Origin of the sequence: Streptomyces sp. NPDC127068 (assembly GCF_042724695.1) — a bacterium.
Lineage (GTDB): Bacteria > Actinomycetota > Actinomycetes > Streptomycetales > Streptomycetaceae > Streptomyces.
The window spans coordinates 57,672-157,035 of record NZ_JBHXEN010000013.1; the positions used below are offsets into that span (position 1 = coordinate 57,672).

Consider the following 99,364-nt stretch of genomic DNA (forward strand, 5'->3'; position numbering starts at 1 on the left):
GATCTCGACCGACCAGGAGCACGGGATCGTGTGCCGGGTCGGAAGTCCGGCGACGCTGTTCCCCGGTGCGATGGCTGTCGGGGCGGGCGGATCTGTGGCCGACGCCCGCGAGCTGGGCCGCATCGCGGGGGTCGAACTGGCCGCGTTGGGCATCCGACAGAACTACTCCCCCGTGGCCGACGTCAACGTCGACCCGGCGAACCCGGTGATCGGCGTACGGTCCTTCGGCAGTGATCCCGAGGCGGTGGCCGAACTGGTGGCAGCCGAGGTGCGCGGGTACCAGCGCGCGGGGGTCGCCGCCACCGTCAAGCACTTCCCGGGGCACGGGGACACCCGGGTGGACAGCCACACCGGCCTGCCGGTGATCGGGCACTCGCGGGCGGAGTGGGAACGGCTCGACGCGCCACCGTTCCGAGCCGCGGTGCGCGCGGGCGTCGACGCGGTGATGACGGCGCACCTCCAGTTCCCGGCGCTGGACCCGTCCGGTGACCCGGCGACCCTGTCGCACCCCATCATGACGGGCATCCTCCGTGACGAACTGGGCTATGACGGGGTGGTCGTCACGGACTCGCTGGCGATGGAGGGCGTGCGGCAGAAGTACGGGGACGACCGGGTTCCGGTACTGGCGCTGCGGGCCGGAGTGGACCAGTTGCTGAACCCGCCGGACCTCAAGGCCGCATTCGACGGCGTCCTCGCGGCGGTGCGCGACGGCGAGATCACCGAGGAACGGTTGGACCGGTCGGTCCTGCGGGTGCTGCGGCTCAAGGAGCGGCGCGGGCTGTTCCGCTCCCCGTACGTGCCGGAAGGCGCGGTGGGCGCCGTGGTGGGGCACCGGGCGCACCGGGCCGCCGCCGACCGGATCGCCGTTCGCGGTACGACTCTGCTGACCGACGCGGAACGCCTGCTTCCGTTGTCCCGGCGGACCCACCGTGACCTGTTGGTGGTCGGCGCCGACCCGGTGTCGCCCTCCGGTACGACGGGCCCGCCCACTGCGGTGCTGGCGGCGGCGCTCACGGAGTCGGGGTTCGCGGTGACGGCCCTGTCGACGGGTACGGCGCCCTCGCGGGAGCGGATCGACGCCGCGGTGGTGGCGGCCCGCGGCAAGGACGCGGTCGTGGTCACCACGTACAACGCGGCGGCCCACAGCGGTCAGCGGACGTTGGTCGCGGAGTTGGCGGCGGCGGGCGTCCCGGTGGTGGCGGTGGCGTTGCGCGACCCGTACGACGTGGCGTGGCTGCCCGGCGCGGACGCGGTGCTGGCGGTCTATTCGTGGGGCGACACCGAACTGCGGGCCGTCGCGAAGGTTTTGGCGGGTCGGGCGCGACCCGGGGGGCGGCTGCCGGTGCCGGTCCCGTACCCGGGTGACCCGGGTCGGGTGTGGTTCCCGCTGGGTCACGGGCTTTCGTACCGTTGAGGCAGGACGTTCCGCCCGTGGGTGCGCGAACCCACGGGCGGGACGGACGCCTACCCGCAACCGCTACGGCGGTGGTGCTACGGCCGGAGCGTGGGCTGCTGGAGCGTGGTGCCCTCGCGGTCGAGCCGGCGGTCGTACGGGGCGAGCGGGGCGACCTCGCGGTCCGGGGCGTTCGCCGCGGCGGCGGCCTCCGGGGCGAGTCCGGCCCAACTCAGGATGCGCTCGGTCGCCTTGGCCCGCTCGTCTTCGACGAGTCCGGCGACATTGGCCCCGTGGTTGGCGCCGGGGGCGGTGAAGACGTACGAGTCCCGGGAGTCCTTGCCGAGGCGGAAGGGTTCGGCGCCCCAGGGGTCGTTCTCACCGTAGACGTAGAGCATGCGGGTGGCGTTGTCGCGCACCCAGCGGTCGACGTCCCGCATCGCGTGCTTCTCGAAGGACATCGGGATCGATCGGGGCACCAGGGCCCGGGGCGGCTGGTAGCCGTACCGGGACAGGTCGCCGAGCCACGGCTGACGGACGTCGGGGCTGCCGAGTTGGGTGCCCGCCTGGTAGTAGTACGGCGTGTACGGCTCCAGGCCCTGGTCGGTGTAGGAGTACCAGCCGATGATCCTGTCGACGAAGGCGAAGAGTTCCTCGTCGGTGGCCCGGTCGGCGTCCGGGAGGGTCAGGCAGTCCGCCTCGTCCTGGTACTGCCAGAAGCCCCACACCAGGTCGAGGACGACGCCCTCGAACGCCTTGTCGAGGCTGCCGATGGTGGCGAACGTGTTGCCGCCGCCCTCGGCGAGTTCGGCGTACATCTTCGAGAGGGGGGCGCGGCGGACCAGCGCCTTGCGTTGGAGGGCGGCGAGCGCGTCGCGGCACTCCTCGGTGCCGACGTTCGCGAGGAACCGGTCGTACCGTGCGTCCTCGCGGTTGTCGACGTCGTTGGGTGCGACGTAGGCGACGATGCCGTCCATGTCCCGCGGGTAGAACCGCTCGTAGTACGTGGCGGTCATGCCGCCCTTGGAGCCGCCGGTGGCGATCCACTTCTTCGAGTAGATGCCCTTGAGGGCCTTGAAGATGCGGTGTTGGTCGCTGGCGGCCTGCCAGATGGTCAGCTTGGACCAGTCGGCGGGTGCGGGGCGGGACGGCGAGAAGTAGCGGTACTCCATGGAGACCTGGTTGCCGTCGACGATCCGGGTCGGTTCGCTGCGTCCCGGGTTGGTGGACACGTGGTAGCCGCTGGTCGAGAAGACCGTGGGGCGGTCCGTGTCCTTGTGCAACACGGTCACGCGCTGCTGGAACGTGCCCCGCGCGGGGCGCCGGTGGTCGACCGGCTGGGTGTACGCGAGGACGAAGTACCGGTAGCCGACCAGTTGTCGTTCCTCGACGATCTTCAAGCCTGCAATGGCGAGCAGCCGGTCCTTGATGTCGGCCGGCTCGGTCCTGGTCGCGGCGGTGGCCGCGCCTGCCGTGCTCACGGTGCCTATGAGCACCACGAGCGACAGCAGCCATCTGAGCGCTTTGGTCATGCGTTCTCCCCTGGGTCTGCTGATGCCTGCGCGAACCTAGCGGAGCGACACCGGCTGCACTAGTACCCCTTGGTGACGGGTGACCACTTCCGTTGCGTGGGGGGAGGGGCAGCGACGGGCGTTGCGGGGCGAATCGGGCGGCGGGTCGCCCTTCGAGCGTCCGTACGGATCACCCGGTCGGCGGGCCCGTTCCGGGCGTGGCGCGCGGCGGGTCAGCAGAGCATCCATCCGCTGCGGCGGTGCTGCCCGCTGATGGAACCGGCCACCCGGACGCAGCGTTGACCCGCGTAGACGGTCACGGGGATGCTGCGTTTGCGGAACCAGCCCCGTTTGACGACCTCTCGGCTGCCGCGGGCCTGGACGCCGACGGTCATGTGGCGCAGGTCGCCTCTGCGGTGGGCGGTGGTGACGGCGCACACCCAGCGGGAGTTCTTGTAGACGACGACCTCGCCGGGGCCCAGTTGCAGGGTGCGCACGACGCGGCCGGCGCAGGACGGGGCGGCCTCGGCTGAGGTGACGGCCGGTCCGGCGAGGACGAGCAGGGAGGCGAGGGTGAGCGCCGTGGTGAACAGCGCTCCCGTCCGGGCAAGTCGCGCGCGAAGGTCGCCGTTCTCCACGTCACCTCTCCAAACGCACCGGCATCAGGGGTCAACGTCCTGACGTAGGGACGCTGGTGACGTCCGTGCGGTTGCAGGTGGCCGGAAGTGGTCGGAGCGGTCCCGGTCGGAGGTCGCCGGGGCTACCGGGGGGGGTGCCGCCCGGTACGGCGGCCCCCCGTTGCGTTGGCGCGTTCAGTCGGCGCCGATGCCGATGGTCGTGCCGGTGGGTCCGCTCCCGTCCCCGCGGTCGGGTCGGTCCTCGTCGGCGCCCACGAAGGTGCGCCACAGTCGGGCGTACCGGCCGTCGAGGGCGAGGAGTTCGGCGTGGGTGCCGTCTTCGGCGACGCGTCCGCGGTCCATGACGACGACCCGGTCGGCGCGGGCGGCGGTGGTGAGCCGGTGGGCCACGACCAGGGTGGTGCGGCGTCCGGCGAGCCGGTCGGTGGCCTGGTTGACCTGGGCCTCGGTGGCGAGGTCGAGGGCGGCGGTGGCCTCGTCGAGCAACAGGATGTCGGGGTCGACGAGTTCGGCGCGGGCGAGGGCGATCAGCTGCCGTTGCCCGGCGGAGAGGTTGCGTCCGCGTTCGGCGACCTCGTGGAGGTAGCCGCCGTCCAGGGTGGCGATCATGTCGTGTGCGCCGACCGCCCGGGCGGCGGCCTCCACCTCCGCGTCCGCGGCGTCGGGCCGTCCGTAGGCGATGGCGTCGCGCACGGTCCCGGGGAAGAGGTACGCCTCCTGCGGGACGACGCCGAGGCGGTGGCGGTACGAGGTGAGGTCGAGGGAGCGCAGGTCGGTGCCGTCGACGGTGACGCGGCCGGCGGTGGGGTCGTAGAACCGGGCGACCAGTTTGACCAGGGTGGACTTGCCGGCGCCGGTCTCCCCGACGAACGCGACGGTCTGCCCGGCCGGGATGCGCAGGGCCACGTCGCTCAGCGCGATCGGGGAGGAAGCGGTGGGGACGACGCCCGGCGGCGACGTGACGGCGCCCTTCGTGCCCTCCGCGCTGTCGGGGCGCTCGGCACTGTCAGGGCCCTCGGCGTTCCCGATGCCCTCGGGGTCCTCGGTGCGGTAGGCGAAGCCCACGTCCTCGAAGGCGATCTCCCCGCGCAGGGAGCTCACTTCGAGCGGTTCGGCGGCGCGGCGGGTCGAGGTCGGTTCGCGCAGGAGCTCCTGGACGCGGCCGAGCGACACCGTCGCCTGCTGGTACCCGTCGAAGACCTGTGAGAGCTGTTGGACGGGTGCGAAGAACAGTTCGATGTACAGCAGGTAGGCGACGAGCGCACCGGTGGTGAGGGTCGCCGCTTCCACCCGTCCGGCGCCGACGATCAGCACGGCGACGGCCGCGCCCGACGACAGGAACTGCACGAACGGGAAGTACACCGAGATCAGCCACTGGCCGCGGACCCGGGCGGCCCGGTAGTCGGCGCTGCGTGCGGCGAACCGCTTCCGGCCGTCCTCCTCGCGTCGGAACGCCTGCACGATCCGCAGTCCGGCCACGCTCTCCTGGAGGTCGGAGTTGACGACCGACACGCGTTCCCGGGCGAGTTCGTAGGCCCGCACGCTCTGTTTGCGGAAGAAGTACGTGCCGACGACGAGCAGGGGGAGCGTCAGGAAGACGACCAGGGCGAGCTGCACGTCGAGCACGACGAGCGCGACCATGATCCCGAAGAAGGTGACGACGGAGACGAACGCGGTGACGAGTCCGGTCTGGAGGAACGTCGACAGCGCGTCGACGTCGGTCGTCATCCGGGTCATGATCCGCCCGGTCAGCTCGCGTTCGTAGTAGTCGAGGCCGAGGCGTTGGAGCTGGGCGAAGATCTTCAGTCGGAGTGCGTACAGCATGCGCTCGCCGGTGCGGCCGGTGAGTCGGATGCCGGCGTTCTGCGCGGCCCACTGGGCGAGCACGGCGAGCAGCCCGAGCAGGGAGGCGGCCCACACCGCGCCGAGGGCGGCTTCGGTGACCCCGGAGTCGATGCCGTGCCGGATGAGGACGGGCAGCAGCAGGCCCATCCCGGCGTCGACGGCGACCAGGGCGAGGGCGATGCCGAGCGGGGCCCAGAAGCCGCGCAGCAGTCGCCGCAGTCCGTAGGAGTCCTCGGGCAGTACGGCGCGGGCCTCGTCGACGGCGGGCCGGTCGGTGGCCGGTGGTAGCGCTTCGACCTGGGCGAGCAGTTCGGGGGTCGCCGGGGTGCCGTCGAAGTCGCCGTTGCCCTTGGGGGCGCGGTCGCCGGTCCACAGGTGGGGGGTGATGCCGTGCTCGGCGTCGTACTGGGCGTCGAGTTCGGCGCGGAGCGCGGCGGCGTCCGGGCCCTCCTCGGTGAGGACCCGGCCGGCCGGCACGTGGCCGGGCGAGACGGCGCCCAGTTCGTCGGGGTCGGTGAGGAGCCGCCGGTAGAGGGGGGAGCGGGCGGTGAGTTCTTCGTGGGTGCCGAGGTCGGCCAGTCGTCCCCGGTCGAGGACGGCGATCCGGTCGGCGAGGTTCAGGGTGGAGCGGCGGTGGGCGATGAGGAGGGTGGTGCGTCCGGCCATCACCTGGCGCAGTGCCTCGTGGATCTCGTGTTCGACGCGGGCGTCCACGGCGGAGGTGGCGTCGTCGAGGACGAGCAGGCGCGGGTCGGTGAGGAGGGCGCGGGCCAGGGCGAGGCGCTGGCGCTGGCCGCCGGAGAGGGTGAGCCCCTGTTCGCCGACCTCGGTGTCGTACCCGTCGGGGAGTTCGTCGATGAACCGGTCGGCGTGGGCGGCCCGGGCGGCGGCCCGGATCTCCTCGTCGGTGGCGTCGGGCCTGCCGTAGGCGAGGTTGGCGCGGATGGTGTCGGAGAAGAGGAAGCTGTCCTCGGGGACGAGGCCGATGGCGTGCCGCAGGGAGCCGAGGGTGAGGGTGCGGACGTCGTGGCCGCCGATGAGGACGGCGCCCCGGTCGACGTCGTAGAAGCGGGGCAGGAGCTGGGCGACGGTGGACTTGCCGGAGCCGGAGGCGCCGACCACGGCGAGGGTCTCCCCGGCGCGGATCTCGAAGCTGAGTCCGTCGAGCACGGGGCGTTCGCTGTCGTAGCCGAAGGTGACGCCGTCGAACTCGACGGTGGCGGGGGCGTCGGCGGGCAGGGCGCGGGGGCCGTCGGTGAGGGTGGGTTCGGTGTCGATGAGTTCGAGGACGCGTTCGGCGCCCGCGCGGGCCTGCTGGCCGACGGTGAGGACGACGGCGAGCATCCGGACCGGGCCGACGAGCTGGGCCAGGTAGGCCGAGAAGGCGACGAAGGTGCCGAGGGTGATCTGTCCCCGTACGGCCAGCCAGCCGCCGAGGGCGAGCATCGCGACCTGGCCGAGGGCGGGCACGGACTGGAGGGCGGGGGTGTAGCGGGCGTTCAGCCGGACCGTGCGCAGCCGTCCGGCGAAGAGTCGGCGGCTGACGTCGCGGACCTTGCCGGTCTCCTGGTCCTCCTGGCCGAATCCCTTGACGACCCGGACTCCGGACACCGCCCCGTCCACGACGGAGGCCACGGCGGCGGCCTGTGCCTGTGCGTACCAGGTGGCGGGGTGGAGTTTGGTGCGGCTGCGTTTGGCGATGAACCAGAGGGCGGGGCCGACGGCGACGGCGACCAGGGTGAGTGGCAGGGACAGCCACGCCATGATGGCGAGGGACATCAGGAACAGCAGGACGTTCCCGATGGTCATCGGCAGCATGAACAGCAGGCCCTGGATGAGCTGGAGGTCGCTGGTGGCGCGGCCGACGACCTGGCCGGTCGACAGTTCGTCCTGCCGGCGCCCGTCGAGTCGGGTGATCGTGTCGTACATGTCGGTACGGAGGTCGTGCTGGACGTCCAGGGCGAGGCGTCCGCCGTAGTAGCGGCGGACGTACGTGAAGACGTAGACGACGGCTGCGGCGGCCAGCAGGAGGCCGGCCCAGACGGCCATGGAGCGGGTGCGGTCGCCCACCACGTCGTCGATGATCACCTTGGTGATCAGGGGGACGAGGGCCATGACGGCCATGCCGCCGAGGGAGGAGACGAGGGCGAGGACGACGTCCTTGGGGTGGCGCCAGGCGTACGCGGTGAGGCGGCGCCCCCAGGAGGGCGCGGGGACGTTCGGAGCACTGGCCCCAGGGGCGTCCGCGGGGCCGTTCGTGTGAACGGGGCCTTGCGGGGACGGCCCTCCGTCGCGGCGCTCCCTGGGTCGGTCGCCGGGTTTGTCCCGCTCCCCCTTCTGCACTGACACCCGTTCCTCCCGATTCCGCCCGGTCCGCCGTCGTACCGGTCCACCGGAATGTGAACATCGGATGATCCGGATTTCATCCCCCCGCAACAATCGGGCGGAAGCGCGGCGGCGCACGCGGACACGGAGAGCGTGCGCGCGGGTGCGGGTGGTGAGGGTGCGCGCGGAGGGCGCGCGGGAACGGCGAAGGTCCCGCACCCCCCGGGTGCGGGACCGGTCAGCCAGTGCTCCGGGGTGTCACCCGATCGGAACCCCGGCAACACCCGCAGCGCCCGGCGCCTCCGGAACGGCGGGGATCGCCTCACTGGGCGTCGCGGTGGGCACGTAGCGCTGGGCCGCCGCCGTTCCCGGCGCGAGGTCCTTGTGGACGGCCTTCGCCACGGCCTGGATGGTGGCCACCCCGTAGTTCATGTTGCGGTTCCCATGGGTGAGGACGGTCATGTAGTAGTCCCGTCCGCCGCCCTGGAACGCCCCGATGCTGTGCACGCGCCACCCGTGCTGGGCCCGGGGCAGCCAGCCGTTCTTGACGTACTTCTTGGTGGACGAGGGGGCCCCGGCCGGGGTGCCCCAGCGCTGCGAGCTGATCACCTCGTTCATCAGTTTCTTGAGGTACGCGCGCGAGCCGTCGCTGAGCACCGAGTTCTTCGCGGTGATCAGGGACAGCAGCCGCTGCTCGTCCTTGATGTTGACCCGGGTGAGCCCCCAGTAGCCCCGCGCACCGGGCACCGTCTTCTTCATCCCGGCGGCCGTCAGGAACTTCTTGATCTTCGTGGTGCCGAGTTGCTGCCAGAAGGTGCTGGTGGCCGCGTTGTCGGACTTGGTGATCATCGCCCTGGCGAGCGATGCCTCACGGGTGGTGAGGAGCCGGTCCGTCTTCTTGTAGTCCCACAGCAGCGCGGCCAGCACGGTGACCTTCACGATGCTGGCGGAGTCGAACGATGTGCCTCCGCGCAGTTCGCACTTGGTCTTCGTCTTCCGGTCGTACAGCCCGACCGCGACCGTGCCCGACCGGTTCTTCAGCGCCGCCGTGATGTCCTTCTTCAGCTTGGCCGCGAGCCCCGGCTTGGCCGATGTGCACGTCACCGCCGGAGCGGCGGCGACGGCCGTGCCCGTACCGCTCACCCCTGCCCCCGCGACGACCGCCGCGACGACCGTGCCCGCGACGAAGCCGCGTACCCCCCGAACCCCCATGTCCAACCCCCATGTTCCACGCGTTGCCGCGCATCGCTCGTGCTTCTGGTCTTCCGCCGACTCGGCGGTCCGCGCGTGCGGTTGTTCCGCTCACCACGGATGAATCCGTGCAGGAAGGCGACCCCCCGCCCCTGCACGGGCCTACGTGTATGGGACAGCGAGACCGCGCCGACGGTTGCACGTCCGACGAAAATTCGTGCGACGACCGGCCGTGTGGCGGGCGGGCCGGGGGCCAGGAGCGGGGAGCAGGAACCACGGCCCACCGTGACGGAGCGGATGCCCCCGCGCACCCGGCGGGAGTACAACCCTCCCCCCGGTCAAGGTGTCCTTGTCAGTGCCATCTCCCCTCGTCACCCCATGAGTTCGCCGAGCGGCGCCTCTCCAACGTCAACGGGAGTCGACACCCCATGCGCAAGCCCATACGTCTCGCCCTCGCGACCGGCGCGGTCGTCGCGCTCACCGGCGGGCTGCTGACCCTTCCGGCCGCCACCGTGGCGGCGGCCCCCCGGCCGGCGCTCCCCGACGACTTCAACGGGGACGGCCACCGCGACTACGCCTCGGCCGCCACGACCAGCCCCGGCGGCGCGGTGCGCGTCGTCCACGGCACGGCACGGGGCCCCGGCACGACCGTGCGGTTCATCGACCAGAACAGCCCCGGCGTGCCCGGCGCCGACGAGGAGGGCGATCTCTTCGGCGGGGTGCGCAGCGCCGCCGACTTCAACCGTGACGGTTACGGTGACCTGGCCGTTTCCGCGATCGGCGAGGCCATCAACGGCCGGGACCGGCGGGGCGCCGTGATCATCCTGTGGGGCTCTCCCGAGGGCCTGTCCGGCGGCACCTCGGTACCGTCCGCCGGTCACCAGGCGTGGAACCAGTTCGGCAGCGACCTCGCCACCGGTGACTTCGACGGCGACGGGGACGTCGAGCTGGCGGCCGTCGAGTCCTCGAACGCGTTCGTCTTCCAGGGCGGGTACGCGCCCGGCGCCGTCGACGTGCGGCCCGTCCTGGTGGACCGGGGCCGCTTCTACGCGTCCCACCTCATCGCGGGCGAGGTCACCAAGGACCGTGCGACCGATCTGGTCGTCCTCGGTGCGATCCCCCGGAACAGCCGGCTGACCGGGCACGCCCGCTTCTACCGCGGCGGCGGCACGGAACTCGCCGAGGGGCGGACCATCCCCCTCGACGTCGTGCAGGACCACATGGGTGAGGGCGTCGTCGCCGACTTCGACCGGGACGGGTACGGCGACCTCGCGATCGGCACGCCCGAGGCCACCGGGGCGAAGGGTTACGTCACGGTGTGGCGCGGCGGGGCGAAGGAGGCGACCACCTACCGCCGGATCACCCAGGCCACCTCCGGGGTCGCCGGTTCCCCCGAGGCGGGCGACCGCTTCGGCGCGTCCGTCGCGGCGGGCGACGTCGACCGGGACGGTCACCCGGACCTCGTGATCGGGGTGCCCGGCGAGGACGTGGGCGGCAAGACGGACGCGGGCGCGGTGCACGTCCTGCGGGGCGGCTCGTCCGGGCCGTCCGGTCGGGGTGCCCAGTACGTCGACCGTGCGGCGGCCGGGGTGCCCGGCCCCCTCGCCCGGGGGGACGCGCTCGGCGAGGCGGTGCGGCTGGCCGACACCGATCGCGACGGCCACGCGGACCTGCACGTGACCGGTCGGGAGGGCTCGCTGCGGCTGCCGGGGACCCGGTCCGGCGTCGCCCGCCACGGCGTCACCGTGATCGACCGGGCCGCCGTCGAGGGCATCCTGCGGTAGCGCGGGGTCCGGCGGTCCGGGCCCGCCGCGGGGCTAGCCGTGCGTCGGGGCGAACATGCGCAGTCGCGCCGGCAGCACCACCACCGAAGGGCCGGGCCGCGCCAGGGACTCGGTCAGGGCGGCGCCCAGGGTGTCCGGGGTGGCGCGGGTCGCGGGCACGCCGAAGGACTCGGCGAGGGCGACGAAGTCCGGGCCGGGGAGGTCCATCGAGGGCTCCCCGGCGGGCTCGCCGAACGCGTCGGCCAGGTACGTGCGCAGGATGCCGTACCCGCCGTCGTCCACGATGAGCCAGGTGACGTTCAGGTCGTACTGGCGGGCGGTGGCCAGTTCGGCGATCGAGTACAGGGCTCCCCCGTCGCCGGAGACGGCGAGCACCGGGTGCCCGGGGTCGGCCACCGCGGCGCCCAGCGCGGCGGGGAAGGCGTAACCGAGGCCGCCCGCGCCCTGGGCCGAGTGCATCGTGTTGGGGCGCCGCGCGTCGAACGCGGCCCAGGCCCAGTAGCCGAGGATCGTCATGTCCCAGAAGGACGGCGCGGCATTCGGTAGCGCTGCCCGGATCGTCGCCAACAGCTCCTGTTCCAGGGTGAGTTCCTGCTCGGCGAGCCGGGCGCGGACGGCGGCGAGCACCTCGCGCACCCGCTCCGGTGCGCTGCCGGCGGGGCGGGCCCGGACGGTCTCCAGCAGGGCGCCGAGGGCGAGTCGGGCGTCCGCGTGGATGCCGAGCGCCGGATGGTTGGACTCCAGCTTGCCGGGGTCCGCCTCGATCTGGATCACCCGGCCGCGGGGGCGGAACGTGTGGTACTGGGAGGAGAGTTCACCGAGTCCCGAGCCGACGACGAGCAGCACGTCCGCATCCTGGAGGAACTCCGTGACGTGCTGGTCCTCCATCCAGGACTGGAGGGACAGTTCGTGGTTCCACGGGAAGGCGCCCTTGCCGCCGTACGTGGTGACGACGGGTGCGCCGAGCCGCTCGGCGAGCGCCTTCAGCTTGCCGGAGGCGTCGGAACGGATCACTCCGCCGCCCGCGATGATCGCCGGACGCTCGGCCCGGGACAGCAGGTCGGCGGCGACTGCGGTGAGTTCGGGGCGCGGGTACACCTCCTCCGGGGTCGCATCGAGTCCGGTGACCTCGGGGATCGACGTCGGGGCGAGGAGCACGTCCTGGGGGATCTCCACCCAGACGGGGCCGTGCGGTGCGGTCAGTGCGGACTCCCAGGCCGCCGCGATCGCGGACGGGATCTGGGACTGGGTGCGGGCGAGGTGCACGGACTTGACGACGTCCCGGAACGACGCCTGTTGGTCGGGGAGTTCGTGGAGGTAGCCGTGGCGTCCGCCGCCGAGGCCGGCGGCCGGGACCTGGCTGGCGATCGCGAGGACGGGTGCGGAGGCGGCGGCGGCCTCCTGGAGCGCGGCCAGTGAGGTGAGCGCGCCGGGTCCGGTGGACAGCAGCAGGGGTGCCGCTTCGCCGGTGAGCCTGCCGTACGCATCGGCCGCGAAGCCGGCGTTGTTCTCCACCCGCAGGCCCACGTACCGCAGGTCGCTGCGGCGCAGCGCGTCGAACAGGCCCAGTGCGTGTTGGCCGGGCAGGCCGAAGACGGTGGTGGCGCCGAGGCCGCTGAGGGTCTCCAGGACGAGGTCACCGCCGCGGCGGCCGGCGGGCGGGTCGAGGGCCGCCGCGGTCTGGGCGGGCGTCGGCAGCAGTTCCGGTCCGTGGTGGTCGTGCGTCACGTTCAGCCATTCCCGGGTGGTCGTGGATCGTCCCGCCGTCAGCGGCGGTGCGGTGCGGTCGTCGGTGGGTGACGGCGCGGCCGGCGGTGCGGAGCGTGCGGTGGCCGCGCCGCCGGCCGGGGGCTCAGCCCTCGGTGCGGGAGGCCGCGATCTGGCGGGCCATGATCGTGGTCAGTTCGTAGGCGGTGTGCGAGGCGGCGACCGCGGTGATCTCGGCGTGGTCGTACGCCGGGGCGACCTCGACGACGTCCGCCGAGACGAGGTTGCAGGAGGCGAGTCCGCGCAGGATCTCCAGCAGTTCGCGGGAGGTCATGCCGCCGGCCTCGGGGGTGCCGGTGCCGGGGGCGTGGGCGGGGTCGAGGCAGTCGATGTCGATGGAGATGTACAGGGGGCGGTCGCCGACGCGCTGGCGGAGCTGGTCGGCGACCTCGTCGGCGCCCCGTCGGTAGACGTCGGCGGAGGTGACGATGCCGAAGCCCAGCTTCTCGTCGTCGGTGAGGTCCTGCCGGCCGTAGAGCGGGCCGCGGATGCCGACGTGGGAGAGGGCGGAGGTGTCGAGGATGCCCTCCTCGACGGCGCGGCGGAACGGCGTGCCGTGCGTGTACTCGGCGCCGAAGTAGGTGTCCCAGGTGTCGAGGTGGGCGTCGAAGTGCAGCAGGGCCACCGGGCCGTGCTTCTTCGCGACGGAGCGCAGCAGCGGCAGGGCGATGGTGTGGTCGCCGCCGAGGGTCATCAGTCGGGCGCCGGTGCCGATGAGGTCGTCGGCGGCGGCCTCGATGGTGTCCACGGCCTCGTTGATGTCGAACGGGTTGGCCGCGATGTCGCCGGCGTCCGCGACCTGTGCCAGGGCGAAGGGGGAGGCGTCCTGCGCGGGGTTGTAGGGGCGCAGCAGTCGGGACGCCTCGCGGATCGCGTTGCCGCCGAAGCGGGCGCCGGGCCGGTAGGAGACGCCGGTGTCGAAGGGAACGCCGACCACGGCGACGTCGGCGGCGGCGACCTGGTCGATGCGGGGCAGTCGGGCGAAGGTGGCGGGGCCGGCGTAGCGGGGGATGCGGGAGGAGTCGACGGGGCCGACGGGGCCGGTGGCGGCGGGGCCGGTGGTGGGGGCGCCCTCGGCCGGGTTCTCGGTGCTGCTCATCGTCGGACTCCTCCTGGTGCGGTGCGGGGCGGTGGTCGCCGGGGCCGGGGGTGTCCCGGGCCGGAGGTCCGCCGGACGCTCGTGGCTGTGGTGGGCCGGCGGTCCGGGCACCGGGGTGGTGCCCGGGGTGGACCCGACCCCGTGTTCCAGTGTGGCGCACACCGGACACCGCCCGGGCCACGGGGACCCCGCCCGCCCCGGTGGGTGGGCGGGGTGCGGGTGAGCAGGGCCTAGGGTGGCCGCGACCCCGGCGGAGGAGAGGCGGAGACCACGGTGAGCAGCGGGAACGGTGGCGGGACGGGCGGCGGCAGGACGGTTTCCCCGCGGCGGGACGCGGTACGGAACCGGGACGCGCTGCTGGCGGCGGCCCGCGGGCTGTTCGCCGAGCGCGGGCTGGACGTGCCGTTCGACGACGTGGCGCGCCGGGCGGGGCTGGGCAGTGCGACGCTGTACCGGCACTTCCCGAACCGGGCGGCGCTGGTCGGGGCGGTGTACGGGGACCTGCTCGACGCGACCGCGCGGGCCGGGCGGCGGGCGCTCGACGAGTCGGACGCGTGGGCGGGGCTGGGCGCCTACGTGACCGCCGTGTACGCGGAGCTGGCCGCCGATCCCGGGGCCAATGACCTGATGACGACGGCGATCCCGGGGATCACGGCGCTCGACGCGTTGCACGAGGAGCACCGGCGCACCGTGGCCCGGCTGGTCGCGCGGGCCCAGGAGCAGGGGGCGATGCGGGGGGACGTGGCGGTGGAGGACCTGTTGCTGGCGCTGGCCGCGGTGGGGCGCACGGTTCCGGCGCTGGCGGCGTTGGACGGGGCGTGGCAGCGGCAGCTGGCGCTGCTGCTGGACGGGCTGCGGGCGCCGGCGCCCGTGCCGTTGCCCGGCCGGGCGCCCACCGGGGACGAGTTGGCGGACGTGTTGCACGCGTTGGGGCCGCGGCTGGGCCGCTGAGGTCCCGGCCCGACCTGGGCCGGCCGGCCGGGCGGGCGGACGGGCGGGCGGGCGGACGGGCGGACGGGCGGGCGGACGGCCGGGCGGGCGTGCGGGCGGACGGGCGTGCGGGCGGGCGTGCGGCGCACCGGCGTGGCCACTCGCCGGCCCCGCACGGGGCGCCTCGCCGGAAGGCTCGCGGAGCGGCTAGCATCAAGAAACGGGGACCACTCCCCACTTCCTGTGCTTCCCCGACCGTTCGAAGGGAACGCCCATGCCGTCAGCCACCGCCCCGACCTTGTACGACCTCGCCCCCGCGGGCACCGATCCCGATCGCGACCCCGCCGCCGTCCACGCCCATCTGCGCAGCCAGGGCCCCGTCCACCGGATTCACCTACCGGGCACGGGGGACGCCTGGCTGGTCGTGGGCCGGGCCGAGGCCCGTGCGGCGCTCACCGACCCGGCGTTGAGCAACGACATCCGGCACTCCGGGAGCTGGTCCGACGACGGCGGCCACGCCCTGGGTCGCAACATGCTCCAGACGGACCCGCCCGAGCACACCGCGTTACGGGCGGGCGTCGCCCGGCACTTCACCCCGGCCCGGGTCGCCGCGCTGCGACCGCGCGTCCAGGAGATCGCGGCGGAACTCGTCGCCGCCCTGCCCCGGTCGGGCGAGGTCGACCTCGTGGCCGCCTTCGCGATGCCGCTGCCGGTGACCGTCATCTGCGAACTGCTCGGGGTGCCCGCCGAGGACCGGGCGGCGGTGCGGGAGTGGTCCCGCGACCTCGTGACACCCGACTCGGCCGCCGCCGCGCGCAGTGCCGCCGCCGCGATGACGGGGTACTTCGACCGGATGCTCGTCCACAAGCGGGAGCACCCCGGGGACGACCTGTTCAGCGCCCTGGCCGCGCCGGACGCCGAGGCCCCGCTCACCCCCGAGGACCTGCTCGGCATGTGCTTCCTGCTGCTGGTCGCCGGCCACGAGACCACCGTGAACCTGATCTCCAGCGCCGTCCACGCCCTTCTGAGCCGCCCGGAGTTGCTGGCCTCGGTCCGGGCCGACCCGTCGCTGCTGGCGGGGGTCGTCGAGGAGACCCTGCGGTTCCACTCCCCCGTCAGCGCCGCCGCCTTCCGGTACGCGGCCGAGGACACCCGGATCGCCGACACGCCCGTCCCCCGCGGGGACGCCGTCCTGGTCTCGCTCGCCGCGGCGGGGCGGGACCCGGCGCACTGGCCGGAGCCCGAGGTGTTCGACCCCCGGCGGACCCGGTCGGGGCACCTGGGGTTCGGCCACGGGGTGCACCACTGCCTCGGCGCACCGCTCGCCCGCGCCGAAGCGGTCGTCGCGCTGGCAGAACTCCTGGCCGGCCGACCCGCACTGCGGCTGGCCGTCGCACCCGACGCACTGCGCTGGCGCTCCGCCACCCTGCTGCGGGGGCTGGCCGAGCTGCCCGTGCGGTTCGACTGACCCCGGCACACCGAACGACCCGCCACACCCTCACAACTCCGGCATACTTCGCCCCCATGAACGAAAAGGGCGAAGCCGCTTCGGGGAGCGGGGAGAGCGTCACCACGGTGCTGATCGCCGCGACGGCCAATCTGGGGATCGCCGTGGCCAAGGCGGTCGCGGGGGTCGTCAGCAGCTCCAGCGCGATGCTGTCGGAGGCCGCGCACTCGGTCGCCGACACCGTCACGGAACTGCTCCTGCTGACCGCGCTGAAACGCGGCGAGAAGCCCGCCGACGAGGCGCACCCGGTCGGCCACGGCGCGGAACGGTACCTGTGGGCGCTGCTCGCGGCCGTCGCCACGTTCGTCGGCGGCGCCGTGTTCGCCGTGTACGACGGGGTGCACACCCTCACCCACGGCGAGGAGCCGGGCGACCCCACGGTGTCGTACCTGGTCCTCGCGGTGGCCTTCGTCCTGGAGGGCTACTCGCTGCGGACCGGCCTACGACAGACCCGGCGGGAGGCCCGCGGTCACGGCGTCCCCTTCCGGACGTACCTGCGGCACACCCCGGACACCGCGGTGAAGGCCGTCGTCCTGGAGGACACGGCGGCCCTCGCCGGGCTGCTGCTCGCGGCGGGCGGGCTGCTCGGCGGCCAGCTCACCGGCTCCGGAACGTGGGACGGGATCGCCTCGCTGTGCATCGGGGCGCTGTTGCTGTGCGTGGCGTGGGTGCTGGGCCGCTCCAACGCCGAGCTGCTGATCGGACGACCGCTGCCGGCCTCCGTACGGCAGGAGGTCCGGGCACTGTTGCTCGCCGATCCGCACGTGGACGCCGTGCTGGAACTGACCACCCAACTACTGGGGCCGCGGGAGGCCCTGGTGGCGGCCAAGGTGGACTTCCGGGACGTGTCGACCGCGGCGCAGGTCGAGCAGGCGTGCGAGGCGGCCGAGCGACGGCTACGGGCCCGGTTCCCGGTGATCAGCCGGGTGTACCTGGACCCGACGCCCGGCCCGAGGAACCGGGCCGGTGAACGGCGGGGTCGGTCCGTTTCGGTCAGCCGGTCGACCGGCTCAACCGGCGGTGAGGCCCGCGGCGGCCAACAGGTACGCGGTCATCGGGTCGTAGTAGCGCGGGCTGGGGACGTGGTCGTCCAGCGGAACGGTGACCTGGAGGGTGCCCTCCGCCTCGGCGATGAACAGCGCCGGGTCGTTGCAGTCGGCGTACCCGAGGGTGTCGAACCCGCGCTGCGCGGCGCGCCCCGCCCACCCGTGGTCGGCGACGACCAGGTCCGGCGGGGTGAGGCCGGCCCGCTCCAGCCCGTCGAGCACGGCGTTCATCGGCTCGGGCGAGTGGGTGTGCCACAGCGTCGCCCCGCGCTCCAACATCGCCACGTCCGCGATCTGGTAGACGACGCCCTCGTCCACGTACAGCTCGTCCGGGACGACGACGATGTCGCAACCTGCCGTGCGCAGGGCGGTGGCGGTGGCCCGGTGGACGTCCAGCAGCCCGCCCGGGTGGCCCGTCGCGAAGAGCACCCGCTCGCGGCCCTCGGCGGCCTTCCGCAGCCGGGCGGCCATCCGCTCCAGTCCGTCGACGGTCAGCTGCGGGTCGATGGTGTCCTGGCCGTGGCGGTGCTGCGGGTCGTCGTTCACCCCGCACCGTTCGGCCATCACCGCGAGCACGTCCTGCTCGTCGGCCCAGCGGTCGCCCAGTTCCAGACCCAGCCAGTAGTGCCGGTCCCCGTTGGCGAGCTTGCGGTAGTGGTCGAGGTTGTTCTCACGCGACGTGGCCACGTCGCCCGCGATGCGCCTACGGACCAGGTGGTCGACGAGATCGGCTCGGCTGGGTGTCCCGGATATCGGCATGCCGCCCATTGTGCCGTCGCACCCCCGCCCGGCGGAGCCCGATCCACGACCCGGAACGCCCCCGGCCCGCCCGTAGCCCCCGCGGGCCGCCCCGGAACGTGCGACCCGATTTGAGACTTCCGACGGACCGGCCCCCGCTCTTCCCGGCCCCTCGTCACGCGAAGTCCCAAGAAGGAGTTGCATGAAACGATTGAAGGAGCGCATCGGACCTCCGTTCCCGCTGTCGAGGGCGACGGACGTTCCGCTGCCGCCCGGGGCCCCACGCACCAGACGACCAGCCCGCTCCCGACGAGAGGCACCGCTCGTGAAGTTCGTCCTCGAAGTGAACGTCCCCGACACCGAACCCGCCAGCACCGCGGTGCGCGAGTTGTCCCGGGTCCTGCGGTACTGGGGCGGCAACCTGCACCACTACGCCCTGGCACCCGGCACCGGCGAGACGGTGTACGACTCCGCGTACCGGGAGGTCGGCCAATGGACGATCACGGAGTCCACCGACTCCTGACCGCCCCGCCCGCTCACCCGGTGGGGGTGCGCGGAACCCTGATGACGCCCTCCTGGATGACGGTGATCGCCAACCGGCCGTCCTGGGTGTAGATGCGGGCCTGCCCGAGTCCCCGCCCGCCCGAGGCGGACGGGGACTCCTGGTCGTAGAGCAGCCACTCGTCGGCGCGGAACGGACGGTGGAACCACATGGCGTGGTCCAGCGAGGCGCCCACCACGTCCCCGACCGCCCAACCGCCCCGCCCGTGGGCGAGCAGCACCGAGTCGAGCAGGGTCATGTCGGAGACGTACGTGGCCAGGCAGACGTGCAGCAACGGATCGTCGGCGAGCTTGCCGTTGGCGCGGAACCACACCTGGGAGCGCGGCTCGCGGGCCTCGCCGAGGAACGCGAACGGCGGGGCGTCGACGTACCGCAGGTCGATGGCGCGCCGCGCCTCCGCCAGCCGGCCGGAGACCCCGGGCAGCAGCGCGTCCGCGTACCGTTCCAGCGTCTCGTCGGCGGTGGGCAGCGACTCCGGGTCGGGCGAGGCCGGCATGGGCGCCTGGTGGTCCAGTCCCTCCTCGTGCACCTGGAACGAGGCGGACAGGTGGAAGATCGGCTGCCCGTGCTGCACGGCCACGACCCGGCGGGTGGTGAAGGACCGCCCGTCCCGGATGCGGTCGACGGTGTAGACGATCGGTGCACCCGGATCGCCGGGGCGCAGGAAGTACGCGTGCAGGGAGTGCGCCGGGCGGTCGGCGGGGACGGTGCGCCCGGCCGCGACCAGCGACTGGGCGGCGACCTGGCCGCCGAAGACCCGCGGGACCACGGAGGGGTGGGAGCGCCCGCGGAAGATGTTCTCCTCGATCTGTTCGAGGTCGAGGAGATCGAGGAGCGACTGGAGTGCTGGGGCCATGTCGAGACCTTCTCAGAGGCCCATGTCCTTCGCGATGATCATTTTCATGACCTCGCTCGTGCCGCCGTAGATCCGGTTGACGCGGTTGTCCGCGTAGAGGCGGGCGATCGGGTACTCGTTCATGAAGCCGTAGCCGCCGTGCAGCTGGAGGCAGCGGTCGATGACCCGGTGGGCGACCTCGGTGCAGAACAGCTTGGCGGACGCGGCCTCCGCGGCGGTCAGCTCACCGGCGTCGATCGCCTCCACGGCCCGGTCGACGACGGCTTCGGCCGCGTCCACCTCGGCCTTGCAGGCGGCGAGTTCGAACTTGGTGTTCTGGAAGGCCGCGACCGGCTGGCCGAAGACAACGCGCTCCGCCACGTAGTCCTGCGCGAACCGTACGGCCGCCTTGGCCTGCGCGTACGCCATGACGGCGATGCCGAGGCGCTCCTTGGGGAGGTTCTGCCCGAGGTAGGCGAAGCCCTGGTGCTCCTCGCCGAGCAGGTCCTCGACGGGCACGCGGACGTCCGTGAAGGACAGTTCCGCGGTGTCGGACACCCGCAGGCCCAACTTGTCGAGCTTGCGCCCGATCGCGTACCCCTCGGACCTGGTGTCCACCACGAACAGGGAGATCCCGTGCCGACGGTCCTCGGGGGTGGCCGCGGCGGTGCGGGCGCAGACGATGACGCGGTCGGCGTGGACGCCGCCGGTGATGAACGTCTTGGCCCCGTTGAGCACGTAGTGCGTGCCGTCCGCGGAGAGCTTGGCGGTGGTCCGCATGCCGGCGAGGTCGGAGCCGGTGCCGGGCTCGGTCATGGCGATGGCGTACATGGCGCGACCGGTCGCGAAGTCCGGCAACCAGCGCTTCTTCTGGTCCTCGGTCGCGTACGCCTTGAGGTAGGGCAGGCACAGCATGACGTGCACGCCGCTGCCGCCGAACGAGACGCCCGCGCGGGCGCACTCCTCGGCGATGACCGCCTCGAACTTGAAGGTGGACAGCCCCGCGCCGCCGTACTCCTCGGGCACCTCGATCCCGAAGACGCCCAGCTCACCGAGCTTGTCGTAGAACGCGCGGGGCACCTGTCCGGCGGCGAACCACTCGTCGTAGACGGGGACGACCTCGGCCTCGATGAAGGCCCGGATCGTGTCCCGGAACGCCTCGTGGTCCTCGTTGTAGACGGTGCGGCGCACGGGGTCTCCTTCGGCTCCGGCGGGCCCTCGACGGGCACGACAACAAACTAAGCGCTTGCTCAGCCCCAGGTTACCCGTCGGTCACCCCACCGTCCAGACCTCGGGCGGGCGCTTGGGGGGCGCACTGCGACGCCTGCCCGTTCGTACGCGCGTACGTACGTCCACCGGCCCGTTGCGGGGACTTTTCCCGACCTCCTGCAACCGCCGGCCGGGCGTTGCCATGATGGCCGCACCAGAAGGTCGGGGAGGGAATCGTGGCGCTGAGTAGTGCGCAGGTCGAGGTGCTGGCGGCGATCAAGGCGCGGCAGAGCAAGCGGGGCTGGATCGCCGCCGCCGACCTGGACGTCGCCCGGAAGCACGTGGCCGCGTTGCAGGAGCAGGGCCTGATCGAGGGGGCGGACGTCGAGAACCGCCGGCTGGCGGGGTCGGTGCGGCTGACGCCGGAGGGGCACGACGTCCTGGCCTTCCGCGAAAGCCGGCGGGCGTCCAGGCACGGCACCAGCGAGCCCCCTCCGCGCACCCGGGCCGTGGAACTCGCACCGGCCGAGTTCGCTGCCGTCCGCCACTTCGTGGCCATCGCCGACCGTCTCCGCAAGCCTCCCGCCGAGGGCTTCGCGGAGGCGGTCCTCACCGCGAGACACGTACCCGAGCGGTCCCGGCACGTCCTGCACCTGACGAGGGCACAGACCAAGTCCCTCGCCTACGCCATGCACTTGGAGGGCCTGGCGCTTTCGCGGTCCGGTACCCATCGCCTCATCCATGAGTACGGGCTGCGTTACAAGCCCCTGCCGGAGTAGATCCGACGGGCCGTTCCGTGACGGTGTCGATGGTGACGCGGGCGATCAGCCGGTGGGCTGCGGGACGTCGAGCACCATGACGGTGTAGGCCGGCCCTTCCTCCCGTGGCCGCACGGGGCCGACCTCGCGGTACCCCCACTTCGCGTACGCCGACTGCGCGGGCTTCGCCTCCGGCTCGGGCCGGACGGCGAGCGTCACCCGTTCGACGGCGAGGCCGTCACGGAGCAGGGCGTGCAGCCGGCCGGCAACTCCGCTGCGTCGCCACTTCCTTCGCACGGCGAGCTCGAAGACGGCGAAGGTACGGGCACCGTCCTCCCTCGTGAAGTCCTCGTGCAGGTCTGGGACTCCGTGCCACCAGGCGGCGTCCGCGGCGAGGGGCAGACCGTAGGCGAAACCGACCACCTCGTCACCTTCCCGCGCGAGGGCCAGACGCATCCCGGGGCGCTGCACGTGAGCCTGGTAGTGCCTGACGAACAGGGCCACGTCGGTGGGCCCTTCCCGGTACGGCGGCTCGGCGTACACCTCCTCGTACGCCGGCATGAAGGTGTCGAGTTGGTCTGCGGCGCCCTGCCCTTCGAAGCGCTCGTAGGTCACTGCGGTCGGTGTCGCGGTCATGCTGCTCCCGTTGCCCGTGCGTAGTCGGTCAGGCATGCGACGGCCTGGCGTGCGCAGTCGGCATCCTGCCACCGCAGGAGGTTGGTGACCTTGGAGATTTCTTTGGCCACGCGACCGGATTCGACCTCTTCGAGGGACGGAATGGTCTCCACTGCGTGAGCGGCGCCTTCGTCGATCTCACCCGCCTTGACCAGGGTCGACGCCAGGCGGATCCGGTACAAAGCCCGATTGCGACCGTACATCTGGTCCTGCCGGGCGAGGGTCTGGCGGAGGAACGGGATGGCGGCATTGTGCCGGCCGGCGTTGATGTGGAGCGACGCCTCCCAGTTGTCGAGTTCGGCGTGTCCGTGGAAGGCGGCCCACTCCGGAGCCGGCCTCCCGCGAGGGCGGTCGAGTACGCGTCGGGCCTCGGCCAGTTTCTTGCTAGCGCCGCTCGCGTCGGCGAGGAAGGACAGGGCGCCGGCCTCCCGGGCAGCCATGATCGACCGGAGCGCGGGCGAGTCGAGCCGCGTGGCCCGCTGCTGAGCGGCCCGGGCCAGGTCGACGGCTTCGCGGGGCCGATTCTCGTGGCGCGCTTGCAGGCTCATGAAGCCGAACACGTAGGCCTGGAGGTGAGCGTCCTGCACCATCGTGGCCGCGGCGAGCGCCTCGCCCCAGTAACGGCGGGCGGCGTTCTGGTCCTCGGCGTCGTAGGCGAGCCAACCGCAGAACCCGGCGGTTTCACTCACCAGGAGGTGGAGTTGGCGGGCGATGGCCTCGGGGGGACGTCCCTCGTTGAGTACGCGTCGGACGCGGTGCAGATGCCGGACGGCCAGCCGGAAGACGTCGCTACCGCCGTACGCGGCGTCGAGGACGAAGAGCGAGTTCAGGCCCTCGCGGAGTTCGAGGAGATGCACGACGCCGATGGCTCCGGAAGATCCGGGTGGGGTCACGGGGCGCGTGTACGTCGGGAGGCTCGTGGATGCGGCAACGCCCGCGGCGTCGGTAAGAAACGCACGTCGCTCCACTGAAGTGCCTTTCTGCGGTAAGGCCTCGACGGGTTCCACGTTGACACCTGGCGGTGGGCCGGGGAAGCCGAGTTGGCGAGGACTCGTCCCGAACATTGCGTGGAGCACACGCCAGGACCCCACCCGAGGCGCGGGCGGGAGAGGCTGTCGCCACCGGAGGAACTGGCGTTCCGTCACCGTGACTGACACGTCCAGAGCATCAGCCGCCGCCTGAAACGCACGGAGAAAGTCACGCGGCTTGGACCAGCCCCGCTCGCTACACGCCTGCGCGAATGGCGTCACTGGAACATCCACACCCACACCCACCTTCGGTGACCAACCCCACACCGACGGTAGCGCCCGGACCTGCCGAAAGTCCGGTTTCCCAGAAAGTCCGGCGAAGTGTCCGCGCCAAGGTCCGATGGGGCAGGGCCCGGTCCAGTTGGCTCGTACGTGAAGAAACGCGCCGTCGTGGCTCGTTGGCCTGGATTCCCGGGTCACGACTCCGCCGCGGTTCCACCTACGGCTAGGGGCACGGCGACCCCGAGGAGTGTTCGTGACGTTGAAGAGCAAGCACCAACTCGACGGACGCGCCGGCTGGCTTCTGGGCGCGGCCGAGGACGCGAGCCACGCCCTGGGCGAGTGGGCGTCCCAGGACATCGCGCTGTTGGGCTGCGGCCTGATCTTCTCCGCGGTCCGCGTGCCGGGAGAGCTCGTGCATGCCGCCGCCCGGACGGATGACGAGCAGGAGATCGCGGCCTTCCTACAGCGCTCCCTGGACGGCGGGCCGGTGATTCGGGACCGGTACGCCCGGCAGTACTACGTACTGGTGCCAGTCGGCGCCGAGTTGCGTAAGACCGCCCGGCCCGGCCGGTTGGAACACCTGGGACGGGACTGCTACCTCGGCGTACCGAAGGTGGAGTGCACGACGTCGGACGGACGCGCCTACTGGTGCGTGCCGATGACTTCGCCCGGACGGCTCTGCTCCATGACCCGGCTGAGGGAACTCATCAACGACGGGGAGAAACGCCTTCAGGCCGAGGCCGAGGATGCCTGCCCGTCGTTGAGCGGGGGCCGCCCGGAGAAGCCGGGAGGGCGGGCGTGACCAGCCCGGCCGTCGTGCGCGAATGCTGGCTGATCGGCGGTCCTGAGGTTCGTGACGGCCCGGTCCCCACCACCAGGTGTCGACGCACCCCGGCCCGGATCGCCCTTGCCGACAGCGATGGTCCGTCGTGAGGCCGGCCACCGAGCAGGTGCTCTGCGTCGTGACGGTCGCCGCGCTGGTCATCAGTCTCGCGTACGGCATCACCCGCTCCTGAACCATCCCGGCGGCGAGCGCCCCGGCCCCGGACCTCCCCCCAGGGCTCCGGCTCCCAGCCAGAACCCTTCAGTCCTACCCTCGACACACCTAGGACCCCGCTGTGCCTCCTCCTCCCGTGCTCTGCGCCAAGTGCGATGAGCCCATCCGCTGGTGGCAGCGGCTGCCGGCCCGGATGCTGTCGGTAGCGAAACTCAGACCCCCTGCCACGCATCGCCGGTGCAGGCCGAGTGCCGTGCCGGAGACGGTGCGGTGCGCCCCCTGCTTCAAGGCCGCGATCTTCGAGCGACCCGGGGACCACGGGTGCCACACCTGGACCGCGGGACGAGTGGTCTTCGGCGAGGGCCACTTCCGCCTGGGCATGAGCCTGGACGAGCGGCCCGCTCCATGTCCCTGTCCCTGCCAGAAGCCGCAGCGAAGGCACGGATAGCGGCATGGGCATCGCGACCGTGTGGGTCGACTGGATCGCCGGCGAGTGCTGGAAGTGCGACGGCGACGACCTGCTCGTCACGTGGGTGGGGCCAGCCCAGTGGTACGGGCAGCACGCCCCCATCTACCTGTGCGGGGCGTGCCTCGTCGCCGTGGAGGAGCGGGTCCGTACCCACTTCGTGGAACACCCTCCCGCGGGTCCGGCGAACACGCCTGTCGTCCGCCCGTACTCCCCGCTCCCTCCAGTGAAACCCGCTGTGCCCGACCCGGAACGTCCGGCGACCCACATTGCACTGTCGCTTGGCCTCGGAGTCCGCGTCACCGCGGAGGGCCGTACGGGACTGACGCTCGTCGCCGCGGCCTACGTGCTGCTACTCGCGAGCGCGGTCGGCGCCGCTGCGTTCGGCCTGCTGTGACACCCGGTGGGCGTGACCGCCTACCGACGAACTACCGCCCCGGCCGTGATCGTCCGGGGCGGGTACCGACACCACCCGTCTCTTCCTGTGGAGGTCCGTGTGACCGCACGCCCGATCATCACCGGCGGGCAGGCATCGTCCTGCTACTTCCGAACGACCGTCGACCAACAGCACCGCAAGGCCCTCGTCCAGATCTGCGAGCCGTGCAACGAGACGTGCAAGCACTGCTTCGTGTCGGCGACGAAGCGTGGCGCCTACATGAACGTGGAGGCGGTCCGGGACCGGCTCATCCCCCAGCTCGTCGCGGCCCGTGTGAAGCGGGTGACGGTGACCGGCGGCGAGCCGTTCATGCACGCCGACCTCATCCAGATCATCAGCGAGTTCCGGACCGCGGGCATGGACGTGGGCGTGTGCACGAACGCGACGATGTCGACGCCGCACCAGATCGAGCGCCTGGCGGAACTGAACGCGCACATGAACGTCTCTCTCGACGGGTTCTCCCCGGACTCGCACGGCGTGTTCCGGGGCCGCCGTGAGGGTTTCCAGGAGACCGTCGACAACGTCCGCGCGTTCGCTGAGGCAGGCATCCTGCAAGGGCTGCTCTGCACGCCGAACAACCTCGCCCAGGACGAGGAGTACGCGCAGCTCTGCGCATTCGCCAAGGAGCAGGGTGCGCGGTACGTGTTGATGAACCCCCTGGGCTCGATGGGGCGTGGCGCGTCACGCGCGGCACAGAAGCTGCGGCGGCCGGACGATCACATGCGGCACATCGGGGACCTGACAGCGCCCTTCGCTGACGAGGACTTGGACGTGACGCTCATCCGGTTCCCGAACGACGACCGGAAGCCGTTGGCGGGCTGCGAAGCGGGGACCATCATCTACGTGTTCACCGACGGAGGTGTGGCGATCTGCCCGTATCTCGTGTTCGCCGCTCGGACACGGGTGTCCCAGCACCCCGACAGCGACTTCCTCGTGGGCAACGTCTGGACCGACGACGACGTGGCCGCGCAGCTCGACGCGTACGGTCGGTTCTCCGACCGGTGGGATCTCGGGGCGAACGACACGTGCCGCGGCTGCTCGATGTCGTCCCAGTGTGGAAAGGGCTGCCCGGCCGCCGTGGTCGCGGCCGGGCACCGCATCGGGGCCATCGACTCCGAGCAGTGCCCGATCGTCCCGCCCCAGTCCCGGACGCTGCCGGTAGTGGGTGTCTCATGACGGGGCTGTTCGTCACTCTCGACGGGCCGGGCGGCGTCGGGAAGTCGACCGTGGCCGCCGCGGTCGTCGGGCTCCTCCGGGAGGACGGCGTCCCGGTGCACATGACCCGGGAGCCGAGCGACACCCCGCTCGGCAACCTCGCTCGGCATGGTACGGACACGTACCGCGGGATGGCGTTCGCCTGTCTCATCACGGCGGACCGGTACGTACACCTGGAGGCGGAGATCAGGCCGGCGATCGCCCGGGGCGAGACGGTCGTGTGTGATCGGTACGTCGCTTCCTCGCTCGTGCTCCAGGTCCTGGACGGCGTGGGCCGCGACACGGTGTGGGAGCTGAACCGCCATGCCGACATGCCGGACCTTGCCGTCGTCATCAGCGCCCGTGCGGACGTGCTTGACGGGCGGCTGAGGGAACGCGGGACGCACAGTCGGTACGAACGCGAACCCGGCAGCAGCGAGCGAGAATGTGCTTCGTTCCGTGAGGCCGCTAGGTTCCTCATGACCGCCGGTGTCCGTGTGCTCCAACTCGACGCGAGTACTGACGGGCCGGATGAGATCGCCCGCACGATCGTGTCGGCGATCAGGAACCTACGGACGGGCGGTCCATGAACGGCCTCGGTGTGCTGACGTTCAACCTCAACAACCCAGGGCGGGACAGAGCTGAACGGCAACTCGTCTATCTGACGAAGCGCCCGGAGCAGGTCCTCGTGCTCACCGAGACGGCCGGCAGTGTCGGGTGTGACCTGCTGGCGGAGCGGTTCACGGGGGCCGGGTACGACGTCGTGTTCCCTAGGCCGCAGGAGCGCGGCGAGCGCGGCGTGATGGTCGTGAGCCGGCTGAAGACGCGGCCGGCTTTGTTCGGTGTCGACTACCTGCCGCACCGGGTGGTCGCGGTGACCGTGGACACCGACAGGGGCCCACTCGACGTCATCGGGCTGTACGTGCCCTCACGGAACGCTACGCAGACCAAGATCGACCGCAAGGTCCAGTTCCTGGAGGCGTGCCGGGACAAGCTCCCGTCGGGGTTCGGGGAAGCACGGGTCGTGCTCGGGGACTTCAACATCCTGGAACCCCATCACAAGCCGGGCTATCGGTTCTTCCAGCCGTTCGAGTACGAGTTCTACGACTGGTTCGCCCGGGCCGGATACGTGGACGCGTTCCGATCGCTGCACCCGGACGCAGCCGAGTACTCCTGGGTCGGCCGGACCGGCGACGGCTACCGGTACGAACACGCGCACGTCTCCACGTCACTCGCCAGCCATCTCCGCGGCTGTGCGTACGTACACGAACCACGCACCATGCCACAGCGGCTGACCGACCACTCGGCTCTGTCCGTTCAACTCGCCGTCGCCCCGGTGACACCGGTGCCGACGACTACCCCGGCCGGCGCCGCCGATGCGACGCCGTCCCTGTTCTGAATCCGCACGACCGGTGGGAGAAGCGATGGAAGCGACGACGTGGGACCGGATCGGCAGGATCCGGGAGTGGCTGGACGCGGAAGGCGTCCAGAACTCGGAGGCCGACCGGCGGCTGCTGCGCGTCCTCAAGATCGGCGAGGAGTACGGGGAGGTCGCCGAGGCGTTGCACGGTGCACTCGGCGCGAACCCCCGGAAGGGCGCCTCGCACTCGTGGGAGGACGTACGCAAAGAACTGTGCGACGTGGCCGTGACGACGCTGGTCGCGTTGGCGACGCTCAGCCCGGACGCGGCGAAGGAGTTCGACGATCGGCTGCGGCACCTCGTCGGACGCATCTCGCCTCCGCAGCAGGACATCTGACGTTTCCATGTCGGGGTGACGGCCGCGACCGAGCACGCTCCGGCCGTCACCTAAGTCCCCGCTGCGGCATCCGACGACGGCGCCGTAGCCTCCGGGCGGAATCGTAAGTCCGCGGCGCCAAGGATGCGCCCCGGGTGCTGCGCAACGGTTCGACCCGTAGCTCGCCCCTGCTTCACGTGGATTGCCTCGATTTAGAGGTCCAGCAGGGCAACGGCTGGGAAGATGAAGTCGAGGTGATACCGCTGACGACAACGGTCAAGAAACGGCAAAGCCCCTTCAAAGTCGCAGGTCGCTAAGGGTGCTCCCCGCGCGAGCGGGGGTGGTCCGTCGAGCACGGTACCGCCCGGCGGAGCGATGTGGTGCTCCCCGCGCGAGCGGGGGTGGTCCGATCTGGTGGCCGGCCTGCGTTGCTTCGGGGGAGTGCTCCCCGCGCGAGCGGGGCGCCCGTTCTCACGACTGCGCGCGCGGGTGCAAACTTCACCACAGCCGTCAACCCAGGTCAGCGCTGACGCCCGAGTCCCGCGCACCCGCCTCCACCAGCCCCCGCGCGAGGTCCACCAACTCGGGCAGCCGTAGGACCCGTTCACCGAAGCCCGGGAGCGGGACGTGCAGGGGATCGGTCCAGCGGGCGGGGATCGCGGCCGGGCCGTAACGGGCGCCTGCGAGACCGCCGGTGACCGCGGCGACGGTGTCCGTGTCGCCGCCGAGGTCGATCGCCGCGCGCACCGCGCCCTCGAAGGAGTCGGTGGCGCGCAGGGCCCACACCGCCGACCCCAGGCACGGCCACACCGCACCGTTGAACTCGGTGGCCCGGTCGGGGTGCCAGTCCGGGGCGAGGACCGTGGCGTACCGCTCGCGGTGGTCGGGGTGGACGAGCGCCAGGGCGTCCGGCAGCGCGTCGAGGGGGTCGGCGCCGGACAGGGCGGACCGTACGAGTTCGTGGAAGACGGCCGTGCCCTCCCAGGCGGCAGGGTCGCCGTGGGTGAGGGCGGCGAGGCGCCGGGCGGCGTCCGTGGTCACCGCCCGGCCGGCCGCGGCGAAGCGGACCGCGGAGGTCGACGCCCGCATCAGCGAACCGTTGCCGGCCGCACGGTGGTTGACCCGGAAGTGGTGCGCGGCGGCCCGGTCCCAGGGCAGCCCGTTGGTCAGGACGTCCTCGGTCTGGAGGCCGATGTCCTTGGGCTCGGCCGCCGCCCAGCGCTGGAAGCGGGCGAAGACGTCCGGCAGGTCGAGGCCACCGCGTTCGCGTAGCGAATCCGCGACGAGGACGGCCATCTGGGTGTCGTCCGTGGCCTCGCCCGGCTCCCAGCCGCCGCCCCCGCACATCTCCCCGCCGCCCCCGGGGTCCGGGAACCGTGCGGAGAACGCGCCCGGGGGCCCGAACTCGAAGGGCGCGCCCAACGCGTCGCCGACCGCGGACCCCACGACCACACCGACGGCCCGCTCAGTACGGCTCACCGACGCGGACCCGGCACCGCTCAGCACGAGTCGTCCAAGTAGTCGCGGGCCAGCGCGGAGGCGCGGGACATCCAGTCGGCGAGGACGGCGATCTCGTCGGGCGTGTAGTCCGCGAACAGCGAGGCGAGCCGCGCCTGGTAGGGCCCGTAGACGGCCTGGACGCGGTCCGCAGCCGCGGGTACCGCCGCGACGCGCACCCTACGGCGGTCGTCGGGGTCCGGCTGGCGCGTCACGAATCCCCCGCGTTCGAGCCGGTTGATGATGCCGGTCACCGCGCCGGTGGTGACGTTCGCGCGGTCGGCCAGGTCGCCGGCGGTGACCGGGGCGTCGCCCGATTCCAGGACGTGGGCGAAACAGGTGAGGTCCGTGATGCTCAGGCCCAGGTTCCGGGCGAACTCCTGCTTGCCCACGATGTTCGTCGCGACGAGGTCGTCCAGCGCGCTGAGCACGTCCGCGGCAGCGGCGACGGGACGGGGCTTGCCCTCCATTGAACTTCCCTTAGTACGTAAGATAAATTTCTCACTTGCTAAGCAAGCATAGGTCGGAGGCCGAGCGGCACCGCTGTCGCGCGCCCCGGCGCACTCCGGCACGCCCCGGCACGTCAGCGCACGCGAGGAGGCAGGCACATGAGCGGACACACGTACGACCACGGGCACACCGTCGCCGGTTGGGTGGGGGTCGCGATCGCCTCGGTCGGCGGCACGGCCGTCGGGGCGGGGATCATCGCCTGGCGGCCGGGGATCTGGTGGGGGCTCGCCGTCACGACGGCGGCCGTCCTGGTCACCTGGGCGCTGCACCTCGCGGGGTGGGGCAAGCCGCCCGGCCTGCGGCCCCCCAGCCAGCGCGGGTTACGGGTTCGGGACCGTGCCGCGCGCGGGGGCCATCCGAACTGCCTCGGTTGCCGATTGGCCGGACGAGCCACCGGACGAACCACTGAACAGGAAGCCGCCCCGGACGCCGACGCACCCACCACCGGGACGGCCACCGTCGAGGTGCCCGCCGCACGCACCCCCGAGTCCTCGGCCAAGCAACCGTCCTGACGGTCAGTCATACGCAAGGCACCCAACGGCCCATGCGCGGATCAGCTCAGGACCAGCAGCACGGCCAAGGCGATGAGCAGCGAGTCGATCCGGTCCAGGAGGCCGCCGGAGCCGGGGAGCCAGCTGCCGGCGTCCTTCACCCGCGCCCCCCGCTTGACCATGGATTCGAGGAGGTCGCCGGCCGGACCGCCGACCGCGACGGCGAGCGCCGCGGGCCAGCTCAGCACGGACAGTGCGGCGAGCACCGCGAGCCCGGCCGCGGCCCCCGCCACCGTGCCGCTCCACCGCTTGGCCGGTGACAGCGGTGACAGCAACGGCCCGCCGAAGCGCCGGCCGGCGAAGTACGCCACGATGTCGGCGACCGAGACCGCCGCGAACAGCGCCAGCGCATCCGCCCCGAGCGGCACTAGCGCGGCCAGCACGCTCAGCCAGGCCAGCCCCAACAGCCCGGCGCCGAGCCGCCGCAGGCCGTGGTCCGCGTCGCCGGCCAGCAGCGGCACCGCGGCCACCGCGAGCGCCCCCACGGCGAGCGCCCTGAGTTCCTGTCCGGGCGCCAGCCAGGCGGTGAGCACCACGCCCACCACCGCCGCGGCCAGGACCGTCCGGTCCGCCCGGCCCAGGCGCATCAGGGCGCCGTACTCCAGCACCGCGACCACCGCGACGAGGACGGCGACCGCCGCGGCGCCCGGGCGGCCCCACCAGAACGCGGCGGTGACCAGGGGCACTCCGACCGCCCAGGCGCACCAGCGCACCATCAGCTCACGGCGCCGGGACGCGGCCACCGCGACCCCGCCCAACGCCAGCGCCCCACCGAGGTAGGGCACCAGGGCGGACGTGGTGGTCACCGGGCGCCCCCTGCCGGAGCCGCGGAACCGGGCGCCCCGGCCGAAGGGACGGAACCGGGCAGCAGTGCGTCCAGCGCGGCCCGGCACGCCTCCACGATGCGGGCGTTCTCCGCGGCGCCCCGGACCGCGGTGCGCAACGTGCGCCCCCGGTACGCCGGCGACAGCGGTGACAGGTCCCGCAGGTACACGTCGTGGCGGCGGCACTCGTGGACGAACCGTGCGGCGCTGGGCCCGCCGTCCGGGAGGGTCATGGTGAGGAAGTTCGCCACGCCCTCCTCGACCGTCGCGAATCCCGACAACCCGGTCAGATCAGTGGCGAGCCGGCGGCGCAACGCATGCGTGCGGAGCCAGCGTTCGCGGTAGTACGCCGGGTCGCGCAGCGCCGCCACTGCGGCCCACTGCGCGGGGAGGCTGACCGGCCAGGGCGGCGTCCACCTGCGGAGTTCGGCAGCCGTGACGGGGTCGGCCACCAGGTACGCGGCCCGCATCCCGGAGAGTGCGTACATCTTGGACAGGGAGGTGCAGACGACGACCCGCGGGTGCGTCGCGGCGAGGTCGGCGAGCGATTCGGCCGGGTCGACGTATCCGAGGTACGCCTCGTCGATCCACCAGCGGGTGTCGGCGGGCGCGGTGGCGATCACCGAGCGCAGTGCGGCGGCCGGGGCGTGGCGGCCGGTGGGGTTGTTGGGGTTGACCACGACCACGAGGTCGTAGCGCCCGGCGTCGACGGCGGCGGACAGTCGGGCGGGGTCGATGCGCCAGCCGTCCTCGGGGCGCAGCCGGAACCGGTCCACGTGGCAGCCGATGACCCGCTCGGTGACGTGGGCGTACTCCCCGTAGCCCGGGTCCATGAGGAGCACCCGGCTGCGCGGGGTCAGCCAGCGGCCGAACGCGCGGAAGATCAGGTCGGACGAGCCGGCGCCGACGGCGAGGGTCTCCACGGGGAGCGCGCGGGCCGCGGCGATCTCGGTGAGCAGGCCCTCGGCGCCGGTCGGCGGGGAGGTGCGGGCGACCCAGGCCGGGTCCTCGGTGAGTGCGGCGCGCACTCCGGGGGCGGGCGGGAACCAGGCGTCCAACACGTCGGCGGCGACCACCCGGTGGCGGCGGTGCAGGGTGCGGAAGTCGGTGCCGACGGCGGTGAAGGAGGCGCCGCCGTGTTCGCAGCCGTCGGGGCGGGGGGCGAAGGGCACGTCGAGCTGCCAGTCCACCGTGGCGGCCATCCGCTCCAGCGCTCCGCGGTGGCGGTCCGGGACGTCGCGGGTGAGTTCGGTGACGTCGCCGGTGAGGACCTCGAAGGTGATGGCGCCGCTGCGGACGGTGCGGCCGACGGTGCGCAGGCCGACGGAGCGGTACAGGGCGAGCAGGTCGGTGCGGCCCATCGCCACCACGCGGCGCCCGCCCCGGGCGGCGATCCAGCGCAGCGCCGCGTACATCAGCAGGGGGGCCGCCGCGGTGGACCGCCAGTGGGGTTCGACGGTGAGGATGCGCACCTCGAAGGGGGCGTCCTCGGTGAGCAGCGGCAGTTCGTCGCGGGTGAGGTACTTGTCGAGCGCGTACCGTCCGAGCCAGGGCGGGGTGAGGCTGACGAAGCCGATGCGGTCGGTTCCGCGGGCCGCGACCAGGTAGACGTTGTCGCCGTCGAGCCCGTCCCGGAGCTGCCCGGTGGGGTCCGGTGGGTGTTGGCCGAGTTCCTGTGCGTACACCCGGTGGCGCAGTCCGTGGATCCACTCGCGGTCGTCCTCGGTGGCGGGGCGCAGTTGCAGGTCTCGGCGCATGGGCACCTCTTTCGACGCGGGGGCTCCATCGTGGGTGCGGCGGGTCGGCCGCGCTCAGGGCGGAGCGACGCAGTCGGTCTGAGTACGCGTACTCAGGCGGTCCCGACGACCCGTGCCCCGGACCGGGTGGCCCGTCACGGTCCGGCGTCGGTGGGCGTCACTGCGCGGCGGCGTCGAAGGCGCCGCGCGCCAAGCGGTGCAGCAGCGCGGCGGCGGCGGCCCGGGAGGGCGGGGCGTCGGGGCGGCGGAGGTGCGGGGTGGAGTTGAGCAGCCCGAACACGGCGTGCACGGCGGTCCGCGCCTCGACCTCGGTCAGGGTCGCGTACCTGGCCCGTACCGTCTCGACCCACAGTTCCACGTACTGCCGTTGGAGCTGGCGCACCAGCTTGCGGTCGCTGTCGCGGAGCCGGTCCAGCTCGCGGTCGTGCAGGACGATCAGCGGCCGGTCGTCGAGCGCGAAGTCGATGTGCCCCTCGATGAGGGAGTCCAGCAGGGCGGCCGGGTCGCCCGGGCACTCCTCGACGCGTCGTCGGCCCCCGGTGAGGAGCTGTCCGCTGATGCCGACGAGGAGTTCCGCGAGCATCGCGTCCTTGCCCGGGAAGTGTCGGTAGAGGCCGGGGCCGCTGATCCCGACGGCGGCCCCTATCTCGTCGACGCCCACGCCGTGGAACCCGCGCTCGGCGAAGAGGCGGGCCGCCTCCTTGAGGATCTGCTGGCGGCGGGTGGTGGCGTCGGTTCTGGTGACCATGCGGTCAATTCTAGACAGGGACGTTAGCGGTCGTTAACCTGAAGCCATGGATGTTAACGCTCATTAACTCGGCGGCACGGGCAAGGGGGCTCGACACGATGCAAGAGGCACCGGTGCTGGCGACCGCGGCCGATCCCGCGGCGGAGGCGTTCCGGACCAACGAGGCGGCGCACCTGGCCCTCGGCGAGGAGCTGCGCTCCCGGCTGGCGCGGGCCCGCCTCGGCGGCGGGGAGCGGGCCCGCGCCCGGCACACCGCGCGCGGCAAGCTGCTGCCCCGGGACCGGGTGGACACCCTGCTGGACCCGGGCTCCCCGTTCCTGGAGCTGGCCCCGCTGGCGGCCGAGGGGCTGTACGGCGGGGACGCCCCGGCGGCCGGGGTGATCGCCGGGATCGGCCGGGTCTCGGGCCGCGAGTGCGTGGTGGTCGCCAACGACGCCACGGTCAAGGGCGGCACCTACTACCCGATGACGGTGAAGAAGCACCTGCGCGCCCAGGAGGTCGCGCTGGAGAACCGGCTCCCCTGTCTGTACCTGGTGGACTCGGGGGGCGCGTTCCTGCCGATGCAGGACGAGGTGTTCCCGGACCGGGACCACTTCGGGCGGATCTTCTACCACCAGGCCCGGATGTCCGGTGCCGGCATCCCGCAGATCGCGGCGGTCCTCGGTTCCTGCACCGCGGGCGGCGCCTACGTGCCGGCGATGAGCGACGAGGCGGTGATCGTGCGCGGCCAGGGCACCATCTTCCTCGGCGGCCCGCCGCTGGTGAAGGCGGCCACGGGCGAGGTCGTGACGGCCGAGGAGCTGGGCGGCGGCGAGGTGCACTCCCGGGTCTCGGGGGTCACCGACCACCTCGCCGAGGACGACGCGCACGCCCTGCGGATCGTCCGCACCATCGTCTCGACGCTGCCGTCCCGTGGTGCACCGCCCTGGACGGTGGCCCCCGTCGAGGAGCCGAAGGCCGACCCGTACGGCCTGTACGGGGTGGTGCCGGTGGACTCCCGCACCCCGTACGACGTGCGGGAGGTCATCGCCCGGGTGGTGGACGGTTCGCGGTTCGCGGAGTTCAAGGCCGAGTTCGGGCAGACCCTCGTCACCGGTTTCGCCCGGGTGCACGGCCATCCGGTCGGGATCGTCGCCAACAACGGCATCCTGTTCTCCGAGTCCGCGCAGAAGGGCGCCCACTTCATCGAGCTGTGCGACCAGCGCGGCATCCCGTTGCTGTTCCTCCAGAACGTCTCCGGCTTCATGGTGGGCCGCGCCTACGAGGCCGGCGGCATCGCCAAGCACGGGGCGAAGATGGTGACGGCGGTGGCCTGCGCCCGGGTGCCCAAGCTGACGGTCGTCATCGGCGGTTCGTACGGGGCGGGCAACTACTCGATGTGCGGCCGGGCCTACTCCCCGCGCTTCCTGTGGATGTGGCCGGGCGCCAAGATCTCCGTGATGGGCGGCGAGCAGGCCGCGTCCGTGCTCGCCACCGTCAAGCGCGACCAGTTGGCGGCCCGCGGCGAGCCGTGGTCGGCCGCGGACGAGGAGGCGTTCAAGGACCCGGTCCGCGCCCAGTACGAGAGCCAGGGCAGCGCCTACTACGCGACGGCGCGCCTCTGGGACGACGGGATCATCGACCCGTTGGAGACCCGCCAGGTCCTGGGTCTGGCCCTGACCGCCTGTGCCAACGCCCCGCTGCCGGCCCGCGGCGACGGCTTCGGCGTCTTCCGGATGTGAGGGCGACATGAGCGAAACGATCCAGCGGCAACCCCTCACCGGCGGGGCGCTGTTCGACACGGTGCTCGTGGCCAACCGGGGCGAGATCGCCGTCCGGGTGATCCGCACCCTGCGCGCCCTCGGCATCCGCTCGGTCGCCGTGTTCAGCGACGCCGACGCGGACGCCCGGCACGTGCACGAGGCCGACACCGCCGTACGGATCGGCCCCGCCCCGGCCGCCGAGAGTTATCTGTCGGCCGAGCGGATCGTCGAGGCGGCCCGCCGCAGCGGCGCCCGGGCCGTGCACCCGGGGTACGGGTTCCTCGCGGAGAACGCCGCCTTCGCCCGGGCCTGCGCGGACGCCGGCTTGGTGTTCATCGGCCCGTCCGCCGAGGCGATCGCGCTGATGGGCGACAAGATCCGCGCCAAGGACACCGTGCGGGCGGCGGGCGTCCCGGTGGTGCCCGGCTCCACGGGCAGCGCGCTGAGCGACGCGGAGCTGAGCGCCGCCGCCCGCGCGATCGGGACGCCGGTGCTGCTGAAGCCGTCGGCGGGCGGCGGCGGCAAGGGCATGCGGCTGGTCCGGGACGAGGACGCGCTGCCCGAGGAGATCGCCGCCGCCCGCCGGGAGGCGCTGGCCTCCTTCGGCGACGACACGCTGCTGGTGGAGCGCTGGATCGACCGGCCCCGCCACATCGAGATCCAGGTGCTCGCCGACTCCCACGGGAACGTCGTCCACCTCGGGGAGCGCGAGTGTTCGCTCCAGCGCCGGCACCAGAAGCTCGTCGAGGAGGCGCCGAGCGTGCTGCTCGACCCGGCGCTGCGGGCCGCGATGGGCGAGGCCGCGGTCCGGGCGGCCCGCTCCTGCGGCTACCTGGGTGCGGGCACCGTCGAGTTCATCGTGCCGGGCGCCGACCCGTCGCGGTTCTCGTTCATGGAGATGAACACCCGCCTCCAGGTCGAGCACCCGGTGACCGAACTGGTCGCCACGGTCGGCGGACGGCGCGGCATCGACCTGGTGGAGTGGCAGTTGCGGGTCGCCGCCGGGGAGCCGCTGCCGTTCGCCCAGCAGGACGTCACCCTCACCGGGCACGCGGTGGAGGCCCGGATCTGCGCCGAGACGGTGTCCGTGAAGGAGGGCGCGCGGGGCTTCCTGCCCTCCGGCGGGACGGTCCTCGCGCTGCGCGAGCCGCAGGGCGACGGGGTGCGCACCGACTCCGGGCTGAGCTGCGGCACCGAGGTCGGCAGCCGCTACGACCCGATGCTGTCCAAGGTCATCGCGTACGGCCCCGACCGGGCGACGGCCCTGCGCCGGCTCCGGGCGGCGCTGGCCGGGACGGTCACCCTGGGCGTGCCCACCAATGCCGGGTTCCTGCGCCGACTGCTGGCCCACCCGGCGGTGGTCGCGGGCGCGTTGGACACCGGCCTGGTGGAACGCGAGACGGACGCGCTGGTGCCCCGCGAGGTGCCGGCGGAGGTGTACGAGGCGGCTGCCGCGGTCCGGCTCGCGGAGCTGGTGCCGCCGCCCCGCGCGGACGGCTGGCGCGACCCGTTCGACGCGCCGACCGGCTGGCGGCTCGGCGGCGAACCGGTCACCCCGGCCTTCCCGTTGCGGGTGCCGGGGCACGAACCCGTCACGCACCGCCCGCGCGGCACGGCGACCGTCACCGCCGACCGGGTCGGCGTCACCCTCGACGGGGTCCGGCACACCTTCGACCGGGCCGGGGACTGGCTCGGCCGGGACGGCGACGCCTGGCAGGTGCGCGACCACGACCCGGTCGCCGCCGCCCTGACCGGCGGGGCGCAGCCGGGCGCCGACTCGCTGACCGCCCCGATGCCCGGCACGGTCACCGTGGTGAAGGTCGCCGTCGGCGACGAGGTGACGGCCGGGCAGAGCCTGTTGGTGGTCGAGGCGATGAAGATGGAGCACGTGGTGGCGGCCCCGCACGCCGGGACGGTCACCGAACTGGACGTGCGTCCCGGCGCCACCGTCGCGATGGACCAGGTGCTGGCGGTGGTCGAGCCGGCCGAAGCCCCCGCGGTCGAAGGGGAGGCGCGCCCGTGACCGCCGCCGGCCTGCCGATGGAGGTCCCCGCGCAGGACCTGCCCGCCCGGGTCCGCATCCACGAGGTGGGCCCGCGCGACGGACTCCAGAACGAGCAGGTGACCGTGCCCACCGCGGTGAAGGCGGAGTTCGTGCACCGCCTCGCCGACGCGGGCCTCACCACCATCGAGGCCACCAGTTTCGTCCATCCGAAGTGGGTGCCGCAGCTCGCCGACGCGGCGGAGCTGTACCCGCTGGTGCGCGAGCTGCACGACCGGCGGGGCGTCGCCCTGCCCGTGCTGGTGCCCAACGAACGGGGGCTGGACCGGGCGCTGGCGCTCGGCGCCCGCCGGCTCGCCGTCTTCGCCAGCGTCACCGAGTCCTTCGCCCGGGCCAATCTGAACCGCACGGTCGACGAGTCGCTGGCGATGTTCGCCCCGGTCGTCGCCCGGGCCAAGAGCGGTGCGCACGGCCCGGTCCACGTCCGCGGCTATCTGTCGATGTGCTTCGGCGACCCGTGGGAGGGCCCGGTGCCCGTCGCCCGGGTGGTGCGGGTGGGCAAGGCGCTGCTGGAGCTGGGCTGCGACGAACTCAGCCTCGGCGACACCATCGGCGTCGCCACCCCCGGCCACGTACTGGCGCTGCTCGCCGAGTTGAACGAGGAGGGGGTGCCCACCGACCGGATCGGGGTGCACTTCCACGACACCTACGGACAGGCGCTCGCGAACACCCTCGCCGCCCTCCAGCACGGGGTCACCACTGTCGACGCCTCGGCGGGCGGACTCGGCGGCTGCCCGTTCGCGAAGTCCGCCACCGGCAACCTCGCCACCGAGGACCTGGTGTGGATGTTGACCGGCCTCGGCATCGAGACCGGCGTCGACCTCGGCCGTCTCACCGCCACGAGCAGGTGGATGGCCGACCGGCTGGGCCGCCCCAGCCCGTCCCGAACCGTCCGCGCCCTGACCGGGACACCCGCGGACCCCTCCCCCGAGGACCCCACGGGCCGCACCGACCCTGCGAGCCCCACGGGCCCCACGGACCCCAAGGAGCAGCAGCCATGACGCTCGACCACCGGCTCGCCCCGGAACACGAGGAACTGCGGCGCACCGTCGCGGAGTTCGCACACGACGTGGTCGCGCCGAAGATCGGCGACTACTACGAGCGGCACGAGTTCCCGTACGAGATCGTGCGGGAGATGGGGCGCATGGGCCTGTTCGGGCTGCCGTTCCCGGAGGAGTACGGCGGGATGGGCGGCGACTACCTGGCGCTGGGGATCGTGCTGGAGGAGTTGGCCCGGGTCGACTCCTCGGTGGCGATCACCCTGGAGGCGGGGGTGTCGTTGGGCGCGATGCCGCTGTACCTGTTCGGGACGGAGGAGCAGAAGCGGACCTGGCTGCCCCGGCTGTGCTCGGGCGAGGTGCTGGGCGCGTTCGGGCTGACCGAGCCGGACGGCGGTTCCGACGCGGGGGCCACCCGCACCACGGCCCGGCGCGACGGGTCCACGGGCGAGTGGGTGATCAACGGCACCAAGTGCTTCATCACCAACTCCGGCACGGACATCACCGGGTTGGTCACCGTCACCGCGGTCACCGGGCGCACGGCGGACGGGCGCCCGCTGATCTCCTCGATCGTGGTGCCGTCCGGCACCCCGGGCTTCACCGTCGCCGCCCCCTACTCCAAGGTCGGGTGGAACGCCTCCGACACCCGGGAGCTGTCCTTCCGGGACGTACGGGTGCCGGCCGCGAACCTGCTGGGCGAGGAGGGCCGCGGGTACGCGCAGTTCCTCCGGGTGCTGGACGAGGGCCGCATCGCGATCGCCGCGCTGGCCACCGGGCTCGCCCAGGGGTGCGTGGACGAGTCGGTGAAGTACGCGAAGGAGCGGCACGCGTTCGGCCGGAACATCGGCTCGTACCAGGCGATCCAGTTCAAGATCGCCGACATGGAGGTGAAGGCGCACACCGCCCGGTTGGCCTGGCGGGACGCGGCGAGCCGACTGGTCACCGGGGAACCGTTCAAGAAGGAGGCCGCGCTGGCGAAGCTGTACGCGTCGACGGTGGCCGTCGACAACGCGCGGGAGGCCACCCAGGTCCACGGCGGGTACGGGTTCATGAACGAGTACCCGGTGGCCCGGATGTGGCGGGACTCCAAGATCCTGGAGATCGGCGAGGGCACCAGTGAGGTGCAGCGCATGCTGATCGCCCGTGAACTGGGGCTGGCGGGCTGAGCGGACGGGCTCCGGACCGCACCCGGAGCCCCCTCCCCGGCGGCGGGTTAGGGTGGGCTAACTCGCCCCCCCCGCGCAGCACCGATCGGAGTTGAGCACGTGCCCACCGCCGTGGCCGTAGCGTTCCGCTTCTTCCGCATGGAGGTCACCCGGGTGACCCCGCTCGGCCCGTCCCTGGTCCGGGTCACGTTCGGGGGCCCCGAGCTGACGGACATCGCGTCCGGCGGCCGGGACCAGAGCGTCTCGCTGTTCCTGCCGCAGCCGGGCGAACGGGACCCGCTGGTCCCGGTGGAGGCCGGCGAGGACTGGTGGCACGCCTGGCGCGCGCTGCCCGAGGCCGAGCGGGCGGTGATGCGCACGTACACGGTGCGGGCCCAGCGCCGCGCCCCGGACGGCGGCACGGAGATCGACATCGACCTCGCCCTGCACGGCGCCGGCGCACAGGGCCCCTCCGTCGCGGGGCCCGCCGCCCGGTGGGCCGCGCGGGCGGTTCCGGGCGACCGGGTGCTGCTCTACGGGCCCGCGGTCGAGGACAACCGGGCCGTGAAGTTCCGCCCGCCGCACGACACCGACCTGGTCCTGCTGTGGGCGGACGAGACGGCCCTGCCCGCCGCGGGGGCGATCCTGGAGTCCCTGCCGCCGGGGGTGCGGGCCCGCGCCTGGCTGGAGGTGCGCCACCCGGACGACCGGCAGGCGCTCGCCACCGATGCGGAGATCACCTGGCTGGTGGCGGCCGAGGGCGCCCCCGACGGACTGACCGCGATCCGCTCGGCCGACTGGCCCGGGGCCCGCGCCCCGTACGCGTGGATCGCCGGGGAGGCCGGCGCGGTGAAGGAACTGCGCCGGCACCTCGTCGGGGAGCGGGGCCTCGACCGCCGGTCGGTGACCTTCACCGGGTACTGGCGGCGCGGGCTGTCCGAGGACCGGATGCGGGCGGAGGGCGCCGGAGCGGAGTGACCCGCCCCCGCGCCCCCGGGTGTCAGTCCGACGACGCGGGCCAGGACACCTGCGGCGACCGGTGGTAGCGGATGCCCAACACGTCCCAGCGGGGCGCCTGCGCGGCGAGCCGCTGCCGGTAGGCGTCCCAGTCGTGGGTGGACCGCGGTGACCAGCCCAGCTCGGCCAGCCCGGGCAGTCGCGGGAAGGCCATGACCTCCAGCTCCGTCGAGGTCGACAGGGTCTCCGTCCACAGCGGCGCCTCGATCCCGAGCACCGCGTCCGCGGGCAGCCCGTCGAGGTACGCGTCCGGGTCCCAGTCGTAGGACCGGCGCACGTCCACCTTGCCCGCCCACTCCAGACCGAGGTAGGGGATGTCGGTGACCTCCGGGTACTGCATGTCCAGGTACGCCCGGTCGGCCGGCGAGAGCACCACCTCGGCGCCGTCCCGCGCGGCGCGCACCACCTCCTCGCGTTCGGCGTCGCCGGTCTCGTCGTAGCCCCAGTACTGGATGACCGCCCCGTCCACGGGGCGTGCGCCGGCGAGTTGGTGCCAGCCCATGACCCGCTTGCCGTAGCGGTTGACGACCTCCTGCGCCCGGTCCATGAAGGTCGCGTACTCGTCGGCGGGCGTCGCGTCGGCCTCGTCGCCGCCGATGTGGATGACCTCACCGGGCGTCAACTCGGCCAGCTCGCGGATCACGTCGTCCACGAAGTCGTACGTGATCTCCTCCGGCACGCACAGGGAGCTGAAGCCGACCTTGGTGCCCGTGTACGGTTCGCGGGCCTCGCCGTCGCAGTTCAGCTTGGGGTACGCGGTGAGCACGGCGTTGGTGTGACCGGGCATGTCGATCTCCGGTATGACCTCCAGGTACCGGGAGGCCGCGTACCGGACCAGTTCGCGGTACTGGTCCTTGGTGTAGTGACCGCCCTTGCCGCCGCCGACCTCGGTGGCGCCGCCCTTGACGGCCAGGTCCGGCCAGGAGTCCACGGCGAGCCGCCAGCCCTGGTCGTCGGAGAGGTGCAGGTGCAGCGTGTTCACCTTGTACAGGGCGAGTTGGTCGATGTACCGCTTCACCTCGTCGACGGTGAAGAAGTGCCGCGCCACGTCGAGCATGGCGCCCCGGTAGGCGTAACGCGGGGTGTCCCGGACGGTGCCGCCCGGCACGGTCCAGGGGCCGGACCGCGCGGTGCGCGCCTCCACGGCGGGCGGCAGCAGTTGGCGCAGCGTCTGGACGCCGTGGAACAGTCCGGCGGGCCGGCGCGCGGTGATCGTCACCGCCCGCTCCCCGCTCTCCAGCCGGTAGCCCTCCGCGCCGAGGTCCGCCTCGTCGGCGAGCAGCAGGCGGATGCCGTCGGCGCCGGCGTCCGCGGTGACGGGCAGGGCGTAGCCGGTGGAGGGGCGCAGCACGTCGGCGAGGTAGTCGGCGACCTCGCGGGCCTTGCGGGAGCCGCCCGGCACCCGGATGGGGGTGGTGGAGGTGATCCGGTAGGGGACCTCGCCCGGGGTGACCGAGGCGGGTGCCGGGATGACCCGGCCGAGCGCGGGGACGGCGGGTGCGGACGCGGCGCCGCCCCCGTCGCCGGATTCGGCGACGCAGGAGACGCCTGTGGCGGCGATGAGGAGCAACGAGCCGACGAGCAGTGACGATCGTCTGTGACGGGGGTTCACCAGCGGTCCCTTCGGGATGGTCCGGTCGAGCGTCGTGGACGGGCAGGGTGTGGTGAGGGCGCGGGTGTCGACCGGACCCGCCCGCACGCGTGGCCCGGCCGACGGGAACCACCATCCCTCCTCGGGGCGGATGGGAGAATCCCCGTATGGCGGAAATCATCCAGCGCGACGGAACATGGACCTTCGACGGGGGCACGCTGCGGCTCGTACCGGGCCGGGACAAGGGCGTGAGCCTGTTGCGCCGGACCCTGGGTGAACTGACCGTCCCGCTGGCGGCGGTGGCGGGCGTCTCGTTCGAACCGGGCCGCAAGTCGGGGCGGTTGAGACTGCGGCTGCGGGAGGGCGCCGACCCGCTGTTGCAGGCCGCGGGCGGTCACCTCACGGACGGGGGAGACCCGTACCAGCTGGGCGTGGACACGGACCGCGGCGGGGTGGCCGAGTACTTCGTGGACGAGGTCCGCAACGCGCTGCTGTTGGACGAGGTGCCGTCCGGGCCGACGGACGCGTACCTGTTGGCGGGCCCGGCGGTCCCCCTGTCGGTGCAGGCGGGCGACGGCACCGCGAGCTTCGACGGGGAGCACGTGCGGCTGGAGTGGAACTGGAAGACGGAGGAGGCGAAGGCCGCGGCGGGGACCCGGTCGATGCCCGTCGACACCATCCAGGCGGTGGAGTGGCAGCCGTCCGCCGGGCTGGAGAACGGTTTCATCCGGTTCATGTTGAAGAACGTCCCGGCGACCAAGGCCCCGCCGAAGTACGACCCGCACGCGGTGGTCCTGTGGGGTTTCCGCAAGGACCCGCTGATGGCGCTGATCGCCGCGGCGGTGCAGGCCCGGCTGCCGCACCCGGGGGGCGCGGCAGCAGCCCGGGGCGCGCTCCCCCGGGACGCCGCGGCCCCGGCGCTCGCGCAGGCCGAGCCGCCGTCCGCGCAGGGGGCGACCGAGGACGATCACGATGCGCTGTTGCGGCGGCTGCGGGAGCTGGGTGAGCTGCGGCAGGCGGGGGTGCTGACGGAGGAGGAGTTCACCTCCGCCAAGCAGGCGGTGCTCCGCCGCATGTGACCCGGCGAAGCCGGGGTGGTCCGGCTGCGCATGCCCCCGCGTCCGTGACCGGGAGGCGCACGAACGGGGCGATCGAGTGGTCCCGAGTGGCAATCGGGCTCCCACCTGCCCGAAAACGGGCAGGATTCTTGCGAAACTCCCCCCGGTCGCCCAGGATCATCGGGTGCACGACGACCTGGTTGATCATCTGACGCGCAGTACGCCGCTGAGCCGCGGCGAGGCACTGCGGGTGATCCAGGACGTCCTCGCGTACTTCGACGAGACGACGGAGGCGTACGTCCGTCGCCGCCACCGCGAACTCCAGGGTCAGGGCCTGGTGAACGCGGAGATCTTCGAACGGATCGAGGCGGACCTGAACTACCGCGCGGTCGCGCCGCCGACCCTCTCACTGAGGCAGCTGCGCCGCATCGTCTACGGCTAGCGGTGGCCCCGGCCACCCGAGCGACAGAAATATAGGGGAAAGCGTTCTATGTGCGGAATCGTCGGATACATCGGCAGGCGTGACGTGGCCCCGCTGCTCCTGGAAGGGTTGCAGCGGCTGGAGTACCGGGGCTACGACTCGGCCGGTGTGGTGATCACCGGCCCGAAGGCCAGCGGGCTCAAGATGATCAAGGCCAAGGGACGGGTCCGGGACCTGGAGGCCCGCGTCCCCAAGCGCTTCAACGGCACCACCGGCATCGCCCACACCCGCTGGGCCACCCACGGCGCCCCCTCCGACGAGAACGCCCACCCGCACCTGGACGCCTCCGGCAAGGTCGCCATCGTCCACAACGGCATCATCGACAACGCCTCCGACCTGCGCGCCAAGCTCACCGCCGAGGGCGTGGAGTTCCTCTCCGAGACCGACACCGAGGTCCTCACCCACCTCATCGCCCGCAGCGACGCCCCCACCCTGGAGGAGAAGGTCCGCACGGCGCTGCGCCTGATCGAGGGCACCTACGGCGTCGCCGTGCTGCACGCCGACTTCGCCGACCGGATCGTGGTCGCCCGCAACGGCTCCCCGGTCGTCCTCGGGATCGGCGAGAAGGAGATGTTCGTCGCCTCCGACGTGGCGGCGTTGGTCACCCACACCCGTCAGATCGTCACCCTCGACGACGGCGAGATGGCGACCCTGAAGGCCGACGACTTCCGCACCTACACCACCGAGGGCACCCGCACCACGGCCTCCCCGACCACCGTGGAGTGGGAGGCCGAGTCGTACGACATGGGCGGCCACGACACGTACATGCACAAGGAGATCCACGAGCAGGTCGACGCCGTGGACCGGGTGCTGCGCGGCCGGATCGACGACCGGTTCTCCACCGTGCACCTCGGCGGGCTGAACCTCGACGCCCGCGAGGCCCGTGCGGTGCGCCGGGTGAAGATCCTCGGCTGCGGCACCTCGTACCACGCGGGGATGATCGGCGCCCAGATGATCGAGGAGCTGGCCCGCATCCCCGCCGACGCCGAGCCCGCCTCGGAGTTCCGCTACCGCAACCCGGTGGTGGACCCGGACACCCTCTACATCGCGGTCTCCCAGTCCGGTGAGACGTACGACGTGCTGGCCGCCGTCCAGGAGCTGAAGCGCAAGGGCGCCCGGGTGCTCGGCGTGGTCAACGTGGTCGGTTCGGCGATCGCCCGGGAGGCCGACGGCGGGGTGTACGTGCACGCGGGTCCCGAGGTGTGCGTCGTGTCCACCAAGTGCTTCACCAACACCACCGTCGCGTTCGCGCTGCTCGCCCTGCACCTGGGCCGCACCCGCGACCTGTCGGTGGCGGACGGCAAGCGGATGATCGAGGGGCTGCGCCGGCTGCCCGGCCAGATCTCGGAGATCCTCAAGCAGGAGGACGACATCAAGCGGCTGGCGAAGGACTTCGCCGAGGCCCGCTCGATGATGTTCATCGGCCGGGTGCGCGGCTACCCGGTGGCCCGCGAGGCGTCCTTGAAGCTCAAGGAGGTCTCCTACATCCACGCCGAGGCGTATCCGGCCTCCGAGCTGAAGCACGGCCCGCTGGCACTGATCGAGCCGGCGCTCCCGACGGTCGCGATCGTCCCCGACGACGACCTGTTGGAGAAGAACCGCGCGGCCCTGGAGGAGATCAAGGCCCGCAGCGGTCGCATCCTCGCGGTGGCCCACCAGGAGCAGGAGAAGGCCGACCGGACGATCGTCGTGCCCAAGAACGAGGACGAGCTGGACCCGATCCTCATGGGCATCCCCCTGCAACTGCTGGCGTACCACACGGCGTTGGCCCTCGGTCGGGACATCGACAAGCCGCGCAACCTCGCCAAGTCCGTGACGGTGGAGTAGCCGTACGCACCAGTGGCCCCCGTACGGCTGCCCTGCGGCGTACGGGGACCACTCGGGTGCCGGGGGTGCCCACCGCCCCGGCTGCCGCTGCCTCAGCCGGTGGCCGTCACCCCCCGGCCGGCAGCGCGTCGGGGGAGGGCGGTCGGCCAGTGCGCGAGGGCGGCGGTGGCCGCGTACCAGGCGACGAGGCCGGCGACGGCGGCGAACCAGCCCCCGATCTCGGCGAGGGAACCCGATTCGGCGAACTGCCCCACGGCGAGCAGCAGGAGGGCGACGGCCGTCAGCCCGTAGGTGCCCCGGTCCAGGAGCGGGTCACTGGGCGCACCAGCGGTCAGGCTCACCGCGACCAGCGCGAACAACAGCAGGAACAGGCCGGCCGCGTTGTGCGACACCAGCCCGTCGGCGCCGATCCCCCAGGTGAACCAGAGGGCGCCGAACGCGGCGAACGCCGTGCCGGTGAAGGTGTCCTGGTCGCGTAGGGCCAACAGGCCGGCGAGGAACAGCGTGACCCCGCCGACGTAGGTGGCGAGGGTGACGGCGTCGGCCGCCGTGACGCCGTCGATGACTCCGGTGTGACCGACGCCGAAGGCCAACAGCGTGAGGCCGAGCGCGAGATGACCGAGGGTGGAGGTGCTGCTTCCCGCTGAGACTTGGCTGTTCACGGCGGGCTCCCTTCGCATGCAGTCGTGCTGCTTGGTGTGGGGCCGCTGGGTTGCGACCCGCGAGCGCTATGTACCCGCCAGTCGGTCACGATCCACCCCTACGCGCGAGTAGATTTGTCGACCTTCAGCACCCGCGCGCGCCGGGCGCGCGAAACGGGGAAGTACCGCATCTCGTGTGGGGCCACCGGGAGTTCAGGTTCCCTGGGCGCCCCGAGCACCCAGAGTTCCCGGAGTGTCTGGAGTGTCTGGAGCGTCTGGTGCGCCCTGCCGTGCGGATGTCACGAACGGGGCGGAAGTGGCCACCGAAGGGCGGCGGGTTACGGGATGACGACGACCGGGCGCTGCGCACGGCGGGCCAGCCGTCCGGCGACGGAGCCGAAGATCCGCCCGACGATGCCGTGCGTGGAGCCCACCACGATGGCGTCGGCCTCGTACTCCCGGCCGACCTCCTCCAGTTCGTGACAGATGTCGCCACCGCGCTCCACCAGGATCCAGGGCACCTCTGCGAGGTAGTCCGCGCAGGCGAGTTCGAGGCCCAGGACCTCCGTGCGGTGATCGGGCACGTCCACGAAGACGGGGGGTTCGCACCCGGCCCAGACCGTGGTGGGCAGCCGATTGGCCACGTGCACGATGATCAGGCCGGAGCCCGAGCGGTGGGCCATGCCGATGGCGTAGGCGAGGGCGCGTTCGCTGGAGGTGGACCCGTCGAAGCCGACGACGACTCCGTGCTTGAAGGCGGGATCGCAGGGGTGACGTGACTCTTCCGCCGCCAGCGGGTCGGCCGTCGGATCGACGACCTGGCGCTTGCGGTCCGCGGGTTCGAAGGATTCGTGACCGGCCATGGGTGTCTCGGCGAAGAAGATCCTCTGAGGAGGGGCGGCTGCTTGCTGTGTTCGCTGTCTTCTCGGGGATGCGGCTGTCAAGGAAGGTCAAGTGTGCCGGGAGGGCCGGCTGGTCGATCCGGGCGGGCTGGTCGGACGGGAACGGTGGTGAAGGTCCGATACCCGGAGCCGTGTCCGGGAATCATCTTCCCAACCCCCTACCCCCAAGGGTACGGCGACACTCCCCTCCTGCCCAGCGAGCCGTGCCCGCCCCGAAGAGCGCGCACTCGACGCCGCGCGCACCACAGGGCACGTCTCGGCGACGCACCCCGGAGCATGCACGAGCGGCCGGCCCGCTGGCAATGGTGACTGGCGGGTACAGCCGCTTCCGGTCCGGAGGGGGTGCGGTCTCGGACAGCAGTTGGTTCAATATCAGACGACCTCCACTTGACCGTTATGGACGCTATACGCCGTATAGACGCCCAGGGCCACCATCTCCCGACCCCCATGCACCCTCCCCCCGCCACCACCCCGCACCCACGGGACCCCCCGCCCCCCGCCCCTACGCCGCACCCACCGCCACCCCCGACGGGCAGTCCGCACGGTGACCCCGGGGCGGGTGCGGGCGTTGGTCTTTGCGAACCCTTGCCCATGGCTGTGCAAACACCCCCACTACCCCTCCCCCGCCACCCGGCGGGACCACCACGACCGGGACGGCACACGGGGCGACCCCCTCGGCACACCCTCCCCCTCCCACCCCCCTCACCACCCCCAAGAACCTCGCAGGAGCAACCGAAACGCCGGGGCACCCCGACCGGGCGACGGAGCGGCACCGCACGACACGCCCCCCGAGGCGGCGCCGCCCCGCGACACGACTCCGCAGGGGCGTACACCGCATGAACGTGTCGACACCGGGCACCCGCCGGGCAGCTGACCGATTCCGGCGTACAGCTACGAAAGATTTCAGCCAACTTGGCTAGGGGTCGCTTTCTTTGGTCCAGACCCCTCCCACCCCCGCTCCCACCAGGAAAGAAAGGAGCGGCGGCCGGTTTCGCACCCTACGTGGACCGGCCATGCGCCGAATGCGCACTTCCCTGAGCGCTCCCGGAGTGCCACGCTTCGTGATCGAATGCTTTACGCCAAGTTGCCATGTCGACAATGCACCGGGGTGCAGAAGTGGTCACGCGGGCACCACGGGACACAGTAGATTCGATCATGACTGTCTTACGGCGGGGGACTCGTGCAGGACCGAGGGGAATTGTGCTGGAGCGACAGGCCCGACACGTTAGGGACGCCGCGACCACTGAGGGGGGCTTAGCCACATGAGCCACGACTCCACGACCGCGAGCGACACCGTTGTCCGGAAACTATCCGGGCGCCGCCGCAGGGAAATCGTCGCGGTACTCCTGTTCAGCGGCGGCCCCATCTTCGAGAGTTCGATCCCGCTCTCGGTGTTCGGCATCGACCGCCAGGACGCCGGCGTACCCCGGTACCGCCTCCTGGTGAGCGCCGGCGAAGACGGACCGCTGCGCACCACCGGCGGACTCGAACTCACCGCGCCCCACGGCCTGGAGGCGATCGCCCGCGCCGGGACGGTGGTCGTCCCCGCCTGGCGGTCGATCACCGCGCCGCCCCCCGAGGAGGCGCTCGACGCACTGCGCCGCGCCCACGAGGAGGGCGCCCGGATCGTCGGCCTGTGCACGGGCGCGTTCGTGCTCGCCGCGGCCGGCCTCCTCGACGGACGCCCGGCCACCACCCACTGGATGTACGCACCGACCCTCGCCAAACGGTACCCGTCGGTCCATGTGGACCCGCGGGAGCTGTTCGTCGACGACGGCGACGTCCTCACCAGCGCGGGCACGGCCGCGGGCATCGACCTGTGCCTGCACATCGTGCGGACCGACCACGGCAACGAGGCGGCGGGCGCCCTCGCCCGCAGGCTGGTCGTGCCACCCCGGCGCAGCGGCGGCCAGGAGCGCTACCTCGACAGGTCTTTACCAGAAGAGATCGGCGCCGACCCCCTCGCGGAGGTCGTCGCCTGGGCCCTGGAGCACCTGCACGAGCAGTTCGACGTGGAGACCCTGGCGGCCCGCGCCTACATGAGTCGCCGGACCTTCGACCGACGGTTCCGTTCGCTCACGGGCAGCGCACCCCTCCAGTGGTTGATCACCCAGCGGGTCCTCCAGGCGCAGCGGCTCCTGGAGACCTCCGACTACTCGGTCGACGAGGTGGCGGGCCGTTGCGGCTTCCGCTCCCCCGTCGCGCTGCGCGGGCACTTCCGGCGTCAGCTGGGCTCCTCGCCGGCCGCGTACCGCGCGGCCTACCGGGCGCGCCGTCCGCAGGGCGAGAAGCTGCTCGACGCCGGTGCGCTGACCGGGCCGGACTCACCCGTACCGGCCCAGGCACGCCGGCCCGCCACGGCCGGTGCGCTGAGCCCGCACGGACACGTGTCCGCCGACCCGGGGCGGCACGCACACAGCTCGGACATGTACGCATCAGGGCTGATGGGACGCCCGAGCCTGCCCGGCCAGCGGAGCGCGCCTTAGGGTAAGACCCATGAACGATCGCATGGTGTGGATCGACTGCGAGATGACGGGCCTCTCGCTGGCGAACGACGCGCTCATCGAGGTGGCCGCACTGGTCACCGATTCCGAGCTGAACGTCCTCGGCGACGGAGTGGACATCGTGATCCGCCCGCCGGACGAGGCGCTGGAGACCATGCCCGAGGTGGTGCGGCAGATGCACACCGCCTCGGGCCTCCTCGCCGAGCTGGCGGGCGGCACCACGCTGCCCGACGCCCAGGAACGGGTCCTCGCGTACCTGCGCGAGCACGTGAAGGAACCGGGCAAGGCCCCGCTGTGCGGAAACTCGGTCGGCACCGACCGCGGTTTCCTCTCCCGGGACATGCCCGAGCTGGAGTCCTACCTCCACTACCGGATCGTGGACGTCTCCTCCGTCAAGGAGCTGGCCCGACGCTGGTACCCGAGGGCGTACTTCAACAGCCCCGACAAGAGCGGCAACCACCGGGCGCTCGCGGACATCCGCGAGTCGATCGCCGAGCTGCGCTACTACCGGGAGGCGATCTTCGTCCCCCAGCCCGGACCCGACTCGGAAACCGCTCGGACGATCGCCGCGCGTCATGTGGTGCCCGCCGCCCCGACCCCGTAGAAACACGTGCGCGAGCACCCTCCAGGACCCTGTACACTTTTTCTCGGCCGGTCGGTAAACCGCAAGGTGAACCGCCGCTCGTGGTGGGTGTAGCTCAGCTGGTAGAGCACCTGGTTGTGGTCCAGGATGTCGCGGGTTCAAGTCCCGTCACTCACCCTCAATGATCAAGGGTCGACCTGCACGCCGGGTCGGCCCTTGATCCGTTTCACGGGAACAGTGCGCGCCGGTCGGGTCAGCGTGGGGTCAGCGCCCGCCGCGCCCCGTGGATCACGTTCTGTGCGTCGGCTCCGTACACCGCGGACGCCTGCAACGTCTTCCAGGTGCGGAGATACAGAGCGATGTTCGCGGCGTCGTCGAGCCACAGTTCCGCGTGCCAGTCCTCAGTGGCGACCAGTCGCTCATCGAGGATCCAGAATCCGTTGGCGGCCGGGATACGCAGCGACGCACCCAGCGGGATGACGCCGAGCTCTACGGTGTCCATGCCGATCGTCCCGGCAAGCCGGTCTAGCTGTGCGACGAGCACCTGCGGCGGGCACACCAGGGCACGCAGGGCTGCTTCCCACACGAGCGCGCGCAGTAGACGACCCCCCTGGTACAGCCACGTCTGCCGCTCCATCCGGGAGCGCACAGCGGCGTCGGTGTCCCGGACTGTCCCGTGGAGGTCGGCGTACCGCAGGAACACGGCCCGTGCGTAGTCCGCGGTCTGGAGCATGCCAGGAATGACGGACTCCTCCCAGACCTGGATGAGTCGGGCCTGATCGACGGCACCGTTCCAGGTGTCCTGGACCGGGCGGTGCCCGGCGCCGAGCTGGCGGCGCCAGGACCGGATGTGTGACTCGAAACCCTGGAGGCGGGCCAGCAGTTCACTGGCCAGGTTCGGGTGCCCAGTGGCATCGGCCCAGTCGCGTAGATCATCCGGGGTGGCGGTCTGTCGACCGCCCTCCAGCTTGTAGATCTTCGAGTGCGGCCAGCCGAGCAGCTGCGCCAGCTGGGGCCCGGTGAGACGACCATCAGGGGCGGACAGGCGCAACTCGCGTAAGCGTGCGCCGAGGGCCTCTCGCGCCTGCTGGTAGTCGGTACTCACCGGCGCCGGTTCAGCCCTTCAGGTCGAGGCGGGCTGCGAACTGGTCGTAGGGGATGGACGCGCTCGTGGCCCCGTCCCGGACCTGGCAGTAGCGAAGCACTTCGGCGGGCTCTGTGATGACCTCGACGTCGTGGAAGGCGTCTTCGTCATCGAAGCGGAGGATCGCCACGAGGCGGGAGTCGAACAGCCAGAAGTCCTCGGCGGGCAGGCGTGCCCGCCCGGCGTCCTGGCGCCAAACGCACCTGGCGTCCTCGCCCGTGGCCGCATTGCACCGGGCGTAGGAGAGGAGGAACAGCTGCCCCTCGGTCGGCGGCTGGTCGATGACACGGACCCGGCCCACGTACTTCCCGGCAGAGGTCTGGCTGGTGATGTTCCGGCACCAGTCGCTGTCGATGTCCATGGGCGCGGTGCCGGTCTTGAGGAACTCTGCGTATCCCTCGTCGTCACGGTCGGAGGCGTAGCCACGACGGGTCTCAAGGTGCCAGGCCGAGTGTTCGAAGGTCTGGAAGAGCTGGCTGAACTCGTCGAGGTCGATCAGCTTGGGCACGCGGTCCATCTCCTTGGGGCCGTGGTTAACGAGCAGTTCGCGGGGCACGGCCACCGCGGCATCGCCGGGTCCGAAGTGTTGCAGCTGGGCCAGGTCAGACGGGTCCGTGAGCGGACGGCCTTGGACGATGATCTCGTCACTGTTGACGTCCTCGTGTACGGCAGGGCACGCGCCGTTCTTGCTGTCGGTGCCGTTGAACCTGAGCTGTCGCGCCATGGTTCCCCTCCGTTGCCGATGTGTCGCCTTCAGCATCGTCACGCCGGGCACCTGGTACACAGCGTGCCCCCCGTTTCGTGAGACTACGAGAGAACAACTGGCCAGACCACGAGAACATTCGCGACCACGGCATGGCAGTGCGGGCCGCGGCCTCCGTACGGTCCCGACATGACCAACCCGCAGTCGACCGACATCGACCCCTTCTCCGCGGTCGTCGCCTTCGCGCCCGAGCCGGAGACGACTCCGCCTGAGCTGCTGACCGACCGGCTGGTGGAGTGGGCCGCTGAAGTGGACCACTCGATGCGGGCCGCGGTCACCGCGCTCCTCCAGGAGGACGTCATCCTGGCCCGAGCGGATGTCCGTGCCCTGCTCCTGGTCGACACGGGGATGCGGGTGTACTGCGAGTGGACCCGGTTCGAGGACCAGTACCGCAAGGCCCTCGTCCTCGACACGAGCGAGCGGGCGTTCCTCGACTTCGTCGTGGCGATCGCCTTCCCGCGGACGGTGCCCTTGTGGCCGCTGGAACACCTGGGTGAGCGGCGCCTCGCGATCATCCTGCGGGCACTGGCCGCACGCGGAGGGTCGGACACGATCGCGGTGGGGGTGCGTACGTGACGGTTTCCCCCACGGCCGCGTTCAGGCCCCGCGGCGGTCCGCGGTCTCCTCCTGGCGGCGGCGGAGGACCGGCGTCAGGTAGTCGACGGGCCGGCCGCCCAGTTCCCCGGCCACCTCGGTCAGCTCGGCGAGCGAGCGGACGAAGGCGATCCGGTCCAGCTCCGGTTCGCGCCCCTCGGCCCGCTCGGCGGACGCCAGGGCATCGAAGCGGGCGCGCAGCTCCTCGGCCGACCGGGGCGGGGCGAGGTGGACCACGCCCAGGCTGCCGTTGCCGCCCCGGGTGATCCCCCACAGCCGCGGCTGCGGGGGATCGAGCTCCACTCCGACCTCCTCGACCAGTTCCCGAGCCGCCTCCCGGGCCAGCGCCGCCTGGTCCAGCGCCGCCCCGGGCGCCGGCGGCTCCACGCCGCCGCCGGGCAGCAGCCACCGCCCCGGGGAAGCCGTCCAGGACGCCATCCGGCCCGCCAGCAGGCTCCCGTCGTCCACCGGCTGGATGACGCTCACGAACAGCGAGGGCAGCCAGTCGGTGTTGCCGGGCACGCGGCGCAGGGCGCGGTGCCGGAAGGTCAGTCGGGCCCAGGAGACGGTGAGGTCGCCGTCCTGCGGGCCACCGTGCCGCTCCAGCCCCGCGCAGCCCGTCACGGGCCCGTCGAAGAGGTGCGGATTGGCCCGGACCGCCTCGTCCCAGATCCGGTCCCGGGCCGCCTCGTCCTCGGGGGAGGGTTTCGGTGCCTCGACCTCGGCCAGGTGGATGCGGTGAACGTCCAGGAGTTCGGCGCCCGTTGCGGGGAGGGTGTCGGTCATCGGCCCATCGTAGGGTCGGGTGGACGGCCGCCACCTGCGACGCCACCCGACCCCACCCGCCGACCTACCGGGTCAGGACGAGGCCCGCGCCACGAGCTCCGTGGGCAGGACCACCTGACGCCCCGGGTCGCGACGGCGGGCGCGGGGGTCCTTGGCGATCTCGTCCAGCAGCACCCCCGTCATGGTGCGGCCCATGTCCTCGATGGGCTGCCGGACGCTCGTCAGCGGAGGGTCCATGTGGCGGGCGATCGCGGAGTCGTCGAAGCCGACGAGGGCCACGTCGTCGGGAATCCGGCGCCCCCGGGCGCGCAGGGCCTGCCGGGCGCCCGCCGCCATCACGTCGGAGGCGGCGAACACCGCGTCCACGTCGGGCCGGCGGTCCAGCAGTTCGGCCATCGCCCGCTGCCCGCCCCGCTCGGTGAAGTCGCCGGGGGCCACCAGTTCCTCCTCCACCCGGCGGCCCGCCTCGCGCAGGGCGTCACGGTAACCGTCCACCCGGCGCCGGGCCCCGTACACATCGGGACGGCCGGTGATCGTGGCGACCGTGCGGCGTCCCCGGGCGACGAGGTGGGTGACGGCGGCCCGTGCACCCGCGTAGTTGTCCGCGTCGACGGCCGGCAGGAGTTCCCGCCCCGACCGACGCCCGCTGATCACCGTGGGGATGTAGAGCTGCGCGAGCAGGTCGGGCAGCGTGTCGTCGACGTGGACGGAGACCAGCAGCACCCCGTCCACCCGGTGGGCCGCCAGATACTGCGCGAGGCGCCGCCGCTCACGGTCACTGCCGGCGAACACCATCAGCAACTGGAGTTCCGTCTCGGCCAGTTCGGCACCGATTCCGCGCAGGATGTCGGAGAAGTACGGTTCGGCGAAGAACCGGGTCTCGGGCTCGGGAACGACCAGGGCGACCGCGTCCGTGCGGTTCGCGGCGAGCGCCCGGGCCGCCGTGTTGGGGACGTAGCCCAGTTCCGCGATGGCCGACTGGACGGTGGCCCGCGTGGTGTCGCTGACCCGTGGCGAGCCGTTGATCACCCGGGACACCGTGCCCCGGCCCACGCCCGCGCGGGCGGCGACCTCCTCCAGGGTGGGTCGTCCGCTGCCCCGCCCACGTGCCCCTTGAACCGTCATCACCGGCAGCCTCCCGTAGTAGCTCCGCAGCCTGACCCGGCTCGGTCCGCATCCCGGACGTCGGCGGTCCTCGGTGGTGCCGCACCGCGACCGGACGCCCGCACCACCGCACCGCCGTTCGGCGGGTGCCGCTCCGGAAGAGGCCAGGAATCTAGCAGCCTTCCGGCCGGGCCCCGTACGACCGCGCACCGGTCGGACTGCTACCGGACGCGGGCCGAACGGGAAGTTGACCGGGCCCGGGTCCGGGGCCGGGTCCGGACCCGGGCTCGGCGACTGAGCCCGGTGCGCCCCGGCCGCGTGGGGGAAGCGTCGGCCGGGGCGCAGGGTGGGGGTGGTGCCGTGGGGGGCGTGGGGGTTCCTTCTCTTCTGTGCGGGAGCTTGGGGGATCTCCTTGGGGGACTTTCTCGGGGAACTTCTTGTGGGGGGGCGGGCCGGCCGGGCGTGGAGGAAGGGGGCCCGGGCCGGCCCGGTCTGGGGGACCAGGTGGGGGGAATCCAGTGGGGATGTTCCGGTCAGGAACCTGGACCCTGGCGGTGGATCGAACGGCGACCGCCTTGGTGCGGGCGGAGCCGGGCTCCTCCCGGCCGGTGCGGATGGCCCGGTCCGGGAGGTCGTGCGCGGGGTGGGGGGAGGAGTCCGCGAACGAGGCGATCACCGTGCGGGTCCCGCGCGTGGGGAGCGGGACCGGGTGTGGGGGGCCGCGAGGGGCTGGGGGACCCGCTCGCAGTGGGTGTGGCACTGCCCGTGGCCCGTCGGGACGGCTGTGGGGTGGCGCCGTCGTCGAAGGAACCGCGGGCGTGGGTGGGCTGCCGGTCCGCCGGGTCCTGGCCGCCGTTGGCGGCGAACCCGGCGGAGACGGTCCGGCCCGGGCCCGACTCCCCGTACCGGGAGGCGGAACTCACGGTGAAGTGCTGTCCGTTGACCGTGGAGATCGCGTCCCGTGGAGCGTGGGGCCCAGTACCCGACGGCAGGTCGGACGTGGGGGTCCGGTCCGTCTGGGGAGTGTCCGGTCCGTTCGACGCCGCGCGCAGGCCGGGGTAACCGCCCGGCCCCGCACTGAGCTCGGTGCGCACGGCGTCGACCGTCGCGGCCCGGGTCGCACCCCTCGCTCGACGGGCACCCGGAACGACGACGGGCGCGGCGAGGGGCGCGGCGACCGCTTGGGGGCGGCTTCCGGTCCGACATCGCTGCGGCGTGGTCATGGGGTTCCTGTCTCGGGGGTACGGGGTGTGGCGTCCCCCTGGGGGAGGGGCGCGGTCAGCACGCTAGCGACTGGGAGTCCGGCAATTCGCCCCCCGGTGCCACATCAAGGCCCTTCTTATGCCGCTCTTAAGGACCACATGGGAGAGCGAAAAGGGAATCCCCTACGAGACCCGGTGATCCGGGGGCACGGAAGCTCGTTCCCCCGCGTCCCGGAGACGCGGGGGTGGTCCGTTCGGGACCACCGGGCGACGTCCCCGGTGCCCGTGCTCCCCGCCCGAGCGGAAGGTCCCCGTCCGGGCCGGGCCGACCGGGTCCCCTGTCCGGCCCGGACGCTTCGCCCCGCCCCGCCAGGCAACGGAACCGCTCCCCACCTGGGCAGGCAGCGGCCCGAGTGCTCCGGAACGGGTCCGACCCAGGTCCGGGGCAACCTGCGGCGCTACGGGGCCCGCACCAGGTGGGCAACAGCCCCGCCAGGGCCGGGAAACGTCCCAGGCACCCCGGAACGGGATCACCCCGCCCCCGGACGGCATGCGGCCCCGGCCCGGTACGGGAATCCGTCCCGCACCGACCGGGGGCGGCCCCGCCCGGGGCGATTGGCGGCCCTGTCCGGGGCGGGGAACAGCTCCCGTTCGGAGTGGGAATCGGTCCGGCCCGCGACGGAGACGGTCCGGCTGCGGGCAACAACCCGACCCCGGAGGCCCCGCCCCGGGCAAGCGCACAGCCGAACCCGTGGCACGAGAACCCGTCCGCCTCGGAAGAGGGTCAGCCCGCCCGCGGACGCGAACGGCCGAGCCGGGCGGGAGAACAGCCCCCGTCACGGGCCGGAGTCGCCCCCACCCCGGACGGGAAACAGCCCGGCTCCGGACGAACACAGCCCCTCCCCCGGGCAGGGAACAGCCCGGGCCCGCATCGGAAACCGCCCTACCCCGGCCGGGGAACGCTCGGACCAGTGACGGGCAACAGCCCAGCCCCAGACACGTAGACGAAGAACGGTCCGACCCCGGACGGGGAACAGCCCCGGCCCGGGCAGGAGACAGCCCAAACTCGGACGCGAACACGCGAACACGCGAACACGCGAGCCCGGAGCAGCCCGGAGCAGCCCGGAGCAGCCCGGAGCAGCCCGGAGCAGCCCGGAGCAGGGAACGGTCCCGCCCCCGGCCGGGAATCGGTCCGACCCGGGACGGGAAACGGCCGGGCTCCGGAGGCGGAGAGGGCCGGACCGGGCAGGGTGCGGCCCGAGCCGGCCGAGCGCCGGGCGGAAGGCGGGCCCACCCCACGCGGAGAACCAGCGCGAGCAAAGGCGAACCGCACCGGTCAGGCCCTGCGCAGGGCGAACCTCCGCTTCCGCGCCTTGCCCCGGTGCGCCCGCCCCGGAACCCTCGCCCCGCCCACCTGGATCCACACGCGGATCTCCGCCCCGCCGAGGACGGAGTGCCCGATCCGTACGTCCCCGCCGGTCGCCTCGGCCATCCGGCGCACGATGTCCAGCCCGAGCCCGGTGGACCCCTCCTTGCCCGACCCGGCCCCCCGGGTGATCGCCGCGGTGGGGTCGGCGATGCCGGGTCCCGCGTCGGACACCAGCACGATCACCGCGTCGTCCCCGTTGTGGACGTCCACGGCGAAAGCGGTTCCCTCCGGGGTGTGCCGGAACACGTTGCCGAGCAGCGCGTCGAGCGCGGCGACGAGGTCGGGCCGCGCCACCGGGATGCGCACCGGCCGCTCCACGCCGGCGACCCGCACCTTGCGTCCCTCGTCCTCGGCGAGCGCCGACCAGAAGTCCATCCGCTCCCGGATGACCTCGGCCGCGTCGCAGCCCGCCCCGGGCCCCACGGCCGCGGTCTGCGGCTTGGCCTCCCGGGCGGTGCGGATGATGGTGTCGACCTCGCGTTCGAGCTGGTGGACGGCGGCCCGGGTCTGTTCGGCGGCCGGACCGTCACCGAGGCTCGCGGCGTTCAGCCTGAGGACGGTCAGCGGGGTGCGGAGCCGGTGCGAGAGGTCGGCGGCGAGTTCGCGTTCGTTGGCGAGGAGTTGCACCACCTGGTCGGCCATCGAGTTGAAGGCGACGGCGGCGAGCCGTAGTTCCTTGGGGCCCTCCTCCGGGACGCGCGCCCCGAGTTTGCCCTCCCCGAGTTCCCCGGCCGCCCCGACGAGCCGCTGCGCGGGCTGCACCATCCGCCCGCCGAGCCGGTCGGCGACCGCGACGGAACCGATGACGAGGCCGACGCCCACCCCGGCGAGCACCAGCCACGCCATGGTGACGCCCTTGCCGACCTCCTCGTCCGGAACGAACACCTCGACCACGGCGACCCGGTTGTACTTGAGGCCCACGACGTGCAGCAGTGCCGAACCGCCCTCCACCTTCATGATGGACGTCCGCGCGTAGCTGCGGGAGTTCGAGATGATCTGGTCGCTGACCCGCTGGTGTCCGACTTCGACGGACGATCGGTCGCCCGCGGCGGGCACGTGCACGGCCATCCGCTTCTTCTCGCCGAGGTCGGTGGAGGCCACCGCGCCGGCGAGCCGGTCCTCGTCGGTGGTGATGGTGAGCATCGGCGCGAAGGCGGCGGCCTGCCGTTCCGCGTCCGAGATGGCCCGGTCCCGCGCCATCTCCTTGATCACCAGTCCGAGGGGGACGGCGAAGGCGACGACGACCATCGTGGTGACTGCGAGGCATACCTTGACGAGCGCCCATCTCATCGCGGCGGCTCCAGCTTCACACCGACCCCGCGCAGGGTGTGGAGGTAGCGCGGCCGGGCCGCCGTCTCCCCCAGTTTCCGCCTCAGCCACGACAGATGGACGTCGATGGTCTGGTCGTCACCGTAGGACTGCTGCCACACCTCGGCGAGCAGCTCCCGGCGGGCGACGACCACCCCGGGTCGTCCGGCGAGGAACGCCAAGAGGTCGAACTCCCTTCGCGTCAGATCGAGTTGCACACCGTCGAGTTCGGCCTGACGGCGCAGCGGGTCGATGGACAGGCCGCCCACCTGGATGACCCGACTGGGCGGCGCCTCCACCGAAGCGCTCCGGGAGCGGCGCAGCACCGCGGCCATGCGGGCGGACAGGTGCTCCACGGAGAACGGTTTCGTCAAGTAGTCGTCGGCACCGTCGTTGAGGAGGCGGACGATCTCGTTCTCGTCGTCGCGCGCGGTCGCCACGATCACGGGGACGTCGGTCAGCCCGCGCAACATCTTCAGAGCCTCCGAACCGTCGAGGTCGGGCAGACCGAGGTCCAGGATGACCAGGTCGAACGGGAAATGCGCTACTTCGCGCAGCGCCTCCAGGGCCGTTCCGACGCTACGTACCGTGTGGGACGCCTCGGTGAGATGCCGGATGAGGGCCGAGCGGACGAACTGATCGTCTTCGACCACGAGCACACGTGCCATGGGCGGCAACCGTACGCCATGTGGGTGATCGCCGGTTTGCGCGGGACGAAGGCGACCGAGGGGGCGACAGGGCGGGTTGGGGTGGGGCAAGATGGCCGACGATGCGCAGGGGACTCCTTCACTTCTCGGCTTGGACGCTCGCCACGGGTGCAGCGGTCACCTTGTCATGGTGGGGCGTCCACACCGTCATGTCCGGAACGGCCTACGCTCCGCCGGTCGCCTTGCCGATCACCGGGGAGGAGGACGCGCCGTCGGCGGAGGCGAAGCTGCCCTCCGACGGACCCGTCCCGCCCCCGCCGAAGTCGACCGCGCCGGCCACCACGCCCGGGGTCGGCGGCGCGACGCAGCGCCCGCAGCCCGGCCCCACCACGCAGCAGCCCACCGCTCCGTCCAAAGGGAAACCGAGCGCACAGGGGTCCGCCAGCTCCGGAGCTCCGGAACCCATGGGCTCGGCCGAGTCGGAGTCCGACTCCAGCAACATCAAGAGCTATCCCACCAAGGGCGGACGGGTCGTCATCGACATGGCGCCCACCTCCGCGGAGCTGGTGTCGTCGACGCCCGCCCCGGGGTGGACCATGCAGGTGTGGGAGGGCGACCAGTGGATGCGCATCGACTTCTCGAAGGGTGAGGAGCGGGTCACGGTGAGCTGCACCTGGCACACGGGAACGACCGAGACGAAGATCAACAACTACTGACGGAAGGCGTCGGGGGGCGGGGCCGGGGAAGCGGTGGCCGTGCCGTCGTGGACCGGGGGCGCGCCCGCGGTGAAGTCACTCAGCGCACGTCCGTGTTCGACGCGGGCCGGGTGCGGGTCGGTGGCCGCGCGGCGGGTGAGTTCCGGGACGGACAGCAGGACGTCCGCGGCGACGAGGACCGCGTTCCCGAAGCGACGCCCGCGGAGCACCGGGGCCTCGGCGATGAGGGCCAGTTCGGGGAAGACGGTGCCCACCGTGGCGAGTTGGGCGCGCAGATGGGCGAGCGGACCGCCGTCGGCGATGTTCGCCGCGTAGTGGCCGCCGGGCGCCAGCACCCGCCGCACCTCGGTGACGAACTCGACGGTGGTGAGGTGGGCGGGGGTCCGGGCGCCGCTGAACACGTCGGAGACGACCAGGTCGGCCCATCCCTCGGGCAGCTTGCCGAGCGCTTCGCGGGCGTCGAGCGTGCGCACCCGGACCCGTGCCGGTTCCAGGGGGAGTTCGGTGCGCACCAGGTGGACGAGGGCGGCGTCCCGTTCCACGACCTGTTGGGTGGACCGGGGCCGGGTCGCGGCGACGTAGCGGGCGAGGGTGAAGGCGCCCCCGCCGAGGTGCAGCACCTTCAGGGGGCGGCCGGGCGGGGCCACCAGGTCCACGACGTGGCCGAGTCTGCGCTGGTACTCGAAGGCGAGGTGCGCGGGGTCGTCCAGGTCGACGTGCGACTGGGGGGCGCCGTCGACGAGGAGCGTCCAGGCGCGGGGCCGGTCCGGGTCGGGGAGCAGTTCGGCGCGTCCGCCGTCGACGTCCGCGAGGACCGACTCCCGCCGTTCCCGGCGGCCCCGTTCCCTCGTCCGTCCGCGTGCCATGCGGCCATTATCGCCGGGCCGTGCCGGCCGGCGCCCGGTGGGGCCGTGGGTGACGGGCGCCGGTGGTCAGCAGCAGTTGTCGGCGGCCTCGATCATCCGCGCGGCCTCGTCCAGCGCCTCGCGCAGCACTGCGGGGTCGGTCACCCGGTGGGCCGCCCCGGGCGGCAGCAGCCATCCGACGTCGGCGACCGGTGGTTCGGGTGGGGCGTCCGCCGTGCAGGACGGGGCGTCAAGCGCCGGGGGCGGCGCGGCCGGGGCGGGGGCGGCGGGCGGAGCGGCCCGGCCGGTGGTCCGGGTGCAGGCGCTGCCGGGAACGTCCCAGCCGTCCGCGGTGCCCGGCGGCACCAGGAAGCCGAGCATCCGGCACCGGTTGTCGTGCAGGACGGGGCCCACCGACTCGGCCGCGGCGCGGCGCAGGATGTCCACCGCCTCCAGTCCCTGCCGGGCGGGGACCGTCACCAGGTCGCAGCCGGCGACGGCGCCCCGGGCCAGCGGCAACGCCCGCTCGCCGCACGCCTGAGCGGTGACCGCACCGGGGGGCCGGGGCAGTGGCTCGGGCGTCTCACCCGGTGGCGCTTGCGGTGCACCGGGTGCGCTGGGTGTCCTCCCGGTCTCCCACACGGAACCCCTCCTCGGTCGCGGGTCGGTGACGGTCGGCTGCCCGTCCAGGGGGTCCAACGCGGGGCCCGCGTCAACAGCTACGGCGCCACGCCGCCGCAAAGCATGGCAGTTCATGGCAGAACGTGGGTGAGATATCCGGTTTGTAGCCAAACCCTGGGTGAGGGGTCGATCACAGCCGGTACGTTCGGGCCTCGCCGGACCGGTGCGGGAACACGGCGCACGGTCAACCGGTCCGGGCCGTGACGCCCCGCGGGGGTCCGGCACCAGCGTCACGAGAGGTTCCGGCCATGGCGTCGTCACCGAGGCCCTCCCAGGGAGCGTCGACCGGGCGGGTCCCCCCACCGGACCCGCCGCCCCCACCATCCCCACCACTCCCACTCCAGGCACCGCCACTCCAGGCACCGCCACTCCAGGCACCGGCGCCCTCGCTCCCGGCGCCCCGGGCGAACGCGGTCTTCCGCGAGTTGCGCGGGGCCAGGTCCCCCGGGGAGTTCGCCGCGGCGGTGCGTCGGGCGGCCCGGGAGATCGGGGAGCGGGTCAGCTGTGACGCCCGCTACATCGGTCGGGTGGAGGCGGGGGAGATCCGCTGCCCCAACTACGCGTACGAGCGGGTGTTCCTGCACATGTTCCCGGGTCGCACCCTCGCCGATCTCGGCTTCGCGCCCAGGTCGGCGGTCCGCGGCCGGAGCTCACGGGGCATTCCGGCACCGCGAGCCCTACCCGTCCCACCCATCCCGCCCGTCCCGCCCGTCCCGCCCGTCCCGCCCACCGGGCCGGCTGAGCCCGGTGAGCCCGCTAGGCCCGCTTGGCCCGGTAAAGCCGGTGAGCCCGGTGGGTCCACTGCCGGCGCCGGCCCCGGTGAGCCCACGGCCCCGGACGAGCCCGTACAGAGGTCCGCGCCCCGCGCGACCCGGAACCACGAGGAGAGCGACGTGCGGCGTCGCGCGTTCATGACCGGCTGCCCGGTCACGGTGGCTGCGTCACTCGGGTCACGGAGTGTGCTGGCCCCCCTGTCCCTGCCCGCCCCCACCGGGAGCGGCCCCGGACGGGCCGGCGCCGCCGAGGCCGAGGCGGTGGAGGAGGCGGTGCGACGCATCCGGGTCCTGGACGACCGGCACGGGGCGGACGGCCTCTACCGACGGGCGGCCGTCCCGCTGCGGACCGCCTTCGAACTGCTCGACGCGGCCACCGCCCGGCAGTCGACCGCCGACCGGCTGCACGCGGGCGCGGGCGAGCTGGCCATCTCGGTGGGCTGGCTGGCACACGACTCGGGCCGGTTCGCCGACGCCCGCTCGCACTACGCGGAGGCCCTGGCGACCGCCCGGACGTGCGGGGACGCGGGAGTGGAGGCGCACGCGTTCTGCAACTCGGCGTTCCTCGCCCGGGACGCGGGCCGCCCCCGCGAGGCGGTGCGCGCGGCCCAGGCGGCGCAGCGGGCGGCCCGGGGGCTCGGCTCGTCCCGGCTGCTGTCCCTGGTGGCGCTGCGCGAGGCGGGCGGCTGGGCCGGGCTCGGCGACCGCACCGGCTGCACCCGGGCGTTGACTCGGGCCCAGGCACTGTTCGGACGGGGCGCCTCGGACGACGACCCCGAGTGGATGTCGTTCTACGGCGAGGCGGAGCTGGCGGGGCTGGAGGCGCAGTGCTGGTCGGCGCTCGGGGAGTGGTCCCGGGCGGCCCGGCACGCGGAGCGCGCGGTGGCGCTCCAGGACCCGCACTTCACCCGGAACACCGCGCTGTACACCGCGGAACTCGCGGACGACCTCGCCCGCGCGGGGCGGCCCGGCGAGGCGGCGGCGGCCGGGCAGCGGCTGATCTCCCTGCTGGACGAGGTGCAGTCCTCGCGCATCGAGTCGATGTTGGCGACCACGGCACGGGTCCTGCTGCCGCACCGCGCGTCGACGGAGGTAGGCGGCTTCCTGGAGCGGTACGCGGCGATGCCGAGGCCCACCTGAGCCGTCCCCCTCCCCTCCCCGCCGAGTGGCGGGCGGGGAGCCACCGGGTGAACGGCGAGGCAACCGGTCGGGCGGTCCGTGCGTCTTCGGTGACCGGGATCGTCTGCCCTCGGAGTATCGATCGACACCGTAAGGTGGGCGGGCGGCCACGGCTGCTGCACGGAGTGAGGAGGTCTTGGATGCCGAAGCGTGAACCGTCCGCTGGCAGGACGGCGACCGGGACGGTACCGGGTCGGGCCCCCGTCCACCGGATCCGTTGGTGGACCGAACTGCCGCTGGTGCTCCTCGTCTACGGGGCGTACTCGGCGGGCCGGCTCCTCGCCCGCGGTGACGTGAGTACCGCCGTCGACCACGGGCTGGCGATACTCCGGGCCGAGAAGGCACTCTGGATGAACGCCGAGCACCCGCTCAACCGGCTGTTCACCGACCACACCTGGATCGGGGTCCCGGCCGACTTCTGGTACGCGTCCCTGCACTACGTGGTGACGCCGGCGGTGCTGATCTGGGTGTTCCGGTCCCATCGGGTCCACTACCGGGCGGCCCGCAGCTGGCTGCTGATATCCACCTTCATCGGGCTCATCGGCTTCACGCTGTTCCCCACCTGTCCGCCGCGCCTGCTCGAAGCGAGCCACGGGTTCGTCGACACCATGGCCCAGTACAGCTCCTACGGCTGGTGGGGCGCGGAGGCCAGCGCCCCGCGCGGGCTGGGCGGCATGACCAACCAGTACGCGGCGATGCCGTCCCTGCACGTCGGCTGGGCCCTGTGGTGCGGGGTGCTCCTGTGGAAGTACGGACGGGGCCCGCTGCTGCGGACGGCGGCGGTCGCGTACCCGCTGATCACGGTCATCGTGGTGATGGGCACCGCCAACCACTACTTCTTCGACGCGGTCGCCGGCGCCGCGGTGATGGGCCTCGGGCTGCTGCTGACCAAGCCCGCGCTGCGGTGCGCGGAGCGGCTGCGCGCCCGGTACGCGGGCGTGCGCCGGGTCGCCGTCGACGCGGACCTGACGGCCGGGGGTTCCCCGATTGTCGGTGGCGAGTGCCAGACTGCCGCGGGTGAGCGAATTCCCCGACAGCGCAAGCAGTCCGCCGAGGCCGCAGAACAGGGTCCCCGTCCCTCCGACGCGGGGGACAGCACTCCGGCACCGGCTCGCTGAGCTGCGCGGCCCCGCCGACGCCCAGGCCATGGACGCGCGTGCGCTGGCGGCCCTCGCCGTGAACCCGGGGTGCGGGCGCAGGGCGCTCCTCGACGGGGCGGGCGTGCACAAGGGGGAGGTCGCCGCGAAGCTCGGGGCGCCCGCCGTCGCCGGCCAGTCGCAGTTCGCGATCGTACGGGGGCACGCCTTCGAGGCCCGGGTCAAGGGCGACGGCGGCGCCGAACTGCTGCGGCTGGCCCACGAGCGGCTGGACCCGACCGCCCCCGCGCCCGTGGCCGGCGAGGCCCGGGTGCCGGTGCTGGGTACGGGGGGCGGGGCGCAGGCCCGGGTGGCGCGGACCTCGCTGGCGCTGCGCGAGGCGGCCCTGGCCCGGGGTGCGTGGACCCTGCTCGACCATCCGATGCTGGCGCTGGACGTGGCGGGGACCCCGGCGTTCCTGGAACCCGACGCGGTCGTCGTCCACCCCGACGGGCGGTGGTCCGTGGTGGAGATCAAGTCGTTCCCGATGGTCGACGGTTCGGCGGAGCCGTCGAAGGTCGGCGCGGCGGCCCGGCAGGCCGCCGTCTACCTGCTGGCCCTGGAACAGGTCGCCGCCCGTCTCGCACCGGCGCCCGAGGTCGGTCGGTTCGCGCTGCTGGTGTGCCCGAAGGACTTCTCGAACCTGCCCGCGGCAGCCGCCGTGGACCTGCGCAAACAGGTCTCGGTGACCCGCCGTCAGCTCTCCCGGCTGACCCGGGTCGAGGACATCGCCCGGCAGCTCCCGCCCGGGGCCACCTTCGACGTGGAACAGGACCGCGAGGCGCTGCACGCCGCCGTCGAGGCGGTGCCCGCGGCGTACGCGCCCGAATGCCTGTCGGCGTGCGAGCTGGCGTTCCACTGCCGGGGCCGCGCCCGGGAGGCCGGCGCGGTGACCGCGCTCGGCCGCTCGCTGCGGGGCGAACTGGGCGGCCTCACCACCGTCGCGGAGGTGCTCGCCGCGGCCGGCGGCCGGTGCGGTGACCCGTCGGACCCGGCCGTCGCGGCGTTGCGACGGGCGTCGGCCCTGCGGGCGGAGGCGCTGGGCGCCGCCGCGGTCCCGGTGGGCACCCCGGAGGCCGCCCGGTGCTGAGCAGCACGTACGTCACCGCCCCGAACGTCTTCCCGGCCGGGAAGGGGGGCGCGGCATGTCGTTGATCGGTCAGCTGGCACGTCTGGAGGCGGTCCGCAGCGGGCGGGCCCAGCCGCAGGCCACCGTGCGCCACCGTCATCTGTCGCAGCGGCCCCTCGTCCTCGTCCCGCTGACCACCGCCGGTGAGGCGGGTGCGCCGCTCGCCGCCCTGGTGGGCACGGAGCGCACGGCGCCGCGGGTGCTGTTCGTGGCGCAGCCCCGGGACCGCGAGCTGCGGTCCGCGTTCCTCGCCGCCCTCGCCGAGGTGGTGCTCCCGTACGTCGAGGACCACACCGGTGCGGTGGAGGCCGCCGAGCGCTCCGAGACCGACCCGGAGACCGGCAAGCGGGTCAAGGTCGAGGTGGAGCTGTGCGCGGACGCCCCGCAGATCATCGTGCCGAGCCGGGGCGGCGTGGACTTCGTCCGGCTGCTGGGCCGGTCGATGCGGTTCCGGCGGACGGTCGAGCAGGACCCCGAGGCCCCCTATCCGGCGCCGCCCCGGGTGCCGTTGCTGGGCCGTTGGCTGACGCACTTCGGGGAGCGGGCCCGGGTGCCCGGGTCCTCGCTGCTGCTGGCGATGACGGACCTGCTGTCGCGGCACTGGGCGACGGGGCAGTCCTCGGTGGAGGACCAGCATTTGGGGGCGCTGCTGGCGTGGCTGGAGGCGCCCGAGGGCACCTCGGGCGAGCGGGCGGCGCTCCGGGCCGAGCTGGCCCGGGACTCCGAGGGACAGCTGTGGTACCCGCCGGCCGGCCCGGCGACGGACCCCGCCTTCGACAACAAGCTGCTGGCACCCGCGATCGAACGCCACGACCGGGCGCGGACCGCGTTGGCCGCGGCCGAGGACGGCATCGAGGCGGACGCCCGGCTCGGTGCGCTCACCGAGGCCGAACGGGAGCTGCGCGCCCTGGTGGTGAGCCGGACCCGGCCGACCTGGGACGCGGTGTGGCGGGGCCTGGACCTGCTGTGCACGCTTCCGGAGGGGGCACGGGTCGAGGAGCGCTGGACCCGCGACCGCTGGTCGTTCACCGGGCACCGGGACCGGGTCCTGGCGGGCGAGCCCCCGCAGCCGCGCCGCGACGACGCGGTGACCGCCGCGAACAAGCTGGCGGCCCGGGAACGCGAACAGGCCCGGTTGGACGCCCAGGAGGCGCTGGACGACCCGCTGGTGATGGCGGGGCGCCGGCTGGCCGGGGAGGCGTTCGTGGCGGAGGTGGTCGAAACGGTGCTGGAGTACGGCGACGGCAAGCGGCCGAGCCCGCGCCCCCTGGTCACGGTGCGCACCGAGGACCGGCCGCACCTCGCGGAGGGCGTCAGGATGTTCCGCTCCCTCGGCGGCAAACCGCAGACGGCCCGGTTCGTCGGGTACGCGGAGCCGCCCGAAGTTCCTGACGGGGCGGACGACTCCGCGGGCCCCCTCACCCTCGTCCTGCGGATCACCGACCGGATGGGGCGCGGCAAGGAGCCCGAACCCGGCTCCGTACCGGAGAAGGGTGACCGGCTGTGCTGGACCCTCTTCGCACACGACCAGCGCGGCGGCCCGCAACTGCCCGCACCCGAGGCGACCCCGTGGACCCACGGCGGCCCGCCGGGCGAGGCCGTCCCCGAACGGCCCGATCCGGTGACCGGAGAGGACATCCTGTGAACCCGACCACCGTCCCCGAGGCCCTCGGCGCCCCGGGTGCCGCGGCGACCCGCGCCACGGAGGCGATCCTCGGCGACACCCTGCGCGGGGCGCACCGCGGAGTCGTGGTGGACTCGCCGCCCGGCGCCGGCAAGTCCACGCTGGTGGTGCGCGCCGCCCTGGAACTCGTCGCCGCCGGACGTCCGCTGATGGTCGTGGCGCAGACCAACGCCCAGGTGGACGACCTGGTGCTGCGGCTCGCCGAGAAGGCGCCGGACGTGCCGGTGGGCCGGCTGCACAGCAGTGACCCCGACGCCTACGACAAGGCGCTCGACGCGCTGCCCCAGGTGCGGACCTCGACGAAGGCGGCCGACCTCGCGGGCTTCGACGTGGTGATCTCGACGGCCGCCAAGTGGGCCCACGTCAAGGGCGTGGAGCCGTGGGGGCACGCGATCGTCGACGAGGCGTACCAGATGCGCTCGGACGGGCTGTTGGCCGTGGCGAACCTCTTCGAGCGGGCGTTGTTCGTGGGGGACCCGGGGCAGTTGGACCCGTTCGCGATCGTCGGTGCCGAACAGTGGGCCGGGCTGTCGTACGACCCGTCGGCGAGTGCGGTGAGCACGCTGCTGGCCCACAATCCGGAGCTTCCGCAGCACCGGCTTCCGGTGTCCTGGCGGCTGCCCGCCTCGGCCGCGCCGCTGGTGTCCTCGGCGTTCTACCCGTACACGCCGTTCCGCAGCGGGACGGGGCCCGGGGACCGCACCCTCGGCTTCGGCGTCGCCTCGGACGGTTCGGGTCCCGACCGGGTCATCGACGAGGCCGCCGCCTCCGGCTGGGGGCTGCTGGAACTGCCCCCTCGGCACACCCCGCGCACCGATCCGGAGGCGGTGCGCGCGGTGGCCGTGGTGGTCCGCCGGCTGCTCGACCGGGGCGGGGCGACGGTCTCGGAGCGGGGGCCCGAGCCGGTGCCGTTGACGGCCGGGCGGATCGCGGTGGGCACCGCGCACCGCGACCAGGCCGCCGCGGTCCGGGCGGCGCTGACCGCGCTGGGGGTCACCGGGGTCACGGTGGACACCGCCAACCGGCTCCAGGGGCGCGAGTACGACGTCACCGTGGTGCTGCACCCGCTGTCCGGCCGGCCGGACGCGACGGCGTTCCACCTGGAGACCGGTCGGCTGTGCGTGCTGGCCTCACGGCACCGGCACGCGTGCATCGTGGTCTGCCGGGGCGGCGTCACGGAACTCCTGGACGACCACCCGTCGACCGAGCCGGTGCAGCTGGGCGTCACCCTGAAGTTCCCGGACGGGTGGGACGCCATGATGACGACCTGGGACCACCTGTCCCACCACCGCGTCACCTGGACCCCCACGCCCTGACCGGCCGTGCCCCGACCCCGTCGCGTCTCGCGGTCTTGCGGGGCGGGGGACAATGGGAGGCGGTCCCGTCGGAGAGGTACGAGGAGGCAGCACGATGTCGGAGTCCGAGCCCGCGTCCGCCGAACGACGGATGCGGCCCGCCCCGCTGCTCTTCGAACCCACGACCGCCGCGGAGGACCCCGAGCACTTCTTCGAGCTGGAGTCCATCGAGGACCCCCGGCAGTTGTTGGCCCGGGCGACGGAGCTGACGCACGCGTTCCGTGCGGCCACCGACCGGTCCATGGAGTTCCAGGCGATCGCCGCGGCCCGGCTCGCCGATCCGCGGCGGTTCGACCGGTTGACCGCGGCGGCGATCGCCGAGCGGGCGGAGTGGACCGAGGAGTACGCGCTGAAGATGGTCGAGTACGGGCGGGACCTGTTGCGGGCAGCAGGTCCCGATCAGTACTGATGGCGGTGCGCTGTTCGGCGCGGTGCGCTGGTGTTTCGCGCAGTTCCCCGCGCCCCTTGGTACGTCCAGCCCGGGGTGCGCTGTTCGGTCGGCGTCCGCCCCGGTGTTGCGCAGTTCCCCGCGCCCCTGACGGGGCGCCCCTGTGGCACGGGGGTCGGAAGGCGCCCCGATAGGGGCGCGGGGAACTGCGCGGATGACGGCAGCGCACAGCTCAGGACCGCGCAGGCCCAGCGCTACGCACCCAAGGGGCGCGGGGAACTGCGCGAATCGCACCGCGTACCGCGCCAAACAGCGCACCGCCAGGTGGACGTACCGGAGGGGCGCGGGGAACTGCGCGGGCAACCGCAGCGCACCGCACCGCACCGCACCCGCAGGGACAGTGCAGCCTCGCCACGGGCCGGCCACCCCGTCACGATTCCGCAAGGTTTCTGGTCATATGCCGGGCGGGCAAGATACTCCACCCGGAGTCTCCCTGTCCCGAGTTCCGGCAACTCAGGGAAACCGTATCCTCACCCCGGGTACACATGGCTGCCATGAGCCCCCACCCCCGCACCCCCGGCCTGCTCGAACCCGCTTCCCTGCACGGCGACGCCAGTGACGTCACCTCGGAGGGGGCAGCTTGGCTCGCCTCAGCAGGAACGTATCCGCAGGACACCCTCGCCCGCTGGGCCGACCGGCCCGCCGCCCCGCTCGTCCTGCCCTGCGGCACGGCCTTCGACGTGGTCAACACCACGGCGCTGTTCGGCCGGGCGCTCCTGGACCGACTGTGGGGCGAGGGTCCCGGCTCCGGCCCCGTCGCGACCCACCGGGGCCGCACCCTGCTGTTCGTCGCCCCGGGCACCGCCCACCGGCTGCCCGCCCTGCTGCGCTGGGAGGAGTGGGGTGCGGGCCGCGGCGCGGTCCCCCCGCTGCTGTGTCACGGAACCGGGGACGCGGTGACCGTCCCGCCGCTCACCCCCGCCCCCGCCGCCACGGCCCCCGCGGGCCCCGGATCGCGCTGGGTCGTGGCGCCGGACACCCGACGCCCCTGGCTGCCGGGCCCCGAGGTCCTGCTCTGGGCCTGCGTCCGGGCGGTCCGCAGCGCCACCCGGACGGCCCCCCGGGCATCGATTTCTCCCGGCCCGGATCAGGGTGCTAAGGTCTACGACGTCAGCAGGCGCCGCTAGCTCAGTTGGTTAGAGCAGCTGACTCTTAATCAGCGGGTCCGGGGTTCGAGTCCCTGGCGGCGCACAGACAGCAGGAGCCCTTCGCAGCAGCGGAGGGCTCTTCGCATGTCCGGGGTCAGCCCGCGGAGATCCGTACCGTCCACTCCCCCGCCGGCGTGCGCTCCCCCACCTCCACCCGCACCGGCAGCCGCTCGCCGGTGACCGTGAGCCCCTCCCCCGCGCCCAGCGGCGCGTCGGCCAGCGGCGGGTACACCGAGCGCTCCCCGCAGGCGTCCGACCCGGGGTGCCCGTCGACCACCCGCACCGGCCCCGCCCCGGACGCCTTGGCACTGGCCACCCGGTACACCAGCACCCCTTCCGTGCAGGTCGACCGGTCGTTGCCGACCGCTCCCCGGGCCTCCACCGCGATCGCGCTGGTGCGGCCCGTCCGGACGACGGCGAGCTTCGTCCCGTACCCCGGTCCGGCCGCCCGCACCGGGCCGGCCCCCGGGAGCAGCACCTGGGCCACGGGACCCGTCACCGCCCCGGCCCCGTCCGGAACCCGCCGCTGCGCCTGCGGGCCGGTCGGGGCGCCGCCGCCGCCGGTACCCGGCTCGGCCGTCGGCACCACCGAGACGGGTTCCAGGGCCAGCCGGACCGCCCCCCGCCCCTCCACGCACACCACCTGCCCGGGGTCGAGCCACCCCAGCTTCCACTTGTGCCAGGCGAAGAGGTCGGGGGCCAGACCGAACTGGCTGCCCATCACGTCCCAGTCGCCGACGTGCGTGTCCCAGTCCCCCTCGCCGTCCTTCGGGCGGTGGTAGAGGTCCGGCAGGTCGAAGACGTGGCCGGTCTCGTGGGCGAGGACGTTGCGGTCCGGCGGATGGCGTTCGAAGACGGTGACGATCCGCCGCAACTCCGCGCCGTCCACCCGCAGCGGCCGGTCGAAGTTGACGACCTTGGTGGCGTCCGAGTCGACGCCCGGCGCGTCCGGGTCGGCGACGAAGTACACGAGGTCGTAGGCGCCGAAGTCGACGTGCGGATCGGCCGCCGCCACCGCGTCCCGCAGATAGGCGGTGCGGTGCTCGGCGTCCCAGTCCCGCTCTATGGCGTACGCGGTGGAGGGCCGCGGCATGGTGATCCAGTCCTCGCGCGGGTGCGGGCGGAGGGTGAAGCGCCCGTACGACGCCCGCCGGTAGAAGCGGTCCGTCGCCGGGAAGTAGTCGGCGGCCAACTCGCCCGGTGAGGTCAACGGCCGGGCGTCCGGGAAGTCCAGGAAGACCATCAGCGCGTCGAGGTGGCGCCCGGGCCGCGGATAGGCCGCGTTCCAGGTGTCGAGCCCCTCCGAGTGGTGCACCTCGCTGCGCTCCAACGCACAGGAACCGGCCAACGACTCGGCCACGGCCGGCCCCGCCACCAAGGAGGTGGCCGCGAGGGCGGCCAGGGAGGTGGCCACGGCGGTGCCACGCGCCCAGGAGCGCCCGTGCCGGACCCCCGGGGCACCACCGGTACGGGACTGAGGGGGCACGACGACCTCCGGGGACGGCAGCGGACACCGCACCCACCCTCATCCGAATGATGCACGTACGCCCTGTTTGAGACGTCCGGTCGGGTGAGGGAAGGCCGGATTCCGGCCGTGGACGGCCGTCCGGGCGCTCACCGCACGTCGGGTCCGTCCCCGGGCGCGGGAGCGCCACGACGGGGCGACCGCGCACCCGGCGCACTCCGGTGCGCCCCGGAGTGTGGGTGGCTCGCTACCCGGAGCAACCTCTATGATCGGCCTGTTTTTCCGCGTGATTCCGGCCGAAGCAGCCTCGTCCGGGCGTTCGGCCCCGCACCGGCCGGGCAGTGTCCCGGTGTACGACCAGGCACGACGGCAACGACGCACTGCGGGAGTGAGCGGTGAGCGGAACGTCCGAAGGTCCGACGCCCACGGCGGACCTGGTCCCCCCGGCCACCACCGACGACCCCCCGACGTCCCCCATCCACCGCGGCGGCGGCTCCGCAGCGGGCGAGCCCTACCGGGCCGCGTTCGACCGGGCGCCCCTCGCGATGGCCGCGATCGGCCCGGACGGCACCGTGATCACCGCGAACGACGCCTTCCGCGCCCTGTTCGTGCCGCCCGTCGGCCCCGACGGCAAGCCCGGCGCGGGACCCGTCGGGCGACCCGCCGCGGACCTGGTGGACCTCGGCTCCGACGCCCGGACCCGACAGGGCTACCAGGAGGTGCTGCGCGGCCAACGGGCCCGGCTGCGGTGCAGCAGGAGGATCAAGCACCCCGACGGGCACGCCATGTGGGCGCGGATCACCCTCTCCCCGCTGCCCGACCCGGCGGGCCCCGCCGCCGCCCTGCTCTCGGTGTCCGACATCAGCGCGCGCCGGGAGCTCCAGGCCCGGCTGCGGCACCTCCAGATGCACGACCCGGTGACCCGACTGCCCAACCGGACGCTGTTCTTCGAACGGCTCTCCGGAGCGCTGGAGGCCAGTTCCTTCGACGACACCGGGACCGGCCGGATCGGTCTGTGCTACCTGGACCTCGACGGGTTCAAGGCGGTGAACGACACCCTCGGGCACCGGATCGGCGACCGACTGCTCGCGGCCGTCGCCGAACGGCTGACGCGGTGCGCCGACGAGGCGGGCTCGGCACGTGCCACCACCCCGCTGGCCGCCCGGCTCGGCGGGGACGAGTTCGCCCTGCTGGTCGAGGACTCGACGGGCACCGAACAACTCGCGGACCTCGCCGGCACCCTCCTGCGGACCCTCCAGGAACCGTTCGACATCGCCGGCCAGCGACTCTCCCTGTCCGCCTCGATCGGCGTGGTGGAGCGGCACGCCGCCGGCACCACGGCGACCGGGCTGATGCAGGCGGCCGACACCACCCTGTACTGGGCGAAGGCCGACGGCAAGGCCCGTTGGACGCTGTTCGACCCGGAGCGCAACGCCCACCGGATGACCCGTCAGGCCCTCGCCTCCTCGCTGCGCCCCGCACTGGAGCGCGAGGAGTTCGTCCTGGAGTACCAGCCCCTCGTCGAACTCGGCGACGGCACACTGCGCGGGGTCGAGGCGCTGGTGCGCTGGGAGCACCCGCAGTTCGGGACGCTGACGCCGAACCGGTTCATCGGGCTCGCCGAGGAGGACGGGTCGATCGTGCAGCTGGGCCGCTGGGTGCTGCGCACCGCCTGCCGCCAGGCCCGACGCTGGCAGCTCGACCACCCCGCGGCCGAGCCGGTGTTCGTGAGCGTGAACGTGGCGGTGCGCCAGGTGTGGGATTCGGACCTGGTGGCGGACGTCGACGCGATCCTCACCGAAACGGGCCTCGACGCCCGGCTGCTGCAACTGGAACTGACCGAGTCCGCGGTGATGGGCTCGGCCGGCCGGCCGCTCCAGGCGCTCCAGGCGCTCAGTGACATGGGGGTGCGTATCGCGATCGACGACTTCGGCACCGGGTACTCCAACCTCGCCTACCTCAGCCGGCTGCCGGTGTCGACGCTCAAGCTGGACGGCTCCTTCGTCCGCGGTTTCCGCTACGAGGACGGGGCGCACCCCAATCCGGCGGACGAGGTGATCGTCGAGACCCTGATCCAGCTCGCCCACCGGCTCGGCCTCACGGTGACCGCGGAGTGCGTGGAGACCGCGGGGCAGGCGGAGCGGTTGCGGCGGATCGGCTGCGACACGGGGCAGGGGTGGCTGTACTCCCGGCCGGTGGCCCCGGACCGCATCCCCCCGCTCCTGGTCACGCGGCCCCGCGAACCCTGAGCGGACCCGTCACGTACGTGGTCACGTGCGGGTGCGTCCCGCTTGCCCGCGCAGTTCCCCGCGCCCCTTACGGGGCACCCTGTCGCGCGGCACGCACCGGCCCACCCGTCGCTTCCAGGCCCTCCACCTGCCCTGTTTTGGCAAGTTCTCCCAGGGTGATGCGGACACGGACCGACACCGTGAGGGTCGCGTCCTCGACGGCCTCCCGCTGCCGGGTCACCTCCCCGTCAGGTGCTCCCAGCAGGAACCGGACCCTGACCCCGGCCTCCGCCTTGCGGCGCAGCGTGTCGGCGAACGCGGGCACCTGCGTCCAGAGGAAGTAGTTCGTGTACCCGACGAAGAACAGCTCGCGGGTCGCCCCGGCCTCACTGCCTCATCTGCGGTCAGAAGCCCGTGACGCGGACGACGGTCACCGTCACGACGCTGGGGCTCACCTCGTAGCGGATGACTGCGATGCCTCCGATCGCGGCGTCCCGACGGTCCCGGCTGCCCAGGACCGCGCTGGAGCCGCAGCCGTACGGAGCGCGCGCGATCGCTGCGACGCCGGCGTCGAACGTCTTGCGGACAGTGGGCGAAAGCGCGTTCCGGCCGGCCCGGGCCAAGTCCGCATAGGCGATGCGGTAGCTCATTCGACGCTCCGGTACTCGTCGTCACCGAGGTCCTCGACGAACGTGACCTGGGAGAGGTCACCGGAACGGACGCGGTCGAGCAGCGCCTCCTCGGCCGCGTCGTGCTCGGTGGGGATGTTCATCGCCCACCGGACCAGGGTGAACGGGAGCTGGTCGGCCGGAGCCTCATCGATCTCGGCGACGAACCGGGCCCGCAGCTCCTCGGGCAGGGCCTCGCGAACCCCGCGGATCGTGGCGGGCACCCGTACCGGCCCACCCGTCGTGTACGTGGTCAAGTGATCGCCCGACGCGGTCATCCGGCTGCCTCCGTAGCTGCGGGGCGTGGCTGTACCTCGGTCATCGTAGGAGCCCGCGGACCGGGTGCCAGGCCCGTGGGCCCGGCGCGCAGGAGCGGGGAGCGGCGCGTCGTTCCCCGTACGCACCGTACGGAGGTCGGGTCAGGCGGACGGCAGGCCGTAGGTGTCGGCGATCAGTTCGTAGGAGCGGAGCCGGGCCGCACCGCTGTGCGCGTTCGCGACGAGCATCAACTCGTCCGCACCCGTGCGCTTGTGGAGTTCGTCCAGGCCCGCCCGGACCTGGTCCGGCGTACCGTGCACCACGTCCGCGTTCCAGGTGTCGACGAACTCGCGCTCCATCGGGGTGTACGGGTGGCGCTCCGCCTCCTCGGGGGTGGGCACCAGACCCGGACGACCGCTGCGGAGCCGGAGCATGCTCAGCGCCGCGGTCATGACCTGCCGACGGGCCTCGCGCTCCTCGTCCGCGGCGAGGGCCGCGACGCCGATCAGGGCGTACGGGGCGGCCAGCAGCGCCGAGGGCCGGAACGAGTCCCGGTACAGGTCCAGCGCGGGGACGGTGTTGCGGGCCGAGAAGTGGTGGGCGAAGGCGAACGGCAGCCCGAGCGAGCCGGCGAGGCGGGCGCTGAAGCCGGAGGAGCCGAGCAGCCAGACCGTCGGCCGGTGCGGGGACTGCGCCCCGCCGGGCGAGGTGGCCTGTACGGGGCCCGGCACGGCGTGGACGCGGGTGTAGGGGTGGCCCGGCGGGAAGTCGTCGTCGAGGAACCGGATGAGCTCGGCGGCCTGCTGGGGGAAGTCGTCGGCACCCTCGCCCGGCCGGTCGGTGCGACGCAGCGCCGCCGCCGTGGCACCGTCCGTGCCGGGGGCGCGCCCGAGGCCGAGGTCGATGCGGCCCGGGGCCAGGGCCTCCAGGGTGCCGAACTGTTCGGCGATCACCAGCGGCGCGTGGTTGGGCAGCATCACCCCGCCCGAGCCCAGGCGGATGCGGCGGGTGTGCGCGGCGAGGTGGGAGAGGATCACCGCCGGGGACGAGGAGGCCACCCCGGGCATGGAGTGGTGCTCGGCCACCCAGTAGCGGTGGAAGCCGCGCCGTTCGGTGCTGCGGGCGAGTTCCACGCTGGTGTGCAGCGCTTCGGAGGCGGTGTGTCCGGCGCCGACGGTGACCAGGTCGAGCACGGACAGGGGGACGGGGGCCGTGCCGTGGCGGACGCCGATGACGCCCTCCGACCGGGCGGGGTCCCGCTCCTGCCCCTGCTGCTCCTCGGGCCCTTCGTGCGCGTGTCCGCCGCCGCTCGCCGCCACTGCCACCGTGTCGCCCTCCCGCTCCTCGGGGCCGCGTGCGGGCAGCCCTCGTCGTCATCTCGTCTCGACAGTGAGCAGAACAGGAGGGGAGCTCCGGTTGTTCCCGCCGATTCCCGGGTGCGCGTAGTGGGGGTACCGGAAATCCCGGTGCGAATGATCATGATCGTCCGGCACGCGCGATCGGCCTGGTGCGGGGGTGCGGAGGAAGATCCTCGATCGCTGCCGAACCGGAGCGGTTCTTCTTCCTCGACGATGACGACCGCGACCTGATCGCCCTGCGGCGCATGGACGCACATCGCCTCGACATGGCCTTGCAGATCTGCACGGGTCCGCTACCTCGGCCGGTTCCTGGGTGAGGACCCGCTCGCGGTGCCGTGGGAGGCCGTGGAGTACCTGGCCCAACGGCTCGGCGTCGCTGATGCCTCGTGCGTCAAGCGGTACCCGGAGCGCCGGTCGAGGGTGAAGGGTCGCCCCTCGGCACCTGCGCCCGCGACTTCGGCACCCCCTGCGTCCACGAACACGCGTGCATCGTAGGGAAACCCCGCTTCGCGGAGCTGCGCTAGTAGTAGCCCTTCGTGCCGTCGAGTAGCTCCCGGACGATGTCCGCGTGCCCTGCGTGTCGCCCCGTCTCCTCGACGAGGTGAATCAGTATCCAGCGGAGGTTGGCGCTGCCGTCGCGGAAGTCGGGGTGGCGGCCGGTGTCGTCCAGGTCGGCGGCGGCAATGATCGCGTTGCTGCGGGTGCACTGGGCCTCGTACTCCGCAAGGAGCTCTGCGAGGTGGCGGCCGTCGGTGTGCCAGTCGGCGTTCTTGCTTGACCCGTCGAATGCGGGGTTCTGCTTCTTGTCGCCGCCGAGGAACAGCACTTCCAGCCATATGTGCTCGGTCCAGCGCATGTGGGAGATGAGACCGGCCATCGTCATGTCCGGTGAGGTCGGGATGACCGGGCGGCGCGCGTCCTCGTCGCTCAGCCCTTCGCATTTCCAGCGCAGAATCTGCCGCTGCAGGTCCAGCCAGCCGACGAGCGCAGTGCGTTCATCCGCTTGGCGCGGGGGGCGTTCCAGTTGCGATGACATGACGGCGCACGCTACCAGGGCGGTCGGGAGGGGCACCCGGGCAGGAGGCTCAGCGGGCCAGCAGGCCCCGGATCGCGGCTGCGATCTCGTCGGGTGCCTCTTCGGCCATGAAGTGCCCGGCGCGGGTCAGCCGGTGGTCCAGGTCCGGCGCCCACGCCTTCCACACCCCGGCGGCGTCGTAGCCGAGCTGCGCGCCCCAGTCCTGCTGGACGACCGTCACGGGCATGGCCAGCTGCGACCCGGCGTCCAGGTCCGCTTGGTCGTGCAGGACGTCGATGCCCGCCGAGGCCCGGTAGTCCGCGACGATCGACGTCACCGCCGCGGCGCTCGTGCGCAGGTACTCGGCACGTACGTCCTCGGGCATGGTGGTCGGGTCGTTGGCCCAGGCGTCGAGGAACGAGCCGAAGAACGCGTCCGCGCTGGCTGCGATCATCGTCTCCGGCAGGCCCGGCGGCTGCGCCATCAGGAAGAGGTGGTAGCCGATCGCCGCCGAGGCGCCGTGCAGGACGTTCCACATGTCGAGCGTCGGCACGATGTCGAGGATGCCCAGGTGCGTGATGGTCTCCGGGTGGTCCAACCCCGCCCGGAAGGCGACCAGGGCGCCTCGGTCGTGGCCGACGAGGGCGAAGCGCTCCTGGCCGAGCGCCGCCGCCAGGGTCACGACGTCGGCGGCCATGGTGCGCTTGGCGTACGCATCGGGGTCGGTGGCCGTCGGCTTGTCGCTGGCGCCGTAGCCCCGCAGGTCAGGACAGATCACCGTGTGCTCGTCGGCGAGCCGCTCGGCGACGTGTCGCCACATCAGGTGGGTCTGGGGAAAGCCGTGCAACAGCACGACCGGGCTGCCGCTGCCGCCGACGGCTGCAGCCAGCTCCACACCGTCCGCACCGGGCAGGCGGAGGTGATCGAAGCCGGGAACGGTGAGCGTCATGAGGGACCACCCTTTCGGGTCGGGGACTCGACCGGATCAGCTTGGGCGACGGCGATCAGCAGCCGATCAGTACGGTTGGGCGCAGCCGGCCCCCGGCGCGGAGGATGGGGGCATGCGAATCGACGTGCTCGGTGTGGTGCGGGCCCTCCGCGACGACGGCAGCCCTGTCGACCTGGGCGGACCTCGCCATCGTGAGGTACTCGCCCGGCTCGTCGCCGCCGAGGGACGGATGGTCACCACCGACACCCTTGTCCATGACCTGTGGGCCGATCCGCCTGCCCGCGCGGTTGGCGCTTTGCGTACGTTCGTCGCCGCGCTGCGCCGTGCCCTCGAACCCGACCGCCCGCCCCGCAATCCGCCGCGCGTCATCGTCACCGAAGGTCCCGGCTACGCGCTTCGCTCGCCGCGCGAGGACGTGGACGTCCATCGGTTCCAGGACACGCTGGCCCGAGCCCGCCGCGACCCCGCCGCGGTGACCGACCTCGGCGCGGCACTCGCGGCCTGGCGAGGACCCGCCTACGCCGATGTGACCGGCTCCGCATGGGCGCAGCGCGAGCGGACCCGGCTGGAGGAATTGAGGTTGGAGGGGGTGGAACTGCGCGCCCGCATCCTCCTCGACGCAGGGGAAGGGGCCGATCTCGTCGCCGAACTGGGTGCCCATGTCGCCGAACACCCGTGGCGCGAACCGGCCTGGGAGCTGCTTGCCCGCGCGCTGTACCGCGCGGGCCGCCAGGCCGACGCGTTGGCCACCCTCCGCCGTGCCCGCGCGATGCTCGCTGACCAACTCGGGCTCGACCCCGGTGGCGACCTTCAGCGCCTGGAGACGGCCATCCTCAACGGGTCCGCGTCCCCCGCAGGAGCACGTACGACGTGGACCGGCCCTGGTGTCCGGCTCGGCCCGCGCACCACCGTGGATCTGGCCCGCACCCTCGCACTGGCGGGGGGCGACGCCCTCGTCCGCTCGCGGCGCGACCGCCTCGCCGCCATCCGGGCGGCGGAACGCACGGGAGACCTCTCCCTGACCGCCCGGATCATCGGCACCTACGACGTGCCCGCCCTCTGGAGCCGGGCCGACGACCCCGAGCAGTCCCGCGCCGTCGTCGCGGCTGCCGAGCGCACGCTCACCGGGCTGGGCCCCGACGGCCCCGCCGACCTGCGCGCCCGCCTCCTGGCCACGGTCGCCGTGGAGAGCCGCAGCGCCGATCTGTCCGCGACCGAGCTGAAGCACGCGCGGCAGGCGGCGCGTCAGGCCGAGGAGCTGGCACGGGACCTGGCCGATCCCGCCCTGCTGGCCTTCGCCCTCAACGGGGTGTTCCTGCAGTCCTTCAGCAGCCCCGGGCTCGCGGCGGCACGGGACAGGACCGGCGCCGAGATCCTCGACTTGTCCACCCGGCACGAACTGCCGAACTTCGCCGTGCTCGGCCGACTCGTGCGCCTGCAATCCGCCTCGGCCCTCGGCGACCTCGACGCCGCGACCTCGCACGCCGATGCGGCCGACCAGCTCGCCGCCACCACCGAGGCGCCCCTCGTCCCCGTCCTCACCGGGTGGTTCAGGGCCCGGGCCACGGCCGCCCGCAGCGCCGAACCCGGCGGACCGACCGCCGCCACGGCAGCAGCGCACTACCGCGCTGCCGAGGACGCCCTCCGGACGGCCGGAATGCCGGGGCTGCACCGCGGCCTGTTCCCGCTCGCCCTACTGGGGCTACGCCTGCTGCACGACCGGCCCGCGCCCACCGACCCGCACCTCGACTGGGGCCCGTACGGGCCCTGGACCCGCCCCCTCGTGCTGCTCGCCCAGGACCGGGTCGAGCAGGCCCGTACCGCCCTCGCTGCGATGCCCGAACCACCGCGTGACCACATGCAGGAGGCCATGTGGTGCCTGACCGCCCGCGCCGCCGTACGCCTCGGCGAACGCGGAATCGCCGCGCGCGCCGAAGCCGCCCTGCGTGATGCCTGTGCAGAACACGCCGGCGCCGCTGGCGGAATGCTGACCCTGGGCCCGGTGGCGCGGTACCTGGCAGAGGCGGAGGCATGCGCCGGAGCGGGGTGAGCGACCGCAATCCGCGAACGTTCGGGGGCATCCGTCGCCGACGCCGGGATTTCCTGTACCTCAACCACTCGCACCCGGTTCCGTTCCGGTGGCCGTCGCGGGTCAGACCGCGTACTTCCAGACCACCAGCATGTGCGCCCCGTACCAGGCGCCGAACACCGCTCCCGCGGACAGCACCAGGACCAGTCGGCGCCGGGGCAGCCGGCTGAGCGCTGCGGCCAGCGGCACCAGCAGGAGCAGCGCGGGCACCAGCAGCCGCAGCTTGGAGTGGTAGAAGTTCGACTGCCCCAGGGTCATCACCAGCATCGCCGTTCCGTAGACGAGGAGCGGCGGCCAGGCCCCCCGGCGCCAGGCCACGACGGTGAGCGCGCAGGCCGCGACGAGCAGGAACGCGGTGCTCAACGGCACCCAGCCGTCACCCCGGGCCAGGGTGTCGGTGAGGAAGTCGACGGTGGCGGCGCCGCTGTCCCAGTGGGTGCCCCAGCCGGCCTCCTGGATGACGAACCAGCCGTCGAGCTGCCCGGTGCGCTCGGCCACCCACAGCAGGTAGGCCGGGGTCCCGGTGCAGGCCAGGACCAGCCCGACCAGCGGGCGCCAGCCGAGGCGTCGGGCGCGCCGGACCTCGCCCAGCACGGCGACCGCCAGGGCCAGCGCCAGGGCTCCGGCGGCCGGCCGGGTCAGCCCGGCGAGCAGTCCGAGGGCGCCGGCCGCGAGCCAGTTGCCCCGGCGGGCGGCGAGCAGGGCGCCGGCCGCCAACGCCAGGAACAGCGCCTCGCTGTACGCCATGACGAGCGCCACCGCCATCGGCTGCGCCACCGCGACGAGGACGAGGGTGACGTCCGCGGTCCGCCGCCCGTACAGCGAGGTGACCAGGGCGTGTACGGCGAACAGCGCACCGAGGAAGGCCAGGTGGGCCACGAGCAGCGCGGCGGAGTCCACGTCGAGGCCGGTCGTCCGGTGCAGGGTCCGGACGAGGAGGGGGTAGAGCGGGAAGAACGCGAGGTTGTTGCCGAGCGGCTCGCCGTCCGCGCCGTAGGCGATCTCGTCGGGGTAGCCGTCGGCGGCTATCTCCGCGTAGAGCTGTCCGTCCCAGGAGAGCAGCCGCTCGCGGACGCCGGCGCCGGGGGTGGCGGAGGTGAGCGTGAACAGGGCGGTGAGGTGGGCGGCGGTGGCCGCGGCGTACACGGCGAGCACGGTCCGGACGGTGCGGCGCCGCGCTTCGGCCGAGGACAGCGGACCGGTGGTGCTCGGGGCGGCCCGGTCACCGGAGGCGGGGTCGGGGGTGGACGGCGGGAGGCTGGTGCGCGGGCGGAGGGGAGACGGCAGGATGGCCCTGGGTATTCGGGGGCGGGTGTCTGCGGCCATCTTGGGGTCTCCTCGCGGGGTCGGCGTCTGCCATCCTTACGCACCCCACCGACAGCGAGGTTGACCCGGTCCCGCCGGTGAGACGCGGATCACCACCACCGGCGCCCGCCGGGTCAGGGCAGCGGACTGCGCGAGGGCCCGACTCCCCCACCGACACTCGTGGGCCCGCCGGGTCGGGTGGGTTCGGCTTCCGGCCGGTCGTCCGCCGGGCCGGTGGCCCGGGTGCCGCCGGTGCCGGGCGGGCTGGGCTGCGGGCGCGGGCGAGCGTCGCGATCGTCCCCGCGCGGGCCGGGGTCCGCGGATTCGGGCCCCGGCAGCAGCGACGAGGCCGGGATCGTCGGCGGGGGCGCGGGCGGCTCGGCGGCCCGGGTCAGCAGGACCGCGCCCAGGGCCGCCGTCACGGTCATCGCGCCCGCGGCGCCGGCGGCCAGCGTCCGGCGCCGGCGGCTGCGGGCGAGCGCCACGATCGTCCCCGGGTCGGCGGGTCGGCTGCGGGCTGCGGCGCGCTCGGCGGCGTCCTTGAGCCCGGCGCCCACCGGATCGTCGTGCTCGGTCATCGTTGGTCCTCCCCGGAGGGCGAGCGAGGGACGGCGGCGTCCGGGACACGGGCGGCCCCGGGCGGCGGGTCGAGGGAGCCGGCGAGCTTCGCGCGGGCGCGGGAGAGGTGCGTCTTGACGGTGCCGGTGGCCAGTCGGGTCTCCGCCGCGATCTGTGCGACGGTCAGGTCGCAGACGTAGAAGAGGGCGGCGCACTGGCGCTGTCGGGGCGGCATGTCGCGCAGGGCCCGTTCGAGGTCGACGGTGCCCGGGTCGGGTCCGCCGCTGGTGACCGGGTCGGCCCGGCGTTCCCAGGCGTGCCGGCCGCGGACCAGGCGGCGCCAGCGGCTGACGGCGAGCCGCCAGGCGACGGCCCGCACCCAGGCGTCGGGGCCGAGGTCCCGTTCCAGGCGGCGCCGGTGTCCCCAGGCCCGGACGAACGCCTCCTGCACCACGTCCTGCGCCTCGTGGAAGTCCCCCGTCATGACGTACAGCTGGCCGGTGAGCCGGTGCACCGAACTCCGGTAGAACTCGGCGAACTCCTCCTCGGTCACACGTCAGCGCTCCTCGCAGGCGTACGGGTACCCGCCGACGGTACGCGGGGCGAGGGGGCGGTCAGTCGGTGGGGACCTGCACCAGGGGCTCACGGGTGAAGAGGGCGCCGAGGCCGGGAGCGTTCACCCGGCGGTCCGTGAGCCGCAGGGCCTCCCAGACGGTGACCTGGTTCGCGGTGAGCACCGGCTTGCCCAGGTCCGCCTCCAGGTCGGTGAGGTGGGCGGCGGTGCGCAGGGCGGTGCCCGGGACGAGCACGGCGGCGGCGTCCGGACGGTCGGCCGCCCGGACAAGTGCGCGCAGGGCGGCGAGGCCCGCGGGGCCGCCGCTCGGGTCGGTGGCGGGCCGGGCGGCGGCGGGGTCGCCCGCCACGGACACGACCTCCGTGCCGGCCTCCTCGGTGAGGAACCGGGTGAACCGTTCGGTCAGGTCCGCTCCGTAGACGGTCGCCACCGCGACCCGGTGGGCGCCCAGCTCCCGTACCGCGTGGGCGAAGCCGAACGAGGTGCTGGAGGCGGGCAGGCCGGCGGCCCGGGCCAGCGTGCGGACCTGTTCGTGGGCGCCGGCCGCGCCGAGCGCGAAGCCCGGTCCCGCCCAGACGACCGTTTCGGCGCCGGACAGCCGCAGTTCCTCGACGAGGGCCGCGAGCCGTTCCTCGGAGGGCACCGGCACCGCGTCCACGGTGAGGTCCGGCCCGTCCAGCGGCGAGCCGTCCGCCCCGGTGGCGGTGGCGTCGGTGGCGTCGGCCCGTACGGCGTGCAGCCGGACCCCGCCGCCGAGCAGCTGTTCCGCGCGCACGTAGTCGTCCACGGCGGTCCGGCCCGGGTACAGGAATCCCAGTGAGGTCACGTGCTGTCTCCTTCGCGTGCCTGATGCCCGGCGGGGCGCGTGCCCGACGCTCGGCGGGGGTGCCGTGCTCGGCCGGGCGGGGGCCGGGTGCGGCTCCCACCACGCGCCTGCCCGGTGGGCCCGCGGCCACCCGCCCGGATCGGGGGCGGCCCGCCGCGGGTGCGACGCCTCCTCCCAGGATGCCCCGCACCGGCGGGCCCGGCGCGACGGCCGCGCCGGCGGACCGCTTCGGCAGCGCGTCGGAGCGACCCGCACTCCCCCGCCACAGGCTGCCCCGGGCCCCCGCCACGACCGGCCTGCGCCCCCGGTAGGACCGGCGTGCGTCCCCGGTATGACCGGCCCGGCCACCCCGTACATCCTTCTGTGTAGCGGGGATTCGTCGCCGCTCACGACGTGCACGAGCACCGCGACCGAGACGATGAACACATGTCCGAAATCCGGTACTCAGCCCCTCCGCAACCGTCTGACGCCCCGGCCCGGCCGGGCGAACCGGCGGCGGGGGCGGCACCCCCGCGACGCGCGCGCAATCCGCTGCTCGACGTCCTGCGGGGCGCGGCCATCCTGGGCACGTTGGCGACCAACGTCTGGATCTTCGCCACCCCCGGCTCCGAGGGCGGAGTGGCCTCGAACATGGGCGGCTCGTTCGCCTCGTTCGGGGACGGCGTCGAGAGCGTGGTGCGGCTGTTGGCGAACGGCAAGTTCCTGTCCCTGCTGACCGTGCTGTTCGGGGTGGGCCTCGCCATCCAGTACGCGTCGGCGGCGCGGCGCGGGCAGCCCTGGCCGGGTCCGTACCGGTGGCGGGCGCTGTTCCTGTTCGCCGAGGGGACCGTGCACTTCCTGCTGGTCTTCGCCTGGGACGTGCTGATGGGGTACGCGGTCACCGCGCTGTTGGTGGCCTGGTTGCTGGCCCGTTCGCAGAAGGTCCAGGACCGGGTGATGTGGTGGGCCCTGGGTCTGCACCTGACGCTGATGGCGGTGCTGACGGTCGGCCTGTCCGCGCAGGGGGAAGAGGACACCGAGACCGGCCAGGACGTGATCGACGTGTACGCGCACGGGAGTTGGGCCGACCAGATCGGGTACCGGCTCGACAACGTGCTGGTCCTGCGGCTGGAGCCGGTGCTCTCGTTCGGGCTGCTGGTGTTCCTGTTCCTGCTGGGCGTGCGGCTGTTCCGGGCGGGCGCGTTCGGCGACGACGAGACCGGTCGCCGCATCCGGACCCGGTTGCTGCGCTGGGGCCTCGGGATCGGCCTGCCGCTGTCGGTGCTGCTGCCGGTGGCCGGCTCCGGCTTCTTCCTGCTGGACCGGTACGTCGCCGGGCCGCTGACGGCACTCGGCTACCTGGGGCTCGTCGGCTGGCTCACCGACCGGGCCACCCGGGCCGGGCGGACGGGCCCGCTGCTGCACGGCCTCACCTCCGTCGGCCGGACCGCCCTGTCGGGGTACGTGCTCCAGAACGTGTTGTGCATGCTCGCCGCGTACGGGATCGGCCTCGGCCTGACGCACCGGCTCGGTGACGGCTGGTGGCCGTGGTGGCCGCTGGCGCTGTGGACGGTGGTGTGCGCGGTGCTGATGGTCGGCTCGACGCTGTGGCTGCGGCGCTTCTCGACGGGCCCCCTGGAGTCGTTCCAGCGGTGGGTGCTGCGCCGGTGACACCCCGACCCGTACGGGAGTGACTTCACGACACCGTGCGGGTACGGCGACCGGGGCTGGGTATGCCTGTCGCGGGATCGGGATCGGGGGGCGTGCTCACCGGGAGGGGTGTCATGCGTCAGCTCACGGGGCTGTCGGCAGTTCGCATGCTGGAGGGGTACCGGACGGGCGAGTTCAGCCCCGTCGAGGTGACGGAGGCGGTGCTGCGGCGCGCCGAGGAGATCCAGCCGGCGGTGAACGCCTTCGTCCGGATCGACGCCGAACGGGCGCTCGACGCGGCGCGGGCGTCGACCCGGCGGTGGCGACGGGGGGAGCCGGTCGGGCTGCTGGACGGGATACCGGTGACCGTCAAGGACCTGCTGCCGGAGCACGGGGTGCCCACCCTGCGGGGCTCGCACTCGGTCGACCCGGCGGCGCGGCTGGCCGATCCGGACGCCCCCGCGGTGGCGCGGCTGCGCGAACACGGGGCGGTGTTCACCGGGCGGACGACGACCCCGGAGTTCGGTTGGAAGGCGGTGACGGACTCCCCGCTCACCGGGATCACCCGCAACCCGTACGACCCGGGCCGGACCTCCGGGGGCTCCAGCGGCGGGAGCGCCGCGGCCCTCGCGGCGGGCGCCGGCCCGCTGTCGGTCGGGACGGACGGCGGCGGCAGCATCCGCATCCCGGCCGCGTTCTGCGGTGTCGTCGGGCTGAAGCCGACGCACGGGGTGGTGCCCTCGTACCCGCCGAGCGCGTTCGGGACCCTGGCGCAGGTGGGCCCGATGGCCCGGGACGCGGCGGACGCCGCGCTGCTGCTGGACGTGCTGAGCGGCGCCGACCCGCGCGACTGGTGCGCCGCGCGCCCGGCCCCCGGCGGCTTCCGCGGGCCGGCCGCCGTGGAGGGGGTGCGCGGCCTGCGGGTCGCGTTCTCGCCGACGCTCGGCGGACAGGTCGCCGTGCGCCCGGGCGTCGCCGCGGCGGTGCGGCGCGCGGTGGAGGGCCTGGCGGGGCTCGGCGCGTACGTCGAGGAGGCCGATCCGGACCTCGCCGACCCGGTGGACGCCTTCCACACCCTGTGGTTCAGCGGCACCGCACACCTGACCAGGGCGCTGAGCCCCGCACAGGTCGCCCGGCTCGACCCGGGGCTGCGGGAGGCCCGGGCCGCGGGGGCGGCGCTCTCCGCACGGGACTACCTGGCCGCCACGGACGTCCGGGCGGAACTCGGCCGCCGGATGGGCCTGTTCCACCGGACGTACGACGTACTGGTCACCCCCACCCTGCCGGTGACCGCCTTCACGGCGGGGGTGGAGGTCCCCCCGGGCAGCGGGTCGCGCCGCTGGACGGGCTGGACCCCGTTCACGTATCCGTTCAACATGACCACCCAGCCCGCGGCGACCGTACCCGTGGGGCTGGACGCGGACGGGCTGCCGGTGGGGCTCCAGATCGTGGCCGCCCGGTTCGCCGACGAGACGGTGCTGCGCCTGGCGAACGCCCTGTTCGAGGCGGGTGTCGCCGGGGTTCCGGCGCCCGCGCTGCCGGGTGCCCCCGCGCACGCGCCGGAGCGGACACCGGACCTCGCGGCGGGCTGACGGGACGCGCCCCGGCACTCGGATGGCTGACGGCCACCGGGTGCGGGGCGTGATCTGGCCCGCATAAGTCGCTCGGGGGCGGGTAGCCGCGCGCAATGGCTCCACGACTGCGAGACGACTCAGCGAACAGACGCGTGCCAGATCCCGGTATCGCCGACGGCGGCGCCCGGCCGGCCCCGATACCGGGGGCCGGCGCCGGGCCCCGACCGCGCCGGAGGTCCCTGCTCATCGGGGCGGCGGTCCTGGGCACGGCCGGGGCGCTCGGCGCCGCGGGCTGCTCCCGGGTGCCCACCGGCGACACCCTGGCCCGACTGAAGTCCCAGGGCACCGTACGGCTGGGCATCGCGGGCGAGGTGCCCTACGGATACATCGACGAGGACGGCGAGTTCACCGGGGAGGCGGTGGAACTGGCCAAGGTCATCTTCAAACGGCTGGGGGTGGCCAAGGTCCAGCCCGTGGCCACCGACTTCGGCTCGCTCATCCCGGGCCTGAAGACCCAGCAGTTCGACGTGGTCTCGGCCGGGATGTACATCAACAAGGAGCGCTGCCAGCAGGTCATCTTCTCCGACCCCGAGTACCAGATGCTCGACTCGTTCATCGTCCGCAAGGGCAACCCGCTGGGGCTGCGCAGCTACGAGGACGTGATCGGGAAGAAGGCCAGGTTCGGCACCGGCTCCGGGTACGCGCAGAGCGGCTACGCGGTCGCGGCCGGGTACGCGCAGAAGGACGTCGTGGTGCTCCAGGACGGGGTGGCCGGGTTGAACGCGGTGGAGTCCGGTCGGATCGACGTGTTCGGCGGGACCGCGCTGACCACCCGGGAGGTGACCCGCAAGAGCAGCCGGGCCGAGGCCACCGAACCGTTCGCCCCGGTGGTGGACGGGGAGGAACGCGTCGACGGGGGCGGCTTCACGTTCCGGCCCACCGACACCTCGTTGCGGGACGCCTTCAACGTCGAGATCCACCGGATGAAGGACAGCGGGGAGCTCCTGCGCATCATGCGGCCGTTCGGGTTCACCGAGGCGGAGATGACGGAACTGACCGCCGAGGAGCTGTGCTCATGACCGCCGGACTCTGGCAGCACTGGGTACTGCCCGGCATCTGGACCACCCTCCAACTGACGCTGTACAGCGCGGCCCTGGCGACCGCGGTCGCCTTCGGGATCGGCATCGCCCGCACCCACCGGCTCAAGACCGTGCGCTTCCTGGCCGGCTTCTACACGGAGGTCTTCCGGGGCACCTCGGCGCTGGTGCTGATGTTCTGGCTGTTCTTCGTGCTGCCGCAGCTCGTGGGCTGGTCGCTGGTGCCGATGTGGGCGGCGGTGCTGGCGCTGGGCCTGTCCTACGGGGCCTACGGCGCCGAGGTCGTGCGGGGCGCGCTGAACGCGGTGGCCCCGGCGCAGCGCGAGGCGGGCGTGGCGCTCAGCTTCACGCCCTGGCAGCGGATGCGGTTGATCCTGCTGCCGCAGGCGGTGCCGGAGATGCTCCCGCCGTTCTCCAACCTGCTGATCGAACTGTTGAAGGGGACGGCCCTGGTGTCGCTGCTCGGGATCGGTGACGTGTCGTTCGCCGCCTATCTGGTCCGGCTCGCCACGCAGGACAGCGCACAGATCTACGCGATCACCCTGGTGATCTACTTCGTGATCGCGTTCGTCCTCGCCCGGGGCATGAAGGCGCTGGAGCGGCGGGCCCGGGCCGGTCTCGGCAAGGCGCCCGTCGCGGCGGGCACCAGCGGAGGTGCCGCATGAGCACGTACTCCACCACCGCCGCCGCCCAGGCCGACTCCTGGGACTGGCAGGCCGTCGTCGACTTCCTGCCGCACTTCTGGGAGGGGGTGCTCGTCACGCTCCAGGTGCTGGCGCTGGGCTCGCTGATCTCGTTCAGCCTGGGCCTGGTGTGGGCGGTGGCGCTGCGCGCGCCGACCCGGTTCGTGCGCTGGCCGGTCGGGATGCTGACCGAGTTCATCCGCAACACCCCGCTGCTGGTGCAGTTGTTCTTCCTGTTCTTCGTGCTCCCGGAGTGGGGCGTCCAGTTCTCCTCGCTGACCACCGGCATCATCGCGATCGGCGTGCACTACTCGACGTACACCGCCCAGGTCTACCGGGCCGGGATCGACGCGGTGCCGGTCGGACAGTGGGAGGCGGCCCGCGCGCTGAGCCTGTCGTACCGCAGGACGTGGACGGCCGTGATCCTGCCGCAGGCCGTGCGCAGGGTCGTCCCGGCCCTGGGCAACTACGTCATCGCGATGCTGAAGGACACCCCGCTGCTCGCCGGGATCGGGGTGCTGGAACTGCTCCAGCAGGCCCGCCTGGAAGCCTCGGACACCTTCCAGTACACCGAGGCGCTGACCGTCGTCGGGATCGCCTTCATCCTCATCGCCTATCCGTCCTCGCTGCTGATCCGATCCCTGGAGCGCCGCCTTGTCCACTGACGCGACCCCGACCCCGACCGATCCCACCCCGACCGGCCCCGCCGGGAACACCGCTTCGGCGGTGGAGGAACTGATCCGCTTCGAGGACGTCACCAAGCGCTTCGGGGGGACGACCGTCCTCGACCACCTCGACTTCTCGGTCGGGCGGGGCAAACACGTGACCCTGATCGGTCCGTCCGGCTCCGGCAAGACGACGATCCTGCGGCTGCTGATGACCCTGCTCAAGCCCGACGAGGGGCGCATCCGGGTGGGCGGGCGCTATCTGACCCACGAGGAGCGCGACGGCGAGCTGGTGCCGGCCCGCGAGAAGCACGTGCGGGAGGTCCGCAAGAACATCGGGATGGTGTTCCAGCAGTTCAACCTGTTCCCGAACATGAAGGTGCTGCGGAACATCACCGAGGCCCCGGTGACCGTGCTGGGCCTGTCCCGCGACGAGGCCGAGCAGCGCGGTCGGGAACTGCTCGACCTGGTCGGACTCGCGGACCGCTGCGACGCGTACCCCTCGCAGTTGTCGGGCGGGCAGCAGCAGCGGGTGGCCATCGCCCGGGCCCTGGCGATGCGCCCGCAGGTGCTGCTGTTGGACGAGGTGACCTCGGCGCTCGACCCGGAGTTGGTCGCGGGGGTGCTGGACGTGCTGCGGGACGTCGCCCGGACCACCGACATCACGATGCTGTGCGTGACCCACGAGATGTCGTTCGCCCGGGACATCTCCGACCAGGTGCTGATGTTCGACGGGGGGCGCGTGATCGAGTCGGGCCCGCCGGAGAAGATCTTCAGCGATCCGGAGCTGGACCGGACCCGGGAGTTCCTGAGCGCGGTGCTCTGAGGGGTCCGAGCCCCTGCGGTGACAGCGGCGATGACTACCCTGACGAGGGATTCGGGGCGTGCCATCGACATATGCCCTGAGGTTATCGCTGCTGCTCGGAGGGGTGTTCCGGCCGTCAACCCCCGGTGTCCATCTCGGCAAGTACCCCTTTCCCGGGGCGCGTCGAGGGCTATCGTGGAGGGTGCCCAGCAGCATGGCCCGGGACCGTCCAGGGGGACGCAGTGGCGCTTCAGCACGAGTCGACCGCGCCGTACCGCTCGGTGCAGCGCGCCCTGCGGGTGCTCGATCTCATCGCCCGACGTTCCGCCGGCGTCGGCGAGGCGGAGCTGGCCAGGGCGGCCGGACTCAGCGGCCCCCGACTGGCCGGACTGCTGCGGATGCTCCGCCGCGAGGGGTACGTCACCCAGTCCGCCGACGGCACGTACACCTCCGGTGAGGCGCTCGACCGCCTCGGGACGGGGCCGGGCGCGGGGCGGGCCCCCTTGCAGGACTCGCTGGACCGGCTGCGGGGCGACCTCGGCGCCGCGGTGTACGTCGGCCGGTACCAGGACGGCGAGATCCGGGTCCCGTACTGCGCCGACGGACCCGACACCCCGGCCGTGCACGAGTGGGTGGACTTCCGTTCGTCCGGCCACGCCAGCGCCATCGGCAAGTGCCTGGTCGGGCAGCTCGACGCGGAGGCCCGCAGCGACCACCTGTCCCGGCACCGGATGGCCCGGCTGACCTCCCGGACGATCACCCACGAGGGCCAGCTGCTGACCCGGTTCGCCGCCCAGCCCGCGACGGTGCCGGTGCTCGACCTCCAGGAGTACGCGGTCGGCACGGTGTGCGCGGCCGTTCCGCTGACGGCCGGCGCCACCGCGGGGTGCCTCGCCCTGTCGCTGCCGGTCGAGCAGACCCACCGGTTGCGGCCGGCCGCGGACGCCCTCAACCAGGCGGCGGCCTCGGTCCTGCTCGCCCTCACGCTGTGACCGCCCGCGCCCGGTCGGCCAGCCCTGTCGACCGGGCCGCTCGGCGGCGGTCGGCGGCCCTGGCCGGAGCACTCCCGTGGACCGGGTATTATTTTTCTCGTCAGCCGGCGCCGCTAGCTCAGTTGGTTAGAGCAGCTGACTCTTAATCAGCGGGTCCGGGGTTCGAGTCCCTGGCGGCGCACCACAGGCACTGCCTGACCTGGGCGTTCTTCCTTCGGGAAGGACGCCCAGCGGCGTTTGGCCACCTAGTGGCGGCCGGCTCGGGGGGCGAGGGTGCCCACGATCAGGTCGGTCAGCGCGGTGACCGCTTCGGCGGCGGTGGACCGGCCCCGGTTCAGCTCGACGGCGATCGCCTCGGCCGCCCCCAGCACGCCGGTGCAGCGCAGCCGAAGGGACTCGGCCGAGAGGTCGGAGTGCGGCGCGAGGGCAGCGGCCAGCACCCTCGTGTAGTCGTCGAGCAGCTCGCACTGGACCGTCTCCATCTCCGGGTCCCCCCGCAGCGCGGCGGAGACGGCGGTGAACTCCGGCATGTCGGTGGCGCAGGCGAAGTACGCGGCGCTCATGACGCGGGCGACCTCGTCGGCGGCGGGACCGGCAGCCCGCAAGGCCCGAGCGGTAGCGGCCCGGTGCCGTGCGTCGAGCCGCCGGTAGAGCGCGAGCAGGAGGCCGGGGCGGGTGTCGAAGTGGCCGTACACGATCGGCCTGCTCACTCCCGCCGCTTCCGCGAGGGTGGCCAGCGTCAGACCGTCGGCGCCCCGGGCGCGTACGACCGCCACGGCGGTGTCGAGCAACTGCTCCCGCCGGGCCTGCTTGGACAGTCGGGTCGTGATGGCCATGCCCCTTCCCCCTGGTGTCTGACTCCACGCTATGTTACAAAACGTAGGCTACAAAATGTAACTTCATGCATGGGGAGGAACCCACGGTGGGTCAACCGGAATCAGTACTGGTCCTGGGCGGTTCGGGCCAGGCGGGCACGACGGCCTCCGCCCTCCTGCGCCGATGGCACCCGGCACTGCCGCTGACGATCGCGGGTCGCGACATCGGCCGCGCCCAGCGGGTGGCCGACGATCTCGGCGCCGCCACGGCCGTCACCGTCGACCTGCGCCGCAGCGACCTCGGCCTGCCGGCCGAGCACCGCTACTCGGCGGTGGTCGCCGCGCTGTGGGACGACCGCCTGAACGGACTGCACTACGCACAGCACCACGGACTGCCGTACCTCAGCATCTCCAGCGGCCTGGTGGAGATCGCACCGGAGGTGGTCGCGGGCGCCCAGCGGGCGGACGCCTCGCCGATCCTGGTGGCCAGCCACTGGTGCGCGGGCAGCATCGTCCTCGCCGCGCTGGACTCGGCCCGGGAGTTCGCGCGGGTCGACAGCATCCGGATCGGCGCCCTCCTGGACGAACAGGACACCGGCGGGCCCGCGGGGACGGCGGATCTGGCACGCTGGTCCACCGCCACCTCGGCCGGGCTGGTACGCCGTGACGGTGTCTTCACCTGGGTCAACGGCCCCGACGCGCAGACGGACGTGACCGGTCTCGACGGCACCGTGTGGTCCGGTCAGAGCATCGCCATCCTCGACGTGCCGAGCCTCGCCCTCGCGACGGGCGCACCGGACGTCCGCTTCGACTTCGCCCTCGGCGAGTCCGCGGGCCGGCGTCGCGGCGAGCCGCCTTCCGTCGAGGTCCGGATCGACCTCGACGGAACGGATGCAGCGGGTGCACCGCTCCGTACGGTCCGTTACCTCGTCCACCCGGCGGGGCAGCGTCCCTTGACGGCACTCGGCATCGCCCTCGGTGTCGAACGCCTGATCGGCTTGCGCGGCGCAGCCGTTCCGCCGGGCGTCCACACCCCCGAGTCGTTGCTCGATCCGGAGTACGCGGTCGAGCGGCTGGTCGAGCTGGGCGCCACCTTCGTCGACGCACCCGGCGCCTGAACGCCGGAGGGCCAGCGCGGTCAGAAGTCGCCCATCGCGTCGCTGATCGTGGTCGCGACCACCATGAACCCCACGCAGAACGCGACGACGACCCCGCAGAACACCAGGATGCCGGTGGTGCCGAGGAGGTTCGCCGTACGGGACGGCTCCTGGGCGGTGGCCTTCTCGGGCCGCTCGGCGGTGTAGTGCACGGGGACGAAGTCGTCCTCGATGATGGTCCCGGGCAGGTCCTCCTCCTCGAACCGCACGGTGCGGCCCTCGGCGGTGGTGAACTCGAAGACGAAGTGGCGGACGGTCCGCGAGCCGCTGTCGCTGCGGTGCGTGCTCGTGTAGATCCGCAGGCACCGGGCCTCGGCGACCAGCCCGCTACTCCAAGCCTGGCTGCGTTCCCTGGCCCGGAGCACGGTCGTCACCGCAATGGCGACCGCCACGCCCGCGATGAGGAGTGGCGCTGCGTAGAAGAAGATCAATTCCATGAGGTCCCCCCGTATGAGTGTCGTGCACGCCACGCGGCCACGGGCGACGTGCGCGAACAGGCTAAGCGTGGGGGGTCACGGGGGGACCCCGGGATGGTACTAACCCTGAATCAGCGTCAGAACGTGACGTCCGAGCAGGCGTAGAAGGCGTTCGGGGTGTCGTTGACCGTCCACACCGCGAGGATCACGTGGTGCCCGGACTTGCCGGAGGGCACCTGCCCGGAGTGCGAGAGGGTCCACGGGGGACGCTGACCGTTGTACGGCACCGTCAGGAACGGGGTGGACTCCAGGGCGGACCGCGTCAGCGGAGCGTTCTGGTTCCAACCGTTCTTGGTGATGTAGTACTTGAAGTCGGTCGTGGCGTGCGCGGCGGTGAACTGCCAGCGGAAGTTGTAGCTCTGTCCGCCGGTCAGCTTGGTGGTGGGCCAGGCGCTTCCGTTGGGCTGGTTGGGCTGGTCGAGGGCGCTGAAGCCGCCGTTCCCGGCGGAACAGATCTTGCCGTCGGCCGGACCCTTCGCCGGGAAGCCCTTCAGGCCCTCGACGCTCTGCGGCTCGTACTGGATGGAACCGCAGCCCTTGACGATGCCGCCGTTCCCGCACGCCTTCTGCCGGCTGAGGGGCTGATCGGTGTATCCGTGGCTGCTGGCACCACCGGTGGAGAGCGTCATGGCTCCGACGGTGGCGAGTCCGAGCATGGCCGCGTACATCTTTTTTCGCATGCTGCCGCTCCTGGAGAACGTGGGGGTTCTGTGAGGCGTACGCACATTTTGCGGTCTAGACCAAGACTCAGGTTATGGGCGTTAGTTGAACATGTCCATACCAAGAACGGAAGGAATCCGGTCGCCTCGACTCCGTGATCCGGCCAGGGGTTCGGCGTTACGATCGCCGTCGGCCGCCACCCGATGACGCCCCCGGACAGCGGCCCGCACCCCGCCAACTGCCCCTCCACCAGGCGTTCGTGCCGGATGGCGCGGGGGTGTCCCGGCGTCGGCGGACGTCGATCGGTCGACGGTCCGCCCGCCGGCCCGGTAGGTCGCACGCGAAGTGATTCTCCCCGGTGACCACCCACCGGACCCGGGCCCCACCACGTACCGCGCGGCCACCGGCCCGGGCGCCCCGTGGTCGTAGTCGGGGACGTAGACGGGAACCCGAGCGGCCCCGCCGACGACCGTGGAAGGACCCGGGCGGTCGGTTTCCCCGCCCGCGCCGGCACCCCGCACCGCTACTGCGGGTCGCCGCCCCGGCCGGTGTAGAACGCCACGGTCAGGTCCTTCACCAGGGCCTTGCGCTCGTAGTCGTCGAGCTCGACCAGTCCCCGCACGGTGAGCCGGGTGACGGTGTCCTCGACGGAGTCGACCACCGAGGTCAGCACCGAGTCCCGGTGCTGTGCGTCGATCGCCGCGATCCGCCGCCGCTGCATCGCCGCGGCGACCTCCGGCGCGTACTCGATCCGGGTGGGCTGCGCCGAGAACACCTCGATGCCCACCGGCAGGGCGTCCGCCGCGATCCGTCGCGTCAACGCGTCCCCCACCGCTTCGGCGTCGCGCAGGGTCGGCGCGTCCTCGTGGAACGCGTCCGCCGGCAGCTGCGACAGCACCCGGGCCATCGCCGCCTCCACGCACTCGCGCAAGTACTCCTGGTGGTCCTCGACGGCCAGCGCGGCCCGTGCGGTGTCCCGGATGTGCCACACCACCAGCACCACCACCCGCAGCGCGACGCCGTGCGCGTCCACCGCCGGCATCGCCTCGCTGCGCCAGTGCCGCAGTCGTACGTCGACCCGGCGGCGCAACAGCAGCGGGTTCACCCACACCAGTCCGGTGCGCCGGATCGTGCCCCGGTACCGTCCGAAGAGGCTGAGCACCCACGCCTGGCCGACCCGACCGCGGGCGAGCCCGCCGAAGCCGAGCAGCGCGAGCGCCCCGGGCACCGCGATGACCGCCCAGTGCCCGACGCCCATCGGGCTGGCGGGTCCGGCGGCCCGGGTGCCCGAGCGGGAGGTGACGGCGTCCAGCGCCGTGCCGAGCGGTCCGGCGTCGGCCCCGTACGCGGGCAGTTCGAGCAGCCGGACGGCCTCGGTGGGCAGCGCGCCGGCCCACCACAGGCCGATGACCAGACCCGCGCACCCGGTGAAGCCGGCGAGCACGCCGAGCCATCCGGGCAGGGCGCGGCCCAGTCGTTCCACCAGCGCGGGATCGGGCAGCGGTACGGGCCGTTCGCCGTCCGCCCAGAGCGCGTCCGGCTTGGGCGCCCGTCCGGCGGCGGCGCCCTCGGCCCGTTCGGCCCGTTCGGCCCGCTCCGGGCGATCGGTCCGGGCGGCCCGGGCCGTCCGGACGGCGGCTGCGGCGCGGTCCCGGTCGCGGAGGGCGCCGGCGGGGGTCGTGGGCTGCTCGCCGGTGCCGCGGCGACGGCCCACCACCGCGGGGGCCGCCGGCACGGGGGTACCGGTGGCGTCCTCGCGGAACAGCAGGTGCACGGGGATCTCGGTGGTGGCCTCGTTGTGGATCAGCCGCTGGCGGGAGCCGGGTTCGTCGGACCGCACGGGTCGCTGGGCCGGGGAGGGCTGCGGGGGCTGGGGGGTCTTCGGTGACCGGGGGGTCACCGGGCGTGCGTCCGTCATGAGAAGAGTCGCCGCCAGGTCTCCGGGCCCGGGTATCCGTCGGCTTCCGTGCCGCGCCAGCCCTGGGCGCGCTGGAACGACTCCACGTTGCGCCGGTCGCTCTCGCTCCAGCGCGGGCCCGGGCCCTGCGCGTAGTGCCGGCCGAACCCCTTCCGCTTGAGTTGTTTGCCCAGCTGGGTGACGTGCGGGTTGTTCTGACCGGGGCGGAAGTGCCCCCGGCCGGGGAACGCCGGACTGCCGCCCTGGCCCGGGTTCTGGACCGAGCCGCCCGGACGCGAGCCGCCCGTTCCGCCCGTCGTCCCGGTCCCGGGGATGTCCCGGCCCTTGCCGCGCACCAGGTAGTCCCAGGTCTTCGGGCCCGGGATGCCGTCGGCGGCCGAGCCCTTCCAGCCCTGGGCCTGCTGGAACGCGCGGGTGGCCCGCAGGTCGGCGTCGCTCCAGCGCGGGCCGGGTCCGCCGCGGTAGAAGCGGGAGCCGCCGCGGTCCCTGAGCATCCGCCCCAGCTCGGTGACGTGCCGGTTGTGGGCGCCCGGCCCGAACTTGTCCGCGCCGGGGAACGCCGTGCTGCCGGGCGGGATGCTGCCGGTCGGCCCGGAGGAACCGCCGCCGGACTGCACCCCGCGGTAGCGGTAGGGGATGTAGTTGTTGGCGTTGTTCCAGTACGGGTACGGCGTCGAGCGCTTGATGGCCTTCGGCGGGGTCTGCTCGTAGGCGATGTAGTGGCTACGGGTGTAGTCGGTCCAGCCGCCGAAGATCGTGACGTGCGAGCCCGAACCGGGGTTGGACGGATTGTGGAACAGCAGCATGTCGCCCGGCTGGAGCTCGGCCTTGGTGATCCGGACGGCGAAGCCGGCGAGGCTCCCGGTCCACTGGTTGCTGCCGAGGCCCCAGGCCATCGAGACGAAACCCGAACAGTCCTGTCGGTACCCGTCGGACCAGTACTTGGACATGCTGTACGGGACCTTGGCGTTGACCCAGGTCTTGGCCCGGTTGATGATCTCGGCCCGGGTGACGGCCGGGAAGTTCGTCGCGGCCGGCGTGGCGGTCGGCGTGGCGGTCGGCTCGGGCGAGGTCGCGGGACCGTACAGCGGGCCGGCGGTGCCCTGCGGGGTCCCGGCCGGCTCCTCGGCGTCCCCGCTGCCGGGGGCGTACGGGACCCCGGGACCGCCGGGGTCGCCCACGGGGGCGGGGGTCGGCCCGGGCAGCAGCGACCCGACGCCGCCGAGCAGCGCGGACCCGCCGGCCGGGTGCCCCGAGCCGAGCGGGCGGTACTCGGCCGCCACCGCGGTCAGCTGCGATCCGCTGAGCACCGTCCCGGCCGCCGCGGCGAGGACCACCGCCTGTCGTCGGGCGCCGTGCGCCGCCGGACTGCCGCCGAGCCGGACCGGCAGACCGCGGGCCCGGGCCCGCCTCCGGTCGGCACAGCCCGGACAGTCGCAGTCGCTCGCGGGCGCCACCTCTTCGAATACGGGAGCGTCCATTCGATTCCCCTCACACACCGGAATTGACCTCCGCGCGCATCCGCACAGGGCGTCAGCTTCTCAACTGTCCGGACATATCGCACGTTGACTGCCCAAATGATGCACAGTCAGACATACAATATTTCAACCCCTTGAGGGTACGTCAGATTCCACCCGTACTCCGCGTTCGGGCAACCAGCCACACAAGGGTCAAAAGTCACCAGCGGGCAGGGTTGCTCCAGAAGGTACAAGTGTGATCAAGTGATTACGGAAACGGTGGTACGCACCGATCACACCCGGAACTCCCCGCTCCGGACCGGTCGCGCGCCCCGCTCCACCCATGGCCCCGGACATCCCCCGTCCGGGAGCCGGACCCGCACCCCACCCCCGGGACCGGACACCCCCCGTCCGGAACGCGCGGATCCGGCGCTGCCGGCCCCGGGGCTCCCCCGCCCCGGGGCCGCACCACCCGACGTGATCCCGGTCACGCGCGGGGGCCGGGGGCGGCACGGCCTCCGCCGCTCCCGGCCCCGAGCGGGGTTCCGGAGCACTCCGGGACATCGGGTAGAGTTGTCCAGGTCAGCACGCGCCGCTAGCTCAGTTGGTTAGAGCAGCTGACTCTTAATCAGCGGGTCCGGGGTTCGAGTCCCTGGCGGCGCACAGACACGTGAAGCCCTCCGGCGAGCCGGGGGGCTTTTCGCTGTCCGGGACCCCCGGGCGCCCGGCCGCTACGGTGACCCCCATGGCGCGCGACATCCAGGAGCGGATCAAGAAACTCATCATCGACCGGCGACTGCGTTCCGGTGCGGTGCTGCCCACGGAGCCCGAACTGATGGAGCTGCTCGGCGTCAGCCGCAACTCCGTCCGCGAGGCCCTCAAAGGACTCCAGGCCATGGGGATCGTGGAGATCCGGCACGGCTTCGGCACGTATGTCGGACCCATGTCGATGGCTCCCATGATGGAGGGGCTCGTCTTCCGTACCGTCGCCGGGCACTACCGGGGCGAGGCGAGCCTGCTCCAGCTCCTCGAAGTGCGCGCGGCGCTGGAGACCGGGCTCGTCTCCCGGCTCGCGGGGCGGTTGCCCGCGGGGGACCTCGCCGAGCTGGAGGTCCTGGCCGATCGCATGGACGCGCTCGCTGCGGAGGGGGCGTCCCTGTTCGAGACGGACCGTGCGTTCCACGCCGCGCTGTACCGGGGGCTCGGGAACCTGTTGCTCGGTGAGGTGCTCGAAGCGTTCTGGGACGCGTTCCACCGGGTGCGGACGGATCTGGTGGACGTTCCGCAGGATCCGCGGGTGACCTGTCGGCAGCACCGGGAGATCCTTGATGCGGTGCGGTCCGGGGACGTGTTGCGGGCGGAGCGGGCCATCCAGGACCACTTTGGGCACGTTCGTGATCGGTTGGCTGCGACGGTCGGCTCCGCTTGAGCGGTTCCTCGGTGCGTTCACCTGGCGGTGCGGTGTCCCGTGCGGGTGCGTGGTGGTGACCCGCGCAGTTCCCCGCGCCCCTTCGGTACGTCCCGCTGGGCCTGCGCGGTTCACCGCGGGTGCGCTGTGGCCTTGCGCAGTTCCCCGCGCCCCCTGTCGGGGCGTCCAGCTCCCGTGCGGGGTCCAGCTCCCCTATCGGGGCGTCCCGCTGGGGCTGCGTCGTGGCTGGTCGCGCAGTTCCGCTGCCGGTCACCCCGCACTCGGGCGACCAGCGCCTCATGGACGCCCTGCCGCCTGAGCGCCGATTCGAAGG

The 99,364-nt window shown here is 73.1% G+C and carries 86 protein-coding genes, 4 tRNA genes and 2 pseudogenes (1 of these 92 running past the window's edge); 49 read left to right on the forward strand and 43 right to left on the reverse strand.

The features are described from left to right. Positions 1 to 1,414, forward strand: the 3' portion of a protein-coding gene (locus ACFWIA_RS10645) for a glycoside hydrolase family 3 protein (protein ID WP_387002469.1). It extends 263 nt beyond the left edge of the window; 1,414 of the gene's 1,677 nt are visible here — the last part of the coding sequence; its start codon lies off the left edge, out of view; its stop codon occupies positions 1,412 to 1,414. Between the two features lie 77 nt (positions 1,415 to 1,491). On the opposite strand, the gene ACFWIA_RS10650 is transcribed toward ACFWIA_RS10645, so the two are convergent. From ACFWIA_RS10650 to ACFWIA_RS10665, 4 genes are all read right to left on the reverse strand, one after another. Next, positions 1,492 to 2,925 carry a S28 family serine protease gene (locus tag ACFWIA_RS10650; RefSeq protein WP_387002471.1) on the reverse strand — a complete coding sequence of 478 codons (1,434 nt, stop codon included), beginning with the start codon at positions 2,923 to 2,925 and terminating at the stop codon, positions 1,492 to 1,494. 212 nt (positions 2,926 to 3,137) lie between these two features. Beyond that, positions 3,138 to 3,542, reverse strand: a complete 405-nt coding sequence (locus ACFWIA_RS10655; protein WP_387002473.1) for a hypothetical protein — start codon at positions 3,540 to 3,542, stop codon at positions 3,138 to 3,140. A gap of 174 nt (positions 3,543 to 3,716) precedes the next feature. Beyond that, complete coding sequence (locus ACFWIA_RS10660; RefSeq protein WP_387002475.1) at positions 3,717 to 7,736, reverse strand: ABC transporter ATP-binding protein; 4,020 nt, start codon at positions 7,734 to 7,736, stop codon at positions 3,717 to 3,719. A gap of 234 nt (positions 7,737 to 7,970) precedes the next feature. After that, positions 7,971 to 8,924, reverse strand: a complete 954-nt coding sequence (locus tag ACFWIA_RS10665) for a serine hydrolase (protein ID WP_387002477.1) — start codon at positions 8,922 to 8,924, stop codon at positions 7,971 to 7,973. Positions 8,925 to 9,331: 407 nt separating this feature from the next. Between ACFWIA_RS10665 and ACFWIA_RS10670 the strand changes: the two genes are divergently transcribed. Continuing rightward, positions 9,332 to 10,687: an FG-GAP repeat protein gene (locus ACFWIA_RS10670; protein WP_387002479.1), complete on the forward strand. Its 1,356-nt coding sequence runs from the start codon at positions 9,332 to 9,334 to the stop codon at positions 10,685 to 10,687. Positions 10,688 to 10,720: 33 nt separating this feature from the next. On the opposite strand, the gene ACFWIA_RS10675 is transcribed toward ACFWIA_RS10670, so the two are convergent. Together ACFWIA_RS10675 and speB are read right to left on the reverse strand one after the other, a co-directional pair. Next, positions 10,721 to 12,415, reverse strand: coding sequence for a thiamine pyrophosphate-binding protein (locus tag ACFWIA_RS10675; protein WP_387002481.1), 1,695 nt, complete (start codon positions 12,413 to 12,415; stop codon positions 10,721 to 10,723). 124 nt (positions 12,416 to 12,539) lie between these two features. Next, the gene (gene speB, locus ACFWIA_RS10680; protein ID WP_387002483.1) at positions 12,540 to 13,553 is read right to left on the reverse strand and encodes an agmatinase; all 1,014 of its coding nucleotides are present in this window, start codon (positions 13,551 to 13,553) and stop codon (positions 12,540 to 12,542) included. Positions 13,554 to 13,826: 273 nt separating this feature from the next. Here speB and ACFWIA_RS10685 point away from each other — a divergent pair, with 273 nt between their 5' ends. The 3 genes and pseudogenes from ACFWIA_RS10685 to ACFWIA_RS10695 form a co-directional block, all read left to right on the forward strand. Then, entirely contained in the window at positions 13,827 to 14,504 is a 678-nt protein-coding gene (locus ACFWIA_RS10685) for a TetR/AcrR family transcriptional regulator (RefSeq protein ID WP_387002485.1), read from the forward strand. Between the two features lie 253 nt (positions 14,505 to 14,757). Next, positions 14,758 to 15,951, forward strand: coding sequence for a cytochrome P450 (locus ACFWIA_RS10690; RefSeq protein ID WP_387002487.1), 1,194 nt, complete (start codon positions 14,758 to 14,760; stop codon positions 15,949 to 15,951). 56 nt (positions 15,952 to 16,007) lie between these two features. After that, positions 16,008 to 16,961, forward strand: a pseudogene (locus ACFWIA_RS10695) (cation diffusion facilitator family transporter); the annotation flags it as partial. Positions 16,962 to 17,000: 39 nt separating this feature from the next. On the opposite strand, the gene ACFWIA_RS10700 reads toward ACFWIA_RS10695, so the two are convergent. After that, on the reverse strand, positions 17,001 to 17,795 hold the full coding sequence (locus ACFWIA_RS10700) for a phosphatase (protein ID WP_387002623.1): 795 nt from the start codon (positions 17,793 to 17,795) through the stop codon (positions 17,001 to 17,003). A 181-nt stretch (positions 17,796 to 17,976) separates the two neighbouring features. Here ACFWIA_RS10700 and ACFWIA_RS10705 point away from each other — a divergent pair, with 181 nt between their 5' ends. Next, positions 17,977 to 18,297, forward strand: coding sequence for a hypothetical protein (locus tag ACFWIA_RS10705; protein WP_387002489.1), 321 nt, complete (start codon positions 17,977 to 17,979; stop codon positions 18,295 to 18,297). 13 nt (positions 18,298 to 18,310) lie between these two features. Here the strand turns inward: ACFWIA_RS10705 and tesB are convergent, their stop codons facing one another. Together tesB and ACFWIA_RS10715 are read right to left on the reverse strand one after the other, a co-directional pair. Then, the gene (gene tesB, locus ACFWIA_RS10710) at positions 18,311 to 19,192 is read right to left on the reverse strand and encodes an acyl-CoA thioesterase II (RefSeq protein ID WP_387002490.1); all 882 of its coding nucleotides are present in this window, start codon (positions 19,190 to 19,192) and stop codon (positions 18,311 to 18,313) included. A 12-nt stretch (positions 19,193 to 19,204) separates the two neighbouring features. After that, a complete protein-coding gene (locus ACFWIA_RS10715) occupies positions 19,205 to 20,362 on the reverse strand; it encodes an acyl-CoA dehydrogenase family protein (protein ID WP_387002492.1) in 1,158 nt (385 codons plus the stop codon). Between the two features lie 254 nt (positions 20,363 to 20,616). On the opposite strand from ACFWIA_RS10715, the gene ACFWIA_RS10720 reads away from it, so the two are divergent. Beyond that, entirely contained in the window at positions 20,617 to 21,159 is a 543-nt protein-coding gene (locus tag ACFWIA_RS10720; RefSeq protein ID WP_387002494.1) for a hypothetical protein, read from the forward strand. A 45-nt stretch (positions 21,160 to 21,204) separates the two neighbouring features. Here the strand turns inward: ACFWIA_RS10720 and ACFWIA_RS10725 are convergent, their stop codons facing one another. Together ACFWIA_RS10725 and ACFWIA_RS10730 are read right to left on the reverse strand one after the other, a co-directional pair. Continuing rightward, a complete protein-coding gene (locus tag ACFWIA_RS10725) occupies positions 21,205 to 21,774 on the reverse strand; it encodes a GNAT family N-acetyltransferase (protein ID WP_387002496.1) in 570 nt (189 codons plus the stop codon). Continuing rightward, positions 21,771 to 22,706 carry a hypothetical protein gene (locus tag ACFWIA_RS10730; protein WP_387002498.1) on the reverse strand — a complete coding sequence of 312 codons (936 nt, stop codon included), beginning with the start codon at positions 22,704 to 22,706 and terminating at the stop codon, positions 21,771 to 21,773. The genes ACFWIA_RS10725 and ACFWIA_RS10730 overlap by 4 nt, the downstream gene beginning before the upstream one ends. A 610-nt stretch (positions 22,707 to 23,316) precedes the next feature. On the opposite strand from ACFWIA_RS10730, the gene ACFWIA_RS10735 reads away from it, so the two are divergent. The 6 genes from ACFWIA_RS10735 to ACFWIA_RS10760 all read left to right on the forward strand — a co-directional run bounded on the left by ACFWIA_RS10735 (position 23,317) and on the right by ACFWIA_RS10760 (position 27,913). Continuing rightward, the gene (locus ACFWIA_RS10735; RefSeq protein ID WP_387002500.1) at positions 23,317 to 23,865 is read left to right on the forward strand and encodes a hypothetical protein; all 549 of its coding nucleotides are present in this window, start codon (positions 23,317 to 23,319) and stop codon (positions 23,863 to 23,865) included. A 647-nt stretch (positions 23,866 to 24,512) separates the two neighbouring features. Further along, positions 24,513 to 24,923 (forward strand): hypothetical protein, encoded by a 411-nt coding sequence (locus ACFWIA_RS10740; RefSeq protein ID WP_387002502.1) that lies wholly within the window; start codon positions 24,513 to 24,515, stop codon positions 24,921 to 24,923. A gap of 99 nt (positions 24,924 to 25,022) precedes the next feature. Next, entirely contained in the window at positions 25,023 to 26,138 is a 1,116-nt protein-coding gene (locus tag ACFWIA_RS10745; protein ID WP_387002504.1) for a radical SAM protein, read from the forward strand. Further along, a complete protein-coding gene (tmk, locus tag ACFWIA_RS10750) occupies positions 26,135 to 26,746 on the forward strand; it encodes a dTMP kinase (protein WP_385487168.1) in 612 nt (203 codons plus the stop codon). Before ACFWIA_RS10745 ends, tmk begins: the two co-directional genes overlap by 4 nt. Further along, positions 26,743 to 27,555 carry an endonuclease/exonuclease/phosphatase gene (locus ACFWIA_RS10755; RefSeq protein WP_387002506.1) on the forward strand — a complete coding sequence of 271 codons (813 nt, stop codon included), beginning with the start codon at positions 26,743 to 26,745 and terminating at the stop codon, positions 27,553 to 27,555. The genes tmk and ACFWIA_RS10755 overlap by 4 nt, the downstream gene beginning before the upstream one ends. 25 nt (positions 27,556 to 27,580) lie before the next feature. Then, on the forward strand, positions 27,581 to 27,913 hold the full coding sequence (locus ACFWIA_RS10760) for a MazG-like family protein (protein WP_387002507.1): 333 nt from the start codon (positions 27,581 to 27,583) through the stop codon (positions 27,911 to 27,913). Positions 27,914 to 28,402: 489 nt separating this feature from the next. On the opposite strand, the gene ACFWIA_RS10765 is transcribed toward ACFWIA_RS10760, so the two are convergent. Next, a complete protein-coding gene (locus ACFWIA_RS10765) occupies positions 28,403 to 29,371 on the reverse strand; it encodes an ADP-ribosylglycohydrolase family protein (protein WP_387002509.1) in 969 nt (322 codons plus the stop codon). A 20-nt stretch (positions 29,372 to 29,391) separates the two neighbouring features. Next, entirely contained in the window at positions 29,392 to 29,859 is a 468-nt protein-coding gene (locus ACFWIA_RS10770; RefSeq protein WP_387002510.1) for a MarR family winged helix-turn-helix transcriptional regulator, read from the reverse strand. Between the two features lie 138 nt (positions 29,860 to 29,997). On the opposite strand from ACFWIA_RS10770, the gene ACFWIA_RS10775 reads away from it, so the two are divergent. Continuing rightward, positions 29,998 to 30,411: an HGxxPAAW family protein gene (locus ACFWIA_RS10775; protein ID WP_387002512.1), complete on the forward strand. Its 414-nt coding sequence runs from the start codon at positions 29,998 to 30,000 to the stop codon at positions 30,409 to 30,411. Positions 30,412 to 30,452: 41 nt separating this feature from the next. Here ACFWIA_RS10775 and ACFWIA_RS10780 read toward each other — a convergent pair whose 3' ends face one another. From ACFWIA_RS10780 to ACFWIA_RS10790, 3 genes are all read right to left on the reverse strand, one after another. Further along, positions 30,453 to 31,256 carry a phosphatidate cytidylyltransferase gene (locus tag ACFWIA_RS10780; protein WP_387002514.1) on the reverse strand — a complete coding sequence of 268 codons (804 nt, stop codon included), beginning with the start codon at positions 31,254 to 31,256 and terminating at the stop codon, positions 30,453 to 30,455. Next, on the reverse strand, positions 31,253 to 33,031 hold the full coding sequence (locus ACFWIA_RS10785; RefSeq protein ID WP_387002515.1) for an aminotransferase class I/II-fold pyridoxal phosphate-dependent enzyme: 1,779 nt from the start codon (positions 33,029 to 33,031) through the stop codon (positions 31,253 to 31,255). Before ACFWIA_RS10785 ends, ACFWIA_RS10780 begins: the two co-directional genes overlap by 4 nt. Positions 33,032 to 33,188: 157 nt before the next feature. Next, the gene (locus tag ACFWIA_RS10790) at positions 33,189 to 33,779 is read right to left on the reverse strand and encodes a TetR/AcrR family transcriptional regulator (protein ID WP_387002517.1); all 591 of its coding nucleotides are present in this window, start codon (positions 33,777 to 33,779) and stop codon (positions 33,189 to 33,191) included. 98 nt (positions 33,780 to 33,877) lie between these two features. Here ACFWIA_RS10790 and ACFWIA_RS10795 point away from each other — a divergent pair, with 98 nt between their 5' ends. The 5 genes from ACFWIA_RS10795 to ACFWIA_RS10815 all read left to right on the forward strand — a co-directional run bounded on the left by ACFWIA_RS10795 (position 33,878) and on the right by ACFWIA_RS10815 (position 40,704). Beyond that, positions 33,878 to 35,500 carry a carboxyl transferase domain-containing protein gene (locus ACFWIA_RS10795; protein ID WP_387002519.1) on the forward strand — a complete coding sequence of 541 codons (1,623 nt, stop codon included), beginning with the start codon at positions 33,878 to 33,880 and terminating at the stop codon, positions 35,498 to 35,500. 7 nt (positions 35,501 to 35,507) lie between these two features. Then, positions 35,508 to 37,544: an acetyl/propionyl/methylcrotonyl-CoA carboxylase subunit alpha gene (locus ACFWIA_RS10800; protein ID WP_387002521.1), complete on the forward strand. Its 2,037-nt coding sequence runs from the start codon at positions 35,508 to 35,510 to the stop codon at positions 37,542 to 37,544. A gap of 17 nt (positions 37,545 to 37,561) precedes the next feature. Next, complete coding sequence (locus ACFWIA_RS10805) at positions 37,562 to 38,584, forward strand: hydroxymethylglutaryl-CoA lyase (RefSeq protein WP_387002625.1); 1,023 nt, start codon at positions 37,562 to 37,564, stop codon at positions 38,582 to 38,584. Next, positions 38,581 to 39,747, forward strand: coding sequence for an acyl-CoA dehydrogenase family protein (locus tag ACFWIA_RS10810; protein ID WP_387002523.1), 1,167 nt, complete (start codon positions 38,581 to 38,583; stop codon positions 39,745 to 39,747). Before ACFWIA_RS10805 ends, ACFWIA_RS10810 begins: the two co-directional genes overlap by 4 nt. A 99-nt stretch (positions 39,748 to 39,846) precedes the next feature. Next, entirely contained in the window at positions 39,847 to 40,704 is an 858-nt protein-coding gene (locus tag ACFWIA_RS10815) for a siderophore-interacting protein (protein ID WP_387002525.1), read from the forward strand. 22 nt (positions 40,705 to 40,726) lie between these two features. Here the strand turns inward: ACFWIA_RS10815 and ACFWIA_RS10820 are convergent, their stop codons facing one another. Next, on the reverse strand, positions 40,727 to 42,355 hold the full coding sequence (locus tag ACFWIA_RS10820) for a beta-N-acetylhexosaminidase (protein ID WP_387002527.1): 1,629 nt from the start codon (positions 42,353 to 42,355) through the stop codon (positions 40,727 to 40,729). Between the two features lie 146 nt (positions 42,356 to 42,501). On the opposite strand from ACFWIA_RS10820, the gene ACFWIA_RS10825 reads away from it, so the two are divergent. The 3 genes from ACFWIA_RS10825 (at position 42,502) to glmS (ending at position 45,700) form a co-directional block, all read left to right on the forward strand. Further along, positions 42,502 to 43,413: a DUF4429 domain-containing protein gene (locus tag ACFWIA_RS10825; protein WP_387002529.1), complete on the forward strand. Its 912-nt coding sequence runs from the start codon at positions 42,502 to 42,504 to the stop codon at positions 43,411 to 43,413. Positions 43,414 to 43,576: 163 nt separating this feature from the next. Next, positions 43,577 to 43,834: a hypothetical protein gene (locus ACFWIA_RS10830; protein WP_385487141.1), complete on the forward strand. Its 258-nt coding sequence runs from the start codon at positions 43,577 to 43,579 to the stop codon at positions 43,832 to 43,834. Positions 43,835 to 43,882: 48 nt separating this feature from the next. After that, the gene (gene glmS, locus ACFWIA_RS10835) at positions 43,883 to 45,700 is read left to right on the forward strand and encodes a glutamine--fructose-6-phosphate transaminase (isomerizing) (protein ID WP_387002531.1); all 1,818 of its coding nucleotides are present in this window, start codon (positions 43,883 to 43,885) and stop codon (positions 45,698 to 45,700) included. Positions 45,701 to 45,792: 92 nt separating this feature from the next. Here glmS and ACFWIA_RS10840 read toward each other — a convergent pair whose 3' ends face one another. After that, positions 45,793 to 46,362: a GPR1/FUN34/YaaH family transporter gene (locus tag ACFWIA_RS10840; protein ID WP_387002532.1), complete on the reverse strand. Its 570-nt coding sequence runs from the start codon at positions 46,360 to 46,362 to the stop codon at positions 45,793 to 45,795. Between the two features lie 317 nt (positions 46,363 to 46,679). Continuing rightward, positions 46,680 to 47,204 carry a universal stress protein gene (locus ACFWIA_RS10845; RefSeq protein WP_385487135.1) on the reverse strand — a complete coding sequence of 175 codons (525 nt, stop codon included), beginning with the start codon at positions 47,202 to 47,204 and terminating at the stop codon, positions 46,680 to 46,682. A gap of 1,301 nt (positions 47,205 to 48,505) precedes the next feature. Here ACFWIA_RS10845 and ACFWIA_RS10850 point away from each other — a divergent pair. The 3 genes from ACFWIA_RS10850 to ACFWIA_RS10860 all read left to right on the forward strand — a co-directional run bounded on the left by ACFWIA_RS10850 (position 48,506) and on the right by ACFWIA_RS10860 (position 50,507). Further along, on the forward strand, positions 48,506 to 49,729 hold the full coding sequence (locus tag ACFWIA_RS10850) for a helix-turn-helix domain-containing protein (protein WP_387002534.1): 1,224 nt from the start codon (positions 48,506 to 48,508) through the stop codon (positions 49,727 to 49,729). A 10-nt stretch (positions 49,730 to 49,739) separates the two neighbouring features. Next, positions 49,740 to 50,351, forward strand: a complete 612-nt coding sequence (orn, locus tag ACFWIA_RS10855) for an oligoribonuclease (RefSeq protein ID WP_387002536.1) — start codon at positions 49,740 to 49,742, stop codon at positions 50,349 to 50,351. A gap of 83 nt (positions 50,352 to 50,434) precedes the next feature. Continuing rightward, positions 50,435 to 50,507: transfer RNA gene (locus tag ACFWIA_RS10860), tRNA-His, on the forward strand. Between the two features lie 76 nt (positions 50,508 to 50,583). On the opposite strand, the gene ACFWIA_RS10865 is transcribed toward ACFWIA_RS10860, so the two are convergent. Further along, positions 50,584 to 51,435 carry a helix-turn-helix domain-containing protein gene (locus ACFWIA_RS10865; RefSeq protein ID WP_387002538.1) on the reverse strand — a complete coding sequence of 284 codons (852 nt, stop codon included), beginning with the start codon at positions 51,433 to 51,435 and terminating at the stop codon, positions 50,584 to 50,586. Between the two features lie 10 nt (positions 51,436 to 51,445). Next, a complete protein-coding gene (locus tag ACFWIA_RS10870) occupies positions 51,446 to 52,198 on the reverse strand; it encodes a DUF6879 family protein (RefSeq protein ID WP_387002540.1) in 753 nt (250 codons plus the stop codon). Between the two features lie 168 nt (positions 52,199 to 52,366). On the opposite strand from ACFWIA_RS10870, the gene ACFWIA_RS10875 reads away from it, so the two are divergent. Beyond that, a complete protein-coding gene (locus tag ACFWIA_RS10875; protein ID WP_387002542.1) occupies positions 52,367 to 52,813 on the forward strand; it encodes a hypothetical protein in 447 nt (148 codons plus the stop codon). Between the two features lie 21 nt (positions 52,814 to 52,834). Here ACFWIA_RS10875 and ACFWIA_RS10880 read toward each other — a convergent pair whose 3' ends face one another. The 4 genes from ACFWIA_RS10880 to ACFWIA_RS10895 form a co-directional block, all read right to left on the reverse strand. Continuing rightward, on the reverse strand, positions 52,835 to 53,617 hold the full coding sequence (locus ACFWIA_RS10880; protein ID WP_387002544.1) for an NUDIX domain-containing protein: 783 nt from the start codon (positions 53,615 to 53,617) through the stop codon (positions 52,835 to 52,837). Between the two features lie 72 nt (positions 53,618 to 53,689). Next, positions 53,690 to 54,742 carry a LacI family DNA-binding transcriptional regulator gene (locus tag ACFWIA_RS10885; RefSeq protein ID WP_387002545.1) on the reverse strand — a complete coding sequence of 351 codons (1,053 nt, stop codon included), beginning with the start codon at positions 54,740 to 54,742 and terminating at the stop codon, positions 53,690 to 53,692. A 2,517-nt stretch (positions 54,743 to 57,259) separates the two neighbouring features. Then, complete coding sequence (locus ACFWIA_RS10890) at positions 57,260 to 58,642, reverse strand: sensor histidine kinase (protein ID WP_387002547.1); 1,383 nt, start codon at positions 58,640 to 58,642, stop codon at positions 57,260 to 57,262. Then, positions 58,639 to 59,328, reverse strand: coding sequence for a response regulator transcription factor (locus ACFWIA_RS10895; protein WP_385487117.1), 690 nt, complete (start codon positions 59,326 to 59,328; stop codon positions 58,639 to 58,641). The genes ACFWIA_RS10890 and ACFWIA_RS10895 overlap by 4 nt, the downstream gene beginning before the upstream one ends. A gap of 188 nt (positions 59,329 to 59,516) precedes the next feature. On the opposite strand from ACFWIA_RS10895, the gene ACFWIA_RS10900 reads away from it, so the two are divergent. Next, complete coding sequence (locus ACFWIA_RS10900) at positions 59,517 to 60,023, forward strand: hypothetical protein (protein WP_387002548.1); 507 nt, start codon at positions 59,517 to 59,519, stop codon at positions 60,021 to 60,023. On the opposite strand, the gene ACFWIA_RS10905 is transcribed toward ACFWIA_RS10900, so the two are convergent. Continuing rightward, positions 60,017 to 60,889: a spermidine synthase gene (locus ACFWIA_RS10905; protein ID WP_387002550.1), complete on the reverse strand. Its 873-nt coding sequence runs from the start codon at positions 60,887 to 60,889 to the stop codon at positions 60,017 to 60,019. The genes ACFWIA_RS10900 and ACFWIA_RS10905 overlap by 7 nt on opposite strands. 66 nt (positions 60,890 to 60,955) lie before the next feature. Further along, positions 60,956 to 61,510, reverse strand: coding sequence for a hypothetical protein (locus ACFWIA_RS10910; protein WP_387002551.1), 555 nt, complete (start codon positions 61,508 to 61,510; stop codon positions 60,956 to 60,958). Positions 61,511 to 61,974: 464 nt separating this feature from the next. Here ACFWIA_RS10910 and ACFWIA_RS10915 point away from each other — a divergent pair, with 464 nt between their 5' ends. The 8 genes from ACFWIA_RS10915 to ACFWIA_RS10950 all read left to right on the forward strand — a co-directional run bounded on the left by ACFWIA_RS10915 (position 61,975) and on the right by ACFWIA_RS10950 (position 70,444). Continuing rightward, a complete protein-coding gene (locus ACFWIA_RS10915; RefSeq protein ID WP_387002553.1) occupies positions 61,975 to 63,462 on the forward strand; it encodes a hypothetical protein in 1,488 nt (495 codons plus the stop codon). A gap of 179 nt (positions 63,463 to 63,641) precedes the next feature. Continuing rightward, complete coding sequence (locus ACFWIA_RS10920) at positions 63,642 to 64,619, forward strand: phosphatase PAP2 family protein (protein ID WP_387002555.1); 978 nt, start codon at positions 63,642 to 63,644, stop codon at positions 64,617 to 64,619. A gap of 28 nt (positions 64,620 to 64,647) precedes the next feature. After that, complete coding sequence (locus ACFWIA_RS10925) at positions 64,648 to 65,727, forward strand: hypothetical protein (protein ID WP_387002557.1); 1,080 nt, start codon at positions 64,648 to 64,650, stop codon at positions 65,725 to 65,727. Positions 65,728 to 65,782: 55 nt separating this feature from the next. Further along, a complete protein-coding gene (locus ACFWIA_RS10930; RefSeq protein WP_387002558.1) occupies positions 65,783 to 67,411 on the forward strand; it encodes a hypothetical protein in 1,629 nt (542 codons plus the stop codon). Next, positions 67,408 to 68,766 carry an AAA domain-containing protein gene (locus ACFWIA_RS10935; protein ID WP_387002560.1) on the forward strand — a complete coding sequence of 453 codons (1,359 nt, stop codon included), beginning with the start codon at positions 67,408 to 67,410 and terminating at the stop codon, positions 68,764 to 68,766. Before ACFWIA_RS10930 ends, ACFWIA_RS10935 begins: the two co-directional genes overlap by 4 nt. A 94-nt stretch (positions 68,767 to 68,860) precedes the next feature. Continuing rightward, positions 68,861 to 69,214: a hypothetical protein gene (locus ACFWIA_RS10940; protein ID WP_387002561.1), complete on the forward strand. Its 354-nt coding sequence runs from the start codon at positions 68,861 to 68,863 to the stop codon at positions 69,212 to 69,214. A gap of 533 nt (positions 69,215 to 69,747) precedes the next feature. Continuing rightward, a complete protein-coding gene (locus ACFWIA_RS10945) occupies positions 69,748 to 70,380 on the forward strand; it encodes a bifunctional DNA primase/polymerase (RefSeq protein WP_387002563.1) in 633 nt (210 codons plus the stop codon). Next, positions 70,371 to 70,444, forward strand: a tRNA-Lys gene (locus tag ACFWIA_RS10950). The genes ACFWIA_RS10945 and ACFWIA_RS10950 overlap by 10 nt, the downstream gene beginning before the upstream one ends. A gap of 51 nt (positions 70,445 to 70,495) precedes the next feature. On the opposite strand, the gene ACFWIA_RS10955 is transcribed toward ACFWIA_RS10950, so the two are convergent. After that, positions 70,496 to 71,920 (reverse strand): M6 family metalloprotease domain-containing protein, encoded by a 1,425-nt coding sequence (locus ACFWIA_RS10955; protein WP_387002565.1) that lies wholly within the window; start codon positions 71,918 to 71,920, stop codon positions 70,496 to 70,498. Positions 71,921 to 72,261: 341 nt separating this feature from the next. Here ACFWIA_RS10955 and ACFWIA_RS10960 point away from each other — a divergent pair, with 341 nt between their 5' ends. Beyond that, positions 72,262 to 74,115 carry a putative bifunctional diguanylate cyclase/phosphodiesterase gene (locus tag ACFWIA_RS10960; protein WP_387002566.1) on the forward strand — a complete coding sequence of 618 codons (1,854 nt, stop codon included), beginning with the start codon at positions 72,262 to 72,264 and terminating at the stop codon, positions 74,113 to 74,115. A 67-nt stretch (positions 74,116 to 74,182) separates the two neighbouring features. Here ACFWIA_RS10960 and ACFWIA_RS10965 read toward each other — a convergent pair whose 3' ends face one another. The 4 genes from ACFWIA_RS10965 to ACFWIA_RS10980 form a co-directional block, all read right to left on the reverse strand. Then, positions 74,183 to 74,419: a hypothetical protein gene (locus tag ACFWIA_RS10965; RefSeq protein WP_387002568.1), complete on the reverse strand. Its 237-nt coding sequence runs from the start codon at positions 74,417 to 74,419 to the stop codon at positions 74,183 to 74,185. 79 nt (positions 74,420 to 74,498) lie between these two features. After that, complete coding sequence (locus ACFWIA_RS10970; protein ID WP_387002570.1) at positions 74,499 to 74,744, reverse strand: hypothetical protein; 246 nt, start codon at positions 74,742 to 74,744, stop codon at positions 74,499 to 74,501. Then, positions 74,741 to 75,040 (reverse strand): hypothetical protein, encoded by a 300-nt coding sequence (locus tag ACFWIA_RS10975; RefSeq protein ID WP_387002572.1) that lies wholly within the window; start codon positions 75,038 to 75,040, stop codon positions 74,741 to 74,743. Before ACFWIA_RS10975 ends, ACFWIA_RS10970 begins: the two co-directional genes overlap by 4 nt. 141 nt (positions 75,041 to 75,181) lie before the next feature. Further along, positions 75,182 to 76,252, reverse strand: coding sequence for an LLM class flavin-dependent oxidoreductase (locus tag ACFWIA_RS10980; protein ID WP_387002627.1), 1,071 nt, complete (start codon positions 76,250 to 76,252; stop codon positions 75,182 to 75,184). Positions 76,253 to 76,563: 311 nt separating this feature from the next. Between ACFWIA_RS10980 and ACFWIA_RS10985 the strand changes: the two are divergent. After that, a pseudogene (locus ACFWIA_RS10985) lies at positions 76,564 to 76,792 on the forward strand (DUF4158 domain-containing protein); the annotation flags it as partial. Between the two features lie 106 nt (positions 76,793 to 76,898). Here the strand turns inward: ACFWIA_RS10985 and ACFWIA_RS10990 are convergent. Beyond that, on the reverse strand, positions 76,899 to 77,414 hold the full coding sequence (locus ACFWIA_RS10990) for a DinB family protein (protein ID WP_387002574.1): 516 nt from the start codon (positions 77,412 to 77,414) through the stop codon (positions 76,899 to 76,901). Between the two features lie 49 nt (positions 77,415 to 77,463). Continuing rightward, positions 77,464 to 78,342, reverse strand: a complete 879-nt coding sequence (locus ACFWIA_RS10995) for an alpha/beta fold hydrolase (RefSeq protein ID WP_387002576.1) — start codon at positions 78,340 to 78,342, stop codon at positions 77,464 to 77,466. 112 nt (positions 78,343 to 78,454) lie between these two features. Between ACFWIA_RS10995 and ACFWIA_RS11000 the strand changes: the two genes are divergently transcribed. Next, positions 78,455 to 80,392 carry a BTAD domain-containing putative transcriptional regulator gene (locus ACFWIA_RS11000; RefSeq protein ID WP_387002577.1) on the forward strand — a complete coding sequence of 646 codons (1,938 nt, stop codon included), beginning with the start codon at positions 78,455 to 78,457 and terminating at the stop codon, positions 80,390 to 80,392. A gap of 102 nt (positions 80,393 to 80,494) precedes the next feature. Here the strand turns inward: ACFWIA_RS11000 and ACFWIA_RS11005 are convergent, their stop codons facing one another. The 4 genes from ACFWIA_RS11005 to ACFWIA_RS11020 all read right to left on the reverse strand — a co-directional run bounded on the left by ACFWIA_RS11005 (position 80,495) and on the right by ACFWIA_RS11020 (position 83,694). After that, positions 80,495 to 81,757 carry a hypothetical protein gene (locus ACFWIA_RS11005; protein ID WP_387002579.1) on the reverse strand — a complete coding sequence of 421 codons (1,263 nt, stop codon included), beginning with the start codon at positions 81,755 to 81,757 and terminating at the stop codon, positions 80,495 to 80,497. A 113-nt stretch (positions 81,758 to 81,870) separates the two neighbouring features. Further along, entirely contained in the window at positions 81,871 to 82,314 is a 444-nt protein-coding gene (locus ACFWIA_RS11010; RefSeq protein WP_387002581.1) for a hypothetical protein, read from the reverse strand. Continuing rightward, positions 82,311 to 82,847: a SigE family RNA polymerase sigma factor gene (locus ACFWIA_RS11015; protein WP_387002583.1), complete on the reverse strand. Its 537-nt coding sequence runs from the start codon at positions 82,845 to 82,847 to the stop codon at positions 82,311 to 82,313. Before ACFWIA_RS11015 ends, ACFWIA_RS11010 begins: the two co-directional genes overlap by 4 nt. A gap of 61 nt (positions 82,848 to 82,908) precedes the next feature. Further along, positions 82,909 to 83,694 (reverse strand): decarboxylase, encoded by a 786-nt coding sequence (locus tag ACFWIA_RS11020; protein WP_387002585.1) that lies wholly within the window; start codon positions 83,692 to 83,694, stop codon positions 82,909 to 82,911. A gap of 426 nt (positions 83,695 to 84,120) precedes the next feature. Between ACFWIA_RS11020 and ACFWIA_RS11025 the strand changes: the two genes are divergently transcribed. From ACFWIA_RS11025 to ACFWIA_RS11060, 8 genes are all read left to right on the forward strand, one after another. After that, on the forward strand, positions 84,121 to 85,344 hold the full coding sequence (locus tag ACFWIA_RS11025; protein WP_387002587.1) for a DUF418 domain-containing protein: 1,224 nt from the start codon (positions 84,121 to 84,123) through the stop codon (positions 85,342 to 85,344). A 113-nt stretch (positions 85,345 to 85,457) separates the two neighbouring features. Then, positions 85,458 to 86,915, forward strand: coding sequence for an amidase (locus tag ACFWIA_RS11030; RefSeq protein WP_387002589.1), 1,458 nt, complete (start codon positions 85,458 to 85,460; stop codon positions 86,913 to 86,915). Positions 86,916 to 87,010: 95 nt separating this feature from the next. Beyond that, a complete protein-coding gene (gene ehuB / locus ACFWIA_RS11035) occupies positions 87,011 to 87,976 on the forward strand; it encodes an ectoine/hydroxyectoine ABC transporter substrate-binding protein EhuB (protein ID WP_387002591.1) in 966 nt (321 codons plus the stop codon). Then, the gene (gene ehuC, locus ACFWIA_RS11040; protein WP_387002593.1) at positions 87,973 to 88,659 is read left to right on the forward strand and encodes an ectoine/hydroxyectoine ABC transporter permease subunit EhuC; all 687 of its coding nucleotides are present in this window, start codon (positions 87,973 to 87,975) and stop codon (positions 88,657 to 88,659) included. Before ehuB ends, ehuC begins: the two co-directional genes overlap by 4 nt. Then, the gene (gene ehuD, locus ACFWIA_RS11045; RefSeq protein ID WP_387002595.1) at positions 88,656 to 89,342 is read left to right on the forward strand and encodes an ectoine/hydroxyectoine ABC transporter permease subunit EhuD; all 687 of its coding nucleotides are present in this window, start codon (positions 88,656 to 88,658) and stop codon (positions 89,340 to 89,342) included. The genes ehuC and ehuD overlap by 4 nt, the downstream gene beginning before the upstream one ends. Further along, positions 89,332 to 90,168, forward strand: a complete 837-nt coding sequence (gene ehuA, locus ACFWIA_RS11050) for an ectoine/hydroxyectoine ABC transporter ATP-binding protein EhuA (protein WP_387002597.1) — start codon at positions 89,332 to 89,334, stop codon at positions 90,166 to 90,168. The genes ehuD and ehuA overlap by 11 nt, the downstream gene beginning before the upstream one ends. A gap of 221 nt (positions 90,169 to 90,389) precedes the next feature. Further along, complete coding sequence (locus tag ACFWIA_RS11055; protein WP_387002599.1) at positions 90,390 to 91,139, forward strand: IclR family transcriptional regulator; 750 nt, start codon at positions 90,390 to 90,392, stop codon at positions 91,137 to 91,139. A 107-nt stretch (positions 91,140 to 91,246) separates the two neighbouring features. Then, positions 91,247 to 91,323 (forward strand) — tRNA-Lys (locus tag ACFWIA_RS11060). A gap of 61 nt (positions 91,324 to 91,384) precedes the next feature. On the opposite strand, the gene ACFWIA_RS11065 is transcribed toward ACFWIA_RS11060, so the two are convergent. Further along, entirely contained in the window at positions 91,385 to 91,975 is a 591-nt protein-coding gene (locus ACFWIA_RS11065) for a TetR/AcrR family transcriptional regulator (protein WP_387002601.1), read from the reverse strand. 65 nt (positions 91,976 to 92,040) lie between these two features. Between ACFWIA_RS11065 and ACFWIA_RS11070 the strand changes: the two genes are divergently transcribed. Then, positions 92,041 to 93,072, forward strand: a complete 1,032-nt coding sequence (locus ACFWIA_RS11070) for a saccharopine dehydrogenase (protein WP_387002603.1) — start codon at positions 92,041 to 92,043, stop codon at positions 93,070 to 93,072. A 20-nt stretch (positions 93,073 to 93,092) separates the two neighbouring features. Here the strand turns inward: ACFWIA_RS11070 and ACFWIA_RS11075 are convergent, their stop codons facing one another. From ACFWIA_RS11075 to ACFWIA_RS11090, 4 genes are all read right to left on the reverse strand, one after another. Beyond that, positions 93,093 to 93,548, reverse strand: a complete 456-nt coding sequence (locus ACFWIA_RS11075; RefSeq protein WP_387002604.1) for a DUF3592 domain-containing protein — start codon at positions 93,546 to 93,548, stop codon at positions 93,093 to 93,095. Positions 93,549 to 93,664: 116 nt separating this feature from the next. Beyond that, positions 93,665 to 94,267 carry a lytic polysaccharide monooxygenase gene (locus ACFWIA_RS11080; RefSeq protein ID WP_387002606.1) on the reverse strand — a complete coding sequence of 201 codons (603 nt, stop codon included), beginning with the start codon at positions 94,265 to 94,267 and terminating at the stop codon, positions 93,665 to 93,667. A gap of 503 nt (positions 94,268 to 94,770) precedes the next feature. Continuing rightward, positions 94,771 to 96,165, reverse strand: a complete 1,395-nt coding sequence (locus ACFWIA_RS11085; protein ID WP_387002608.1) for an SPFH domain-containing protein — start codon at positions 96,163 to 96,165, stop codon at positions 94,771 to 94,773. Beyond that, a complete protein-coding gene (locus ACFWIA_RS11090) occupies positions 96,162 to 97,646 on the reverse strand; it encodes a peptidoglycan-binding protein (RefSeq protein ID WP_387002610.1) in 1,485 nt (494 codons plus the stop codon). Before ACFWIA_RS11090 ends, ACFWIA_RS11085 begins: the two co-directional genes overlap by 4 nt. A 565-nt stretch (positions 97,647 to 98,211) precedes the next feature. On the opposite strand from ACFWIA_RS11090, the gene ACFWIA_RS11095 reads away from it, so the two are divergent. Continuing rightward, positions 98,212 to 98,285: transfer RNA gene (locus ACFWIA_RS11095), tRNA-Lys, on the forward strand. An 82-nt stretch (positions 98,286 to 98,367) separates the two neighbouring features. After that, entirely contained in the window at positions 98,368 to 99,051 is a 684-nt protein-coding gene (locus tag ACFWIA_RS11100; protein WP_387002612.1) for a FadR/GntR family transcriptional regulator, read from the forward strand. The last annotated feature ends 313 nt before the right edge of the window (positions 99,052 to 99,364 follow it).

What these genes read in the sequence shown, in the direction of transcription:
- ACFWIA_RS10650 (WP_387002471.1), bottom strand. Translation starts at nt 2,925, where the DNA reads ATGACCAAAGCGCTCAGATGGCTGCTGTCGCTCGTGGTGCTCATAGGC.
- ACFWIA_RS10665 (WP_387002477.1), bottom strand. Translation starts at nt 8,924, where the DNA reads ATGGGGGTTCGGGGGGTACGCGGCTTCGTCGCGGGCACGGTCGTCGCG.
- ACFWIA_RS10670 (WP_387002479.1), top strand. Translation starts at nt 9,332, where the DNA reads ATGCGCAAGCCCATACGTCTCGCCCTCGCGACCGGCGCGGTCGTCGCG.
- speB (WP_387002483.1), bottom strand. Translation starts at nt 13,553, where the DNA reads ATGAGCAGCACCGAGAACCCGGCCGAGGGCGCCCCCACCACCGGCCCC.
- ACFWIA_RS10690 (WP_387002487.1), top strand. Translation starts at nt 14,758, where the DNA reads ATGCCGTCAGCCACCGCCCCGACCTTGTACGACCTCGCCCCCGCGGGC.
- ACFWIA_RS10700 (WP_387002623.1), bottom strand. Translation starts at nt 17,795, where the DNA reads ATGCCGATATCCGGGACACCCAGCCGAGCCGATCTCGTCGACCACCTG.
- ACFWIA_RS10705 (WP_387002489.1), top strand. Translation starts at nt 17,977, where the DNA reads ATGAAACGATTGAAGGAGCGCATCGGACCTCCGTTCCCGCTGTCGAGG.
- tesB (WP_387002490.1), bottom strand. Translation starts at nt 19,192, where the DNA reads ATGGCCCCAGCACTCCAGTCGCTCCTCGATCTCCTCGACCTCGAACAG.
- ACFWIA_RS10725 (WP_387002496.1), bottom strand. Translation starts at nt 21,774, where the DNA reads ATGACCGCGACACCGACCGCAGTGACCTACGAGCGCTTCGAAGGGCAG.
- ACFWIA_RS10740 (WP_387002502.1), top strand. Translation starts at nt 24,513, where the DNA reads ATGGGCATCGCGACCGTGTGGGTCGACTGGATCGCCGGCGAGTGCTGG.
- tmk (WP_385487168.1), top strand. Translation starts at nt 26,135, where the DNA reads ATGACGGGGCTGTTCGTCACTCTCGACGGGCCGGGCGGCGTCGGGAAG.
- ACFWIA_RS10755 (WP_387002506.1), top strand. Translation starts at nt 26,743, where the DNA reads ATGAACGGCCTCGGTGTGCTGACGTTCAACCTCAACAACCCAGGGCGG.
- ACFWIA_RS10760 (WP_387002507.1), top strand. Translation starts at nt 27,581, where the DNA reads ATGGAAGCGACGACGTGGGACCGGATCGGCAGGATCCGGGAGTGGCTG.
- ACFWIA_RS10770 (WP_387002510.1), bottom strand. Translation starts at nt 29,859, where the DNA reads ATGGAGGGCAAGCCCCGTCCCGTCGCCGCTGCCGCGGACGTGCTCAGC.
- ACFWIA_RS10775 (WP_387002512.1), top strand. Translation starts at nt 29,998, where the DNA reads ATGAGCGGACACACGTACGACCACGGGCACACCGTCGCCGGTTGGGTG.
- ACFWIA_RS10785 (WP_387002515.1), bottom strand. Translation starts at nt 33,031, where the DNA reads ATGCGCCGAGACCTGCAACTGCGCCCCGCCACCGAGGACGACCGCGAG.
- ACFWIA_RS10790 (WP_387002517.1), bottom strand. Translation starts at nt 33,779, where the DNA reads ATGGTCACCAGAACCGACGCCACCACCCGCCGCCAGCAGATCCTCAAG.
- ACFWIA_RS10795 (WP_387002519.1), top strand. Translation starts at nt 33,878, where the DNA reads ATGCAAGAGGCACCGGTGCTGGCGACCGCGGCCGATCCCGCGGCGGAG.
- ACFWIA_RS10800 (WP_387002521.1), top strand. Translation starts at nt 35,508, where the DNA reads ATGAGCGAAACGATCCAGCGGCAACCCCTCACCGGCGGGGCGCTGTTC.
- ACFWIA_RS10805 (WP_387002625.1), top strand. Translation starts at nt 37,562, where the DNA reads ATGGAGGTCCCCGCGCAGGACCTGCCCGCCCGGGTCCGCATCCACGAG.
- ACFWIA_RS10810 (WP_387002523.1), top strand. Translation starts at nt 38,581, where the DNA reads ATGACGCTCGACCACCGGCTCGCCCCGGAACACGAGGAACTGCGGCGC.
- ACFWIA_RS10825 (WP_387002529.1), top strand. Translation starts at nt 42,502, where the DNA reads ATGGCGGAAATCATCCAGCGCGACGGAACATGGACCTTCGACGGGGGC.
- glmS (WP_387002531.1), top strand. Translation starts at nt 43,883, where the DNA reads ATGTGCGGAATCGTCGGATACATCGGCAGGCGTGACGTGGCCCCGCTG.
- ACFWIA_RS10845 (WP_385487135.1), bottom strand. Translation starts at nt 47,204, where the DNA reads ATGGCCGGTCACGAATCCTTCGAACCCGCGGACCGCAAGCGCCAGGTC.
- ACFWIA_RS10850 (WP_387002534.1), top strand. Translation starts at nt 48,506, where the DNA reads ATGAGCCACGACTCCACGACCGCGAGCGACACCGTTGTCCGGAAACTA.
- orn (WP_387002536.1), top strand. Translation starts at nt 49,740, where the DNA reads ATGAACGATCGCATGGTGTGGATCGACTGCGAGATGACGGGCCTCTCG.
- ACFWIA_RS10870 (WP_387002540.1), bottom strand. Translation starts at nt 52,198, where the DNA reads ATGGCGCGACAGCTCAGGTTCAACGGCACCGACAGCAAGAACGGCGCG.
- ACFWIA_RS10875 (WP_387002542.1), top strand. Translation starts at nt 52,367, where the DNA reads ATGACCAACCCGCAGTCGACCGACATCGACCCCTTCTCCGCGGTCGTC.
- ACFWIA_RS10880 (WP_387002544.1), bottom strand. Translation starts at nt 53,617, where the DNA reads ATGACCGACACCCTCCCCGCAACGGGCGCCGAACTCCTGGACGTTCAC.
- ACFWIA_RS10885 (WP_387002545.1), bottom strand. Translation starts at nt 54,742, where the DNA reads ATGACGGTTCAAGGGGCACGTGGGCGGGGCAGCGGACGACCCACCCTG.
- ACFWIA_RS10890 (WP_387002547.1), bottom strand. Translation starts at nt 58,642, where the DNA reads ATGAGATGGGCGCTCGTCAAGGTATGCCTCGCAGTCACCACGATGGTC.
- ACFWIA_RS10895 (WP_385487117.1), bottom strand. Translation starts at nt 59,328, where the DNA reads ATGGCACGTGTGCTCGTGGTCGAAGACGATCAGTTCGTCCGCTCGGCC.
- ACFWIA_RS10900 (WP_387002548.1), top strand. Translation starts at nt 59,517, where the DNA reads ATGTCCGGAACGGCCTACGCTCCGCCGGTCGCCTTGCCGATCACCGGG.
- ACFWIA_RS10905 (WP_387002550.1), bottom strand. Translation starts at nt 60,889, where the DNA reads ATGGCACGCGGACGGACGAGGGAACGGGGCCGCCGGGAACGGCGGGAG.
- ACFWIA_RS10920 (WP_387002555.1), top strand. Translation starts at nt 63,642, where the DNA reads ATGCCGAAGCGTGAACCGTCCGCTGGCAGGACGGCGACCGGGACGGTA.
- ACFWIA_RS10925 (WP_387002557.1), top strand. Translation starts at nt 64,648, where the DNA reads ATGGACGCGCGTGCGCTGGCGGCCCTCGCCGTGAACCCGGGGTGCGGG.
- ACFWIA_RS10930 (WP_387002558.1), top strand. Translation starts at nt 65,783, where the DNA reads ATGTCGTTGATCGGTCAGCTGGCACGTCTGGAGGCGGTCCGCAGCGGG.
- ACFWIA_RS10940 (WP_387002561.1), top strand. Translation starts at nt 68,861, where the DNA reads ATGTCGGAGTCCGAGCCCGCGTCCGCCGAACGACGGATGCGGCCCGCC.
- ACFWIA_RS10945 (WP_387002563.1), top strand. Translation starts at nt 69,748, where the DNA reads ATGAGCCCCCACCCCCGCACCCCCGGCCTGCTCGAACCCGCTTCCCTG.
- ACFWIA_RS10970 (WP_387002570.1), bottom strand. Translation starts at nt 74,744, where the DNA reads ATGAGCTACCGCATCGCCTATGCGGACTTGGCCCGGGCCGGCCGGAAC.
- ACFWIA_RS10975 (WP_387002572.1), bottom strand. Translation starts at nt 75,040, where the DNA reads ATGACCGCGTCGGGCGATCACTTGACCACGTACACGACGGGTGGGCCG.
- ACFWIA_RS10990 (WP_387002574.1), bottom strand. Translation starts at nt 77,414, where the DNA reads ATGTCATCGCAACTGGAACGCCCCCCGCGCCAAGCGGATGAACGCACT.
- ACFWIA_RS10995 (WP_387002576.1), bottom strand. Translation starts at nt 78,342, where the DNA reads ATGACGCTCACCGTTCCCGGCTTCGATCACCTCCGCCTGCCCGGTGCG.
- ACFWIA_RS11000 (WP_387002577.1), top strand. Translation starts at nt 78,455, where the DNA reads ATGCGAATCGACGTGCTCGGTGTGGTGCGGGCCCTCCGCGACGACGGC.
- ACFWIA_RS11005 (WP_387002579.1), bottom strand. Translation starts at nt 81,757, where the DNA reads ATGGCCGCAGACACCCGCCCCCGAATACCCAGGGCCATCCTGCCGTCT.
- ACFWIA_RS11010 (WP_387002581.1), bottom strand. Translation starts at nt 82,314, where the DNA reads ATGACCGAGCACGACGATCCGGTGGGCGCCGGGCTCAAGGACGCCGCC.
- ACFWIA_RS11025 (WP_387002587.1), top strand. Translation starts at nt 84,121, where the DNA reads ATGTCCGAAATCCGGTACTCAGCCCCTCCGCAACCGTCTGACGCCCCG.
- ACFWIA_RS11030 (WP_387002589.1), top strand. Translation starts at nt 85,458, where the DNA reads ATGCGTCAGCTCACGGGGCTGTCGGCAGTTCGCATGCTGGAGGGGTAC.
- ehuB (WP_387002591.1), top strand. Translation starts at nt 87,011, where the DNA reads ATGGCTCCACGACTGCGAGACGACTCAGCGAACAGACGCGTGCCAGAT.
- ehuC (WP_387002593.1), top strand. Translation starts at nt 87,973, where the DNA reads ATGACCGCCGGACTCTGGCAGCACTGGGTACTGCCCGGCATCTGGACC.
- ehuD (WP_387002595.1), top strand. Translation starts at nt 88,656, where the DNA reads ATGAGCACGTACTCCACCACCGCCGCCGCCCAGGCCGACTCCTGGGAC.
- ACFWIA_RS11065 (WP_387002601.1), bottom strand. Translation starts at nt 91,975, where the DNA reads ATGGCCATCACGACCCGACTGTCCAAGCAGGCCCGGCGGGAGCAGTTG.
- ACFWIA_RS11070 (WP_387002603.1), top strand. Translation starts at nt 92,041, where the DNA reads ATGCATGGGGAGGAACCCACGGTGGGTCAACCGGAATCAGTACTGGTC.
- ACFWIA_RS11075 (WP_387002604.1), bottom strand. Translation starts at nt 93,548, where the DNA reads ATGGAATTGATCTTCTTCTACGCAGCGCCACTCCTCATCGCGGGCGTG.
- ACFWIA_RS11080 (WP_387002606.1), bottom strand. Translation starts at nt 94,267, where the DNA reads ATGCGAAAAAAGATGTACGCGGCCATGCTCGGACTCGCCACCGTCGGA.
- ACFWIA_RS11085 (WP_387002608.1), bottom strand. Translation starts at nt 96,165, where the DNA reads ATGACGGACGCACGCCCGGTGACCCCCCGGTCACCGAAGACCCCCCAG.
- ACFWIA_RS11090 (WP_387002610.1), bottom strand. Translation starts at nt 97,646, where the DNA reads ATGGACGCTCCCGTATTCGAAGAGGTGGCGCCCGCGAGCGACTGCGAC.
- ACFWIA_RS11100 (WP_387002612.1), top strand. Translation starts at nt 98,368, where the DNA reads ATGGCGCGCGACATCCAGGAGCGGATCAAGAAACTCATCATCGACCGG.